The sequence below is a fragment of the Arthrobacter sp. TJ-238 genome (genome assembly GCF_058269215.1).
Genome location: NZ_JBZCNH010000001.1, coordinates 451,320 through 563,635 on the forward strand (window position 1 = coordinate 451,320; position 112,316 = coordinate 563,635).

Sequence of the window (112,316 nt, forward strand, 5' to 3'; positions counted from 1 at the left end):
ATCCGCAGGCCGTGGCTGATCGCGTCGTCCGTGCCGGCGTACCTGCCGCCGTCGCTGAAGGAGTCCGGAGTGACGTTGAGGATCCCCATGACGACGGTGCGGTCAACGGGCAGGTCGCTCACCGTCCTGGCCCTGCGGACCGGCCGGATGACCGGGAGCGGCGACGTGGCCGGTCCCGTCCCGGGCGCTGCTGCGAGAGAATCCATCAGGGTGGTCCTACCTTCCGAGTATGAGGCTCATGGCCTCGGCGCGCGTCGCTGTCTCGCGGATCTGGCCGCGGACGGCGGACGTGACGGTCTTCGCGCCGGGCTTCCGTACCCCGCGCATCGACATGCACATGTGCTCGCACTCGATCACGACGATCGCGCCCTTGGGCTTCAGGTGTTCCATCATCGCATCGACGATCTGCGTCGTCAGCCGTTCCTGGATCTGCGGCCGGCGGGCATAGACCTCCACGAGCCGCGCCAGCTTGCTCAGGCCTGTCACACGGCCGTCCACCGAGGGGATGTAGCCGACGTGCGCGGCCCCGTGAAAGGGCACGAGGTGGTGCTCGCAGGTCGAGTAGAACGGGATGTCCTTCACGAGCACGAGCTCCTGGTGGTCCAGGTCGAAGGAGGTCGAGAGGACTTCCGCGGCATCCTGGTGGAGGCCGGCGAACATCTCCGCGTACGCCTTGGCGACCCGCTTCGGGGTCTCGAGCAGGCCGTCCCGGTCGGGATCCTCACCGATCGCCGCCAGGATCTCCCGGACCGCCCGCTGGATGCGGAGCTGGTCGACGGGCGATCCGGTGGCGACCAGGGCCGCATCAACCACTTCGTCGTCGAAATCTGTCACGGGTCATCTCCCCCTTCATCGGCACCGCCGCGGCCCCATGGCCGCCGGCGTCGTGCTGTCTAGCTGTCCCGGGTCTCCCGGGCGCCCTCGTTCGAGGCGGGTGAGGGGAGTTCGGAGTCCTTGACGTCGAAGTCGCCCGGCATGTTCGCGTCGGCGATCTGGTCCTGCGGTGCCACGGACTCGGGTGCGGGACGACCGCTCTCGAGGGCCTCCGCGCGCTCCTTGGCGGAAGTGACGGGCGGCAGGGAATGCACGGGGCGGGTCTGCTTGGACAGCCACACCTCGCGCAGCTCCCGCTGCCGGACGGCGGAGAAGATCTCGGCGATCTCGGCCTGGTTGAGCGTCTCGCGCTCGAGCAGTTCGAGGGCGATGTGGTCGAGCACATCGCGGTTCTCCGTGAGGATCTGGTACGCCTCGTCGTGCGCGTTGTCGATCAGGCGGCGCACCTCCTCGTCCACCACGAGGGCGATCTGGTCGGAGTAGTCGCGGTCGCTGCCCATGTCGCGACCGAGGAACGGTTCGCCGGCGCCCTGGCCGAGCTTCACGGCGCCGATGCGCTCGCTCATGCCGTACTGGGTGACCATCTTGCGGGCGGTCCCGGTGGCCTTCTCGATGTCGTTCGAGGCACCCGTGGACGGGTCGTGGAAGACGATCTCCTCGGCCACCCTGCCGCCCATGGCGTACGCGAGCTGGTCGAGCAGTTCGTTCCTCGTCACCGAGTACTTGTCGTCGCTCGGCATGACCATGGTGTAGCCGAGGGCGCGTCCGCGCGGCAGGATGGTCACCTTGGTCACCGGGTCCGTGTTGCGCAGCGCCGCGGCCACCAGGGCGTGGCCGCCCTCGTGGTAGGCGGTGATCTTCCGCTCGAGTTCCTTCATCACGCGGCTGCGCTTCTGCGGGCCGGCGATGACGCGGTCGATCGCCTCGTCGAGGGCGCGGTCGTCGATCAGCTGGGCGTTGGAGCGGGCGGTGAGCAGCGCGGCCTCGTTGAGGACGTTCGCGAGGTCCGCGCCGGTGAAGCCCGGGGTCTTCTTCGCGACACCCTTGAGGTCCACACCGGACGCCATCGGCTTGCCCTTGGCATGCACGCTGAGGATGTGTTCGCGGCCCCTCATGTCCGGCGCCTCGACACCGATCTGCCGGTCGAAGCGGCCCGGGCGCAGGAGTGCCGGGTCGAGGACGTCAGGACGGTTCGTGGCCGCGATGAGGATCACGTTGGTGGTGGCGTCGAAGCCGTCCATCTCGACCAGGAGCTGGTTGAGGGTCTGCTCGCGCTCGTCGTTGCCGCCGCCCACGCCGGCGCCGCGGTGGCGTCCGACGGCGTCGATCTCGTCCACGAAGATGATGGCGGGCGAGTTGTTCTTTGCCTGCTCGAAGAGGTCGCGGACGCGGGACGCTCCGACGCCGACGAACATCTCGACGAAGTCGGAGCCCGAGATGGAGTAGAAGGGGACGCCGGCCTCGCCGGCGACGGCACGCGCGAGGAGGGTCTTACCGGTACCGGGAGGCCCGTACAGGAGCACGCCCTTCGGGATCTTGGCACCGAGGGCCTGGAACTTCGCGGGTTCCTGCAGGAACTCCTTGATCTCCAGGAGCTCCTCCACGGCCTCGTCGGCACCGGCGACGTCGTTGAAGGTCACCTGGGGCATGTCCTTGGAGATGAGCTTGGCCTTGGACTTGCCGAACTGCATGACCTTGGAGCCGCCGCCCTGCATGCGGCTGAGGAGGAACCAGAAGATGAGGCCGAGGATCAGGATCGGGAAGATCAGCCCGGCGAGGCTCAGCAGCCAGTTGCTCTCGGCGGGCTGGTCTGTGAAGCCGTCCGTGTCCGAGGCGTTGATGGCGTCGACGACGCCCTCGGCGCGCGCGGAGCTGTAGAAGAACTGGACGCTCTTGCCCTTGTCCTCGTAGTCCTCGCGCAGGGTGAGGTCCACGCGCTGCTCGCCGTCGTAGATCTTGGCCTGCGAGACCTGGTCATCTTCGAGGAGCTGGAGCCCGACGTTGGTGTCGACGCGGGAGCTACCGGTCCCGAAAAGATTCGGGAGGACCAGCAGGAGCGCCACGACCGCCAGGACGATCCAGAAGATGGGCCCCTTGAAGATGTTCTTGAATTTCATTCGTCTCAGGGCAGCAAGCCCTGTCCCTCCTGCTGATGCAAGTAAAAGTGTGCCGGCGCAGTGCCGTGCGGGTGCTGGATGAACACCTCAACATATACACCGTCCCAGATTCCCCACGCGTGGATCTGGCCGATAGTTCCCTCTTGGCGTACTGCCCGCATGCAGCGGAGGTTGTCCTATTCGTAGACGTGCGGTGCCAGGGTGCCGATGAAGTCGAGGTTGCGGTACTTCTCCGCGAAGTCGAGACCGTAGCCGACCACGAACTCGTTGGGGATGTCGTAGCCCACGTACTTGACGTCGATGTCCACCTTCGCGGCGTCCGGCTTGCGCAGGAGCGTGCAGATCTCGACGGAGGCCGGGCCCCTGGACAGGAGGTTCGCCTTGAGCCAGGACAGCGTGAGCCCGGAGTCGATGATGTCCTCGGCGATCAGGACGTGCTTGCCCATGAGATCCGTCTCGAGGTCCTTGAGGATCCTCACCACTCCGGAGGACTGCGTGCCCGACCCGTAGGACGAGACGGCCATCCAGTCCATCGTGATGTGGGAGTGCAGCGCGCGTGCGAGGTCCGCCATGACCATCACCGCGCCCTTGAGGACGCCCACGAGGAGGATGTCCCGGCCCTGGTAGTCGGCATCGATCTGCTGTGCCAGCTCGTTGATCCGCTGCTGGATCTCCTCCTTGGTGTAGAGGACGTGCTTGAGATCTGACTGGACGTCGTTGGAATCCACCGATTACTCCTGGGGTTCACGGCGCGAGTGCATCACACCGGGGCCGTCGTTGCTGCCATTGCTAGTAAGGACAAGATTGCCATAGCTTGCTTGCCCCCGGAGAACCGTGCGCCCCCGCACCTGGCGGTGGACGCTCACCTTCCCGCCCAGCTGCACCGGTCCGGCGGACCCCTTCCGCTCCAGCAGTGCCTCCGCGGCGCGCAGGCGCTCGAAGCTCGGCTGGAACGCGCCGAGCTCGAGGGCGGCGAGCGCGAGGACACGCTGCCTCAGCGCCGCGGGCAGTCCCCGCAGGCCGTCCTCCGGCAGGAGCACGGCGCCGTCGTCGCCCGGGATCCGCAGCGCGGCGTACGCTTCGGCGCTCAGTTGTTCGAGGTGGTCGGCGTCCTGTCCGAGGATGCGGGCGGTCCGCGCGAGTGCCTGGGCGATCCCCGGGCCGAGCCGGTCCTCGAGGAACGGCAGCACCTCGCCGCGTACCCGGGAGCGGGCGAAAGCGGGGTCGAGATTGGCGGGGTCGTGCCAGGGATCGAGGCCGTAGAAGGCGCAGATCGCCTCGGTGTCGGCGCGGCGGAGTTCGAGGAGCGGGCGGAGGTAGAGGCCGCGGCGGGCGGGCATCCCGGCGAGGGACCGGGTGCCGGAGCCGCGGGCCAGGCCCAGCAGCACCTGCTCCGCCTGGTCGTCGAGCGTGTGCCCGAGCAGGACGGCGGCAGCACCGAGGCGCGCCGCGGCGGCGTCGAGTGCAGCGTAGCGGGCACTCCGGGCCGCTGCCTCCGGGCCCATGCGTCGACCGTCCACGGTGACGCGGTGCACCTCCACGGGATCGAGGCCCAGGCCGCGTGCGGCGGCGGCGGCCTGCTCCGCCGTCGCGGCACTGCCCGGCTGGAGTCCGTGGTCGACGACGACGGCGCCGACCCGGCAGCGTCCGACGTGAGCGAGGTGCACGGCCACGGCGGCGAGCGCCAGCGAGTCGGGCCCTCCGCTGCAGGCGACGAGGACGAGGGGCAGGTCCCGCGCGGGCGCGGGGTCCGCCGCATCCTCCCCCGGCGCACCGGAGCCCCGGCGGGGCGTCGGCTCCGCGAGGATCCCTTCGAGGGCGGCCGTGACCAGGTTGCGGGCAGCACCGACGGCCGGGAGCAGGCGGGGGCGCCTACCCACGGCGCAGGCTCATCCTGTCGATCCATTCGTCGGGTGCGTGGATCTCGCGCTCGGTGGGCAGGTGCGACGCCGATTCCCACACGGCGTTGAAGCCCTCCATGCCGGTCTGGCTGACCACCCTCCGCACGAACTTGGAGCCGTCGCTGTACTGGCGCATCTTCGCGTCGAGGCCCATGAGCTGCCGGATGACCTTCTCGAGCGGGCCGCGGGACTTGCCGCGGGCGTTGAAGCGGCGGCGGATGGTCTTGACCGACGGCACGATGCTTCCGTCGACGCCGTCCATCACCACGTTCGCGTGCCCCTCGAGGAGGCTCATGACAGCGGTGAGGTGGGAGAGGCGGGCCTTGTCGTCCGGGTCCTGGAGGATCGACAGCACGCCCATCTCCTGCGCGGGGACGTCCGCCGCCGTACCTTCGCCGCGTGCGCGTGCCCTGCCCGCGGTGATGTTCTTCACGGCAGCGCCGAGGCGGTCCGAGAGCGAATCGGCCTTGTCGATGAGTCCCGAGGTCAGTTCCCCGATGTGGCCGGTCATGTGGTCCTTCAGCCAGGGCGCGGCTGCGAATTGCACGCGGTGCGTCTGCTCGTGGAGGCAGACCCAGAGCCGGAAGTCGGACGGATCGACGTTGAGTTCCCGTTCGACCGAGATGATGTTCGGCGCCACCAGCATCAGCCGGCCGCCCTGCCCGTTGCGGGAGGGCACGAACGGGTCGTACTGGCCCAGCACCTTGCTGGAGAGGAACGCGAGGATGGCGCCGAGCTGGGCGCCGGTGACGGCCCCGCCGAGCACGAGGGACGCGGACTTCAGGGCCTCGGGGCGCGACGACGCGAGCTGGTCCAGCGCGGGTTCCATGAGGGTGCGGAAGCTCTGCGAGTTGGCCTTGGACCACGACGCGCGGTCGACGATCAGCAGTTCGGAGTCGCGGAGGTCGCGTGCGGCGTCGAGCCGGGAGATGGCGTGGACGTGGCCCACCGAGGCATCGGCGAGCTCGCGCATGTTCTGCACGGCGCGGGCGATGTCGGCCGGCTTCATGGTGGGTCCGGCGGGAGTCAGGGATGCGGCGGTCGAGGCCGCGACGTCCCAGTTGACCAGCTGCGGGCGGGGTGTTGCGGACTCGTTCCTGGACATGCGCCTATTCGATCACATCCCGCTGACGGCGGCTCCCAGGTGCCGGAGGGCCCGCGGCCGCCTGGAGTGTGCTCGTCCCCGACAGGACGGCTAGCGGCAGCCGCATCCTGCGAGGACGGCGGCGGCGCCGTCCGCCGCCCCGCGTGCCTCGACGGTATTGCCCTCGAGGCCCAGGGCGAGGAAGGAGAACACGAGCAGGCGGCCGTCGGCAGTGACCACGTGCCCGGACAGACCCGTGACGGCGTTCAGCGTCCCGGTCTTCGCACGCACCACTCCCGCTCCTGGCCGGGCCGGGCCGTCGTCGGCGGTGAAGCGCGTCGCGAGGGTGCCTGTCGCGCCGGCGACGGGCAGGGATTCCGCGACGGCGGCGAGCCCCTGCTCGTCGGACGTGGTGGTGCCGCGGAGCAGCACCGCGAGCTGCTCGGGCGAGACGGCGTTGCGCACGGACAGCCCCGCCGCGTCCCCGACGAGGAGCCCCTCCTGGGGGACGCCCAGCCGGGCGGCCGCGGCGGTGAGGGCCTCGGTGGCTCCCCCGAAGGACGCCGGGCGTCCGCTGTCGAGGGCTGCGATACGCGCCAGTGCCTCGGCCAGGTAGTTGTCGGAGATCTCCAGCATGCGGCGCACCTGGCCCTCGAGCGGTGCCGACTCGACGGCCGCGATCGGTTCGGCATCCTCCGGTGCCGTGGACCGCTGCACGTCGGGGCTGACCTCGATACCACGCTCCGCGGCCGCGCCGACGAGCGCCGCCGTGAAGATGCGGGCCGCATCGAGCGCCGCGTCCTGCGAACGCGGCCCGCCGGAGTGTCCCTCCTCAAGCCAGGCCGAGTTGACGGCGAGCGCGTGCAGCGGGGCGATCTCCCCGGCCTCGATGTCGCCCGCGGCCCACGTGGGGTTCAGGGTGGCTCCCTCGAACAGGGAATCATCGAGCTGCACGGAGTACGGTCCGGAGCCGTGGGGCAGGGCGGCGGCTGCATCAGCGGCAAGGGTGCCGAGGCCGGCACGGCCCACGACGGAGCCCGGATCGGAGGCCCCGGAACCGAGGAGGACGTCCCCGCCGCCGTGGAGGTAGAGGGCACCGGCCCTGGTGTCCGAGGCGAGCACCGACGTCGTCAGCGTCCTCCCGGGCTGCCCGAACGTCAGGGCGGCGACGGCGGTGAACAGTTTGATGTTGGAGGCCGGGGGCTGTACGCGCCCGGCGTCCCGCGCGTAGAGGACGGTGCCGGTGGAGGAGTCGACGACGGTCCCGGCGAAGCTTCCCGGACCCGCCAGCTGCAGGGCGGCGTCGAGCTGCGCACCGAGCACCGCAGGGTCCGGTGCGGGCGCCGTCGGCGGCAGGGGAGGAACGACGTCGGGCACGGCCACCGCGGTGGGCGGGATCTGCAGCGCGGGAATGACGGGAGGCTCGACCGGAGGGGGCGGATCGACGGCGGCGAGGACGGCCGGTACGAGGTGCGTGGCCAGGGGTACCGCGAGCGCCGCCATGACCAGGACGAGGAGGAGACCCGTCAGCAGGCGGAGCGGGCGCACAGGGTGTCCTTTCTCAAGCGTTCGCGGGCAGCACCGAAACCTTGGGGAAATGTTCGGGTACCGGCGGCCGACCGATATGTTAGGGCTGACGATTAACAGTAGACCGGCGCGGAGCCCCTTCTCCGAAAGGGCGCGGCCCCTGTCACCCCCGACCTACCCCAGGAGTTGCCATGAAGCTCGACGTCACCATCGAGATCCCGAAGGGCTCGCGCGTCAAGTACGAGATCGATCACGACACCCACCGACTCCGCCTGGACCGGGTCCTGTTCACGTCCATGCAGTACCCCACGCACTACGGCTACTTCGAGAACACCCTCGGCGAGGACGGCGACCCGCTGGACGCGCTGGTGCTGCTCCAGGATTTCGACCTGATCCCGGGCGTCCTCGTGGAGTCCCGCCCCATCGGCGTGTTCAACATGACCGATGACGGCGGCGGCGACGCGAAGGTCCTCTGCGTACCGGTGGATGCCCGCTTCGACCACATCAGGGAGCTGTCGGACGTCTCCGACTTCCTGCTGGACGAGATCAAGCACTTCTTCACCAAGTACAAGGACCTCGAACCGGGCAAGTGGGTGGAGGCCGCCGACTGGGCCGGCCGGGAGGAGGCCGAGGCCGAGGTCGAGGCGTCCCTCAAGCGCTTCCAGGCCATCGGTGAGGGCAGCGCGCAGGACGAGCCGCAGGGCCGGTCCGTCGAGGTCGAGGCGGACAATGCGACGCAGACACCCGAGGGCCGCTAGTACCGGCATCGGAGAACATCGGGCGCACCGGACAGGAGCCCCCGCAGGTCCTTGGACCTGCGGGGGCTCCTGCACGATCGGCGGCCGCGGGCATCACCCCCGAGGTCTCGCCGGGCGCGCTGAAGCGCCGCGCATCGCCCGATACACCGGATCCGCGACGATACTTGACCCATGCACTATGTCCTGACCATCAACCAGCGTGACTCGCGCGAGGTGGGTGATCTCACGGGTGACCTGCTGCGGGCGCTGCGCTACCTGCCCGCCGCGGTCCCGTTCCAGCGTTCGGTGGGCGACGAGGTGCAGGGCGTGGTGGACTCGGCCACGACGGCGGTCGACGCCGCACTGCGGGCCGTCCGCCAGCGGCGCTGGCACGTGGGGATCGGCGTCGGCGGCCTCACTCCCCCGGTCCCCGAGCGGATCGTCGACGCCGAGGGCTACGGACTGGTCTACGCCCGACGGGCCGTCGACCGGGCACGCAGGACCGGTGAGCGGATCCCCCTCGCGGTCGAGGGGCCGGACGGCGGGATCGCCGCCGAGGCGGAGGCCGTCCTCCGGCTGCTGGGGCAGATCGTCTCCACGCGCACCGACGCCGAATGGGCGGTGCTCGACCTCATGACGCCGGGCGCGCGCGGACAGCAGAAGTACGTCGCACAGGAACTCGGCATCACCACGCAGGCCGTGAGCCGCGCCGTCGTGCGCTCGCACTGGATGGAGGAGTGGGCCACGCGGCCGGCCGCCGCCCGCCTGCTGGATCTCACGCACGGACCGGCGTCGCTCCCCACGGCGAGCCTCGCGTACTGAATGAGGACCCACCAACCGGCACCGACCGGCACCGACCGGCACCGGCCGGCCCGCAGGACATACGGAGGACGGACGCCCATGAGGTGGATCCTGCTGGCCGGGGCGATCGTGAGCGAGGTGACGGCGTCCCTGTCCCTCAAGGCCGCCCTCGAGCGGCCCGCGTTCTTCGTCGTGGTCGTCATCGGGTACGTCACGGCCTTCGTCCTGCTCGCGGCCGTGCTCCGCCGCGGGATGGCGCTGGGCGTGGCCTACGGGGTCTGGGCGGCCATGGGGGTCGCGGCCACGGCACTGCTCTCCGCGGCGCTGTTCGGGGAGACCTTCACGCCGACCATGCTCGCGGGCATCGCCCTGGTGATCGCCGGGGTCCTGTGCGTGGAACTCGGGTCCCACCCGCCGGTTCCGAGGACTCCCGCTGCCCCGGCGGGTGATGGCGCATGATGTGGATCTTCCTGGTCGGAGCCATCCTCACGGAGGTCGCCGCCACCCTCAGCCTGCGGGTCGCCTCCGAGGGCCGGAGCGCCTGGTACGCGCCCGTGGTGGCTGGCTACCTGCTGGCCTTCACGTTCCTGACCCTCGCGCTCAGGGAGGGCATGGGCCTCGGGGTGGCGTACGGCATCTGGGCGGCCGCGGGCGTGGCCCTCACCGCGGTGGCCGGGCGCGTGCTGTTCGGCGAGCCGCTCACGCGCGTGATGGTGCTCGGCCTGGGCCTGATCATGGCGGGTGTCCTGCTCATCGAACTCGGGGCCGGTTACTAGTCCCGCGGGCTGCGTCAGACGAGTGAGCGCAGGACCTTCGCGGCGCCGTCGTCGAGCACGCTGCCCGTGACCTCGGACGCGACGGCACGGACCTCCAGGGGAGCCTGTCCCATGGCCACGCCGCGGCCGGCCCACTGGAGCATCTCGATGTCGTTGCGGCCGTCGCCGACCGCGACCGTGAGCGCCCGGTCCGTCCCGAGGCGCTGCCGGAGGGCCTCCAGCGCGGTCGCCTTCGTGACGCCGGAGGCGGCGATGTCCAGCCAGGCGGTCCAGCCCACGGAGTAGGTCACGCCGTGCAGCCCGATGGCTGCCACCGCGTGGCCGAACTCCTCCGCCGAGCTGTCGGTGCTGAAGACGACGACGCGCACGGCACGGCTCTCGAGCATCTCCTCGAAGTCCACGCTCTGCGCCTCGGAGCCGAAGCTCGCGTCCTGGAAGCTCTCCGTGGACAGGAAGCGGCCGCGGTCGTCCTCGAGCGCGTACTTCGCGGAGGGGAGGCGCTCGCGCAGGGCCGTGAGGGCGGGCTTCGGGTCGAAGGTGACGCGCTCGAGGATCTCGAAACCCCCGGGCAGCGTGGTGTCGATCCGCAGGGTGACTCCGCCGTTGGAGCACACGGCGAGACCTCGGGTGATCCCGAGGAGCCCGATGACCGGGAGGGTGGCGCCGAGGGACCGGCCCGTGGCGATGATGACGTCGTGCCCGGCCTCGACGACGGCCCGTACCGAGTCGCGGACCTCCTCCGTCATGGAGCCCTCGTGGTCCACGAGGGTGCCGTCGACGTCGAGGGCTACGAGGTGGTGCTTGCGGTTCTCCTGCCGGTCGTCCACGCCGCCGAGGTTGCTCAGGGTACTCATACCTCAGTCAACCAGACTCCGCGGACGCACCGGTAGGGCGACGGTCACAATACCGGGAGGGTTTCCATTCCGTTGAGGTACGGGCGCAGCGCGGCCGGGACGGTCACGGAGCCGTCCGGGTTCTGGTGGTGCTCGAGGATCGCGACGATCCAGCGCGTCGTCGCGAGCGTCCCGTTGAGGGTCGCGACGGCGCGGGTGCCCTTCTGCCCCTCGCCCTCCGGACGCTCGCGGATGTTCAGGCGCCTGGCCTGGAAAGTGGTGCAGTTCGACGTCGACGTCAGCTCCCGGTAGTCGCCCTGCGTGGGGACCCAGGCCTCGCAGTCGAACTTCCGCGCGGCGGACATCCCGAGGTCGCCCGCGGCGGTGTCGATGACGCGGTAGGGCAGCTCGACCTTCGCGAGCATCTCCTCCTCCCAGGCGAGCAGTCGCTCGTGCTCCGCGGCGGCGTCCTCGGTGGTCGTGTACGTGAACATCTCCACCTTGTTGAACTGGTGGACCCGGATGATGCCGCGGGTGTCCTTGCCGTGCGAGCCGGCTTCGCGGCGGTAGCAGGAGGACCAGCCCGCGTAGCGGACGGGACCCGCGGAGAGGTCGATGATCTCGTCCGAGTGGTACCCGGCGAGCGCCACCTCCGAGGTGCCCACGAGGTAGAGGTCGTCCGCCTCGAGCCGGTAGATCTCGGCGTCGTGCGCGATGTCGAAGCCGGTTCCCTGCATGGTCTCGGGGCGTACGAGGGTGGGGGTGATCATCGGGGTGAAGCCCGCCGTGATGGCCTGGTCCATGGCCATCTGCAGCAGCGCGAGCTCCAGCCGGGCACCGACGCCCCTGAGGAAGTAGAAGCGTGAGCCGGAGACCTTCGCGCCGCGCTCCATGTCGATCGCGCCGATCAGCTCGCCGATCTCGAGGTGGTCGCGGGGCTCGAATCCCTCCGCGGCGAAATCCCTGGGGGTGCCGACCGTCCTCACGACCTCGTAGTCGTCCTCGCCACCCTCGGGAACACCCTCCTGCACGAGGTTCGGCAGCCGGCGCAGCAGGGCCTCCTGCTCGGCCTTGGCCTCCTCCGAGCCGGCCGCGGCCGTCTTGACCGCCGCGGCGAGCTCCTTCACCTCGGCCAGGAGGGCCTGCTTCTCCTCGCCCTTGGCTTGGGCCACCTTCTTGCCGAAGGCGTTCTGCTCCGCACGGAGGGTCTCGTAGGAGGTGACGGCCTCCCGGCGCCGGGTGTCGGCGGCGAGGACGGCGTCGATGAGCGACTCGTCCGCCCTGCGGGCGCGCTGCGATGCTCGGAACTGCTCGGGATTGAGGCGGAGGTCGTTGACGTCGATCACACGGTCAAGACTACCCAAGCCCGCGGGCCCGCCGGCACGGCGGTGCCGTGCCGCTATTGTGGGTGACCATGCGCCGCAAACTGCTCGCCGGGACCGCGGCGGCCTCCGCCGCCGTCGCATCCGTCCAGAGCTACTGGTCCGTCCGGCGGCTGCAGCAGACCCGCACACCCACCGCCTCCGTGTACCCGCCGGTGCCGGTGCCGCCGGGGCCGCAGCGTGTCGCGCTCGTGCTCAACCCGTCGAAGCTGCAGGCGGGCCCGACGCGCGCCCTCGTGGAGCAGGCCTGCTCCGAGGCGGGGTGGGAGGCCCCCCTCGTGCTCGAGACCACCATCGAGGACCCGGGGACGGGCCAGGCAGAGGAGGCGCTCCGGGCCGGGGCCGACGTCGTCCTCGCGGCCGGCGGCGACGGCACGGTGCGCGCCGTGGCGCAGGCCCTCGCCCACCAGCCGGCGGCCCTCGGCCTGCTGCCGCTCGGCACCGGGAACCTGCTCGTACGGAATCTCGGCCTGCCGTACAACGACATCGCCGGGTGCCTGCGGGTCGCCCTGCACGATCATGAGCGGCGGATCGACATGGCGCGGATCAGCCTGCGCAACGACCGGACGGGGGCCTCCTCGGAGCACCCGTTCCTCGTGATGGGCGGCGTGGGCTTCGACGCGAGCGTGATGACCGACGCGAAGCAGGACCTGAAGGACAGGTTCGGGTGGCTCGCCTACAGCGAGGCCGGCGTCCGGCATCTGCCGGGCCGGCGGCGCCGTATCTCCATCAGCCTCGACGGACAGCCGCCGCAGAGCCGGAAGGTCCGTAGCCTGCTCGTGGCGAACTGCGGGAAACTGCCGGCGGGCGTCGACTTCGTGCCGGACGCGGTGATCGACGACGCCTTCCTGGACGTGGTGGTGCTCAGTCCGCGCAGCCTCCTCGGCTGGACGTGGATGGCGGCGAAGATCCTCCTGCGGCACCGCGGCGGCATCCCCGTCATCAGCTACTACCGGGCACGCGAGATCTCGGTGTGGTCCGGTGACCCGATCGCAACCCAGCTCGACGGCGACCCGTCCGGGTCGATCACGTCGATGACGGCCCGCGTGGATCCGGACGCACTGATGGTCCGGGTGCCTGCCTCGGCGCCCGGACCATCGGTGGTACCGGCCTTCCGGTCGGGCGTCCCGCGCCGTCCCAAGCGCGCGGTCCGTCCTGTCCGTGACCGGAGGATCCCTGAGGGAGGATCCCAGCGGTCCTAGCGGTCCTAGCGGTCCGTGTCGGTGTACCCGCCCTGGCCTTCCGGCTCATCGATGAGGGGCCGGTCCACGTCCGTGTACTCGCCCTCCTGGGCCGGGTCCTCCGCGGAGGTGTACCCGCCGGCATCGCCTGCGGGCTCGGCGCTCGTGTAGCTGCCCTCCTCGGCGGCGTCCACGTCCTCGGTCGTGTCGCGGTCGGCGCGCCCGGCCTGCTCCTCGATCAGGGTCTGCTCCTCCGCGAAACGGACGTCGTTGCCCTGGTCGCCCAGGTCGCCGCGCCAGTTCGGATCCGACGTCGAGCCGTCGCCCTCGTTGCGGTTGGCGTCGCCCTCGTCGGGGTTGACGATGTGTCCTCCATGAGCCTTCTCGGTCATGATTCTGCCTTTCGTCGAAGGATGCGCTCCTCGTGGGGCGCCCGCTGCCAGCGTACTGACGAACGGGATGGTTGGAAATGCGCCGGGTTCAGTCGCGCAGGAGTTCCTGCACGGCCTTCTCGGAGGCCGAATAGGTGGTGATGGGGATGACCTCGCCGCTCATGAAACGGTCGACCAGCCGCGGGTCCACATAGGAACTCCGGGCCACGGCGGGAGTGTTCCCGAGGTGGTCGGCCACGGCCTTCATGGTGGCCGTGACGGCCTTCTGGCGGGCCGTGCGGCTCGTGGCCTTGATGTCCTCCTTGGCGAGGGCCATCGCAGCCACGACGGTCGCCTGCCACGTCCTGAAGTCCTTGGCCGTGAACGGGCCGCCGGTGACCTGGCGGAGGAACTCGTTGAGCTGCGATCCGTCCACGTGGTGCCACTTGCCGTCGTCGCTCTGGTACGCGAGCACCGTGTCGGCGTCCTCGCGTTCCATCATGGGGCGGAGCGCGTCTGCGAGGTCCTCGTCCTCGAGGACGGTGTCCCAGTGCTGCCCGCTCTTACCGGGGAAGTCGAAGGCGATCGTGTGCCCATCGATGCTGCAGTGCTCCACGAGGAGGGTGGTCACACCGAAGGACCCGTTGGCCTCCGCGTACTGCGCGGACCCGATCCTGAGGGCGCCGGAGTCCACGATCCGCAGGGCCGCGGCGAACGCCCGTTCCCGCGAGAGGCCGTCGTTGCGCAGGTGCTGCGTGATGGCGCGGCGTGCACTCGGGAGCTTGGCGCCGAAATCCAGTGCGCGGTCGAACTTCTCGCGGTCCTTCTGCTCACGCCAGGCGGGGTGGTACATGTACTGGCGCCGTCCGGCGTCGTCCGTGCCGATGGCCTGGACGTGCCCGTTGGGGTACGGGGCGATCCACACGTCCTTCCATGCCGGCGGGACCACGAGGTCCCTGATGCGCGTGATCTCGTCGCGGTCCTGCAGCAGTTCACCGTTCGGGGCGCGGTAGCTGAAGCCCTTGCCGTGGCGGCGTCGGGTGATGCCGGGCCGACGCGTGTTACTGCGGCGCAGTCGAGCCATCGTGGAACCAGCCTTCGATCGGAGGAGGACCTTCGATAGTAAGCCTACTGTGCTTCGGCTCCCGGCGGTGCGGCGTCCGGCGCGGGGCGGAGGATGGTGGCGAGCCAGGTGTCCGCGGCACCGAAGGCGCCGTCGGAGGTGTGACGTTCGACGGCGGGCGAGCGGCGGTCCGCACGCGGGTACGACCCGAGGAACCGGAGCCCTGGGCTGATGCGGTGCAGCCCCTTGAGGGCGTCGGCGATGCGGGCGTCCTCCACATGGCCGTCGGCGTCCACGCTGAAGAAGTAGTCGCCGAGGAACTGGCCCGTGGGCCGCGACTCGATACGGCTGAGGTTGACGCCCCGCGCGGCGAACTGGTCCAGGATCTGCATCAGGGCGCCGGGGCGGTCCTCGGGCAGGGGGATCACGAGGGTGGTCTTGTCCGAGCCGGTGCGCGGCGGAAGCGCATCCGGCCGGCCGACGAGGATGAACCGTGTGACGGCGTCTGTGACGTCCCCGATGTCCGCCGCGAGGACCGCGAGGCCGAGGCGTTCGGCCACGAGCGGGGAGCAGATTGCCGCGTCGTACCCGCCGGGGCCCGGCGAATCGCCCTGGGCTGCTCCACCGCCGGGCCCGCCCACGAGGCCGTAGGCGGCTGCCGCGGTCGAGGACGCAGGGAAGTATTCCGCGCCCGGTACATGCGTATCGACCCAGGTGCGGCATTGCGCCCAGGCGTGGCCGTGGGTGGCGATGCGGCGGACCGTGCCCAGGGAGGCCCCGGGCCGGGCCGCGAGCACGAACGTGATGGGCACGAGTTCCTCGCGGAGGATCCGCAGCGGATCGCCCACGGCGATGGCGTCGAGCGTGGCGCTCACGCCACCCTCCACCGAGTTCTCGATCGGTACCATCGCGGCATCGACCGTTCCCGTCCGGACGGCGTCGAGCGCCGCGCCCACGGTCGACGCCGGGACACGGCGGGCCGATCCGGCGCCCGGCACCTGCAGCAGGGCCGCTTCCGTGAAGGTGCCCTCCGGGCCCAGGTAGGCGTAGGAGGAGGCATCGGAGAACACGTCGGAACTGGACGGGCCGGTCACAGGACCGTGGGCTCGCTCCCCGCCTCGGACACCATGGGCTTGCCGGCCTCGAGCCACGCGCCCATCCCGCCGCTGACGTTGATGGCGGTGTAGCCGTTGGCCTCGAGCCAGTCCGCCGCGCGCCGGGAGCGCCCCCCGACGCGGCAGATGACGTGCAGGTCCTCGTCGGGGTCCAGTTCGTCGAGCCGGGCGGGCAACTGATCGAGGGGGATGTGCAGGGCCCCGTCCACGTGACCCGCCTCCCACTCGTAGTCCTCGCGCACATCGAGGATCCGGGCGTCGCCGGGTACGGCGGTCACCGGTACGTTCTGGGGTTCGCTCATGCACCTACCCTTTCACGGCCGGACGCGGCACCGCCATCACCACGCCCGTCCGGCCGGGTGACCGACGCTCCTATAGTTGTCCTTGTTGTCTCGTCAGGGTTGTCTCGTCAGGGCCTTCGGGCGGGATGGCCCGCGACGGCCCGCTGCCGACTGGAGCCCCATGAGCGAACTGCACGACCTCTCCGCACTCACCCTCCGGGACGCCCTGGCGCGCGGGGCCGTCAGCGCCCGCGAGGCCACGGAGCACTTCCTCCGTCGGATCGACGCCCTGAACCCGGAGCTCGGGGCCTTCGTCACCGTCACGCACGACGACGCCATCCGGGCCGCCGACCACGCGGACGGCCTGCGCAGCTCCGGTGCTGCGCTCGGACCGCTGCACGGCCTGCCTCTGGCGCACAAGGACCTCACGGATGTGGCCGGTGTGCGGACGACGCTCGGCACCGTCGCGCTCGAGCACGCCGTCGCCGAGAAGGACGCACCCCTGGCGGCGGTGCTCCGACGCGCCGGAGCCATCAGCCTCGGCAAGACGCAGGTCCCCGAGTTCGGGCTGAGCTGCTACAGCGAGAACCTCCTGGCACCGCCGGCCCGCAACCCCCTGGACCACCGCCTCAGCCCGGCCGGATCCTCCGGCGGCAGTGCGGCGGCGGTCGCTGCGGGGATGATCCCGTTCGCGCCCGGCACCGACGGCGGCGGTTCCATCCGGATCCCCGCGGCCGCGACCGGGCTGGTGGGCCTCAAGCCGAACCGCGGCCGCGTGCCCTCGGGCTCGGGGCAGGCGGATCTCGGGCAGTTCGTCGTCGCCGGTCCCCTGGCCCGGTCCGCCGTGGACGCCGGACTGCTCCTCGACGCCCTGGTGCGGGAGCCGAACTACCGGCCCACGAGTGCCGCGTCCCGCTACCCGGGGTCCTTCACGGAGGCCGCGCTGCGCGCCGAGGGCCGCTTCCGGATCGGCGTGAGCACCGCCTCGCCCTTCTCCGCCGCGATGGACATCACCCTGGACGCCGCCGCGACGGACGCGTTCCACGCCGGGATCCAGCTGCTGCAGCAGGCCGGGCACGACGTCGTCGCGGCGGACCTGACCTACGACCACCGGTACCACGACGCCTTCCAGCTCGTCTGGACCGCCGGACTGGCCGCGGCGCCCATCCCGGACGACCGCGAGGACCGGCTGACGGACATCACGCGCGTGCTGCGCCGTCGTGCCCTGGGCCGGTCCGCCGCGGACCTCGTCGGCGCCGTCGAGGTGCTGCGGCGGTTCGAGCAGGACAGCATCGAGCAGTATTCCCGCTACGACATGGTCCTGACCCCGGCGGTGGCCATGACGCCCCGCCCCATCGGCTGGTACACCGACGCCGACGGCGACACCGACTACCGCCGGCAGTGCCGGTACTCGCCCTACACGTCGATGGTCAACGTGTGCGGCCTGCCGGCCGTGACCGTCCCCACGCTGCGCCTGCCCGACGGCCTTTCGATGAGCGTGCAGCTCATCGGACGCCCCGGGGAGGAGGCGCAGCTACTCGCCGTGACCGCACAGATCGAGGCCCTCCGGCAGGGCGCTGCCGAATTTACACCCCCTGTGCCCGGTGGCACCATGGAGTGAGTGAGTACAACCAAGCAGACCCCCGCCACGGGCGGGAAAACGTTCTTCGGTCACCCGCGGATGCTGGCGAACCTCTTCAGCGTGGAACTGTGGGAGCGGTTCTCGTTCTACGGCATGCAGGCGCTGCTGCTGTACTACATGACCTACTCCCTGGCCGAGGGCGGCCTCGCGTTCGACCAGATCACGGCGGCCGGGCTCGTCGGAGCCTACGGCGGCGGCGTGTACCTCTCGACCATTGTCGGCGCCTGGCTCGCGGACCGCGTCCTCGGGTCCGAGCGTGTGCTGTTCTACTCGGCGATCATCATCATGTGCGGGCACATCGCCCTGGCCCTGCTCCCCGGCGTGGTAGGCCTCGCGATCGGTCTCGTCCTCGTGGGCTTCGGCTCCGGCGGGCTGAAGGCCAACGCCTCCTCGCTCGTCGGCACCCTGTACGCTCCCGGTGACGACCGCCGCGACGCCGGTTTCTCCATCTTCTACATGGGGATCAACATCGGCGCCCTCGTGGGTCCGCTGCTCACCAACCTCGCCTGGGACATCTACGGCTTCCACGTGGGCTTCGGCCTGGCTGCGATCGGCATGGCCGCCGGGCTCATCCAGTACGCGGCCACCCGCAAGAACCTGCCGGCCGCCGCGCACGAGATCGAGAACCCCCTCCCCCGCGCCTCCTACCCGCGCTGGGCCATCATCGCCGTCGTCGCCGTCGTGATCATCGGCGCGGCCCTGGCCACCGGTCTTCTCGACGCCGGGAACCTGGCCGACGTCATGGCCTACACCGCGATCGCGGCGACCATCGCCTACTTCGCGGTGATCCTCACGAGCAGCAAGGTCACGGCCGTCGAGCGGCGCCGCGTCTACTCCTTCATGCCCCTGTTCGTCGCCAGCGCGGCGTTCTGGTCCCTGTTCCAGCAGCAGTTCACCGTCGTCGCGCTGTACTCCGAGAGCCGGCTGGACCGGGACATCCTCGGCTGGGAGATGCCCCCGGGCATGGTGCAGTCCATCAACCCGATCTTCATCATCCTCTTCGCCGGCGTCTTCGCGGCCCTCTGGACGCGCCTCGGCAGCCGTCAGCCGTCGTCACCCGTGAAGTTCTCCTTCGGGCTGATCGTGATGGGCCTCGCGTTCCTCGCGTTCATCCCCTTCGCCGGTGGCGGACCCAACAGCACGCCGCTGATCGGCCTGGCAGCGATCCTGCTGCTCTTCACCTGGGCCGAGCTCTTCATCTCGCCGATCGGCCTGTCAGTGACCACCAAGCTGGCACCGGAGGCCTTCCGCACCCAGATGCTGGCCCTGTTCTTCCTGTCCATCTCACTCGGCACCACGGTGTCCGGGCTCCTCGCGGGCTTCTACTCCGAGCAGAACGAGGTACCGTACTTCGCGTTCAGCGGGGTCACCGCGATCGTCCTCGGCGGCGCGCTGCTCGTGGGTGCCCCGGCCATCCGGAAGGGCATGAGCGGCGTCCGGTAGCGCCGGCCCACCCGTCAGACCGCAGGACCCGTCCGGTACCACCGGGCGGGTCCTGTTGCGTGTACGCCCCTGATCCAACAGACTTCTACCCACCGGTAACATCTGTACCGGACGCTGCTGCAGCCGTACCGGAGATCGAAGGAGATCGCGTGCCGAACCTCGCCAACAACCTCGTGGCCACCGCGACGAGGAGCCCCTCGGCCGTGGCCATCAAGCTCGACGACGTGGAGGTCACCTTCGGGGCGCTGGAGGTGCTCAGCCAGAAGGTCGCGACACTCCTCGCCGAGCAGGGCGTGCAGCGGGGCGACCGGGTGGCCCTGATCCTGCCGAACATCCCCCAGATGGCCTTCGTCTACTACGGCGTGCTCCGGGCCGGTGCGGTCGTGGTGCCCCTGAATCCGCTGCTCAAGGGCCGCGAGGTGGCGTACCACCTGACCGACTCGGGTGCGCGGCTCGTCTTCGCCTGGGAGGGCGTCCTCGCCGAGGCGCAGGCAGGGGCCGAGGAGTCCGGCGCCGCGACCGGCGACACCGTGACCGTCATCGCCGTCGACAGCACCACGTTCATGCAGCGCGTGTCCGGCGCGGAGCCCATGCCCGGCGTCGTCGAGCTGGACGGCGAGGACACCGCCGTCGTGCTGTACACCTCCGGCACTACCGGCCGACCCAAGGGCGCCACGCTCTCGCACGCCAACCTGTCCCGCAACACGGAGATCTCCCGGGACCTGATGGGCACCGCGGAGGGTGAGGTGCTCTTCGGCGGCCTGCCGTTCTTCCACATCTTCGGGCAGACCTGTGCGCTCAACGCGGCCGTCCTCACCGGCGCCACCGTCACACTGCTGCCGCGCTTCGAGCCCGGCAAGGCACTGGAGATCATCGCCCGCGATCGCGTCACGATCTTCGAGGGCGTCCCCACGATGTACATCGCGATGCTCCGCCACGGATCCGTGACGGAGACGGATCTGTCCTCCGTCCGCGTCGCCGTCTCCGGCGGCTCGGCGCTGCCGGTCGAGGTACTGCACGAGTTCGAGCGGGTCTTCGGCGCGGACCTCCTGGAGGGGTACGGGCTGTCGGAGACCTCCCCGATCGTCAGCTTCAACCGGGTGGGTCACCTGCGCAAGCCCGGCTCCATCGGCACGCCGGTTGACGGCGTCGAGGTGCGGATGCTGGACCCGGAGGGCACCGAGGTCCCGCAGGGCGAGGTCGGAGAGCTCGCCGTCCGGGGGCACTGCGTCATGAAGGGGTACTGGCAGAACGAGGACGCGACGACCGCCGCGATCCCCGACGGCTGGTTCCGCACGGGCGATCTGGCCCGGATCGACGAGGACGGCCTCATCTTCATCGTCGACCGCAAGAAGGACGTCATCCTCCGCGGCGGCTACAACGTCTACCCCCGCGAGGTCGAGGAGGTGCTCTACGAGCACCCGGCGGTGGCCGAGGCCGCCGTGATCGGCGTCCCGGACGACCTGCACGGCGAGGAGATCGTGGCGGTCATCGGCATCAAGGCCGAGCACGCACCGGCCGACGACGCCGCCCGTGAGGCGCTCGGCGCCGAGATCGTCGGCTTCGCCAGGGAGCGCGTCGCCGCCTACAAGTACCCGCGCCGCGTGGTGCTCGTCGACGCCCTGCCCAAGGGTCCCACCGGGAAGATTCTCAAGCGCGAGATCTCGGTCTAGCCCAGACGGCCCGCACCGAAGACGCCGTAGACCTGCCCGGCGGCCTCCTCCATCAGCGTTCCCGCCCCCCGCATGAGCTCCTCGAGCGCCGCGGGGCCGGCCGCGAGGGAGAACGCCGCCGCCAGACCTGCGTCCTGCACCTCCGCCGCCGTGAGCTGCACGCGTCCGGCGATCGCGACGACGGCGCACCCCTCGGGCGCGGCACCGACCACGGCCTGCACCACCTTGCCGCCGAGCGACTGCGCGTCGAGGGACCCCTCCCCTGTGAGCACGAGGTCCGCGCCGACGAGGGCGCCGGCAAGCCCGACGGCGTCCGCGACGAGCGCGGACCCCAGCACGATCTCCGCGCCGAGGAACGGGACGAGCACCGCCGGCAGCCCGCCCGCGGCGCCCGCACCGGGCACCCCGAGCATCGACGTGCCCGTGGCGTCCTCCACGATCCGCGCCAGGTGCGCCAGACCGGCATCCAGCACGACGACGTCGTCCGGCGCCGCGCCCTTCTGCGGACCGAAGACTGCGGCGGCGCCGCGCGGCCCGCACAACGGGTTGTCGACGTCGACCGCGATGCGCCAGCGCACGCTGCGGGCGCGGGGGTGCAGGGCGCCCGTGTCGATGGACGCCAGGGCTGTGAGGGCGCCTCCACCCGGCGGCAGGGGTTCGCCGTCGGCGTCGAGGAAGCGGGCGCCCAGCGCGGAGAGCAGGCCGGTCCCGCCGTCGGTGGTGGCGGATCCGCCGATGCACAGGAGGATCTCCTCCGCGCCGTCATCGAGGAGGCGGGCGGCGATCTCGCCGACGCCGTAGCTGGTGGCGGTAAGGGCACCGAGGGGACGGTCGGTCACGAGGGGCAGACCGTTGGCCTCCGCAGCCTCGAGAACGCCCCGGACCGGGAGGCCGGACGCGGTGTCCGGCGCGGAGATGCCGTAGCGCGCGGTCCGCGTCCTGCCTGCGGCGTCATGGCATGCCGTGGTCCGCGGTGCCACCGACCAGGCCGCGAGAAGCGCGTCCAGCGTCCCCTCCCCACCGTCCGCGAGCGGGGCCAGGACGACGTCGGGGGCGGGATGGCCGAGGCGCGCGGCAGCGGCCGTCACGCCCGCGGACATGGCGAGGGCAGCCTCCGCTGCGGGGAGGCTGCCCTTGAAGGAGTCCGGTGAGAGGACGATCCGGAGCGGGCGGAGGGGCGTGGGCGTGGTCACGCCCTCACCCTAGCCGTTGACCGGCAGGAGCCGCTGTCCCCGCGGGAGCCCGCCAGGTCCTGTCAGTCGCCCGATCCGCCGTCGTTCGATCCGCCGTCGTTGTCCACCTCGAAGTCGGGAGCGATCTCGTCCTCCGTGCCGGGTCCGCCGTAGCCGCCGGCGTCCTGCTCCTCGAGCTTGCCGGCGTCCTGCGAGCCCTGCTCCTCGGGGTCGCCGGTGGGGGTGTCGCTGGGATTCTCGCTCATGGTGGTGCCTTCCCGTGATCCGTCTGCCCCTGGCTGGGTGCTGATACTCAGCTTACTGATGACCGGAGGGCGGGCAACCGGCTGGTGTAATCACGGGCGTTCTTTGGCATGCTGGGGCCATGGCTAACCGAGCGGGCACCGTAGCCCTCCCCAGCGACCTCGTCGACGTGACCAAACTCCTCGACGCGTACTTCGACGTCGAACCCGACCTGGGCGACCCCGCACAGCGTGTGGCCTTCGGGACCTCCGGGCACCGCGGGTCGTCGCTCAAGTCCTCCTTCAACGAGGGACACATCGCGGCGATCACGCAGGCGATCGTCGAGTACCGCGCCGGGCAGGGCATCACCGGCCCGCTGTTCATGGGCAAGGACACGCACGCCCTCTCCGAGCCGGCGCAGAACACGGCCCTCGAGGTGCTGGCGGCCAACAGCGTCAGCGTCCTGATCGACGCGCGCGGCGCCTACACCCCCACTCCCGCCGTCTCGCACGCCATCCTCACCTACAACGCGACGCGCACGGACCGGGCCGACGGCATCGTCATCACGCCCTCGCACAATCCGCCGGGCGACGGCGGCTTCAAGTACAACCCCCCGCACGGCGGACCCGCCGATTCGGATGCCACGAACTGGATCGCGGACCGCGCCAACGAACTCCTCGAGGGCGGCCTGCGCGAGGTCAGGCGCCTGCCGATCGCGCAGGCCCGCCCATCGGCCGGCATCAGCAGCTACGACTTCCTGCAGCACTACGTCGACGACCTCCCGTCCGTGCTGAACCTCGACGCCATCCGGGCCGCGGGCGTGCACATCGGCGCCGACCCCATGGGCGGCGCCTCGGTGGACTACTGGGGTGCCATCGGCGAGCGCCACAACCTGAACCTCACGGTGGTGAACCCGACCGTCGACCCGCAGTGGGCCTTCATGACGCTGGACTGGGACGAGAAGATCCGCATGGACTGCTCGTCCCCGTCCGCCATGGCGTCGCTGATCGGACGGGCCAAGGAGTTCGACATCGCGACGGGCAACGACGCCGACGCTGACCGCCACGGCATCGTCACCCCCGACGCCGGCCTGATGAACCCGAACCACTATCTCGCCGTCGCCATCCAGTACCTCTACGCGAACCGCCCGAACTGGCGGGCGGACGCGGTGATCGGCAAGACCCTCGTGTCGTCGTCGATCATCGACCGGGTCGCCTCGGACCTCGGCCGCGTGCTGCAGGAGGTCCCCGTGGGCTTCAAGTGGTTCGTGCCCGGCCTGCTCAGCGGTGAGCTCGCCTTCGGCGGCGAGGAGTCCGCCGGAGCCTCCTTCCTGCGCCTCGACGGCACGCCCTGGAGCACCGACAAGGACGGCCTCCTCCTTGCGCTGCTGGCCTCCGAGATCACCGCCGTGACCGGGCGGACGCCGTCGCAGCACTACGCCGGCCTGACGGAGCGCTTCGGCGCCCCGGTCTACGCCCGGATCGACGCCGCGGCCACACGCGAGCAGAAGGCGGCGCTGGGCAGGCTCTCGCCGTCGGACGTCACCGCGACGACCCTCGCGGGCGAGGAGATCACCGCGCGGCTGACGGAGGCCCCCGGTAACGGCGCGCCCGTGGGAGGGCTCAAGGTCACCACCGAGAACGCCTGGTTCGCAGCGCGTCCCTCGGGCACCGAGGACGTCTACAAGATCTACGCGGAATCGTTCCGCGGCGAGGAGCACCTGAAGCAGGTGCAGGCCGAGGCGAAGGCCCTCGTGGACGGCGTCATCAGCTGACCCTTCAGAGGAGTCTGCGCAGCAGCCTCCTCTTGAAAGGCCCGAAGGGCGGGTACGCGAGACGCAGCGTGTCCAGCCCCGAGGGCTTGGAGAACACGGGCTGCAGGTGGCTGAACGTCGTGAAGGACTGGCGGCCGTGGTAGCTGCCGGTGCCGCTCGCGCCCACGCCACCGAACGGCAGCCCGGGGACCGCGAGCTGGATCGTGCAGACGTTGTGCGCCAGCCCGCCCGCCTGGACACCGTCCGTGAAGGCACGCAGGTCCTCGTCGCGGTCGCTGAACAGGTAGGCGGCCAGGGGGTGCGGCCGCGCGCCGATGAAGCCGATCGCCTCGGCCAGGTCCCGCACCTCGAGGATGGGCAGCAGCGGGCCGAAGATCTCCTCCTGCATGAGCGCGGACGCGGGGTCCACGTCGCGCAGGACGGTCGGTTCGAGGTAGCGCTCGGCGCGCTCGTGCCGCCCTCCGGACACGACGGTGCCGCCGGACAGGAGCCCCACGAGGCGGTCGAAGTGGTGTTCGTTGATGATGCGCCCGTAGTCGGCGGAGGCCCTCGGGTCACTGCCGTAGAACTCGCGGACGGCGTCCGCGAGCGCGTCCGCCAGGACGGGAGCGGCCTCCGGTGTCGTCAGGACGTAGTCGGGGGCCACGCAGGTCTGGGCCGCGTTCATGAACTTGCCGTAGGCGATCCGTCGCGCGGCGACCCGCAGGTCGCCGCCCACGACGACAGCCGGCGACTTCCCGCCGAGCTCCAGCGTCACGGGCGTGAGGTGCTCGGCGGCCGCCTTCATCACGATCTTCCCCACGCGTTCGCCACCGGTGTAGAAGACGTGGTCGAACGGCTGCGCCAGCAGATCCGTGCTCGTCTCGGGGCCGCCTTCGACGACGGCCACCGCCTCGGCGTCGAGGTACTGCGGGACGAGGCGGGCGAGTACCCGGGACGTCGAGGCGGCCAGTTCGCTGGGCTTCAGGACGGCCGTGTTGCCGGCCGCGAGCGCCCCCACGAGCGGGGCCAGTACGAGCTGCATCGGGTAGTTCCAGGGGCCGATGATGAGCACGACCCCGAGCGGTCGCGCCTGGGTCCACGCGCGTGCCGGCCGCAGCCCGTCCGGCACCGGGATCCTCTCCGGGGCCATCCATCGTTCGAGGTGCTTCAGGGCGAAGTCCAGTTCGGCGCGCACGACCGCGATCTCCGAGAGGAATGCCTCCGTGCGGCTCTTGCCGAGGTCCTCCTCCAGCGCGGATGTCAGGTCCTCCTCACGTTCGACGAGGAGGCGGCGTAGAGCTTCGAGCTGACCGCGCCGCCAGCCGGCGGGTCGGGTGGCGCCGGTACGGAAGTACCGACGTCGGCTGTCCAGGAGTGCTGTGGCGTTCATCGCCCGTCCTTCGTCTCGGAGGCGGCGCCGCCCTGGCGCCCGGTGAAATGGTCCATGGAGCTGTAGACCCCGAAGATGCGTCCGGCGACGACGTCCCACACGGGTTGCGGCAGCAGGGCGCGGAGCGTGCCGGCGAGCTGCACGGTCCAGGGAAGCTGGACCCGCGCCCGCCCCCGGAGCATGCCGCGCCACGCCCGGTCCACCACGTACTCCGGCTCCATGAGCGGTGTCAGCAGGGGCCCGCGGGCACCCTCGAACATGCCGGTGCTGATGTAACTGGGAATCAGGGTGGTCACGGCGATCGGCTGCTTCGCGGTCTTCAATTCGAGGCGCAGGGAGTCGCTCCAGCCGATCACGGCCCACTTGGACGCCGCGTACACGCTCATCCTCGGGACGGACAGGGTGCCCGACGCCGAGGCCACGTTGAGGATCCGGGCGTCGGCACCCCGCTCCATCATGGCCGGGAGGAAGGCGCGCGTGACGTGCATCGGGCCGCCCGTGTTGATGCGCAGGGTGAGGTCGATGTCGGCGTCGTGGTCGTGCTCCCAGAAGTACTTGCCGCGCACGATCCCCGCGTTGTTCACCAGCACGTCCGGCACGCCGACCTCGTCCAGGACAGCGCCTGCAGCGGACCGGACGGACTCCACCGAGGCGACGTCCACCACGTAGCTGTGGAGCGCGCTCGCCTCGGAGGCGAGGCCCGTGACCGCCTCCTCGAGGGCCTGCCCGTCCACGTCCCACAGCACGACGGCGGCGGCACCCTCCCGGACGGCGCGCTCGGCGTAGAGCCGGCCCATGCCCCTTCCCGCGCCCGTGACCAGTACGGTGCGCCCTCGGACCGTGAATACCATCTCCTGCCCTTCTCCTCGAGAACCAGCAACGTAACATGCCCGTCATGCGTGGCCGATAGGATTTCGGGAAGCCCCTCGCACCCCCTCCGGAAGGCATGTCCATGAGCGCACGAGGTATGAGCTGGACCCTCCACGGGGACGGCAGGAACGTCCGCCCGGGGCGCTTCGTCGCTCCGGAGGAACGCCTCAGCTGGCCGAGGACCATCGGCATCGGCGCCCAGCACGTCGTCGCGATGTTCGGGGCGACCTTCCTCGTCCCGCTCATCACCGGCTTCCCGCCGTCGACCACCCTGCTGTTCTCGGGGATCGGGACCATCCTGTTCCTCGTGATCACGGCGGGGAAGGTGCCGAGCTACCTCGGTTCGAGCTTCGCCTTCATCGCGCCCATCGCCGCGGCGCAGGGCCAGTACGGACCGGCGGGCGCCCTCGGCGGCATCGTCATGGCCGGGGCGGCCCTCGCGGTCATCGGGCTGATCGTCCACACCGCGGGCGCCCGGTGGATCCAGGTCGCCATGCCGCCGATCGTCACGGGCTCCATCGTGGCCCTGATCGGCCTGAACCTGGCACCGACCGCGAAGGCGAGCTTCGAGCAGGCACCGCTCACCGCTCTCGTCACCGTGATCGCGATCCTGCTCGTCACTGTGCTGTTCAAGGGCATCCTCGGGCGGCTCTCGATCCTCGTCGGCGTCCTCGCCGGCTACGTCGTGGCGATGATCCGCGGCGAGGTGGACTTCGCCGCGATCGGCGATGCCGCGTGGATCGGTCTGCCGGACTTCTCCACCCCAGAGTTCCACCTCTCCGTCGTCGGCCTCTTCGTCCCCGTGGTCCTCGTGCTCGTCGCGGAGAACATCGGCCACGTGAAGTCCGTGGCGGCGATGACCGATCGGGACCTCGACCCCCTGACCGGGCGCGCACTCATGGCGGACGGGCTCGCCACCATGATCGCCGGCGCCGGAGGCGGGTCCGGCACCACCACGTACGCCGAGAACATCGGCGTCATGGCGGCCTCCCGCGTCTACTCGACGGCCGCCTACTGGGTGGCGGGGATCGTCGCCATCCTGCTGAGCCTCTTCCCGAAGTTCGGGGCGCTCATCGCCACCGTGCCGCCCGGGGTGCTCGGCGGCGCGGGCGTGGTGCTGTACGGCATGATCGGCATCCTCGGTGTCCGCATCTGGGTGCAGAACCAGGTGAACTTCTCCAACCCCATCAACCTGTCGACGGCAGGAGTGGCGCTGGTCATCGGGATCGCCGACTTCACCTGGGTCATCGGGGACCTGACCTTCGCGGGGATCGCCCTCGGCACCGCTGCGGCGCTCCTCGTCTTCCACGGCATGACGGGGATCGCCCGGGCACGAGGCAGCGAACACGTGGCCGGTCCGCAGGAACTGGAGTCGAGCGACCACGGGAGCAGGCCCTCCAAGCTCGGCTGACCCGATGTAACAATGATCACATGCGTCACATCCCCACCCCCTGCGCTCGATGAACAACTCCCTCGAGATCTGGGCCTCCCCCGAGTGGCGGTGCGGGGCGGAGCAGTGGATCGACGCCGCGCTCGAGGCCTTCGGGCTGCGGCGGCTCGGTCCGGCCGAGCAGCCGCGCATCCGCTTCTGGTCCACCCAGCTGACCGTCCCCACGGATCACGGGATGCTGTGGTTCAAGGAGAACAACCTGGGCCAGTTGCCGGAGGCCTCCGTCATGTCCCTCCTCGGCGAGCTGGTGCCGGACCACGTGGCGGCGCCCCTGGCGATCGAACCGTCCCGGGGATGGATGCTCACCGCTGACCACGGAGCCACGCTGGACAGCCTGGAATCGGACGATCCTGCCATCTGGGCGCGCATCACGAGCGACTTCGCCGATCTCCAGCAGCTCGTCGCCCCGTACGGCGAGCGGCTCGCCGAGGCCGGGCTGGTCCTCATGAACCCGGAGGTGGCCGCCAACTTCGTCGAGAACCAGCTCCTGCTCCACACAGGCCTGCCGGCCGGGCACCCGCTGTACCTGTCCGCGGAGGAGGCGGACGACGTCGTACGCGGACTCCCCGCCATCCACCGCGCGGTCGAGGTGCTCCGCGGCGTGGGCGTGCCCCTCTCCCTGGACCACAACGACCTGCACGCCCGGAACTGCTTCCTCCCCGGGGCGGGCAACGAGCCGCTGCGGTTCTTCGACTTCGCGGACGCGTACTGGGCGCACCCGTTCAGTGCCCTGCTGGTGCCCATCGAGCAGATGCGGGCGCAGTGGAGCACGACGGCGGACGATCCGCGGATCCAGGCCGTCGTCAGCGCCTACCTCGAGCGATGGACCGACCACGCCTCCCTGCCGGAGCTGCGAGCCGCCGTCGAGCCCGCCCTGAAACTGGCCCGGGCGCATCGGTACGGCTCCTGGCTGCGCCTGCTGGTGTACGCGGACGACGCGTCGATGCGCACCTACGCACCGGCGACGCTCGACCACCTGCGGACGCTTTCGGATCCTGTCCTCCGATAAACGGCGATCCCCCTTGACGGCCCCTCGTGCGCATGCGAGTGTTCTACAACGATGTAGACAACGATGTAAACGGGCGGTGCGAGGTCCTCGCGCTGCTTTCTCCCCATCGAAAGGACACGTGATAATGACGTCACGTCACAAGATTTGGTCTCGCTCCGCAAGTGTCATCGCCGTCCTGGCCCTCGCCTTCACGGGCGCGGCGGTGCCCGCCTCGGCAGGCCCGAAGGCTACGGGTGAACCGGCCACCCTCACCCAGCAGTCGGCCGCACGCAGCCTCGACGACCTCGTCGGCGGCAAGTCCGTGGTCGGCGAGACCAGCCCCATCCACGACCCCGCCCTGATCATCGACGACGACGGCACCTGGTACGTCTACTCCACCGGTCTCCTGGCCCGCGAGAACGGCGGCACCATCCAGGCCTGGTCCTCGAAGGACGAGGGAACCACCTGGGAATACCGCGGCACGGTGTGGGACCGCATCCCCGCCTGGATCGACGAGCGCTATGCCGGCGGTGTCCTCCCGGAGAACCTGTGGGCTCCGGAGATCTACGAGAACGACGGCACCTACTACCTCTACTACTCGGCGTCCCAGTTCGGCGGGAACAACTCGCTCACGGCCCTGGCGACGAACACCACCCTCGATCCCGATGACCCCGACTACGAGTGGGTGGACCAGGGCCTCGTCGTCGATTCCCCCGTCACGGGCCTCGACCCGAACAATCCCGGCAAGACCTTCAACGCCATCGACGCCGGCATCGTCGAGGACGCGGACGGCAAGCCCTACATGTCGATCGGTTCCTTCTGGTACGGGATCTTCCTGGTGCCGCTCGAGTGGCCGAGCGGCAAGCCGGTGGAGAACTGGCAGTCGCAGACCGTCAACCTCGCTGACCGCTTCATCCCGGGCAACCCCATCGAGGCGCCCTACATCATGCAGCGCGACGGCTACTACTACCTGTTCACGTCCTTCGACTTCTGCTGCCGCGGCGCGGACTCCACGTACAAGATCGCCGTGGCCCGCTCGGAATCCATCACGGGCCCGTATCTCGACAAGCAGGGCCGCGACATGATGGGCGGCGGAGGAACCATCCTCATGGAATCGCACGGGGCCATGAACGGCCTCGGCGGACAGTCCGTGTTCGGCGACTACCTCGCGTTCCACTACTACGACCGTGACAACGCAGCAGCCCCGTACATCCCGACCCTCGGCCTGCAGAAGATGGGCTGGGAGGACGGCTGGCCGACGGTCGACCAGACGGTCGACCTGCCCGCCCTCGTGTCCGCCCCCGCGGCGGCGACGGTCCGTGAGGGACACAAGGCACACTTCACGGCGAGCGCCACCGGCACTCCTGAGCCGGTGGCGGTGTGGGAGAGCTCGGACGACGACGGCGCCACCTGGCAGACCGCGGACGTCACGCAGCGTGCGGAGCGGAACGACGACGGGACGTACACGTCGACGGCCGAGGTCAAGAAGGCCCTGGCCGCGCAGGACGGGCGGCTGTTCCGGGCGACCTTCTCCAATCCCCACGGCACTGTGACCACGGACCCCGTGGAGCTGACCGTGAGTCCGAAACCCGGCAAGGGCCGCCCATAGACCCTGCGGCGTCCATGCACCAGGGCGCCGCAGTCATCAGGCTCGATGGGTCAGCGGTGGGCGCGATACCCCGATGATGCATCGATACAGGAAACCCGGTTGCGGGAGTGGCCGCAACCGGGTTTCCGCATGTCGGAAGCCCCCTGCTGGTCCGACCCATCCGCTCCTAACGGTCGCGCGGACCGCCCTGCGGCCAGGCGGAGCGGTCGCGCATGCAGGCGGCGAGCACATCGGCGGCATCGGAGACGAGACCGTCGACGCCGAGGTCGAGCAGCCGGTCCATGTCGTCGCGCGCGTTGACGGTCCAGACGTGCACCTGGAGGCCGGCCGCATGGCAGGCAGCGACGAACCGTCGCGTCACCACGCGCACGCCGCGGTACGTCTCGGGGACCTGGAGGGCCTGGACGCGGGCCATCCGGCCGATCGGTCCCGCCAGCCCCAGCGGCGCGGCCACCTTCAGGAGGGCGTTCACCGCCATGCCCGCGGACGACGCCGTCGGCGCGTCCAGGAGGCGCAGCACCCGTCCACGACGCCTGTCCGAGAAGGACGCCACGAGCACGCGGTCGTGCACGCCGAGCCGGTTGACGAGCTCCGCGAAGGGCCGCACGCAGTCGTCGCTCTTGATGTCGATGTTCAGGCGGAGCTCCGGCCAGCGCAGCAGGACGTCCTCGAGCGGAGGGATGCCACCGGTCCCGCCGACCGGCAGGGCCGCGAGATCCTCGGCGGCCCTTGCCGCGACCGGGCCATGCGCCGGTGTGACGCGATCGAGGGTCTCGTCGTGGAACACCATCACCACGCCGTCACTGGACGCGCGGACGTCGATCTCGAGGTAGCGGAAGCCGAGCCCTACGGCGCGGGCGAAGGCGTCCATGGTGTTCTCACCGCCGTCCGGGGCGAACCCGCGGTGCGCGAACGCGAGAGGAACTGCGCCGTCGTGCGGCGCGGAGCGGTCGACCAGGTAGTGGTAGCGGCCCGGGTCAGGCCGTGCGGAGCGCCGCAAGCCGTTCCTCCAGCACTTGCGCCACGCCGTCCTCCTCGAACGGCGGTGCCATGAGGTTCGCGGCGGCGAGCGCGTCCGGGTGGCCCGAGGCCATGGCGTACCCCTGGCCCGCCCAGTCGAGCATCTGCACGTCGTTGGGCATGTCCCCGAAGGCGACGACGTCCGCGGCGTCGATCCCGCGTTCCGCCGCGTACCGGGCGAGGGTGACGGACTTGTTGATGTCGGGGACGGCCATCTCGAGCAGCGCGATGCTGGGCGCGGAGTGCGTCGTCGAGACGAGGTGGGCCACGGCGGGCCGGACGGCGGCGAGGAACTCGTCGGGCGAGACGGCCCTCTCCCTGGCCAGGAACTTCACGACGTGCTCGCCCGGCAGGGACTCCTCGAAGGGCTGCGCCGAGATCCCGCCGAGGAGCTCCGAGGTGGCCGCCTCTGCGAATCCGGATTCGATCTTGAACCCGGTGACCGTCTCGGCGGCGAACGTCGCCGCGGGGAAGAGCTTGCGGATGATGTCCCGGGCCGCGTAGACGGCCTCCGGGTCCAGCAGCTGGGCATCGAGGACGCGCTCGGCCTCGAGATCGTAGGTCAGGGCTCCGTTGGAGCAGATGACCGTCCCGGTGTGGCCGAGCTGGTCCCGCAGGGGCTGCAGCCAGCGCGGAGGGCGGCCCGTGACGAACACGACGTCGACCCCCGCCTCCGCACACGCGCGGAACGCACGCACGGTGCGCTCGCTCATCCTGCCGTCGTGGCCCACGACGGTCCCATCCATGTCGCTCGCCACGAGGCGCATCGCTGACTCCTTCAGGTTCCGGACTACCACCCTACCGGCGTCCGGCCTACTGCTCGAAGGTGCCGATCAGCCGGGCCCGGCCGATCGTGCTCGAGAAGAGGGTGAAGCCGAGGTAGGCGGGTGAGGCCTCGGGCGAGATGTCCACGGACTCGACGTCCAGGGCATGCACCACCACGTGGTAGTGGTGGGGGCCGTGGCCCACCGGCGGTGCGGCACCCACGAAGCCCGCGAAACCACCGTCGTTGCGCAGCTGCACGGCGCCCTCGGGCAGCAACCCGGAACCGTCGGTCCCCGCACCCGCGGGCAGGGACGTGGTGGTCACGGGAAGATTGGCGACGGACCAGTGCCAGAAGCCGCTCGCAGTGGGGGCGTCCGGATCGTAGACGGTCACGGCGAAGCTCTTGGTGCCGTCGGGGAAGCCGCTCCAGCTGAGCTGTGGCGACTCGTCCCTGCCGCCCGCACCCATCACGCCGGATGCCTGCGCGGGGTCGAGAGGCTGGTTGTGCGTGACGGTCTCGCTGGTCAGCGTGAACGCGGGTACCTGCGGGAGGTCGGCGTAGGGGTCGCGGGTCATGGGTGTGCTCCTCGGGTCGTCGTGGTGCGCGGCGGTCAGGCCGGGGGTGCCATCTCGTCCCGCGACGGCGGGTTGGCACCCGCGCGGGAGACGGTGACGGCCGCAGCCCGGGCCGCGTACTGCAGCATGGCGGTCAGCTGTCCGAGGTTGATTCGGCGCAGCTCCTCCCGCCGATGGGCGCCGTCGAGCTCGAGGTCCACGAGGGCTCCCACCAGGGCGGCCATGAAGGAGTCCCCGGCTCCCACGGTGTCCACCACGCTGGTGACGGGGGCGGGGACGGCGGCCTCGCCGGCCCGGCTCACGCCCCAGGGTCCGGCGGAGCCGCGGGTCACCACGACGACGGCGGCGCCGGCGGCCAGCCAGGCGCGGGCGGAGTCCTCAGGGCTGCGATCGGGGTAGAGCCACTCGAGGTCCTCGTCGGAGGCCTTGACGACGTCGGCCAGGGCGACGAACCTCTCGGCCTGGGCCCGGGCGAACGCGACATCGCGGATGATGGTGGGCCGGCAGTTGGGGTCGTACGTGACGGTGACGAGGGGGTGGGCCGCCGTCACGAGGGCCAGGACGTCGTCGGCTCCGGGTGTGAGCATCGTGGCGATCGACCCGGTGTGCAGGAGGGTGGTGCCGTCGAGGAGCCTGTCCTTCTGCGCCGCGAGTCCCGGCAGGTCCCACACGAGCCGGAAAGCGTAGGACGCCCCTCCCGCCGGGTCCAGGCGCGCGGTGGCCACGCTCGTGGGCGAGGCGTCCGGCTCCACGGGGAAGGGGACCGAGTTGTCGCGGAGGTGCTTCTCGATCATCCGCCCGTACTCGTCGTCCCCGTAACGACCCACGAACTGGGTGGGATGCCCGAGGCGCGCGAGCCCCACCGCCACGTTCATCGGGCTGCCGCCCACATGAGCGCGCATGGGAGCGGTGTCGCTGACGACTTCGTCGATGAGGGTTTCCCCGATCACGGTGAGCACTTCCTCAACGTACCAGCCGCCGCACCCCCGCCATCAGGGCAGTTCCGCCTCGACCCCGCCCCGCGGACGCCGCCGGTCGGCGGGAGGACCCGGCGCTCCGCGGCCACCGACCCCGGTCGAGGGATCGGGCCTACTCCGTCTCCGCGCGCAATCCGCGCGGGCGCGCGGGGATCGGACGGCCGCGGAACCGGCGCACGCTGTACACGATCAGCACGAGGGCGATGATCGAGGAGGCGATGAGGCTGATGCCGGTACCCGCTCCCCCGAACAGCCACCACCGGTCCGCGAGGAACCACCAGGCCGGCACGCCGGGCTGGAGGATCCAGACCACACCGAGGCTCATGATCACGAGCGCGCTGGCGCAGCTCACGGCGATCCGGGGGATGGTCTTCACCCCGAGCGCGGCTGCGTGGTAGGCGTTCTGCTTCAGGGGCGTCAGGTAGCGGCGGGCCCAGTGGTACTGCTGCGACAGGACCGCGAGGCCGGCGGCGAGCATCAGGAGCCCCGGGCCGGGCAGCACCAGGGCCGCGACACCGAGTACCACGAGGGTCCAGCCGACCACTTCGATGCCGGTGCGGCGGACCCACCCGGAGACCCGCTCTCTCGCTGCCATGCGAACAGGATGACACAGGAAGCTGACGGCCCACGACGGTCAGCAGGCTGCCGATCGGCACCCGGAGCTCCGGGCCGGGGAACAAAACCCATCATTCATGCGTTTGCATGGACATGCCGGCGCCCGCCCGGCCGGCCATACCAAGGAGGACAGCGTGACTGTACAAACCGAAGGTCTCCACCACGTCACCGCGATCGCCGGTGACCCCCAGAAGAACATCGACTTCTACATCAAGGGGCTGGGCCTGCGGCTCGTCAAGAAGACCGTGAACTTCGACGACCCCGGCACCTACCACCTGTACTACGGCGACGAATCCGGCCGCCCCGGCTCGCTCCTGACCTTCTTCCCCTGGCAGGGCATCCGCAGCGGGCGCATCGGCAGCGGACAGTCGACCACCACGGCCTTCTCCGTACCGCAGGGCACCCTCGGCTGGTGGCAGGAGCACTTCAAGGCCCTCGGCGTCGAGTCCACCATCGCCCGCGCGTCGTCCGAGGAGGAGCGCCTCTCGCTCCGCGACCCCGACGGCCTGCAGATCGATCTGGTGGCCTCCTCCCTCTCCGACCCGCGCAACCCCTGGGACTCCGCCTCCGTACCCGCCGAGTACGCGGTGCGCGGCCAGCACTCCTCCGTCCTGACCGTCCAGGACCCCACCGCCACCCTCGAGACGTTCACCCGCGACCTCGGCATGACCGTCCTCGCCGAGAAGGACGGCCGCTACCGCCTCAGCACGCACGCCGGCGAGCCCGGCACGGTCGTCGACGTCGTCACGGACCCGCGCGGCGAGCGCGGCCTCGTGGCCGGCGGCACGGTGCACCACATCGCGTTCCGCGTCCCCGACCAGCAGACGCAGGAACTCTGGCGCCAGGAGCTCGCCGAGCGCGGCTACGGGGTGACGGCGATCCTCGACCGGCAGTACTTCACCTCGATCTACTTCCGCGAGCCGGGAGGCACGCTCCTCGAGATCGCCACCGACACCCCGGGGTTCGACATCGACGAGCCCCTGCTGGAGCTCGGCCGTTCCCTGAAACTGCCGCCGTGGCTCGAGCCCAACCGCGAGGCCATCGCGCACTCGGTCGCGAAGATCGACCTGCCGGCCGAGAACAACCCCGCCGTCCAGGCCTTCTTCAGGAGCTGACATGAGCACACCCTCCGACTGGCCGCACCTGTTCGCGGCAGGAGCAGCAGGCACGCCCGTGCTGCTGCTCCTGCACGGCACGGGCGGCACCGAGCACGACCTCCTGCCGCTCGTGGAGCGCCTCGCCCCCGGCGCGGGCTACCTCGCCCCGCGAGGACCCGTGCAGGAACACGGGTTGAACCGCTGGTTCCGCCGCTTCGGCGAAGGCGTGTTCGACGTCGACGACGTGGTGCGCCGCGCGGGTGGACTCGCGGCGTTCATCGGCTGGGCGCGGGACCACTACGGGATCGCCGACCGTCCGCTCGTCGCCGTCGGCTTCTCCAACGGGGCGAACATCGCGCTCGCCACGGCGCTGCTCCACCCTGACGCCGTCCGGAGCGCCGTCGCGTTCTCGGGCATGTTCCCGCTGGAGGGGCGTACCATCGACGCGGACCTCTCCGGCTCGTCGATCGCCCTGTTCAACGGGGAGTCCGACGCCATGGCCCCGATCGACAGCGTGATCCGTGTCGGTTCGATCCTCGAGAGCCGTGGCGCCGAAGTAGACCGGAACGTCCGCGAGGGCGGTCACGGGATCCATCCCACCGAGGTGGACGGCGCAGCCGCCTGGATCGCCTCGCATACCCGGAAGGTACTCAATGACTGAAGCACGCACCGATCTCGCAGCGAAGGCCACCACTCTCGCCCAGCTGCACTCCGCCCCGGAGCTCCTCCAGGTCGTCAACGTCTGGGACGTCATCAGCGCGAAGACGATCGCCGGCATCCCGGGCACGAAGGCACTGGCCACGGCGAGCCACTCCATCGCCGCGTCGCTCGGCTACGCGGACGGCGAGAACATCCCGCTCGAGGAGATGATCACCGCCGTCGGGCGGATCGCCGCAGCGACGGACCTGCCCGTCTCCGCCGACCTCGAAGCCGGCTACGGTGACCCCGAGGACACGGTCCGCCGTGCGATCGGCGTCGGGATCGTCGGCGCGAACATCGAGGACCAGATGCGGCCGCTGGCCGACGCCATCACGCAGATGGAGGCGGTCCTGAAGGCCGGGACATCGGAGGGTGTCGACTTCGTGCTGAATGCGCGGACGGATGCCTTCGTGAAGGCGGGAGAGCGCGATCCGGCGGACGTCCTGGCCGACGCCGTGGAGCGCGGCAAGGCGTACCTGGACCTCGGCGCCACGAACGTCTTCGTCCCCGGCCTGCTCGACGAGCACACCGTGACCGCCCTCGTGGAGGCCTTCGGCCCGCAGCGCCTGAGCGTCATCAACGTTCCGGGCAGCCTCGCGCCGTCGCGCCTGCAGGAGCTCGGCGTGGCCCGCATCTCCTACGGGCCGTGGACGCAGCGCGTCGCGCTCACCGCCCTGGCGAACTCCGCACGGGAACTGCTCGCCGACGGCGCCCTGCCCGAGGGCACGCTCCCGCTCAACTGAGCGCGCTTCGACGGACGCAGCGGACCCCGGTCAGCCCTCGGGCGGGCCGGGGTCCGCTGCGTCCGCGGCGGCGTCCAGCAGGCCCACGATCCGCTCCCAGGCCTCGGTTCCCGGGGTGATGACGGCGAAGTGGTCCCCCGGGACCAGGACCAGTTCGGCTGCCGCGCCCGCCGCGGTCGCCGCCGCGACGTAGTTCTCGGCCTGGTTGAGCGGCACCGTGGTGTCCTCCGTGCCGTGGACCGCGTGGACGGGGACGTCGAGGGGGATCGCCGTCATCGGGTCCGCCAGCCGGTACCGCTCCGCGTCCCCGGAGGCTCCCAGCAGGTTCTCCACCGCGCCGTCGCTCAGTCCGAGCTCCCGCGCCTCGCCGAGGTCCAGCACCCCTGCCTGGCTGACGACGGCGGTCAGCGGCACGGCGGGGATCCCGGCGCCGGGTGCTCCGGAGGGCAGACGGGCCCTGCCCGCGGCCCAGACCGCGAGGTGCCCGCCCGCCGAGTGGCCGAGCGCTGTCGTCGACCCGAGGTCCAGGCCGTGCTCCGCCGCGGCCCTCCCGAGCGCGTCGATGCCGGCGGCGACGTCGTCGAACGTCGCGGGCCAGCCGCCTCCGTTGCCCGCGCGCCGGTACTCGAGGTTCCAGCAGGCGTATCCGCGGCCCGCGAGGTCCCGGGCGAGCGGCTCCCCCAGCTCCGCGCCGTAGGTGGAGCGCCAGTACCCGCCGTGGATGATGACGACGCCGCCGCGGACCCTATGATCGGGTGCGGGCAGGTAGAGGTCGGCGAACTGGCTGGGGTCGCCGCCGTAGCCGTACCGCTGGGGAGCCGTACCACTGGCGGACCCGCTCCCGGACCCCGTGCCCCTGATGCCGCAGGCGGTCAGCACAGCGGCACCGGCGGCGGCGAGAAGGTCGAGGAGGGAGCGTCGGCCCACGGGCCTCACCGGATTCACAGCTGAAGCGTAACCGTCGCCCGCGTTGGCTACGATGAAGTCTCTCCTCAGGAAAGGCACGGTGCATGGGCACTTGGGACGATCTCGACGAACGGCTGAGGCCGGCCGTCGAGGCGCATACGCGTGAGTACGAGCGCGTCCGGCCGGCCCTCGACCGCGTCACCTCGGCCATGCGGGACAGCATCGAGCGCATCTTCGACGGCACGGACCTCAAGCCTCTGTTCGTGACGGCCCGCACCAAGACGGTGGAGTCCTTCCGCGACAAGGCGTCCCGCACCCTGCCGTCCCCCGAGGCCGGAGCGACCCCGATCCTGGTGTTCCCGGATCCCCTGCGCAACCTCACCGACCTGGTGGGCGTTCGCATCATCACCACGCTCCCGCACGAGGTGGACCTCGCGGCGAACCTGCTCAAGCGGCAGCGCCACGAGTTCGACTGCCGCGGCGACCGGGAGAAGGACATCGGGTCCATCGAGTCCGGCACCTACGGCTACTCGAGCCGCCACCTCATCATGCGCACCATCCACAACGATGTGGTCCGCGCGTTCCAGCAGACCGTGGACCCCGAGACGAAGGCCGCCGGCAGTTACCTGTTCGAGGTGCAGGTGCGGACCGTGCTCGCGCACGCCTGGTCTGAGATCGAGCACGACATCCGCTTCAAGGCTTCCAACCCGAAGGCCTGGAGCCCCTACTTCGACCGGCAGTTCACCGGGACGGCTGCCATGCTCGAGACGGTCGAGTCGGCCTTCGCGGAACTCCACGAGCGGTACGAGACGGTCACGGGGTTCTGGGACGAGGACGGCGAGGGCAGTGCGCCCCTGACGCCGAACCGCATCCGGGACATCTGGCAGACCCTCCTGCCGCACGTGGACCGGAAGACGGACGACAACTGGGGCTGGGCGGCGGAACTGCTCGCCGCGCACGACCTCAGGACCACGCTGGAACTGGTGTCCCTGCTGCAGGCGGACACCATCACCACGGTGCGCAAGGCCCTCGACCACCGGTACTCGCCCGGCCCCGACCGGCTCCTCGACGACATGCTGCTCTGGCACTACGGCGAGCGGCACATCGACCTGACAGCCGAGCCGGCCGACGCGGAGAACACACCCCGCCGGGACAGCCTGCAGCGCCGGCACCGGCAGATGGAGCTGTACCGGGCGCAGCACCCGGCCCGCTGACGGGTCCGACCGACCGGCGCCGGGGCGTCAGCCCGCTCCGGCCCGATACTTCCCCGCGCGCCGCTCGAGGCGGTCGGCGGCCGGCAGGGTCCTGACCCGCGCCAGCTCGTACTCGATCGCCGTCGCCATCCGCTCGCAGAACGCCCGGCCCTCCTCGGCGGCATCGGGACGCTCGTCCACCACGTGATCGACGACGCCGCGTGCCATGAGCGCCGCGACCTTCACGCCCTGCGCCTCCGCCATCTCCGGCGCCCGGTCCACGGTGCGGTGCACGATCGCGCTCGCACCCTCGGGCGGCAGGGGCGAGAGCCAGGCGTGCTCGGCGGCGATGGTGCTGTCCGCCGGCAGCAGCGCGAGCGCCCCTCCGCCGGCGCCCTGCCCGAGCAGCACGGACACCGACGGCGAGGCCAGACCGATGAGATCGTGCAGGGACCGGGCGATCTCCCCGGCGAGCCCGCCCTCCTCCGCCGCTTTCGAGAGGTCCGCGCCGGCGGTGTCGATGACGGTCAGCAGCGGCAGTCCGAGCTCTTCGGCGAGCTTCATCCCGCGGCGCGCCTCGCGCAGCGACGCCGGGCCCATCCCGGGATCGCCGGGTTTCCGCGGCCGCTGGTGCCCGAGGACGATGCAGGGCCGGCTCCCGAAGCGGGCGAGCGCGAGCAGCAGTCCGGGGTCCTTCTCCCCCTGGCCCGTGCCGTTGAGCGGCAGGACGTCCCGGGCACCGTAGGCGAGGAGGCGGCGGAGGTCCGGTCGGCGGCGGTTGCGCGAGATCAGGATGGAGGTCCAGGCGTCCGCGGTGCCGGGCTGCACGGACGACGTCGAGGGTTCCGCGGGGAGCTCCGGCGGGTCGGCGAGCAGGACGGCGAGCGCGGTGTCCACGATCCCGGCCAGTTGCCCGGGCGGCACGACGGCGTCGATGAGGCCCTGGTCGAAGAGGTTCTCCGCGGTCTGCACGCCCGTCGGGAAGGGCTCCCCGTAGAGCGCCTCGTACACGCGCGGACCGAGGAAACCGAGGAGCGCCCCCGGCTCGGCGACCGTGACGTGGCCGAGCGACCCCCAGGACGCCATGACACCGCCCGTCGTCGGATGCCGGAGGTACACGAGATACGGGAGCCCGGCCTGCCGGTGCGCACGGACCGCCCCGGTGATCTCCACCATCGACAGGAACGCGGGTGTCCCCTCCTGCATGCGTGTGCCGCCCGACGCCGGGCCCGCGAGCAACGGCAGCCGCTCCGCGGTCGCGCGGCGGACGGCCGTCGTGATGCGGTGCGCCGCGGCGGCACCGATCGAGCCCGCCAGGAAGGTGAACTCCGAGACGATGACGGCCACCCGACGGCCGTGGATGAGGCCTTCCCCGGTCAATACCGACTCGTCCTCGCCGCTCTTCTCCCGGGCCCGTCGCAGCTCCTCCTCGTAGGCGGCGCCGGCGGAGGTCGGGGCGGGGCCGTCCCACGAGGTGAAGGACCCGGCGTCGAGCACGGCGCCGATGAGCTCGCGCGCGGTGAGGTGCCGTGCGGGAGTACTCACGCCCTGGGTCCGCCGGAGGTGGAGGCGAGCCAGGCGCGGATGGCGTCGCCGTCGCCGTCGAGCAGGGGCGGCGCGGTATGGCCGGCCGGAGTGGTCTCGGCGGCGCCGTCGAAGAAACGCAGCGGCGGCCCGGGCAGGGCGATGTCACCGAGGACCGGGTGCTGCACGGTGAGGAGGAGACCCTGCGAGTGCACCTGGTCCCAGGCGTAGACCTCGTCGAGGGTCCGCACCTTGCCCGCGGGGATGCCTGCCTCGTTGAGCTTCGCGAGCAGCGGCTCCGCCTCGTAGGCCGAGAACGCGTCCTCGATGACGCCGATCAGCTGGTCCCGGTTCCGCACGCGGTCGGCGTTGGACGCGAACTCGGGGCGCGTCCCGATGCCGAACGTGCTGGAGAACGTGGCCCACAGCCTCTCGCTGCCCACGCTGATCTGCACCTTGCCGCCGCGGCAGTTGAAGAGCCCGTAGGGTGCGATCGACGGGTGGTGGTTGCCCTGTGCGCGCGGCACCTCGCCCGCGACGGTGGTGCGCGTGCCCTGGAACGCGTGGACACCGATGATCGCGGCCAGCAGGGACGTGCGGACCACCTGTCCCCTGCCGGTGCGTTCCCGCTCCAGCAGCGCGGCGACGGCCCCGTACGCCCCGTACATGCCGGACAGCAGGTCGGCGATGGGCACGCCGACGCGCTGGGGGTTGTCCGGGTCCGGCCCTGTGACGGACATCAGCCCGGCCTCGCCCTGCACGATCTGGTCATACCCGCTGCGCGTCGCCTCGGGGCCGTCGTGGCCGAACCCGGTGATGGAGAGGATGACGAGGCCCGGGTTCAACTCGAGCATGGCATCGGTGGAGAAGCCGAGGCGGTCAAGGACGCCGGGCCGGAAGTTCTCGACGACCACGTCCGCACGGCGCAGCAGCTCCGTGAGGACGCTCCGGCCGTCGTCGCTCTTGAGGTCGAGGGCGATGGACTCCTTGTTCCTGTTGCAGGACAGGAAGTAGGTGGCCTGGCGGTCGTCCTCGGGACCGACGAACGGCGGGCCCCACCCGCGCGTGTCGTCGCCGGTGCCCGGCGTCTCGACCTTGATCACCCGCGCGCCCAGGTCCCCGAGCATCATGCCGGCGTGCGGCCCGGCGAGCGCCCGGCTGAGGTCGACGACGAGGCGCCCGGCCAGGGGCCCCCCGCGATCGGTCGTGCCGGCGGCGGTCGGTTCGGCGCTCATGCTTCCTCCGGTGGGGTGCTGTGGGGTGCTGGTGGGGTCGATGGGGCGGCTCAGAGCCAGCCGGGTACCACGAGGACGAGCCAGGCGATGAGCGGTCCGGCCACGACGACGATGGCCCCGTAGCCGAGGATCTGCCGGTAGAAGCGGTCCTTGTCCGTGCCTTCGGGCGCGTTCGCCAGGACGAGCGCACCGTTGGTGGAGAACGGCGAGACGTCCACGATCGTCGAGGACACAGCGAGGGCGCAGACGACGCCGACGGCGCTCACGGCGCCCGTCTCGAGGAACGGGATGGCCAGCGGGATCAGGGCGGCGAGGATGGCGGTGGAGGAGGCGAAGGCGGAGACCACGGCGCCGATGTAGCAGATGAGCAGGGCTGCGAGCAGGGGCATGCCGAGGCCGGCGACGCCGTCGGACACGTACTCGATGGTTCCCGCCGCCTGCAGCACCCCGACGAAGGTGAGCATGCCGCAGATGAGCAGCACGGTGGACCAGGCGATCTTGTTGACCGCACCGCTCTGGGCCTTCGGGGAGATGAGCGCGAGGATCACGGCGACCGTGATGGCCACGAAGCCGACGTCGACCTTGAAACCGAGGGCGATCACGGCGAGGGCGATCAGGCCGAGGATCGTGGCGGGCTGCGAGATGCGGTCCTCGCGCGTCCTGGTGGCGACGACGCCGTCGCCCGCGGGGTCGCGGGGTCCGTAGGTGCCGCTGCCCGTGCCCTTGTAGGCGACGTCCGCGCGGCGCATGCCGGGGCTCGCTTGGAGGCGGGCCTCCGCGGCCTCCTCGATGAACTCGCCCATCCGGGACGACATCAGCTTGCGTCCGCCGAGGACGACGAACAGGACGACGGCGATGAGCAGGTTGAAGATGAAGCTGGTGAGGAAGACGGCCAGCGGGCTCGACTCGAAGCCCGATTCGCCGACGATGTCATTGACGATCACGCCGTACACGGCGATGGGCGAGAAGCCGCCGGCCTGCGCACCGTGCACGACCATCATGCCCATGAGCAGCGGGGAGATCTTGTGGCGAGCCGCGAACCCGAGCGCCACGGGCGCCATGATCGCCACCGCCGCCGGGCCGAGCGCGCCGACGGCGGTGATGACGGCCGTGATGAGGAACATGACCCACGGGATGAGGGCCACGCGGTTTCGCACGAGTTTCACGGCGCCGTTGACCAGGAGGTCGATCGTGCCGTTGTTCTGCGCGATGGCGAACAGGTAGGTCACCCCCACGAGCGTGAGGAACAGCCCGCCCGGGAACTCCGCGATGATGTCGTCGGTATCCATCCCGAGGACGACGGCGCCGAGCAGGAAGGCGCCCACGAAGGCGAGGGCGCCCATGTTGATGGGCAGCAGGGTGGCGATCAGGAACATCGCCGCGAGGATGATGATCGAGAGCAGTGGAGCGGACATCGTTATCCTCCAGCGGGCGATGAGCAGGTGGTGAGCAGGTGGTGGGCTCTGTTGCACGCTACACGACGGCGGCCGGTCCCCCGCCGGGCCGTCGGGGCATTACGTGGCGTCGTCGGGCGAGGACTCGTCGAGGGTCCACCCCGTGATGGACTCGAGGTCCTTCCCGGCGTCGCGCGTGTACTGCCAGGCGCGCTGCCGCTGGTCCTGGAGGTCCTGCCGGAACCGGGCCTGGGTGGCGCCGAGGGCCGGCACGCGGTCGATCACGTCCATGGCCAGCTGGAACCGGTCGATCTGGTTCAGCATCGCCATGTCGAACGGCGTCGTTGTGGTCCCTTCCTCCTTATACCCGCGCACGTGCAGGTTCGCGTGGTTGGTGCGCCGGTAGGTCAGCCGGTGGATGAGCCACGGATAGCCGTGGAACGCGAAGACCACGGGCTTCGACGTCGTGAACAGCGTGTCGAAGTCCCGCGCCGACAGTCCGTGCGGATGCTCGGAGCTGTCCTGCAGGCGCATGAGGTCGACGACGTTGACCACGCGGATCTTCAGCCCGGGGATGGCTGCCCTCAGCAGTCCCGCGGCGGCCACGGCCTCGAGCGTGGGCACGTCGCCCGCACAGCCCAGGACGACGTCGGGCTCCACGCCGGGCTCCTCGGAGCCGGCGAAGTCGAGGATGCCGATGCCGCGCGTGACGTGCAGGAGCGCCTCCTCGGGGCCGAGCCAGGTCGGGGTGGGCTGCTTGCCCGTGACGATCACGTTGACGGTGTCCCGGGTCGTCATGCAGTGCCGGGTCACCGCGAGCATCGTGTTGGCGTCCGGTGGCAGGTAGACGCGGATGATGTCCGCCTTCTTGTTCATCACGTGGTCGATGAAGCCGGGGTCCTGGTGGGAGAAGCCGTTGTGGTCCTGCTGCCAGACGTGGCTGGAGAGCATGTAGTTGAAGGAGGCGATGGGCTGCCGCCACGGCAGGGTGCGGTGCACCTTCAGCCACTTCGCGAACTGGTTGAACATCGAGTCGACGATGTGGACGAACGCCTCGTAGCAGTTGAACACCCCGTGGCGTCCCGTCAGCAGATAGCCCTCGAGCCACCCCTGGCACAGGTGTTCGCTCAGCACCTCCATGACCCGGCCGGACCGCGCGAGGTGCTCGTCGACGTCCTCGATGCGAGGCTGCCAGACCTTGTCCGTCACCTCGTACACGGCCGAGAGGCGGTTCGACGCCGTCTCGTCCGGACCGAACAGGCGGAAGTTGTGCGGATTGCGGTCGATGACGTCGCGGAGGTAGCCGCCCACGGTGATCATCGGGCTCACCTTCTCCGCGCCCGGGCGCGACACCTCCACGGCGTGGTCGGCGTAGGAGGGCAGCACGAGGTCGCGGAGGAGCCAGCCGCCGTTGGCGTAGGGCGTGGCGCTCATCCGCAGGTCGCCGTCCGGGGCGAGCGCGGCGATCTCGGGGCGCAACTCCCCGGCCTCCGTGAAGAGCGACCCCGGATCGTAGGACCGCATCCAGTCCTCGAGCTGGTGCAGGTGCTCCTCGTTGCTGTGGATCTCCGAGAGCGGCACCTGGTGGGAGCGCCATGTCCCCTCCACGGGATTCCCGTCGACCACCGCCGGGCCGGTCCAGCCCTTCGGCGAGCGCAGCACGATCATCGGCCAGCGGGCGGCGCCCTCATCGGTCCCGGCCGGGGAGGTGCGGGCCGTGTCCTGGATGGCGTGGATGTCGTCGATGCAGGCGTCGAGGACGGCGGCGAAGTCCCGGTGCGCGGCCTCCGTGGCCGACGGGTCGGTCACCGTGACGAAGTGCGGCTCGTACCCGTACCCGTACATCAGCTGTCGGAGCTGGTCCTCGGGCATGCGGGCCAGGACGGTCGGGTTGGCGATCTTGTAGCCGTTGAGGTGCAGGATCGGCAGCACGGCGCCGTCGACCGCCGGGTCCACGAAGCTGTGCGAGTGCCAGCTCGTGGCCAGCGGCCCGGTCTCCGCCTCGCCGTCACCCACCACCGCGACCGCGACGAGACCGGGGTTGTCGAAGACGGCCCCGTAGGCGTGCATCAGCGCGTACCCCAGTTCACCACCCTCGTGGATGGACCCGGGGGATTCGGGTGCGGCGTGGGACGGGATGCCGCCGGGGTAGCTGAACTGCCGGAACAGGGCGTTGAGCCCCGCGCCGTCCGTGCCGATGCTGCTGTAGACCTCGGAATAGGTCCCTTCGAGCCAGGCGTTGGCCACCACCGCGGGCCCACCGTGGCCGGGGCCCGCGATGAACAGCATCTCCTGCCCGCGCTCCGCGATCACGCGGTTGAGGTGGGTGTAGACGAAGTTGAGCCCGGGCGTGGTGCCCCAGTGGCCGAGCAGCCGCGCCTTCACGTCCTCACCGGCGAGCGGGCGCGTCAGCAGCGCGTTGTCCCGCAGGTAGATCTGGCCGACGGAGACGTAGTTGGCTGCCCGCCACCACGCGTCCAACCCCTGGATATCGAGACCGCTCATGTATGCCTCCTAGGTGATACTTCCGGTGCGTGCGGATTCAGAGTTCGACGACGACGTCGGACGGCGTCTTGTCCGGCCGCCAGCCCCGCCAGACGGGATGTCGCAGGCGGCCTGTGCCGGTGTGTTCGCTGTACTGGACCTCACCCACGAGGGCGGGCCGGACCCAGTGGGCGTCCGACGCGTCGATCCCGGGCACGTCGGTGAGTGGGGCGGTCTTCCGGCCCAGCTTCTTCAGGCGGGCTCCGACCTCCGCGAGGTCCCGCTCCGTCAGGCCGGAGCCCACGCGGCCCACGTAGCGCAGGTCCACGCCGTCGGGCACGGCCACGAGCAGTGACCCGACCTTCGAGGCGCGGGTTCCCTTGCCCGGCCGCCAGCCCACCACCACGACCTCCTGCGTGCGCAGGTGCTTGATCTTCACCCACGACGACGACCGCGCACCGGGTTGATAGTCGCTCGTGAGGCGCTTGGCCATGATCCCCTCCAGCCCCAGCTGCCGGCTCGCCTCGACGGCTTCCCGGAGGGTCGCATCGAGGGCCGGGGGGACCTGCACGTGACCGTCCTCCGCGGGGTCCACCGCCCTCTCGAGCAGTTCGCGCCGCTGGCGGTACTCCAGCCCGGTCAGGTCGGTGCCGTCGAACTCGAGCAGGTCGAACAGCATGAGGCGCACGGGCGTCACCCCGCGGGCGACGTCGATCTCGGCCCGGTGCGTGAGCTTCATGCGCGTCTGGAGCAGACCGAAGTCCGGCCGGCCGCGGCGGTCGAGGGCTACGATCTCGCCGTCGAGCACGGCGCTCCCGGCATGGACGAGGTCCCCGAGGTCCCCCAGCTCCGGGTAGACGGGCGTGGTGTCGATGCCGTTGCGGCTGGTCAGGGTCACCGCGCCGTCCCTGACCACGGCGATGCAGCGCACCCCGTCCCACTTCATCTCGTAGGACCAGGCATCGGGGTCGGGGATGGCCTCCTCGGAACCGAGGGTGGCCGTCATGGGCCGGAGGACCGCCGGTCCGGGTCGGGCGGGAACCGGCGTCTGCCGCGTCTGCCGCGTCTCCTGGGCTTCCGTGTCCGGGGACGCCGGCCCGCCGCCGCCCCTGTTCTGCTGCGCCTCCGCGGGCTGGTCCTTCATGAGGTGGATCAGCCAATTGCTCTTGCCGTTCGATCCGCCACCCGTGTTGATGAGCGCGTAGCGGCGGATCGCCGTCCCGCCCTTCGCCAGGCCGCCGTCCGCCCGCCCGTGGAGCGTGCAGATGACCTCCTTGCCCTCACGCCACTTCTCCAACTCGTACGTCCCCGCATCCCAGATGGTCACCTCACCCGCGCCGTATTCCCCGTGGGGAATAGTTCCCTCGAACGAGCCGTAGTCCAGCGGATGGTCCTCCGTCTGGACCGCCAGGTGGTTCCTGCTCGGCGTCAGCGGCGGTCCCTTCGGAAGGGCCCACGAGACGAGGACGCCATCGTGCTCCAGGCGGAAGTCGTAGTGGAGGCGGCGTGCGTGATGCTGCTGGATCACGAAGCTGGTGCCCCCGGCAGGGCCTACCGCGTCGGGGACGGGCTCGGGCGTCTTCGCGGCGTCCCGCATGGCACGGTAGGTGGACAGGCGGTCCGACGGCGCACCAGCGGCACGGCCGGGGACCTGCTCGTCGCTCGCCGTGAGGGGCGGAGTCGCGGGAGCGAGGAGGTCCCCGGACTCCTGGAGGCGCTGCACCACCTCCGCGTGGTCCAGCTGCCGCAGGTCCTCGCCGTCGAGCTCCTCCCACGCCCGCGGAGCGGCGACGGTGGGCTCGAAGCGCCCACGGAGCGAGTAGGGGCTCACGGTGGTCTTGTTCGCGTTGTTCTGGCTCCAGTCGACGAGCACCCGGCCTGGGCGCAGCGCCTTCTTCATGTCGCTGACGGCGAGGTCGGGGTGGTCGGCCTCGAGGGCCCGGGCGAGTTCACGCGCGACGGCGGACACCTGCTCCGAGGTCTGCCGGCCGTCCAGGGCGCAGTAGAGGTGGATCCCCTTGGCGCCGCTGGTCACGGGGAACGGCTCGAGGCCCATGCCCTGCAGGATCGGCCGCGCGAGCAGCGCCACGGCCGCGCATTCGGCCAGCCCTGCATCGGTCCCGGGGTCGAGGTCCAGGACGAGGCGGTCCGGGTTGCCCCGGCCGCCGTCCTCGGTGAAACGCCACTGCGGCACGTGGACCTCGAGCGCGGCGATCTGCCCCAGCCAGGTGAGCGTTGCGAGGTCCTCCACCAGGGGGTAGACGTTCGTGTGGTCCTTGTGCTGGATCGCGCGGCGCGGCACCCAGGCGGGAGCGTTGTCGTCGATGTTCTTCTGGAAGAACACCTCGCCCGGCTCCTCGGGGGTCCCGACGCCGTGGACCCAGCGCTTCCGGGTGACCGGCCGGTGCTGCGCGTGCCGGATGAGGTGCGGCGCCACGGCGGCGTAGTAGGCGAGCACGTCCGCCTTGGTGGTACCCGTGACCGGGTAGAGCACCTTGTCGAGATTGGAGAGGCGCAGCGTGCGTCCGTCCACGGTGACGGTCTGCTGCCGGGCCGTGCGCGGAGGAGCCATGCCCCCAGTCTCGACCGCGGGCCCGGGGGCGGTCCAGTACCAATCGGCCGGGCACCCCTACGGCGCCCGCCGGGCCCTAGCCCTGGTCGCGGTCCTCGAACTGCTCGCGGTACCGGGCCACGTAGACGTCCCACAGCGCCGGGTCCTGCCCGAGGCTGCGCCTGTTCAGGAAGTCGTCCAGTCCGGCGATGGTGAGGTGCCAGCCGGCGGCCATGGTGGCCGAGTGCCGCGGACTGCCCGGGGTCAGGAGCAGCACGAGCTGCGATCCGTTGTCGGCGGTCCGCGCAAGTTCCCAGCGGAGGCTGTCCCGCTCCCACGTGTAGGCGAGCACCGTGGGCCGCTCGGCCTCCAGCACCTCGCCGCGCAGGGGCTTCTGGTCGGCGTACCGGAACAGGATCTCTTCTCCTGCGCGCGGCTCGAACTCCATCTCGCAGGGGAACCAGTACTTCAGCTTCTCGGCCTCCGTCAGGTGCTTCCACAGCACGGTCGGCGGGAACGCGAACTGGAATTCCAGGCGCAGCACGGTGGCGCCGTCGTCGCTGGTGGTCTTGCTGACGATGGGCTCTACGGTCTCGGAGGTCACCTCCCAAGTCTAGGGCGGGCGGCCGGCACCCTCTGGCCCACTAAGCCTGCTTGGTGTTGACTTGACCCATGAGAGCCATCTGGAAGGGAGCGGTCGCGTTCGGGCTGGTCAACGTGCCCGTCAAGGTCTACAGCGCCACCGAGGACCACGACATCCCCCTCCACCAGGTCCACGACGAGGACGGCGGCCGCATCCGCTACCAGCGCCGCTGCGAGATCTGCGGTGAGGTGGTCGACTTCAAGCACATCGACAAGGCGTACGACGACGGCGAGCACACGGTGGTGCTGACCGACGAGGACCTCTCGTCCCTGCCGGTCGAGAGGAGCCGGGAGATCGAGGTGGTGGAGTTCGTGCCGAGCGACCAGATCGATCCGGTCATGTTCGACCGCGCGTACTACCTCGAGCCCGACAGCACCTCGACGAAGGCGTACGTCCTGCTGCGGCGCACGCTCCAGGAGACGGACCGCACCGCGATCGTGCAGTTCTCCCTCCGGCAGAAGAGCCGCCTGGCGGCGCTGCGTGTCCGCGGGGACGTGCTCATGCTCCAGACGCTGCTGTGGGACGACGAGGTGCGGGAGGCCTCCTTCCCGGCCCTCGAGGAGAAGGTGCGCATCTCCGCCAAGGAGAAGCAGATGTCCGCGGCGCTCGTCGACTCCTTCTCCACCGACTTCGACCCCGAGAACTTCACCGACGACTACCAGGTCCAGCTGCGCACCCTGATCGACGCGAAGATCGAGAAGGGCGACACGATCGACACCGAGGAGACCTTCGGTGCGGCCAGGGAGGACGACGACGGCGACAACGTGCTCGACCTCATGGAGGCCCTGCGCCGCAGCGTCGAGAAGAACCGCGAGAAGAAGGCCGGCGGCACGAAGGCCACCGGCGCCTCCAAGAAGAAGGGCGCGTGATGGGATTCTTCACCGACAGCCTCGGCCGCCAGACCGTGGTGCAGACACCGAACGCGCCGATCCTCGGATGGGCCCTGTTCGGTGCAGCGTCCTTCATGGCCCTGGAGGAACGGAACCGTGAGCGCCTCCGCCTCGCCAGCTCGCTCTGCCTGGCCGTCTGGGCCGCGCTCGAGGTGATCTCCGGGAAGAGCGGGTTCCGGCGCAGCTCCGGTGCGCTGACCCTGTCCTGGCTCTCCCGTAAGGCCCGCTGAAACGACGGGCGGCAGCTCCCTTGTCCAGTCCCGACCACGGGTCTAGCATGCTCCTCGACGGCTCCATCGCCACCGTCGAGGATCCCGATGTCCCGGCCGCCGGCAGCATCCGTCCGTCGGAGGAACCATGCAGCATGCACTGGAGCTACGGGACCTGACCAAGCGCTACGGGACGCGCTCCGCGCTGGACGCCGTGTCGCTCACCGTGCAGCCCGGCAGCGTGGTGGGGGTGATCGGACCCAACGGTGCCGGCAAGACCACCACCATGCGCCTCATCCTCGGGCTCGTGTGGGCGCCCTGTCCAAGGGCAACAAGCAGAAGCTGGGCCTGGTCCAGGCGCTCATGCACCGGCCCGAGCTGCTGGTCCTCGACGAGCCGACCTCGGGCCTCGATCCCCTCGTGCAGCGCGAGTTCCTCGCCCTCGTCCGCGAGGCGAAGGCCCTCGATCAGGCCGTCTTCCTGTCCTCCCACGTGATCTCCGAGGTACAGCACGGCGCCGACCACGTGGCCGTCCTCCGCGAGGGACGCCTCGTCCGCTCCGCGCGGGTCGCGGACCTGCGGGACGAGGCCCCCCGTTCGGTGCGGATCGAGCTGGACCGCACCCTGACCGAGGCGCAGGCCCGGGCCCTGGACCTCGCCGGTCTCGAGATCCTCTCGATGGGCGCACCCGCTGCTCCCGGCGGACGCGTGGTCGTGGAGGGTCGGCTCTCGGGATCGCCGGCCGCCCTCATCCCGCTCGTGGCCGAACTCGCGCTGCAGGACATCGTGATCGAGGAACCGGACCTCGAACAGGCCGTGCTCGGCCTGTACGGGCGGCCCGGACCCGTGCCGGCCGGAGCACACCATGGCCACTAGCACCCTGCCCCTCGTGCGCCACACCCTCAGCGCTCCCGCGTCGGACTGGCCGGCTGGTCCGCAGGGCTCGTGGCGGCGAGCCTGCTCTACCTGCCGATCTATCCGTCCATGGGCGCCTCGGGGCAGCTCGAGTCCATGATCTCGTCCCTGCCTCCGGAACTCGTCTCCACCCTCGGCTTCGACCTGATCACCACCGGCGCGGGCTACGCGCAGGCCACCCTCCTGGGGCTGATCGGCTTCGTCCTGCTGACCATCGCCGCGGTGGGCTGGGGGGCGGCGGCGATCGGCGGCGAGGAGGAGAGCGGCGCCCTCGAACTCACCCTCGCGCACGGTGTCACCCGTGAGCAGGTCGCGCTCGAGGCGGCCCTCGCGCTGGGCCTGCGGCTCGCCGTCGTGTGCGCAGTGCTGCTCGTGGCCATCCTCGCGCTCGACGGCCCCGCGGAGCTCGGGATCCCGGCGGGCCATGCCGTCGCAGGGACGTTCGCCCTGTACCTGCTGACCCTGCTGAGCGGGCTGGCGGCGATCACCGCCGGCGCGCTGACCGGTTCCCGGACGGCGTCGGTCGCGGCTGGCGCTGCCGTGGCGGTCCTCGGCTACGCCTTCAACGCGCTCGGCAACCAGGCGGAGGCGGCACGGTGGATGAAGAACCTCTCACCCTATGACTGGGCCTTCTCCCCGGCGCCGCTGGCCAACGGCCTCGGGAACGGCGCCGGCGGGGGGATGGCCCTCATCCTCGGCCTGTGCGGCGCCCTGGTGCTGGCCGCCGTCGTCGGGCTGTCCCGTCGCGACATCGGCCGGTAGCAGGGCCCGCCCGTCACTCCAGGGGGAAGTTCTCCCGGCGCAGCAACTTCGCCAGGTGCTCGGCGTTCCGGACGACACCCGCCGTCGTCGTGGCGACCACCTCGGGCACTTCGGCGAGGTCCTTGAAGTCGACCGACTGCATGGCCTCGCCCACCCAGTAGGTGGAGCCCTGCGACGGCAGGGAGAAGCCGATGTCATTCAGTCCCTGCATCATGTCGGCGACCGTCTTGTGGGCACCGTCCTCGTTACCCACCACGGCGACGACGGCGACCTTGCCGGCCATGACGGGGCGCCCCTCCTCGTCCGTCTCGGCGATATCGGCGTCGAGCCGTTCCATCACCCGTTGCGCGAGGCTGGAGGGGTGGCCCACCCAGATCGGGGTGGACAGTACGAGGATGTCGGCGGCGAGGATCTTCTCGCGGAGGACCGGCCACTCGTCCCCGTTGCCCATGTCCTTCTGCACCCCGGGCACGACGTTGTGATCAACCACACGTGCGCTGGATGTGGCGATGCCCCGTTCGGCGAACCGGTCGAGGATGTGCCGGGCCATCAGGTCGGAACTGGACGGTGCGGGGGATGGCGTGAGGCTGCAGATGAGAGCGAACGCGGTCAGGCCTTGCATGGGTACTCCTCCTGGTGGGAATCGCGGCCGCAGGCGTGCAGGCCGGTCGTGGGGGATTCGGCGACGGCCACCGTGCGATGGGTGGCCGTCGGCCCTCAGGCCCGCAGGACGCCGGGCAGCTCGGTGATCGAGGGTACTTCGTGATCGGGTGCCGCCATGGCGGAGGGATAGGGCGAGCCGTCGCGGTTCAGCCAGGCGGTCCGGAGCCCGGCACGCGCAGCACCGTCGATGTCCCAGGGATGGACGGCGACGAGCACGACGTCGCCCGCCTCCCGCTGCAGGGCACCGAGGGCGAAGGCGTAGGACTCGGGCGCGGGCTTCCAGCGCGGCGCGTCCTCGACCGACAGGACGGCGAGGACCTGATCCCGGACACCGGCCCGGTCCAGGAGTGCCTCCGCCGTCGCCGTCGCGCCGTTGGTCAGCGCTGCGACGCCGAAGCCTGCGGAAGCCAGGGTACGGATGCCCTCCACCACGTCCGGGTGCACCGCGAGCCCCTGCAGCGACGACAGGATGTGGGCGACCGCGTCGTCGAGGTCCCGGTTGAGGATCTCGTCCGTGAGGACCGCCCGCAGTGCACCCTCGGCGACCTCCTTGAACGCAGGGTTCCGCCCGGCTGCGGTGAGCGCGAAACCATCCCGGAGCACCGAGGCGAACCAGAGCGCGGCCAGCTGCGGAGGCGCGCCGATCTCCTTGAAATGCTGGGACAGGGGATCCATGTCCGAGAGGGTGCCGTTGACGTCGAACAGCACCACCGGCAGCGCCATTACTGGCGGTACCCCTCCACCTGGCTGATGGGACGGGCGTCGGCCTCGGCGGGGTCCTCTCCCGCATCGGCCTTCGCGCGGCGCTGGCGGAGCAGGTCCCAGCACTGGTCGAGGTCCTCCTCCACCTTCTTCAGGCGCGCGGCGTGGTCCTGGTGGGCCTCGGCGGCGCCGGCGTCCTGTGGCTGCTCGCGGAGCTCGTGCTCCTCCTGCACGAGTGCCTGGATGCGCTGGAGGATGTCCTGGTTGTCCATGGTGCGTCCCTTCGTCGTCGCCGTCCCGGCGTGCCGGATGATCAGCAGGCTTTCCTTCAGGCTACTGAGGCCGCGGACGGTTGACCAGCACGATCACCGACGTGCCCGGGAGCCGGAAAGGCGTCGCAGGGGAATTTGGCGCGGCGCCCGGATGCCCTAAGCTGTTGGAGAACCAATTGCCTGTGTAGCTCAGTCTGGTAGAGCATCCGCTTCACACGCGGAAGGCCCGGGGATCGAGGCCCCGCGCAGGCACGGGGATCAGCTGGAGACAGCACCACAGAAGGCCCGTACCGACTCGTCGGTGCGGGCCTTCTGCATTGGCGGACCGCGTGTTCGTTCTGGGCGAACGGACCGGGGCTTAGCACTCATAGGGGTCGAGTGCTAATATTTTCGTAGTTGAGCGAAGGACGCTCAACTCCAGGAATCCACCCACCGGTGGCATACGCGAAGGAGTTGTTTCCAGTGGCCATGAAGTTCGATCCATTCCGCGAGCTGGACCGCGTTGCCGGCGCCCTCCTCGAGAGCCGTCCCGGACTCCGCCTCATGCCGATGGACCTCTACCGCGAGAAGGACCACTATGTCCTTGCCGCGGATCTTCCGGGCATCGATCCCGGTTCGGTCGACATCGACGTGGACGGCCAGCTCCTGACCATCCGCGCGGAGCGCACCCTGCGCAGCGCCGAGGGTGTCAAATGGCTGACCCGCGAGCGCGAGAGCGGCTCGTTCCTCCGCCAGCTCAGCCTGGGCCAGGGCGTCGACACCGAGGGCATCTCCGCCCGGTACGAGAACGGTGTCCTGAGCGTGATGATCCCCGTCAGCGAGCGCGCCAAGCCGCGCAAGATCGAGATCGTCAGCGGAGAGGCGTCGACCCCGCTCCACGCCGGCGCCGTCCAGGACTCGGACTCCGGCACCCAGGGCGCCGTCGAGTCCTGACCCCCGCCGCGAGTACCCCCGACCGGCACCCATACCAGTACCCCCGGGCTTCCCGCCCGGGGGTACTTCGTCGTGAGCCCTCTTGCGGGGGTACGCGCCGGGCACGAAGGATGGGGTCATGGACTTCACACCCAGCAAAGCAATCGTCACAGGCTCCGATTCCGGCATCGGCCGGGCCACGGCCGTCGCCCTCGCAGCGGCCGGCTGCGACGTCGGCATCACCTGGCACTCCGACCAGGAAGGTGCCGAGGAGACCGCGCGTCTCGTCCGGGAGAAGGGCGTCCGGTCCGCCGTCGCGCAGCTCGATACCACGGACGCCCCGGCGTGCGGCGATGTCGTCGATCAGCTCGCCCAGGAGCTCGGCGGCCTCGACGTCTTCATCAACAACGCGGGCGTCAACGGCGGCACCATGTTCATGGAGACCGACTGGGACACCTGGCGCGGCACCATGGGCGCCAACCTCGACGGCGCGTTCGTCTGCATCCAGCGCGCAGCCCGGCACATGATCGATGGCGGCAAGGGTGGGCGCATCATCGCCGTCACCAGCGTCCACCAGGAGCAGCCGCGCGTCGGCTCGGCGGCCTACGACGCCTCGAAGCACGGCCTCGGCGGGCTGATCCGCACCATCGCGCTCGAACTGGCCGACCGCGGCATCACGGCGAACGCCGTCCTGCCCGGAGAGATCAACACCCCCATGAATGCGTCGGCGGACCAGGATCCCCGCACCATGGACCGCCCGGGCATCCCCGTGGGCCGGCCGGGAGCGCCCGAGGAGATCGCCGACGTCGTCGCCTTCCTCGCATCCGGCGCCTCCAGCTACGTCAACGGCGCGTCGTTCGTCGTCGACGGCGGCATGCTCCTGATGGGCCCGCAGGCCGGATCGCACCTCACCAGCGGGGACTGGCGCACTCTCTGATCAGGAAAGTGTGAGGAACACCACAGTCTTCAGCGCACGTTCATGCCGCGTTCAGGAGGCGTGGCTAGCGTGGGAGTCCCGTACCCCTGCGAAAGGCCCGCCATGGACACCCCCCTCCCCCCTGCCAGTGATGCCGACCTGCAGGACTGGTCGGGCTTCAAGCGCGGCGAGCACGTCACGCTCCAGCACGCGGCGGGGACGCAGCTCCGCGGAGTCCTGGACATGAGGACCGACGACGCGTCCGTGGTGTGGATCCAGCTGAATGACGGTGGTGGCCGCCGGCTCGTGCACCGGGGCGACGGCTACCGCCTGCGCCGCGGCTGATCCGGGGACCGAACACCCCGTCCACCTGATGTCCATCTTGGGTTCACCTTTTCGCCACCTGTAACGTGGCGGAGGTGAGAACCCGTGCACCCCTGTCGCTGTCCCTCGCCGTCGTCCTCGGTCTCACGGCCTGCGGCTCCGACTACCCGCTGGGCCCGGAGCAGGAAGCGGCGGCCCAGCGCGGGGACACGAGCCTGCAGGGCGCCGTGACCGCCGCGGGATCCTCGGCCCAGGGACCGGCCATGGACGCCTGGCGCTCGGGATTCACCACCCTCCACCCGCGCGCGCAGGTGCAGTACTCGCCCGACGGCTCCGGCGCGGGACGCGGTGCGCTGCTCGCCGGGGCCGTGGGGTTCGCCGGCTCGGACGCGTACCTCAGTGACGAGGAGCTCGCCGAGTCGACACAGGCCTGCGGGCCGGGCGGTGCCTTCAACATCCCCGCGTACATCTCCCCGATCAGCATCGCGTTCAATCTGCCCGGCATCACGGAACTGGAGCTCGACGCCGCCACCGTGGCGCGGATCTTCCGGGGAGACATCACGACGTGGGACGATCCCGCCATCGCGGCCCAGAACCCGGACGTGGACCTCCCCGCGCTGCCCGTCTCGGCGGTCAGCCGGTCCGACGACTCCGGCACCACCGAGAACTTCACGGACTACCTGCATGCCGTGGTGCCGGAGATCTGGACCGAGGAGCCCGACGGCTCCTGGCCGTCCGCACTAGGGAACGAGAACGCCAAGGGCAACGCCGGCGTGGTCAGTACCGTGGCAGCCACCGCGGGAGCCGTGACCTACGCGGACGATTCCGCCGTCGGGGATCCCCTCGGCCGCGTGTCCCTGAAGGTCGGCGACGCCCACGTCCCGGCAGGCCCCGAAGCGGCCGCGGCCGCCGTCGACCTCGCGAGCCGCGTCCCCGGCCGCGCGGACTACGACATCGCACTCGACCTCGACCGGGCCACCACTGCCCCCGGCGTCTACCCGCTGGTCCTCGTCTCCTACCACGTGTACTGCTCGCGCTACGAGAACGAGGCGACGGCCGAGGTCGTCCGCGCCTTCGGCACCTACGCGGTCAGTACGGAGGGGCAGGCCGCGGCCGCGGACGCGGCGAAGAGCTCCCCCCTCTCGCCCGAACTGTCACAGCTGGCCACCGAGGCGATCGCGTCGGTGGAGGTCGGCGAGATCCCCTAGGACGCGGACGAGGCGGACCCCCGCAGGGATCCGCCTCGTCCTCGGGCACGTGCGTCAGCCGACGCGCGGCCCTCCCGAATCGGGGTCGTTCGTGGACGTGTCGGGCAGCGCATCGTTCGCCGGCGCGGCGTCCCCGCCACCTGTCGGCGGGGCGTCGACATTCCCGCGCCAGGCGCCGGTCTCCCCACCGCTCTTCTCGATGAACTGCTTGAACCTCTTGAGGTCGCCCTTCACCTGGGCGGAGTCGGCGTTCACCACGGCGCCGATCTTCTCCGTGAAGGTCTCGGGGTGCCAGTCGATCTGCACCATGAGCCGCGTCGTGTTCGCGTCCAGGCGGTGGAAGGTCACCACGCCGGCGTGGGACTCGCCGTCGGTGCTCTTCCAGGCCACGCGCTCGTCCGGGTGCTGCTCGGTGATCTCGGCGTCGAACTCGCGCCGGACCCCGCCGATGCTCGTCACCCAATGTGTCCGTGTGTCCGAGGTCTGCGTGATGGACTCGACCCCTCCCATGAACTGGGGGAAGCTCTCGAACTGGGTCCACTGGTTGTACGCCGTGCTGACCGGTACTGCTACGTCGATAGATTCCTGCACTGAAGCCAAAAGGTTCCTCCTCGTAGAGACTCCGGCGCCGTCGCTGCCCCTGTACAGGGGCCGAGCACGGCTGACCATAAGTCCCCTTAGCGTAGGCAGATCGGTTGGAATTGACCAACGCGCAGGTCTAGGGTGAAAGGAGTCCACACGGCGGGAATCGGCGTGTCCGGAACCCGCCCGGAGCAGGAAATCTAGCACTGGAGGATTCATGAAGGCTTCACCCACCCTCACGGACAACATGCAAGCCGTCCTGGTCGACCTCATCGAACTGCACCTGCAGGGCAAGCAGGCCCACTGGAACGTGGTCGGCAAGAACTTCCGCGACCTCCACCTGCAGCTGGACGAGATCATCGACGACGCCCGTGCCTTCGCCGACGAGATGGCGGAGCGCATGCGCGCCCTGCACGCCGTGCCCGACGGCCGCAGCGTCGCCGTCGCCGAGGGCACCAAGATCCAGCCGTTCCCGGCCGGGCTCGTCTCCACCAAGGACACCGTGGGCCTCGTGGTCAACATGCTGAACGCCACCGTGAACACCATGCGCGACGTCCACGACCAGATCGACGAGGAGGACCCCACGACGGCGGACCTGCTGCACGGATTCATCGCGAAGCTCGAGCAGTACGCCTGGATGGTCGACGCCGAGAACATGGAGCCGACCGCCGAGGTCGTCACGCCCGTCGGCACGGAGAACGCGACCGTCTGACGCACGGCATCCTTCGTCTGATAGGAAGGGAGGCACCGACTGGTGCCTCCCTTCCCGCGTCCGGGGTGGGGTTCCCGCGCCCGTCCCGCCACCAGAGAAGGACACCGCACATGGAAGCACGTCCCTGCCACGTGGTCGTCATGGGGATCTCCGGATCGGGCAAGACGACCATCGCCACGCGCCTCGCCGAGCAGCTCGACTGGACCTTCGCCGAGGCCGACGAATTCCACCCGACAGCCAACATCGCGAAGATGAGCTCCGGGACGCCGCTCACCGACGAGGACCGCTGGCCATGGCTGGGCTCCCTGCGGGACTGGATGACCGCCCAGGCCCGTGCGGGCCGCAGCACCGTGGTGACCTGCTCGGCCCTGCGGCGCTCCTACCGGGACATCCTCCTGCAGGCCGAGGGCAGCGTCAGGTTCGTGCACCTGCTCGGCGACACCGGCCTGATCCTCGAGCGCATGAAGACCCGCAGCGGCCATTTCATGCCGGAATCACTCCTGCCCTCCCAGGTCAGCACCCTCGAGCCCCTGCAGCCGGACGAGCAGGGCGCCCGGATCGAGAACACCGGCACGCCCGACGCCGTCACGGCCACCGTCATCGACAGGCTCGATCTCGTGTCCGGGTGCCGGTAGCCCCCCGCACCCGCCGGCAGGACCGCTAGCAGGTCCGGCGCTCCTGCGGGGAGCACCTGCGGTTGTTGCGGGAGCATGGGCCCGATGCCACGGTGGAGGGAACGAGAGGAGCATGGCAATGGACCCCGGACCAGGCGGCGCGGTCATGCAGCAGAGGTTCGACGGGAAGGTCGTCATCGTGACCGGCGCCGGCTCGGGCATCGGCGAGGCGACGGCCCGGCGCTTCGTCGCCGAGGGGGCCCGGGTGGTCCTGACGGATTCCGTCGCGGACAAGATCGACGCCGTCGTCGCGTCCCTGCCCGACGCGCAGGCGACGGCGGTGGCCGCCGATTCGGCCGACTACGGGCAGGTGGCCGTCATGGTGCAGGAGACCGTGCAGCGGTACGGCCGCCTCGATGTCCTCGTCAACAATGCGGGCACCATCACCCAGGGCACCGTCCAGGACACGACCGTCGAGGACTGGCACCGCGTCATCGACACCGACCTCTCCGGCGTGTTCTACGGGACGAAGGCGGCCCTGGAGTACCTGGTGGAGAGCAAGGGGTGCATCGTCAACGTCTCCTCCGTCTCCGGCCTGGCCGCGGACTGGCGCATGAGCGCCTACAACGCGGCCAAGGGCGGGGTCAGCAACTTCACCCGCGCGGTCGCCCTGGACCACGGCAAGGACGGCGTGCGGGTCAACGCCGTCGCCCCCGGTTTCATCTGGACGGACCTCACGAGCGATGACGGCGAGCCGCACGAGCTCTCCGACGAGTTCGCCGCGCGCATCGCGCTCGGGCGCGGCGGCCTGCCGGAGGAGGTCGCCGCCGCCATCACCTTCCTCGCGAGCGACGACGCGCGCTTCATCACCGGCGTGGTGCTCCCCGTGGACGGCGGCACGATGGCCAGCAACGGGCAGCCGGCCCAGGCCTGAGAGGTCCACGACGTCCGGTACGACCCGTCGGCCCGGCGCTGCAGCAGCGCCGCGAGCGAACGGCCCACGGTGCGGCCGGAGAAGATGCACCCACCGAGGAAGGTCCCTTCTGCACCGCCGCTTCGGCATGGGACGTCAGCGCCGCTTGCCCCGCGTGCCGGACGGGCGGGCCGGTTTCCCCTGCTGCTTCCCCTGCTGCTTCGCCGGCTGCTGTTTCCCGGCCGCGGCCTTCTTCGCTGCCGCCTTCTGCGACGCGCTCTTCTTCGGTGCCTCGCGCTGCGAGGGCTGCCGCGAGCTCTGGGCCGTCCGTCCGCGGACGATGCCGATGAACTCCTCGACGTCGTCGGACTCGTCCTCCATCCGCCAGGCGATGCCGATCGTGGTGACGGGCAGGCCGGGGACGGGCCGGTGCACGGCGTCCTTCCGCGCGTACAGGCGGGCCAGGGACATCGGCAGGACCACGACGCCGGCACCCGAGGCCGCCACCTCCACTGCCGTCCTCGGGCCACCGCACCCGACGACGTCGAGCAGGGTCTCCCCCTCGAGCTCCTCGAGCGGCACGTCCTCGTAGAGCGAGAGCTCGTTCTCCCGCGACATGACGGCCACGGGCTGTTCCTCGTAGAGGGGGATCAGGTGGAGCCCGGTGCGGTCCACGGGCAACCGCACGAAGACGACGTCGTCGGAGGCGTCCCGGAGCGCCGCCAGGGCGTCGTCGTGCTGGTGGAGCTCCAGGGGGATCTCCGGATGCCGCTCGCGCCACCGGGCCACCCACTTGCCCGGCGTGACACCCGGGACGAAGCCGACGGACAGGATTCGGGGCTGGTCGGCGGGCACCTCCTCACAGTAGCGCCTGCCCCTCCGCCGCGGACGTGGCCGTTAAGCTGGGACCATGAATCCCCCGAAGACCCCCCAGACCCTGAAGCCCGCCACCGCGGCAAAGAAACTGGGCATCTACCTGCCCGCCGCCCCCCAGGGCTTCCAGGAGACCGAGCTGACGCGTGCGGAGTTCAACGAGCTGCAGCAGACCCCGCCCGAGTGGCTCGCCGAGTTGCGCCGCACCGGCCCGCACCCACGCCCCGTCGTCGCCCAGAAGCTCGGCATCTCCATCAGCGGGCTGGCCCGCGGCGGGATCACCGACCCCCTGACGAGCGAGCAGATCACCGCCCTGCTGCAGGATCCGCCCGCCTGGCTGGTCGCCGAGAGGTCCACGCAGGCCGCGGTCCGCGCTGAGGCCGCACGGGTCAAGGAGCGCGACACCGCGCGCAAGGAGACCGACGCCTGAGGTGGATTCCTCCGGGCTGCCCAGCCGCCCGATCTCCGCGGACTGCCCGATCTCCTGGAGCTGCCGGAGGACTTCGCACGGGCGAAGGGCACACCGGCATCGGGTCCTGATTGGGCGTTCTCAATACCACAGGAGAGGCGGTTTCCTGCGCCGACACGCCGATTGACTTAATCGAACACGTATTCGAATATTAGGGAGTGACACCTCCAGCCGCCGGCCATTCCCTCGCATGGGATGAGCCTTCCCCCGACTCCGAGGACACACACCACCCGAACCCCGCCGACCGCCGGGGAGCGTCCACGGCGGATGTCACCCTCGGCCTCCAGGCCCGCATCAACAGCATGCAGGCCCGCAAGCTCGATTCCCGCCTACTGCCCACGGTCCCTGCCCTCGCGCGGATCCTGCCCGGCGGGGGCCTCCAGTCCGGCGGCTCCTACACCGTCCGGAACTCGACCTTCCTCGCCATGGCCCTGCTCGCCGGTCCTTCCGCGACCGGCGCGTGGTGCAGCGTGGTCGGTATGCCGGACTTCAGCGTGGAGGCGGCGCAGGGTTTCGGGATCAACCTCGAACGCCTCATCCTGGTCCCCGATCCCGGGCCTCAGTGGCTCACGGTCACGGCGGCACTCGTGGACGTCGTCTCGATCGTCCTGACCCGCTCACCGGAACACCTCGCCCCCACCGAATGGGCCCGCCTCAGGGCGAGGCTGCGCCAGCGCGGCTCGGCCCTGATCACCCTCGGCAACTGGAAGCAGAGCGACTCCACGATCGGCGTGGCCGAGAGCGCGTGGGAGGGGCTCGGCGCGGGAACGGGCCACCTCCGGGCGCGCTCCATGAAGATCACCGCCACCCAGCCCTCGGGGCGGCTCCGCCACGCCTATGTGGGACTCGCCGACCTGCAGGGGACCCCTGCGGGCACCACGTTCCCGGGCACCACGCACCAGCATCTGCAGCACGACGCCCCGAACGCGGCCGGGGCGGCCGGGACCCTGTTCGAGCCCCGGCTCATGAAATCCTCATGACGTCCCCGCCGGCCACGCCCACGGAGCCCGCGGAACCCACGGAGCCCGTTCCTGCCACCCGGACCATGGTGCTCTGGTGCCCCGACTGGCCCATCACGGCGGCGCTGCGCGAGCACGCGCTGCCCGCCGAGACTCCGCTCGTCCTCGTGGACCGCGGGGAGGTCTTCGCGTCCTCCCCGGCGGCCCGGGAGGACGGCGTGAAGCGCGGGCTGCGTATCCGCGAGGCCCAGGCCCGCTGCACAGGGCTCATGGCCCTCCCGTACGACCCGTCGCTCGACGAGCGCACCTTCGAGCCCGTGACCGCGGCCGTGGAGGCCATCCTGCCCGGCGTGCAGGTACTCCGCCCGGGACTGTGCGCCATCAGGGTCAAGGGCCCTGCACGCTACTACGGGAGCGAGCGCAACGCCGCAGCCGTGGTCCAGCAGACGCTGGCCGCCATCGGCCTCACCGACGTGCGGATCGGCATCGCGGACGGGCCGTTCGCCGCCGAGCAGGCGGCCCGGGCCACCGACCAGCTGGACGACGACGTCGAGCAGCTGGTCGTCATCCCGCCGGGCGGCTCGCCCTGGTTCCTCGGCAGCTACCCCCTGGAGGTCCTCGAGCAGCCCGGACTCGCCGTACTGCTCAAACGCCTCGGCATCCGCTCCCTCGGCGACTTCGCGGCGCTCAAGGCCTCCGATGTCCGCAACCGCTTCGGCATCGAGGGGGCCATCGCCCACCGCCAGGCCAGCGGACTCGACCACCGGAGCGTGGTGGCCCGGACACCCCCGCCCCACCTCGACACCATCGCCGATTTCGAGCCGCCCCTCGCCCGTATCGACCAGCTCGCCTTCGCCCTCAGGGCCCGGGCAGGCGAGTTCGTCGACACGCTGCGCGAGGCCGGGCTCGTCTGCACGGCGCTGCAGGTCTCGCTGCACACGGAAGCGGGCGAGACGTCCGCGCGCCGGTGGCAGCACCCGCGCTGGTTCGACGCCGACGACGTCGTGGACCGCGTGCGCTGGCAGCTCCAGGGCACCAACGCCTCCGACCACGGACTCACCTCGGGCATCACCCGGGTCCACCTCGTCCCGGACATCGTCGAGGACCTCGGCGACCACGCGGACGGGCTCTGGGGGACGGGACCGGACGAGGGGATCCACCACGGGCTGGCCCGTGTGCAGAGCATGCTGGGTCACGGCGCCGTACTCACCGCCATCATCGCGGGAGGACGTCTCCTGGCGGACCGCCGCGTGTACATCCCGTGGGGGGACGCCCCGGCGGGCCGGTCCGCGAAAGTTCCGGCGAAGGACCGCGACCAGCCCTGGCCCGGCCGGCTGCCCGGCCCCGCCCCCGCCACCGTGTTCGCCGAGCCCGTACCCGCCGCCGTCGTCGACACGCACGGCAACCCGGTGGACGTGGACCCGCGCGGCCTCCTGAGCGCCGATCCGGCCTTCTTCAGCGCGGGGCCCGACGACGGCCGCCGGGCCGTGCACTCCTGGGCCGGCCCCTGGCCGATCAACGAACGCTGGTGGGACCCGAAGGGGCGCGTGCTCAACCGCTTCCAGCTGGTGGACCACTCGGGATCCGCCTGGTTGCTGCTGCTCGAGGACCACGCGTGGTGGCTGGAGGCCGGCTACGACTGACGGCGGGACCCCGCCACCCGCGACAACTACAGGACATCCAGACAGGGAGGGACGCCATGGGCTGGAACAATCCACCGATCCCCTGGTCGGATTTCGAACGGAACCTCTCGGCCACCCGGCCCGGAGCGCCGCCCCTCGGGGCCGACGGCGGCGACAGCCCCGCCTGGTCCCGGAAGCGCCGGCCCTACACGGCTCCCGCGGAGGCCTCCGCCCCGGAGGGTCCGGTGGTGCCGTACGCCGAACTGCACGTCCACTCCAACTTCAGCTTCCTCGACGGCGCGTCGAGCCCCGAGCACCTCGCCGAGGAGGCCCGGCGGCTCGGCCTCACCGGTATGGCCCTGACCGACCACGACGGCCTGTACGGTGCGGTGCACTTCGCGGAGGCCGCCGAGAAGTACCCGGGCTTCTCGACCCTGTACGGCACGGAGCTGTCCCTCGGCCTGTCCAAGCCGCAGAACGGCGAAGCCGACCCGGAAGGGCGGCACCTGCTGGTCCTCGCCCGCGGATCGGCCGGCTACCACCGCCTGTCCACTGCCATCACCGAGGCCCAGCTCGCCGCCGACGCCGAGAAGGGCAAGCCCCGCTACGGCCTGGAGCGCCTGGCCGGGCATGCCGCCGGGCAGTGGCTGATCCTCACGGGCTGCCGGAAGGGGGAGGTCCGCTCGGCGCTGGTCTCGGACGGGGAGGCGGCGGCCGAGGCCGAGCTGCGGGTGCTCGTGGACCTGTTCGGCCGGGACTCGGTCGCCGTCGAGCTCATCAACCAGGGCAACCCGCTCGACACCGCCCACAACGACGCCCTGGCGGCCCTCGCGGCCCGCCTGGACCTGCCCACTGTGGCGACCAACAACGTGCACTACGCGACACCGAAGCAGCACCGCCTCGCCTCGGCCCTGGCTGCCGTCCGGGCCCGCCGGAGCCTGGACCAGATGGACGGCTGGTTGCCCGCGGCCGGTGCCGCGCACCTACGCAGCGGCGCGGAGATGGCGCGGCGGTTCAGGGGCTACCCCGGCGCGGTGGAGCGCACCGTGGACATCGCCGCCGATCTCGCCTTCACCCTCCGGAGCGTCAAGCCGGGACTACCGAACATCGACCTCCCGGAGGGTCACACCCAGATGAGCTATCTCCGTGAACTCGTCCGGCAGGGCGCCGACAGGCTCTACGGGGGCAGGGAGGATGTCCGCGAGCGGATCGAACGCGAACTGGAGGTGATCGAGGACAAGAATTTCCCCGGGTACTTCCTGATCGTCCACGACCTCGTGCACTACGCGCGCCGCAACGGGATCCTGTGCCAGGGGCGGGGGTCGGCGGCCAACTCGGCGGTCTGCTACCTGCTCGGGATCACGGCCGTCGATTCCATCAAGTACCAGCTGCCCTTCGAACGGTTCCTCTCGAGCATGCGTGACGAGGAACCGGACATCGACGTGGACTTCGACTCGGACCGCCGCGAGGAGGTCATCCAGTACGTCTACCGCAAGTACGGGCGCTTCAATGCCGCGCAGGTGGCCAACGTCATCACCTACCGTCCCAAGTTCGCGGTCCGGGACATGGCCAAGGCCCTGGGCCACAGTCCCGGGCAGCAGGATGCCTGGTCGCGGCAGATCGAGCGGTGGGGCGGCCTCGTCTCGAGCAGCGACCACGACATCCCCGACGCCGTGGTGGACCTGGCGCAGGAGGTCCTGAGGTTCCCGCGCCACCTGGGCATCCACTCCGGCGGGATGGTGCTCACGGACCGGCCGGTGGGAGAGGTCTGCCCCATCGAGCACGGTCGCATGGACGGCAGGACGGTGCTCCAGTGGGACAAGGACGACTGCGCCTGGATGGGACTCGTGAAGTTCGACCTGCTGGGCCTCGGCATCCTCGCGGCCATCCAGTACAACTTCGACCTCGCGGACCGGCACTTCGGCGAGGCGTGGGAGCTGCACACCATCCCCAAGGAGGAGCAGGGCGTGTACGACATGCTGTGCTTCGCGGACTCGGTGGGTGTCTTCCAGGTGGAGAGCCGCGCCCAGATGGGCATGCTCCCGCGCCTGCAGCCCCGCCAGTTCTACGATCTCGTGATCGAGGTGGCCCTCGTACGGCCCGGCCCCATCCAGGGCGGCGCCGTGCACCCGTACATCAAGCGGAAGATGGGCGAGGAGGAGGTCCGGTACATCCACCCCGACCTCAAGCCCGTCCTCGAACGGACCCTCGGGGTGCCGCTCTTCCAGGAGCAGCTCATGCAGATGGCCATGGTGGTGGGTGGCTGCTCGGGAGCGGACGCGGACCTCCTGCGCCGCGCCATGGGATCCAAGCGGGGCGAGGAGCGGATCGACTCCCTCAAGGCGAAGCTGTACGAGGGCATGGCGTCCAACGGCATCACCGGCGACGTCGCCGACACCATCTACAACAAGATCCATGCCTTCGCGAACTTCGGGTTCGCGGAGAGCCACTCGATCAGCTTCGCGCTGCTGGTCTACGTCAGCGCCTGGCTGCGCCTGCACTACCCGGGCGCGTTCCTCGCCTCGCTCCTGCGCGCCCAGCCCATGGGGTTCTACTCGCCGCAGACGCTCGTGGCCGACGCCCGGCGCCACGGCGCCGTCGTCCTGCGCCCCGACATCCTGCATTCGGGGGTGCACGCCGATCTCGAACCGATCGAGGGCTACGACCCGCCGGAGGATCCCCGCGCGCGAACCACCGGAATGGATTGCTGCGTCGAGGACGAGCAGGCGCCCGTCGGGTACTTCGACCCCGACACGCCGTTCGATTCCACGCCCCACCGCCGCGACGGCAACTACGCCGTGCGGCTGGGACTCGCCAGCGTGGATTCCCTCGGGGTGAAGCTCGCGGAGAGGATCGTCGCGGAGCGGGAACGGAACGGGCCCTATGAGGACATGCCGGACCTGGCGCGCCGCACCGGCGTCAACGCGGGCCAGCTCGAGGCCCTGGCGGCATCGGGTGCCTTCGACTCGATGGGCCTCAGCCGCCGGGAGGCACTGTGGAACGCCGGCCCCGCAGCCACGGAGCGTGAGGGCCAGATCAAGGGGACCGCCGTCTATATCCAGCCCCCGCTGATGCCGGAGCTCTCCGACATCGACAAGGTGGGCTCCGACCTCTGGTCCACGGGCATCACCCCGGACGATCACCCGGTACGCCACGCCAGGGGACGGCTGCAGCGCCGCGGTGCCCTGACCGCCGTACAGCTGAGGACGGCGGAGTCCGGCCGGCGGATCGAGGTGGCGGGAGTGGTGACGCACCGGCAGCGGCCGGCGACGGCGAGCGGCATCACGTTCATGAACCTCGAGGACGAGACAGGGCTGGTGAACGTCATCTGCTCGGTGGGGGTGTGGCAGCGCTACCGCCGGGTGGCGCGGGAGGCCAGTAGCGTGATCGTGCGCGGCGTCCTCGAGCGGTCCTCGGAGGGGGTCGTCAACGTCGTCGCCGACCGCATCGAGGTCCTGCAGCTCAAGGCGACCACCAGGTCCCGCGACTTCCGCTGACGTGTGCCGGTCCGGCGCCCCGGCAGGGATACGACGAAGGGCCCCCGCTGGGCGGGGGCCCTTCGTCGTCTACCACGTGTGCGCGAGGGGGGATTTGAACCCCCACACCCTTTCGGATACTGGCACCTGAAGCCAGCGCGTCTGCCGTTCCGCCACTCGCGCAATATCGAGATCCAACTCCGGACGCATAGCGCCGGTGTTGTGAACAGCAGAGTCAAGCATAGCGGAGCCCTGCTGGAATCACCTAAACGGCGCCGTCCTCCCGGGCGGGTCCGCCTTCGTCCCGGCGGCCGCGGGCAGGGATCGTTAGGACAAAGTAATGCTCCGGGCCCGCCGGTGAAGCCCATTCCCAGAGGCTCCCAGTAGTATCGGATGGAACATGCCCGGCCGGACATCGCCGTTTCCAGGACCGGGGCAAGCCCCGCAGCACACCGCTGGCGGGGTCTCACACCACAGTGCGACAAGAGGGAGGAGGCGACGTATGGGCATTCTCGACAACGTGGAGCGTGGGCTCGAGAAGCTGGTCCGGGGAGCCTTCACCACGGGTTCCCGGTCCCAGGTGCAACCCCTCGAGATCGCCAGCGCCCTGCGGAAGGAACTGGACAACAGGTCCCTCGTCCTGTCCCAGGGCCGCACCCTCGCTCCCAACGTCTTCACGGCGCGCCTGTCCGATTCCGACTTCGAACTCGCCCAGCAGTGGGGGTCCGCCCTCGCCGAGGAACTGTGCGACGTCGTCATCGCGCACGTCAACAGCCAGCAGTACAGCCTCCAGGGACCGGTCCGCGTCTCCTTCGAGCACGATCCCGACCTGAAGGCGGGCGTCTTCGAGATCGATTCGTCCATCGAGAAGCAGGACGCCGCCCGCCGGCCCGCCGGGCCGGCTGCCCCCGCCGCACCGCGGCGCCAGCCCACGCGCTACCAGCCCGTCCTCGAGATCGACGGGCAGCGCTACTCGATCAACACCGGGTCGATCGTGCTCGGACGGTCCTCCGAGGCTGACATCCTGGTCGACGACACCGGCGTCTCCCGGCGCCACCTCGAGATCCGCACGCACGAGGGACGCTACTTCGCCGTCGACCTCGGGTCCACCAACGGCAGCTACGTGAACGGCCGGCGCGTCGACGGGCGCGCGGAACTCACGGACGGCTCCACCATCACGATGGGGCGCTCCCGCCTGACCTTCCGCCTGGTGGCCACGCAGAACGGGGGGCTCCAGCGATGAGCGAGGCCGGGGAACTGACCGTCACGCTCCTGCGCTTCGGCTTCCTGCTCCTGCTGTGGGTCCTCGTCCTCAGCACGGTCGGAGCGCTGCGCCGCGACCTCGTGGTGGGCCGGCGCAACAAGGTCGGCACACCGACGGCGCGTGAGATCCGCAGGAACCCCGAACTCGTGGAGGAACCGGCGCCGGCACGCCCCTCCGCGCGGCGCCTCGTCGTCACGGAGGGCCCTCTCACCGGGACCACACTGGACCTCGCCGCGAGCCCCATCCTCCTCGGCCGCGCCCAGGAGGCCACCCTCGTCCTCGAGGACGACTACGCATCGGGACGCCACGCGCGCCTGTTCCCACAGGGCAGTCGGTGGTTCGTCGAGGACCTCGGCTCCACCAACGGCACCTACCTCGCGGGCACCCAGCTCACCCGCGCCCTGCCCGTCGAGCCGGGCGTCCCCATCCGGATCGGTAAGACGGTCATCGAATTGAGGCCGTAGGCGTGCCGCTCGCCCTGAGGTTCGCCGCCCGCTCCGACGTGGGCATGGTGCGTGCCAAGAACGACGACTCCGCCTACGTGGGCCGGTACCTCGCCGTCGTCGCCGACGGTATGGGCGGACACGCCGGGGGCAACGTGGCCTCCGCCTCCACCGTCCTCGACCTGGTCCACCTCGACCACGGCGCTCACCGCGGCGAGGCCGCCACCCATTTGGCGGACGAGATCCAGACCGCCAACTCGCTGCTGTCCGAACTCGTCGCCACCAACCCGCAGCTCGCGGGCATGGGCACCACCGTGACGGCGATCCTTCTCGAGGACACGAAGCTGCAGCTCGCACATATCGGCGATTCGCGGGCCTACCGACTCAAGGACGGGGTCTTCGCCCAGATCACCACCGACCACACCTTCGTCCAGCGCCTCATCGAGGAGGGACGCCTCCGGCCGGAGGAGGCGGAGATCCACCCGCACAAGAACGTGCTCATGCGCGTTCTCGGTGATGTCGACGCGAGCCCCGAACTGGACCTCGAGGAGTTCGACGCCGAGCCCGGCGAACGCTGGCTGCTCTGCTCGGACGGACTGAACGCGGTGCTCAACGACCGCGTCGTCGAGCAGGTCATGCGTGAGACGAAGGACATCCGGGAGTGCGTGAACACGCTCGTCGAGCTGACCCTCGCGGGGGGCTCGCCGGACAACATCACCATCGCCGTCGTCGAGGTCGTCGAGGCGGACGACGACGACGCCGTGCCCCCGGCGACGATCCCCCCTGCGCGGCAGGCCGCAGGGGAACGCGACAAGCCCGGCGACGCGGCCGCGGCGCACGGGATCGACCGGAACGGAGACCTCCCCGGCGCCGCGATCCGCGCCGACGTCATCCGCCAGGACCTCCTCACCCGACCCCACGTCCTCGTGGGATCCGCGGCACTCGCCACGGAGACCGGCCAGATCCCCATCGTGACGCAGCGCTCCACGGAGCGCCGCGCCGCGATGATGCTCACGCACAGGGCCGAGCCGGAGAACGGCGACGCCGGGGAGGATCCCGGCCAGGAGACGGAACGTCCGAGACGGCGCTGGCTCGTCCCGGCGTTCCTGTCCCTCATGACCCTCATCCTCGTCGCGGTCCTCGGCCTCGGCTACACGTGGACGCAGACCCGCTACTACGTGGCCGAGGCGGAGAACCGTGTCGCCATCTTCACCGGCGTGCCCCAGATGGTGGGGCCGATCCACCTCAGTGAGCTCTACGAGATGACGGACATCCCCGTCTCCAACCTTCCCCAGTACCAGCGGTCCCAGGTGGCAAAGACGCTTCCCGCGGCCAGCCTCGAGGAGGCGGAGAGGATCGTCAGCGATCTGCGCAGCGAACTGCGGGCCGTGACCTGCGACCCCCCGGTCGCGGGAACCACCGCGTCTCCGGGCCCGTCCGGGACGGCGGGATCATCCGGCGGACCGGTGCCCTCCCCGACCGCGGGACCGTCCGGTGCGGCGGCACCCTCCCCGGGTGCCTCGTCGGCTCCGTCGCCCAGCGCCTCGCCGAGCGCCCCCGCTCCGTCGGCAGGCGCGTCGCCTGCTCCGTCGCCGCAACCGAGTCCGTCCCCTGCCATCGACTGTGGAGGTGCAGCCAATGAGTGACGTCCTGACCGTGCCGCGGTCGCGGCGCAACATCGAACTCGTGCTGCTGGTCCTGGCCCTCGCCGTTGCCGTCGGCGCCAACTATCTGGCGGGGATCGGGCGGGAAGAACCCTTCAACGACTACTTCTGGTCGGTCGCCCTGACGCTCGGCCTGATGAGCCTGTTCATCCACGTCATCCTCCGCTTCCGGGCGAAATATGCTGACCCGGTGATTCTTCCCTTGGTCGTCGCGCTGAACGGGATCGGGCTGGCGATGATCCACCGCCTCGACCTCTCAGCCGCCGCGGCCTCCAACTTCACCCCCGTCGCCCCACAGCAGGTGCTCTGGACGGCCGTGGCCATCGGGGCGGCCGCGGTCCTGCTGATCCTCTTCCGGGATCACCGGATCCTCCGCCGGTTCACCTACATCTCCCTGATCGTCAGCGCCATCCTGCTGCTGCTGCCCCTGACGCCCCTCGGCCTCGAGATCAATGGTGCGCGCATCTGGATCTCGGTAGGGGTAGGCACCTTCCAGCCCGGCGAGATCGCCAAGATCACGCTGGCCATATTCTTCGCCGGGTATCTATCGACGAACCGCGACCTGATCCTGCTGGCCGGCAAGAAGATCGGACCGCTGCAGTTCCCGCGCTTCCGGGACCTGGCCCCCATGGCGGCGGCCTGGCTGGTCAGCATCGGCGTGCTGATCTTCCAGCGTGACCTCGGATCCTCGATCCTGTTCTTCGGCCTCTTCATGGTCATGATCTACGTGGCGACGAGCAGGGTCAGCTGGGTGCTGATCGGCCTCGCGATGATCGGTGTCGGCGTCGTCGCTGCACTGGAACTGTTCAGCCACGTGGCGCTCCGCTTCGATTCCTGGATCAACGCCTTCTCCCCCGAGGTCTACGACCGCGCGCCGGGCGGGAGCCGGCAGGTGGTGCAGGGCCTCTTCGGCCTCGCCAACGGCGGCCTGATCGGCACGGGATTCGGTGAGGGGCGTCCGGACCTGGTCACCTATGCCAACAGCGACATGATCATCGCGGCGCTGGGCGAGGAGCTCGGGCTCATCGGTGTCGTCGCCATCGTGATGATGTACGTGATCCTCGTGTCCCGCGGAATGCGTGCCGCGCTCGGCACGAAGGACGGCTTCGGGAAGCTGCTCGCGTGCGGTCTGGCCTTCACCATCGCCCTCCAGTGCTTCGTGGTCATCGGCGGCATCACCCGCCTGATCCCCCTGACCGGACTCACCACGCCGTTCATGTCCGCGGGCGGGTCCTCCCTGCTGGCAAACTGGCTGATTGTGGCCCTGCTCCTGCTGATCTCCGAGACGGCGCGGCGCCCGACACCGACGGGGCCGATGAAGGACTCGTTCCCCGAGGCGCTCGGGGTGAACGGGAAGCCCGTGAAGAAGAGATCCGAGAAGGAGGCAACCCGATGAACCAGGCCATCCGCAGTGCGTGGGTCGTGGCGGTCGGCATGTTCGCCCTCATCCTCGGCGCGCTCACCTACGTGCAGTTCTTCCAGGCGCAGGAACTGAACGACAACGACTGGAACAGCCGGCAGCTGTACCAGGACTTCGGCCGGCAGCGCGGCGCCATCCTGGTCGACGGGCGCGCCATCGCCGAGTCCGTGCCCTCCGACGACGAGTTCAACTACCAGCGCGTCTACACCGAACCCGAGCTGTACGCCGCCCTGACGGGCTACTACTCCCTGTCGCTGGGATCCACGCAGCTCGAGCGCGCCGAATCGGAGATCCTCTCCGGCACCAGCAGCTCCCTGTTCTACGACCGGCTGGTGCGGCTGTTCTCGGGTGTCGACCCCCAGGGCGCCTCCGTCGAGCTGACGATCGACCCGGAGATCCAGCAGCTCGCGTCGGACCTGATCCCCGACGGGCAGCGCGGTTCGATCGTGGTCATGGAACCCTCCACAGGCAACATCCTCGCGATGGTCTCCAAGCCGACCTTCGATCCCAACCTCCTCTCGGGCCACGACACCGCCGTGATCGAGGAGAACGCCGCGAGGCTCTCCGAGCAGCCGGGCCTGTCCATCTACACGAACCCCGCCACGGAGTCCCTCGTCGCACCCGGATCGGTCTTCAAGCTGATCGACGCCGCCGCGGCCCTCGAGTCCGGGAAGTACGACGCCCAGTCGGAGATCCCGAACCCGCCCGCGCTGGAGTTCCCCGGCATCGACTACGCGCTGCCCAACTTCGTGACCGGAGGGTGCGCCAGCAGGACGACGGCGGACCTCGAATTCGCGCTGGAGCAGTCCTGCAACACCCCCTTCGCGCAGATCGCCCTGGATCTCGGCGAGGACGCCATCCAGGAGCAGGCCGCCAAGTTCGGTTTCGGCGAGGAACTCACCATCCCCACGCAGGTGATCGCGAGCATCTTCCCCTCGGATCTGTCGGAGCCTGAACTCGCGCAGGCCGCCGTCGGGCAGTTCGACACGCGCGTCACACCCCTCCAGATGGCCATGGTGTCCTCCGCGATCGCCAACGACGGGCAGCTGATGAAGCCGCAGCTCGTCAAGTCGATCCGCGCGGCCGACCTCGAACTGATCGAGTCACCCCAGCCCGAGGTGCTCCGGCAGTCGGTCAGCGAGGCGACGGCGAGCCAGCTCACCGACTGGATGGTGAACGTCGTGGACAACGGCACGGCGACCGGGGCGCAGGTCCCGGGCATCGAGGTGGCCGGCAAGACGGGCACCGCGGAGGTCTTCGAGACCGGTGACAACGCCTGGTTCACCGGGTTCGCGCCGGCGGACGACCCGCAGGTGGCCATATCGATCGTGATGGAGAACGTGGACATCCCTACTGGTCAGCAATTGACCTCACCCAGTGCCAAGAGACTCATAGAGGCGGTGTTGAACAGATGAGGCCCACGTCAGGAATCACCCTGGGCGGCAGATTCGAACTGACCGAGCGCATCGCCATCGGCGGTATGGGCGAAGTCTGGAAAGCACGGGACCAGATCCTCGGGCGCGTCGTCGCGATCAAGATCCTCAAGGAGGAGTACTCGGGCGACCCGGCCTTCCTCAACCGCTTCCGGGCCGAGGCGCGCCACACGGCCCTGCTGAACCACGAGGGCATCGCCAACGTGTTCGACTACGGCGAGGAGGCGGGCTCGGCCTATCTCGTGATGGAGCTGGTGCCGGGGCAGCCGCTGTCCGCGGTGATCGAGAAGGAGCAGGTCCTCTCACCCGACCGCACCCTCTCGATCATCGGGCAGACCGCCACGGCCCTCGCCGTCGCGCACCGGCAGGGCCTCGTGCACCGCGACGTGAAGCCCGGCAACATCCTCGTGATGCCCGACGGACGGGTGAAGATCACGGACTTCGGGATCGCCCGGCTCGCCGACCAGGTTCCCCTGACGGCCACCGGGCAGGTCATGGGGACGGCACAGTACCTCGCACCCGAGCAGGCCACGGGCCAACCCGCCACCGGCTCCTCGGACATCTACGCACTCGGGGTCATCGGGTACGAACTACTGGCCGGACGCCGGCCGTTCTCCGGCGAATCACAGATCGCCATCGCCCTGGCGCAGGTCAACGACGCACCGCCCCCTCTGCCGGAGTCCATCCCGCAACCGGTCCGCGCCCTCATCGGCTCCATGCTCGGCAAGGACCCTGCCGAGCGTCCGCGCGACGCCGAGGCGCTCGCACGCGCCGTCGACGCCATCCGCGCCGGTGACATCCGCGCCGCCGAGGCGGCGGTACCCGGGATGCTCGCCTTCGGCACCGGGTCAGGTACCGCGACGGCCGCCATCCCCCGCCAGGACACCCAGGCCACCACGGCGGTCCCGGCACCGAGCACGTCCGCCCTGCCCACCGTGGCCGCTCCCGCGGCCGCCGGAGCAGTGGCAGGGATCGCCGCGTCCCGGGACTGGTCGCAGGAGGACCTGGACGCGACGGAACCGGACCAGCCGTACGGACCGGACGAGGAGAACCGCCGGAGCCCCTGGCTGATCCCGCTCATCGTCCTGCTCCTGCTGGCGCTGGCGGCGATCGCCTTCCTGATCCTCCAGCCCCTGCTGGCGGGCGACCCGGACGGCGTGCCCGTCGCGACGAGCACGCCCGCGAGCGCCACCCCCTCGCGGTCCAGCACCCCGTCGCCTTCGCCGTCGTCCACCTCACCGACGCCGTCCCCGAGCACCACGGAGGCGGCCGAGGTGGTCATCACGCCGAGCCAGTATCTGGGCCGGGCGGAGGCCGAGGTCGCCGCGGAACTCGGCTCGCTGGGCTTCCGCGTCATCACCCAGCGCGAGCCGTCGGCGGAGATCGCCGAGGGCTACGTCATCGGCATCGACCCCGTGGGCACCCTGAGCCCCGGCGAGACCATCACCGTGACGTCGTCGGCCGGGCCCGAGCAGGCCACCGTGCCGGCCGGCCTGCAGGGACGCACCGTCGCCGAGGTCGAGGCCGCTCTGGTGGACCTGGGCCTCGTACCCGTCAACACGGGCTCCCAGGAATCGGAACTGCCGGCCGGAACGGTCGTGTCCGTGAGCCCCGGCGCCGGGACCGTCCTGACCGCAGGGTCGGACGTCGGCTACATCGTCTCCACCGGTCCGCCCCCCACCCAGGCGCCCACCACACCGCCGCCGAGCCCGACGCCGAGCCCGTCGGCGTCGCCCACGGCGACCCCCACGGCGACCCCCACGTCATGATCCGCACGAACCCGGATCGGGAAGGCGCGCAGTGATGACCACCGACCGCATCCTGAACGGGCGGTACGAGGTACGCGAGCTGATCGGGCGCGGCGGCATGGCCGACGTGCATCTCGGCCGTGACCTCCGTCTGGGGCGGTCGGTCGCCATCAAGGTGCTGCGTTCGGACCTCGCACGCGATCCGCTGTTCCAGTCGCGGTTCCGCCGGGAGGCCCAGGCCGTGGCCGGGCTGAACAACCCCAACATCGTGGCCGTGTACGACACGGGCGAGGAGGAGATCCCCGACCGGCCGGAACACGAGGTCAGGGTCCCGTTCATCGTGATGGAGTACGTCGCCGGGCGGACGCTGCGCGATCACGTGAAGGCCGGCGATCTCACGGCCGAGGACAGCATCACCTACCTGGCCGGTGTCCTGGGCGCCCTCGACTACAGCCACAAGGCGGGGATCGTCCACCGCGACATCAAGCCGGCCAACGTCATGATCACGCCCGACGGCGGAGTGAAGGTCATGGACTTCGGCATCGCCCGCGCGATGGCGGATTCCCAGGCCACGATGACCCAGACGCAGGCCGTCCTCGGCACGGCGCAGTACCTCTCGCCGGAGCAGGCCCGCGGCGAGACCGTGGACGCCCGCAGCGACCTGTACTCGGCGGGCTGTCTGCTGTTCGAACTGCTCACCGGCCGGCCGCCCTTCATCGGGGACAGTCCCGTGTCCGTCGCCTACCAGCACGTGCGGGAGGAACCCCCCGCCGCCAGCAGCCTCAAGCCCGAGGTGACGCCCGCCCTCGACTCCGTCCTTGCCCGAGCACTCCAGAAGAACCGCGACCACCGCTTCCAGGACGCCCTCGCCTTCCGCAGGGCACTGCTCGACGCCGCCCGCGGCATCTCCGTGCCCGGTGCCGCAGGCGTGCCGACGGCGGAACTGGACGCCGTGGCGCCCCGCACACGTGCCGGCGTCGCGAGTGCCGCGGCGTTCGCCGCCGATCCGCACACGCGCGCGATGGACAGGGTCGCGGCGGGGCAGTCCCTGCCGAACCGCCCGGAGGACGACGACGGGCGGCTCGACGTCCTGAGGACTGACGATGCCGTGGACCCGCGGCACGACCGGCGACGCAGGTCCTCGAGGACCGCCTGGATCACCGTCTTCTTCGTGGCGGTCCTGCTCGTGCTCGCGGGCGGCTACGTGGTCCTGAACGACGTCGCGAACGACCGCAGCTCCCAGGAGGTCGTCACCGTCAGCGTGCCCGGACTCGTGGGTCTGACCGAGGCGGATGCCACCGACGCCATCGTGGACGCCGGCCTGAGACCGTCGACCGACGAGGAGTTCAACGCGACCGTGGAGGAGGGCGACGTCATCGCCTCCGATCCCGCCGCGGGGACGTCCGTGGACCGGGAATCACGCGTCAATATCACCGTCTCACGGGGACCGGCCAACGTGGTGCTGCCCGGCACACTCGCCGGGCTCACCGAGTCGTCGGCCCGCGACGCGCTCGAGGAGCTCGGTCTGCGGGGCGGGCAGGTCACGGAGGAGACCAGTGCCGACGTCGCGGAGGGCAGGGTCATCACCACGAGCCCTCAGGCAGGCCAGTCGGTGCCGGTGGGCAGCGCGGTGGACCTGGTGCTGTCCAACGGAAAGGTGACCGTGCCCCTGCTCACGGACCTCACGCTCGAGCAGGCACAGGCCCTGCTGGCCGACCCGGCGGTGAAGCTGCCGTCCTCGGTGCGCGAGGTGGAGAACAGCGTGGTTGCTCCGGGCATCGTCACCGGGCAATCCGCGCAGGCGCGGTCCGAGGTGGACCAGGGCACCGAGATCGTCCTCACGGTCGCGAAGGCACCGCCGGCCCCGCCGGCCCCCGAGCCCTCCGCCCTACCGACCGGCCAGCCGACGGAGGCCACCGGCGAACAGTCCGACCCGCGTCCCACCGAGGGCGCCGACTAGGACCTGCCCGGTCACCGTTCCCGGCTCCCGCAGCGCTTCAGCCGGCGACCCGGCGGGTCGCGTCCGGACACGCATCGTCCGGGCGGGACCCGGGAACGACGGCGGCTACCGCGCGATGAGCGGGCTGAGCCCTGCGGCCGTGGCCGCGGCGCCCTCGAGCCCGAGGGACTCCAGCCAGTTGCCCAGCATCCGGTAACCGCCCTCGGTCAGCACCGACTCCGGGTGGAACTGGACGCCGCACAGAGGTGCCGTCCTGTGCTCGAGACCCATGATGATTCCGCTGGCCGTCCGTGCAGTGACGGTGAGCTCGGCCGGGACGTCGTCGCTCACCGCGGCCAGCGAGTGGTAGCGCGTCGCCGTGACGGGGGAGGGCAGTCCGGCGAAGACGCTCGTCGCGTCGTGCTCCACGAGGGACGTCTTGCCGTGCATGAGCTCCGGTGCGTGTGTCACGGTGCCGCCGTAGGCCTCGGCAAGCGCCTGGTGACCGAGGCAGACCCCGAGCATCGGCTTGCCGTGGTCGCCGCACCACCGGATGAGGTCGACGCACACGCCGGCCTCCCCGGGCGTGCCCGGACCGGGGGAGATCAGGACGCCGTCGCGGGATGCGGCCATGTCCTGCGCCTCGGCGAGAGTGACGTCGTCGTTGCGGACCACTGTCGTCTCGGCGCCGAGCTCCTGCAGGTAGCCGACCAGCGTGTAGACGAAGCTGTCGTAGTTGTCGACGACGAGGATGCGGGTGGTGTCAGCCATGAGCTAGGGGGAACCAATCGTTGAATCTGTGAGCGGGTTGAACTGGGAGACCCAGGGGAACACGAAGACCATGAGCGCCATGACGGCCGCGAGGGCCAGTATCACGGAGAGGATGATGCGCATCCAGTGCGGACCGGGCAGGGCCCGGAAGATCCATCCGTACATCTCAGCTACCCCTGTCCTGCTGCGCGGGCCACGTTCTCCGCGATCTCGGGGGGTGGTCCCGCGTCGGCGGGGCGCCAGGACTCCAGCACCGAGTACGCAATGATACGCTCCTGGGCGCCGAAACGCGGATTGCAGCTGGTCAGCGTCAGGATCCTGTCCACAGGCCGTGCGTCCGGCTGGGTGGGCACCGGCGCGATGACGTCCACGCGGTCGGGCAGGACGATCTCGGTGTTCCGGAAGACGTAGGTGTAGTACCCGTCGCGTGTCTGGACGTAGACCCGGTCTCCCGGGACCAGGGTGTGGATCTGGTCGAGCACCTGGCCGTGGGTCTGGCGGTGGCCTGCCAGCGCGAAGTTGCCTACCTCGCCCGGCGCGCCCGTTCCCGGGTAATGGCCGAGTCCGAGGTTGTCGAGCACGTCGGTGCCGACGCCGGCCGTGACGGGCCGCGAGTAGTCCTCACCGAACCGAGGGATGTAGACCACGCCGAAGGTACCTACGAGGTCCTGCTGCGGGAGGACGGCAGGCTCACCGAAGTCCTCGGGCCGAGGTACCTCCGATCCCTGATCGAAGGCACCGGGAGCCGTGACGGGCGGTGCGTCGGAGAAGAACCCCTCGAGGGCCTGCTCCTGCTTGATGCCGGAGTCGATGTTGGTCCACCAGAGCTCCCAGCCGACGAAGAGCAGCAGTACGATGCCGGCGGTGACCAGGAGTTCCCCGAACACCTGTCCGACCAGCTGGATCGGCGTCCGGCGGGGGCGCGCCCGCGTCGGTCGTCCCACCCCTTGGTCGGGTGCGGCGTCCATGGTCGACCTGGCCACTACCGCTCCTGCCACTGGGGATGCACCGGTACCCGAGCGATCTTGGCTAGAATCGTTCGGAGAACCGGCCGGATGAAATTCTCCCCACAGGATAACCTGCGGGGAGGAGCGCGTCGGGGCCGCCACCGAACCACCGGTGCCACTGACCCCAGTCGCACCCCGTCGAGGAGAATCAGTGCCTGAGTCGAAGCCCCGCAAGAGAGCCGGCGCCGCCCCCGCCGCGAAGTCGCAGCCGAAACCGAACCCGGTCTGGTACAAGCCGGTGATGTTCGGGCTCATGATCATCGGCCTGCTGTGGATCATCACGTTCTACATCTCCGAGGCCACCCTGCCGGTCGCCGCGTGGGGATCCTGGAACATCCTCGCCGGCTTCGGCATCGCGATCGTCGGCTTCCTGATGACGACGCGCTGGCGCTGACCCTGGTTGCGGCCGGGCACTCCCGGCCGCAGGGCTGCAGCCCTGCGCGCGTCGATGCATCGGTGCGCGGCGGAGCTCCCGCGTCGTGTGCCGCCCGGGTTCGTGGGCGGCGCGGTGACCCCGTCCGCCTCCACGCCGCCCCGGGTCACCGATTCCTTCGCCCAGACTCTCGCGACACCGATCCGGCGCTCGATCCTCGGCTGTTGAACCGGCCAGGACGGTCCGGGGAGCTCTATACACACGCTGTGCATGAAGTTATCCACAGATGTGCACGGGATTGTTGATCATTCGGGAATCGCCGCGGGATTCCGGGCCCTGCTTATCCACAGATGTGGAATTACATGTGTGTAAGTTATCCCCCATGTGGATAAGGGCTGTGGAAAACGACGAAGGAGCCGGTCCGCGGGCACCGGCCCCTTCGTCCTCGGGCAGTGCTAGATCGGGAGGCGGGCGACACCCGCGAAGGTCAGCAGGGCCAGCAGGACGACGACGACGCCCAGCCCGAGCACCTGCGTCCTCGTCTGCCGACTCCCGCGCGGCGCGTAGGCGATGGCAGCCGCACAAGCGGCGCCCGCCACGAGGCCGCCGAGGTGGGCCTGCCAGGCGATGCCCGGCACCACGAACCCGAGTACCGCGTTGATCGCGATCAGGACGACGATCTGGCGGACGTCCCCGCCTCGCTTGCGCTGGACGATGAGGAGCGCCCCGAAGAGCCCGAAGACGGCACCGGATGCTCCGACGACTCCCTGGAACGGGTTCCCGCTGAGCAGCAGGACGCCGATGGACCCGCCGAGGGCGGAGATGAGGTACAGCGCGAGGAATCGCGCCCGGCCCATCGCGGGCTCCAGCACCTTGCCGAGGATGTACAGCGCGTACATGTTGAAGGCGATGTGCAGGAACGAGCGCTCCGAGTGGAGGAAGGCGGCTGTGAGCATCCGCCACGGCTCCGCGGGGATCACACCCCCGGCACCGGCGGTGAACACCGGCGCGTAGACGAACGAGCGGGTGATCCCGGGGATCACGAGCTGCAGGAGGAACATCGCCACGCAGATCCCGATGAGCGTGTAGGTCACTACGGGGGTGTCCCCGCGCGAGACGCCGCCGAAGGCGTTCTTGCGGGCCGGCATGGCGGCGGCCTGCTCACGGACGCAGTCCACGCACTGGAACCCGACCGGGGCAGGACGCTGGCACTCGGCACAGGCCGGACGGCCGCACCGCTGGCACCTCACATAGCTGACGCGATCCGGGTGCCGGGGGCAGACCGGCGCCTCCTGGCTGCCGGCGTCGGGCGCGGGGACACCGTAGGACATTCGGTTAGAGCTGTTCCACGGTGATGCTCTCGATGACGACGTCGTCGAGGGGCTTGTCCCTCATGTCCGTGGCGATGGCGTTCAGCTTGTCGACCACCTTGCGGGAGTCCTCGTCGGTGACGTCGCCGAAGATGGTGTGCTTGCCCTGCAGCCAGGTGGTGGGCACGGAGGTGATGAAGAACTGCGAACCGTTGGTGCCGCGTCCGCCCTGGAGACCCGCGTTGGCCATGGCGAGCTTGTAGGGCTCGTTGAAGGTGAGGTCGGGGTTGATCTCGTCGTCGAACTTGTAGCCCGGCCCTCCGATGCCCTGACCGAGGGGATCGCCGCCCTGGATCATGAAGTCCTTGATGATCCGGTGGAACACGGTGCCGCTGTAGAGGGGCGCGTTGCTCTCCTCGCCGGTCTGCGGGTGGGTCCAGGTGATCTCGCCCGTTGCGAGGCCCACGAAGTTCTTCACCGTCTTCGGGGCATGATTGCCGAAGAGGTTGACCTCGATATCGCCCTGGTTGGTGTGGATGGTCGCTTTTGCTGTCGGAATAGCAGTCATTGGGCCATTCTTCCACGCGCCCCCTGACAATAAGCTGGAGTGGTCCCATTCCGCGCACAGTGAAACACGGCCCAGGACCCGCACCTGCGCCCGCGTCGGATAGCACCCCCCACGCATGCAACGTAGGCTGATCAAAACGAACAACCACCCCCTGGAGGTTTTTGTGAAGAAGAACGTACGCAACACCCATGAACTCGAGGAGGGCGTCGCTCTCGGGCTGGCAGCCGCCGCCGGAGTAGCAGCAGCACGGGACTGGGCGGCACCGCGCGTCGATGCCGCTTACGGTTGGGCGAAGCCCCGCTGGGAGAAGGGCCTCGAGACCGCGAGGCCCGCTCTGCAGGACACCGTCCGCAAGGCCTCGGAGGGGATCGCCGGAGGCGTCGCCGTCGTGACCCCCCTCCTTCAGGAGAGCATCGACAAGGTGGGCTCCTCGATCACGCACGTGGTCGACGAGACCACCCCGAAGATCCAGGGAACCCTCGACAAGGCCACCCCGGCATTGACCACCGCGAAAGGCAAGGTTGTGGACGAGTACCTGCCCGCGCTGTCCACCAGGCTCGGCGAGGCAGCCGACACGGCGTCCCGTTCCCTGGCGGCCGCGACCGTCCCGCCCGCCGTGGAGAACGCCGTGATCCGCATGACCGGTGACAAGAAGGCCGTCAAGAACGCCCAGAAGCGCCTGGTCGCCGCGACCATGCAGGCGTCGAAGGATCTGAAGAAGAGCCAGGCCCGCAAGTCCGGTAAGGGCTGGCTGGTCCTCGGCATCATCGCGGCCGCGATCGTCGCGGGAGTCGCTGCATGGCGCGCGTCCAGGCCCGTCGAGGATCCCTGGAAGACCCCGGCCCCGATCAAGGCCACCGCGGGCCCGGCGTCGACCCAGAAGCCGCAGGACGCGAAGAATACCGTTATCAGCATCAAGGAAGCGGCGGACCGTGCTGCGGCGTCGTCCGGAGAGGTCCCGACAGCCACCGTCGATGCGGTCCCTGCCGCCTCGCCGTCCGCTTCGGACACCGCCAAGGACACCGCCAAGGACACCGACGGCGCCAAGCACGCCGCCGAACCTACGGAGGACCCGAAGGTCTGACCGCCGACCACAAGAAGAAGGAACCCCCGGCTCGACGCCGGGGGTTCCTTTTTTTCGTGCTGTCGTATTCTATTCAGAACATATGCTCCGGGCGGTACTACTCTCCGCCGAGGCCCGGCGGCGGACCCGCTGCAGCCTCTTCGGCCAGGGAGCGGCGTGACCGGCGCCGCTGCTGCCCGCGGATCACCACGGCGAGGCCCACGAGGATCAGTGCCAGTCCGCCATAGGTCCCTGCAGGAAGCGTCTCGTCGAGGAAGACGGCCGCGAGGATCGCCGCTCCCGGGATCTCGAGCAGGATGATCATGGAGACGACGAGCGGACTCATCACGGCGAGCAGATGGTTGAACACCGAGTGGCCCATGATCTGCGCCATCAGGGTCACGGCGAGGATCCCCACCCAGGCGGCGGTCGAGAAGCCGACGACGGGCTGGCGTGTGACGAGGCAGAGCACCAGCAGGATCACGGCGCAGGCCCCGTAGCAGAGCGTCGTGTAGGTGCCCGTGGACATCGTCCGCCGGGCAGCGGCGCCGGCCATCTGGTAGACCCCGGCCAGCGCGCCGCCCGCGAGGGCGAGGACGTCGCCGAGGAGCGCGTCCCGGGAGAGGGAGAGATCGAACCCGGTGATGATCACGACGCCGACGAACGCCACCCCCAGCCCCACTACCACCGCTCGCTGGGGCCGGGAGCCCCGCAGCGCATCGAAGAGGGCGATCCATGCGACCTGCAGGCATACGAGGGCCGTGGCCGCCGCGACGGAGGTGAGCTTGAGCGCGGTGATGAAGCATGCGAAGTGCAGGGCCAGGGCAACAGCGGCGACGGCCAGGCGTCGGCAGTCCGCAGCGGTGAGCGCTGCGAACTCAGCCCTCTTGGACACGGCAGCCGGCCCTCCCATGAGGAGAGCCCCGAGCAGGTTCCGCCAGAAGGCGATCGCGAGCACCGGGGCGGCGGTCGCCGCCATGATCGGCCCGGAGGCCGAGACCCCGATGACACCGAGGATCGAGAGGAAGATGGTCACGCGGCAACCCTATGGCACGCCGCAGGCAGCCCTGCAATTCGGTCGCCAACGCAGGAAGTCCCGGTCGATGACCGGGACTTCCGTTCGGTGGAGGCACGGGGACTCGAACCCCGAACCCCCTGCTTGCAAAGCAGGTGCGCTACCAATTGCGCCATGCCCCCGAGTGGGACCCTGTCCGGCTCGTCCGCCGGGCGGGGTTCCTTGCTACGCTATGTCGTCCGTCGCGTTGCTCCAGACGCTCTTGCTCTTCTCTGAATCCTGCCACCGCTTGAACACGAGGAGACTTGCTGCAGCCGCTGCCGCGATGAGCAACTTCTTCACATTCGCCTCCTTGCAGTTCCCTGCGGTGGTGGATCCGTGGGCGTACCAGGACTTGAACCTGGGACCTCTTCGTTATCAGCGAAGCGCTCTAACCGCCTGAGCTATACGCCCCGATACCTCTTCGGGCCGAGACACGACTTTACAGTAGTGTCTCGGCATTCTTCAAATCGCCCCGAGGGCGCCGTAGGGGCCGGTCTCCTAGTCGTCGGTCAGCGTGACGCCGATACCGCCGACGAGGGTGGACGAGATGTTGTAGAGCACGGCCGAGAGCATGGCCAACGCCGTCAGGAGTACCACGTTCACCACCGCGATGATGGTCGCGAAGGACAGGACCTGCGGCAGCGAGGCGAACTGGCGGAGGTCGAACCCGCCGCTCTCCGATCCCGCGATCTCCCGCAGCAGCGCGTTGACGCCGTCGAAGATGCCCGTGAGGTCCAGGACCGTCCAGATCACGAAGGACGCGACGACGGTCACGATACCGAGCGCGACCGAGAGCAGGAAGGACATCTTGAGGACGGACCAGGGATCCACCTTGCTCACGAGCAGGCGGGCCTTGCGGGCCTTGGCCTTGGGCGCCGGCTTCACGAGCCCCGGACGCTGCCCGGGACGCCCTGCCTGGCCACCGGCCGAAGCCGGGCGCTGCGTGGGGCGTGCGGGTGCATTCACGCGCGGAGGAGCACCGGGCGTCCGCACTTGTCCGCTGGGGGACCGCGGGTTGGTGTTGGCCGAGCTCACTCAGTACCTCCGTGTTCCGGCGACTCAGCGTCAGGCTCAGCCGTTTCCTCTGTCGACAACCGTACTTCATCGGCTGTGAACTCCGCAGGATCCTGCTGCGGCGTCACGGTGTCGATGACGTCGACGTCGGGGCTCGCCTCCGAGGGGTCCTCGATGAGTCCCTCCTCGACGGCGACGCTCCGCTCGCTGTTCCGGGCGACCGCGATGATGCGGTCGGTCTTGTCGGGCTTCGCGAAGATCACACCCATGGTGTCGCGGCCCTTGGCCGGCACACCGGCGACGGCGGAGCGCACGACCTTGCCGCCGCCCATGACCACCAGCACCTCGTCCTCCTCCTGCACCACGAGGGCGCCCACGAGGTCGCCGCGCTCCTCTGCCAGCTTGGCGACCTTGATGCCGAGCCCGCCGCGGCCCTGGACGCGGTAGTCGTCGACCCTCGTCCGCTTCGCGAAACCGCCCTCGGTCACGATGAACACGAACGAGTCGTCGGTGACCACGTTGGCCGCGAGCAGTTCGTCGTCGTCGCGGAACTTCATGCCGGTCACGCCCGAGGTGGCGCGGCCCATGGGCCGCAGGGCGTCGTCGTCGGCCGTGAAGCGCAGCGACTGCCCCTTGCGGGAGACCAGCATGATGTCGTCCTCGCTGGAGACGAGCTGGGCGGAGACGAGCTCGTCGTTGTCGCGGAGGTTGATGGCGATCACGCCGGCGGTGCGGTTGGTGTCGTAGTCCTCGAGCCGCGTCTTCTTCACCAGTCCGCGCTTCGTGGCGAGCACGAGGAAGGGTGACTGCTGGTAGTCGCGCAGATCCAGGACCTGCGCGATGGTCTCGTCGGGCTGGAAGGCGAGCAGGTTCGCGACGTGCTGGCCCTTCGCGTCGCGCGCCGCCTCCACGAGCTCGTATGCCTTCGCGCGGTACACGCGGCCGAGGTTGGTGAAGAACAGCAGCCAGTGGTGGGTGGTGGTCACGAAGAAGTGTTCGACGACGTCGTCGCCGCGCAGCTGGGCGCCCCTGATCCCCTTGCCACCGCGGGCCTGCTGGCGGTAGTTGTCGCTGCGGGTGCGCTTGACGTACCCGCCGCGGGTGATGGTGACGACCATCTCCTCCTCGGGGATCAGGTCCTCCATGCTCATGTCGCCGTCGTAGCCCATGAGGATCTCGGTGCGGCGGTCGTCGCCGAACTTCGTGACGATGTCCGCGAGCTCAGTGCTCACGATCCCGCGCTGCACGTCCTCGGAGGCGAGGATGCGGTTGAACTCGGTGATCATCGATTCGAGTTCCGCGTGGCGGTCCTGGATCTTCTGCCGCTCGAGGGCCGCGAGGCGCCGCAGCTGCATGTCGAGGATGGCCCTCGCCTGCAGCTCGTCGATGGAGAGCAGACCCATCAGGCCGATACGGGCTTCCTCGGTGGTCGCCGATGCACGGATCAGGGCGATGACCTCGTCCAGTGCGTCGAGGGCCTTGAGCAGGCCGCGCAGGATGTGCGCTTCCTCCTCGGCCTTGCGCAGCCGGTAGCGGGTGCGGCGCACGATGACCTCGAGCTGGTGGGTCACCCAGTGGCGGATGAACGCGTCGAGGCTCAGGGTGCGGGGGACGTCGTCGACGATCGCCAGCATGTTCGCGCTGAAGTTGTCCTGCAGCTGCGTGTGCTTGTAGAGGTTGTTGAGCACCACCTTCGCGACGGCGTCACGCTTCAGCACGATCACGAGGCGCTGGCCCGTGCGTCCTGACGTCTCGTCGCGCAGGTCTGCGATGCCGCTGATCTTGCCGTCCTTGACGAGCTCGGCGATCTTGATCGCCAGGTTGTCGGGGTTGGCCTGGTAGGGCAGTTCCGTGACGACGAGGCAGGTGCGGTTCTGGATCTCCTCGACGTTGACGACGGCGCGCATCGTGATGGAGCCGCGGCCGGTCCGGTAGGCATCCTCGATGCCCTTGTGCCCCAGGATCTGCGCCCCGGTGGGGAAGTCGGGTCCCTTGATGCGGGCGATCAGGGCCTCGAGCAGCTCCTCCTTCGTGGCGGTGGGATTCTCGAGGTACCACTGGACGCCGTCGGCGACTTCCCGCAGGTTGTGCGGCGGGATGTTGGTGGCCATGCCCACGGCGATGCCGGAGGATCCGTTGACGAGCAGGTTCGGGAAGCGCGACGGCAGGATGGTCGGTTCCTGGTTCTTGCCGTCGTAGTTGTCCTGGAAGTCGACGGTCTCCTCGTCGATGTCCCGCACCATCTCCATGGCGAGCGGGGCCATCTTCGTCTCGGTGTACCGGGGGGCCGCCGCGCCGTCGTTGCCGGGCGAACCGAAGTTCCCCTGGCCGAGCGCGAGCGGGTACCGCATGGTCCAGTCCTGGATCAGGCGGACGAGGGCGTCGTAGATCGCGGAGTCACCGTGCGGGTGGTACTGGCCCATGACCTCGCCGACCACGCGGGCGCACTTGTTGAAAGAGCGTTCCGGACGGTAGCCGCCGTCGAACATCGCGTAGAGGACGCGCCGGTGGACGGGCTTCAGTCCGTCGCGGACGTCGGGGAGCGCCCGGCCCACGATGACCGCCATCGCATAGTCCAGGTAGGACCGCTGCATCTCGGTCTGCAGGTCCACCTGCTCGACGCGGTCCGTCAGGACCTCGCCCTCGATGGGTTCGTCCGGTCCGTTGCCGGTGATGTCGTCACTCATGAATCAGTTCCGTTCGTCATGTTGTGCCCGCAGTACTGGCGAATCTGAGCAAGGGTCGTCCCCGCGTCCTGCGTAGGCGCTCGATCGGACTGTCCCCTTCCCCTGCAAGCTCGGGGAGGGACCCTGGGTCCGCTCTTACTTTCGTTGCGCCGGCAGGATGCCGGGTCACCCGTCAGATGTCGAGGAAACGCACGTCCTTGGCGTTCTGCTGGATGAAGTTGCGGCGGGACTCGACGTCCTCGCCCATGAGCACCGAGAACACCTGGTCGGCGGCGGCGGCGTCGTCCATGGTGACCTGGAGCAGTGTGCGGTGGTCCGGGTCCATGGTGGTGTCCCACAGTTCCGTGTAGTCCATCTCACCGAGACCCTTGTAGCGCTGGATCCCGTTGTCCTTGGGCAGGCGCTGGTTGTTGGCCATGCCCATCTTGATGACCTCGTCGCGTTCGCGGTCGCTGAACACGTAGTCGTGTTTCGCGTTCGACCACTTGATCCGGTACAGCGGCGGCTGCGCGAGGTACACGAAGCCGTTCTCGATCAGCGGCCGCATGTAGCGGAACAGCAGGGTGAGCAGCAGGGTCGTGATGTGCTGGCCGTCCACGTCGGCGTCGGCCATGAGCACGATCTTGTGGTACCGGGCCTTGTCCACGTCGAAGTCCTCGCCGATCCCCGCGCCGAACGCGGTGATCATGGCCTGGACCTCGCTGTTGCCGAGGGCGCGGTCGAGGCGGGCCCGCTCGACGTTCAGGATCTTCCCGCGCAGGGGGAGGATGGCCTGGGTCTCGGGGTTGCGCCCGCGGACGGCCGAACCGCCGGCCGAGTCGCCCTCCACGATGTAGATCTCGGACCGCGCAGGATCCTTGGACTGGCAGTCCTTCAGCTTGCCCGGCATCCCGCCGGACTCCAGCAGTCCCTTGCGCCGCGTGGATTCACGCGCCTTGCGGGCGGCCAGTCGGGCCTGGGACGCCTGGATCGACTTGCGGATGACGTCGCGGGCCGGGCCGGGGTTGCGCTCCAGCCAGTCACCGAGCTGGTCGGTGACGACGCGCTGCACGAAGCCCTTGACCTCGGAGTTCCCGAGTTTGGTCTTGGTCTGACCCTCGAACTGCGGCTCGGAGAGTTTCACCGAGATGACGGCCGTCAGGCCCTCGCGGATGTCGTCACCCGTGAGGTTGTCGTCCTTCTCCTTGATGATGTTCTTCTCACGCGCATATCGATTGATCAGGGTCGTCATGGCGGCACGGAATCCCTCTTCGTGCGTGCCTCCCTCGTGCGTGTTGATCGTGTTGGCGTAGGTGTGGACGCTCTCCGAGTAGGCCGAGGTCCACTGGAGCGCGATCTCCACGGACATCGTCTGGTCCGGCGTCTCCGTCTCGAAGGCGATGACGTCGGGGTGGACCACCTCGACGCGCTTCGAGGAGTTCAGGTGCTGGACGTAGTCGAGCAGTCCGTTCTCGTAGAGGTAGGCGACCTCGCGGTGCTTCGGCGTGGAATCCTCGCCCGTCTCCGCCGTGACCTCGTCCTCCACCTCGTCGACGTGCTCGTCGGTCAGGGTGATGCGGAGACCCTTGTTGAGGAAGGCCATCTGCTGGAAGCGTGCGCGCAGCGTCTCGAAATCGAACTCGGTGGACTCGAAGATCGAGTCGTCCGGGTAGAACGTCTGGGTGGTCCCCGTCTCGGACGTCTCCTCGCCCTTCCGCAGCTCGCCCACGGGCTTGCCGCCGTCCGCGAACGTCTGATGCCACACATGGCCCTGGCGACGTACCTCGGTCTCGACGCGCTTCGACAGGGCGTTGACCACGGAGATGCCGACGCCGTGCAGGCCACCCGACACCGCGTAGCCGCCACCACCGAACTTGCCGCCGGCGTGGAGGATGGTCATGACGACCTCGACGGTGGGACGCCCCTCGGTGGGGTGCATGTCCACGGGGATGCCGCGCCCGTTGTCGACGACCTTGACGCCGCCGTCGGCCTGGAGCGTGACCTCGATGTGGTCGCAGTACCCGGCAAGAGCCTCGTCCACCGAGTTGTCCACGACTTCGTAGACGAGGTGGTGGAGGCCGCGCGGGCCGGTGGAGCCGATGTACATGCCCGGCCGTTTGCGGACCGCTTCCAGTCCTTCGAGGACGGTGATCTCACTGGCGCCGTAGGCGTGCTCGGTCGCGGCCTCCAGAATCGGGGACTCACCCTCGCCGATCAACACATCACTTGCATTCAACTCGTTCTCGTGTGCCACAGGCGTAGACGGCTCCTCAGCTGGATAGACCACATCAATCTCCTACTATTCTACCCTGCGGATGGTTGCGAGAGCGTACCAACCGCCCCTCACCGGCCAATAAACCGGGTTCAGAGCCCACAGCGGGTCCTTCCATGAGGACGGATACGCCGGGGGGACCCCCGATTGCGCTACAGGCCGTCCAGAGGACCCGGGAATACGCTGTCAGCTCACCCGTAGGTGTCACGCGGGCCTCGTCCCTTGACCGTGCGTCCGCCCTTGCGCCAGCTCGGGGCAGCGGGCCCGACGACGGAGAGGCGCTTCACGACGCCGGCGCCCAGTTCGGCCTCGAACCGCTGGAGCACCTGCGGGGTGATGAGCCGCAGCTGGGTCGCCCAGGCGGTCGAATCGCACCGGACGAGCACCGTGTCGGCGTCGAAGCTCTCGGGCACGCAGTGTGCGGCGATATCCGCTCCGACGATCTCGTCCCAGCGCGTCAGCACGGATCCGATGGCCACGGGGGACTTCCATCCGCGCTCCGCGAGCATCCGCGAGAACACGTTCCCCACGCCTTCCGGGTCGCGTCCCCCGTAGACCGGCTCGGGCGAGTACCGGCGCCGGGACGTCTTCCCCGGCTGCTTCGGCGCCGGACCGCGCGGCGTGCCACGGGCCTCGGATGCACTGCGCAGCCGGTTGAGGAGGGCCTGCGGAGCATCCTGTTCGGGGAAGTCCTCGGCCCCTGGCCGGGCCGGGCCGCCGTCGGAGTCACCGGTGTCACGAGCCTCCTCCGTCTCGCGACGCCGTGGTACCCCCCGCTCCCCGTCCGGCCCCATGGTGTCCTCCCGGCGGTCCTCAGGCATGAGCGTCTCCCACGGTCGGGTCCGCAGCTGCCTGCTCGTCCCCGGCGGGAGGAACGTCCCCGGCGGTTCCACCCTCGTCCGCAGGTTCGGCGTCCCCTCCGGCCAGGGCGCCCGGGATCACGCGGACCTGGCGGCCGAGGAGCGCCGCGGGGATGTCGTCGCCCACGGCCGCCGTGACCAGCACCTGTTCGGCCGGTGCCACGATGGCGGCGAGGCGTGTGCGGCGTTGCGTGTCGAGTTCGGCGAAGACGTCGTCGAGGATCAGCACCGGGTCAGCGCCGGGCGTGTGGTCCTCCTCGAGCAGCAGGTAGTAGGAGGCGAGGCGCAGGGCGAGGGCCATGGACCAGGTCTCCCCGTGCGACGCGTAGCCCTTGACCGGGGCCTGGCCCAGCAGGAGACCGAGTTCGTCACGGTGCGGACCCACGAGCGAGATGCCGCGGTCCAGCTCCTTCTTCCGGTGGCGGAGGAGGCTCTCCACGAACAATGCGGTGAGTGCCGGCAGGTCGAGGTCGCGCAGGCCGGCAGCGGACCCGGGACGGGCGGTCTCCGCGCCGTCGTCGTCCGCCATGAGCTCGGACGACGAGACACTGGAGACGTAGTCGATGTCGGCGGTCTTCGATCCGTCCGTCAGCTCCTTGTAGGCACGCTGGACGTGGGGGCGCAGCTGGTCGACGAGGAGGAGCCGTGCGGACAGCAACCGTGCCCCGGCCTCGGCGAGGTGCTGGTCCCAGACGTCGAGGGTGGACTCGTGCCCGGTGGAGAACCGTCCGGCGGCCCGTGCCGACTTGAGCAGGGCGTTGCGCTGCTTCAGGACGCGCTCGTAGTCGGCCCGCAGTGCCGACTGGTGCGGCAGCAGGGACACCATGACCTCGTCCAGATAACGGCGCCGCACGGAGGGATCGCCCTTGACCAGCGCCAGGTCCTCGGGGGCGAACAGCACGGTCTTCAGGATCCCGGCTGCATCCCGGGCACGCACGGGGTTGGCCCGGTTGATCCGGGCGCGGTTCCCCGACTCCGCGTTGATCTCCACCTCGACGCCGGTGCGCTGGGTGCCGCGGACGAATCGGCCCCGGATGATCGCCCGGTCCTGGCCGAAACGGATCAGCGGCTTGTCGGCGCTGACGCGGTGCGAGGACAGGGTGGCCAGGTAGCCGATGGCCTCGACGATGTTCGTCTTCCCCACGCCGTTGGGCCCGACGAACACCGTGATGCCGGGTTCGATCGCCGTGTCGAGCTGTTCGTAGCTCCGGAACCCGGTGAGTGAGAGGTGCTCCACGTACACCGGGAACTGCCTACTTCGGCTGGGCGGGCTTCACCGCGTGGCCGCCGAACTGGTTGCGGAGCGCCGCCACCATCTTCATCGACGGCGAGTCCTCCTGACGCGAGGTGAAGCGTGCGAAGAGGGCGGCGGTGATGGCCGGGGCCGGCACGGAGTTGGCAATGGCTTCCTCGACGGTCCACCGGCCCTCGCCCGAATCCTCGACGAAACCGGCGATCTTCGACAGTCCCGGGTCCTCCTGCAGGGCCTTGACGAGGAGGTCCAGCAGCCACGACCGCACCACGGTGCCCTTCTGCCACGCGGCGAACGTGCCGTGGACGTCCTTGACGATGTCCTTGGCCTCGAGCAGCTCGTAGCCCTCGGCGTAGGACTGCATGAGGCCGTACTCGATCCCGTTGTGGACCATCTTCGCGTAGTGTCCGGCCCCGACGTCGCCCACGTGGACGAAGCTCTCGGCGCGTTCGCCCTCGGGGCGCAGTGCGTCGAAGACGGGCATGGCGCGTTCGACGTCGTCCTGCACGCCGCCGGCCATGAGGCCGTAGCCGTTCTCGAGTCCCCAGACCCCGCCGGAGACACCGCAGTCGAGGAACCGGATGCCCTTCTGCGCCAGCAGCGCGGCGTGGATCTGGTCGTCCGTGAACTTGGAGTTGCCACCGTCGATCACGAGGTCGCCCTCGGACAGGGCCTCCGAGAGGTCCTTGATCACGGCATCGGTGACCTGGCCGGCGGGGACCATGACCCACACGATGCGCGGCGCGGGGAGCGCCGCCACGAGTTCCTCGATGCTCTGCACGTCGGTGCGGTCGGGGTTGCGGTCGAAGCCGGTGACCTCGATGCCATTGCCGCGGAGACGCTCCCTCATGTTGAATCCCATTTTGCCGAGTCCAATGAGGCCGATGTGCATGAGGTTCTCTTTCTGACGATGGGACCGCCGGCGGTCCGGCCGGTCGGGATACCTGCCGGGGCTGCTACTGGTTGGGCAGCCGGACGGGCATCAGCAGGTACCTATAGTCTTCCCTGTCCTCGCCCGAGGCGTCATCCTGGGCCGAGATCACCGCGGGCTTGGGTGGTGAGGTAAAGGAGAACCGCACGTAGGGGCTGCTGAACGCGCCGAGGCCCTCGCTGAGGTAGTGCGGGTTGAACGCGACCGTGATGTCGTCGCCGTCGAGGGTGGCCTCGATGGCTTCCGACGCCTGGGCATCTTCGCCCGTGCCGGCATCGAGGGTGACCTGTCCCTGCTGGAAGGCCAGGCGGACAGGGGTGTTCCGTTCCGCGACGAGCGAGACGCGGCGCACGGCTTCGACGAGCGTGCTCGTCTGCACCGTGGCGTGGATGGGGGTCTTGTCGGGGAAGAGCGAGCGGATCTTCGGGTAGTCGCCGTCGACCAGCAGGGAGGTGGTCCGGCGCCCACCGGATTCGAATCCGATGAGCTCGGAATCGTCGGACAGCGCGATGTTCAGGTCGCCGGCGCCGCCGAGCGTCTTCGCCACCTCGTTGAGCGTTTTCGCCTTGACGAGCGCGCTGGTCGAGATCCCGGGTGTGGACGGTTTCCAGGACACCTCGCGGAGGGCCAGCCGATACCGGTCGGTGGCCAGGAGGGTGATCAGGTCGTCCTCGATCTCCATCCGGACGCCGGTGAGGATCGGGAGGGTGTCATCGCGGCTTGCCGCGATGATCACCTGCGAGACGGCCTGTGCGAACGCCTCGCCGTCGACCACGCCGCTGACGGCGGGGAGTTTCGGCAGTTCCGGGTACTCGCCCTCGGGCATGGTGGCCAGGTTGAAGCGGCTGTTCCGGCAGGTCAGCGTCACCTTCGACCCGTCGGTGGCGACCTCGACGGGCGCGGACGGAAGGCTTCTGCAGATATCGGCGAGAAGACGTCCTGAGACGAGGATGGTGCCTTCCTCGAGGACGTCGGCTGCGATCTCGAGTCGTGCCGAGATCTCGTAGTCGAAGCTGGCGAGGCTCAGTGAGCCACCCTCGGCCTTGATGAGCAGTCCCGCGAGGACGGGGACGGGAGGTCGGGGGGACAGCGACCGGGCAGTCCAGGACACAGCCTCCGCAAGTACATCCCGCTCAACTCTGAATTTCACGGAGCAGTGCCGCCTTTCGCCAGATCAAAAAAAACAGCCCCCGGCGAATCACCGGCGGATGGTCGGGTCGCGGTCGTCCACGGAGGTGTCCGGGCACGGAAACTACAACCATACTGCGTGACAGCTTAGCCGGGTTGCCGTCCGGCGAAGCAGGACGGGGAGCACGGCGGGCGTGGGGCAGGGGACGAACGGAACGTGGAGTGTTATCTGAAGAACTTTTGAAGTTTAAGGTTCGTAGTGTTAATAACTGCTGTGGATACTGTGGATAAGTGCCCTGATCGACGCACCGACGCGGATCAGGGCTGTGGATAAGGTGTGAGGCCGGGCGACGGCCCGCTGGTGGCGTCTGTGGGCGAAATCCTTGTCATTCCGCGGATCCACAGGCAGGACGGGGGTTTTCCTCAGGTTGAGGGCCGATTCGCCCCTGGTTATCCACAGCTGTGTCCACACCTGTTAATTACAGCCGTGGAATTCGGGTACCGGCGCCGTCAGGCCTCGCGCTGCTTGTGCTTGATGCGGTTGGTGAGCTCCGTGACCTGGTTGAAGATCGCCCGGCGCTCCGCCATCAGCTCGCGGATCTTCCGATCCGCGTGGATGACCGTCGTGTGGTCCCTGCCCCCGAGTTCCTGCCCGATCTTCGGCAGGGACATGTCCGTCAGCTCCCGGCACAGGTACATCGCGATCTGCCGTGCCGTCACGAGCGTCCTCGTCCGCGACTTGCTGCAGAGCTCCTCCATGCTGATCTGAAAGTAGTCGGCCGTCTGCGCCATGATCACCGTCGACGTGATCTCCTGTGCCCCGTCGTCGGAGATGAGGTCCTTCAGGACGATCTCGGCCAGGTTCACATCGACGGTCTGGCGGTTGAGGCTCGCGAAGGCGGTCACGCGGATCAGGGCACCCTCGAGCTCGCGGATGTTGGTGGCGATCTTCGAGGCGATGTACTCCAGGACGTCGTCGGGCGCGCTCAGGCTGTCGCTGATCGCCTTCTTCCGGAGGATCGCGATGCGCGTCTCGAGCTCCGGAGGCTGGATGTCCGTCAGCAGGCCCCACTCGAAGCGCGACCGCATGCGCTCCTCGAACCCGATGAGCTGCTTGGGTGGCATGTCGGAGGTGATGACCACCTGCTTGTTGTGGTTGTGCAGCGCATTGAAGGTGTGGAAGAACTCCTCCATCGTCCGGTCCTTGCCGGAGAGGAACTGGATGTCGTCGATGAGCAGGATGTCCACGTTGCGGTAGGTCTGCTTGAAGCTCGACCCCTCGTCGTCGCGGATCGAGTTGATGAAGTCGTTGGTGAACTCCTCGGAGTTCACGTAGCGCACACGGATACCGGTGTAGAGGTGCCGGGCGTAGTGCCCGATGGCGTGCAGGAGGTGCGTCTTGCCCAGCCCGGAGTCACCGTAGATGAACAGCGGGTTGTATGCCTTCGCCGGGGCCTCCGCCACCGCGACCGCAGCAGCGTGCGCGAACCGGTTCGACGACCCGATCACGAAGGTGTCGAAGATGTACTTGGGGTTGAGCCGCCCGAACTCCGACGAGTTGCTGGGCGGCGTCGGGGACGGCTTGGTCTCGCCCTTCGGTTCCGGCGAGACCTGCACGGGCTCCTGCTCCGGGGTCTCCTCCCGGACGGGCGTGAGTTCGGGGTCGATGACAAACGCACACTGGATGTCCTCGCGGAACACCTCGCGCAGCGCCTCGTCCAGGGCTCCCTTGAGCTGGGTCTGCAGGACCTCGCGCGTCAGCTCGTTCGGGACGGCGATGAGCATGGTGGTGCCGATGAGCCCCTGGGCCTGTGCCAGCACCATGAATCCGCGCTGGCGCGGTGTTACCCGATCGTCGTGTTCCAGGGTCCGGATGACTTTACGCCAGGAGCTCCCGACGTCATTGACCTCATCTGTACCCACAAAAACCTCTCTCGGCTGCACTGCTCGCGCTCGGAAAGGTCCGTCATCCACAGAGTTGTACACATGTCGTGGATAAACGGACCGCAGCCAAGACTAGAGGATGAAAAGTGCAGAAGATAGCGGACTGGAGCGCCCCGGAGGGCTTCGTGAACGGTCTCACACGGCGCCTCCGGAACGGCGTGTAGTGTGTCTCCGGCACCAGTTGTCCACAGGGTGGTGGAAAACCGACCCACAGGCTGGTGACAGCGAGTTTGACGCCCCCGAGTCGCGTCCCCTAACGTTATGTAGTCCAACATGTCTGCATTTCGCATGCCATCACAGGTGTTCCCGGGTACTAAGAGGCCTCGGGATGTGACAGCTCCAGCGCGAATGTCGGATGTACACCTTCATCGCGTCAGTCTGTTCTTCCCCCTTGTTGCAATGGGCCGGACGCATCTCAAGATCGTTCTGGAGTAACTACAGTGAGCAAGCGGACTTTTCAGCCGAATAACCGCCGTCGTGCCAAGAAGCACGGTTTCCGTCTTCGCATGCGCACCCGCGCTGGTCGTGCCATCCTGTCGGCACGCCGCGGCAAGGGCCGTACCGAACTCTCGGCATAAGCGGTTCCTCCCACGCCATGCGTCCTTCGGGTGATCGCGTCGGCACCGGGTTCCTAGCCTCGGCAGACAGGACCCCGCAGTGCTTCCGATGATCCACAGGGTGCGGACGGCAGCGGATTTTGCACGTATCGTACGTTCCGGCGCCCGCTCAGGGCGCCGGAACGTTGTGCTATACGGCTCCAGGACGTCGGACTCCGTGCCCTCGCGCGTCGGTTTCATCGTCGGCAAGAACGTCGGGAACGCCGTCACGCGCAACCTCGTTAAGAGAAGGCTCCGCCATGCCTCGGCGGAGTGGGTAGCCGCGCACCCCTCCGGGTACGACGTCGTGATCCGCGCGCTGCCGGCGGCCGCGGACAGCGACTGGCCCGCCCTGCGGAAGGACTTCACCGGGTCCCTGGCCGCGGTGGTCCGCAGGCTCGAAGGCCCCGACACGGCGGAAAGGCAAGGCAGAGTATCGTGAGGAGCGTCGCTGTCAGTGCGTTGTCCTTCCTTGTCGGGCTGCCCCGCCTGGCCGCGATCGGACTGCTGATCGCGTACCGGAAGGTCGTCTCTCCGCTGTACGGGCCGGTGTGCCGGTTCTATCCGAGTTGCTCCGCCTACGCACTCGAGGCCGTGACTGTTCACGGTTCCGTGCGTGGATCCTGGCTCGCCTCCAGGCGGCTCGTCCGCTGCAACCCCTGGAACGACGGGGGCGTCGACCACGTACCCGCCGGGTCCAGGACCTTCCCGGCGGGGAAGGTCCCCTCGATTGTTGTGTTGAACCATCCGGTGATCCCGGCCGATGACGAAAGCCGCCCGGCGGCTTGAGGAGCTAACTGATTATGGGTTTTTTTGAGACGATCCTGGCACCGTTCCGGTGGCTCGTGTCGTGGATCATGTTCATGTTCCACGAGGGGTTCACCTTCCTCGGGATGGACCCGGCATCCGGGTGGACCTGGGTGCTGTCGATCGTCGGGCTCGTCGTCGTCATCCGTGCGGCCCTGATCCCCGTGTTCGTGAAGCAGATCAAGGCGCAGCGCGGAATGCAGGCATTGCAGCCCGATCTGCGGAAGCTCCAGCAGAAGTACAAGGGCAAGACGGACCAGCTCTCGCGCCAGGCGATGACGCAGGAGCAGATGGCGCTGTACAAGAAGCACGGCACCAACCCGTTCGCTGCCTGCCTGCCCATCATCATCCAGATGCCGTTCTTCTTCGCGCTGTTCACCGTGCTCAACGGGATCTCGCGGGCGAGCGAGGAGGGCGAGACGATCGGTGCGTTGTCCACGGAATCGGTCAGGCAGTTCGACAACGCCACCATCTTCGGCGCACCCCTCTCCTCGACGTTCCTGGGCAGTTTCGGCGCCGACGGCAACCTCAGCGTCATCCTCCTGTCGATCGTGATGATCATCGCCATGACGGCATCGCAGTTCATCACGCAGAAGCAGATCATGGCGAAGAACATGTCCGAGGAGGCCATGCAGAGCCCCTTCATGCGTCAGCAGAAGATCATGCTCTACATCCTTCCGCTGGTGTTCGGGATCGGCGGTATCAACTTCCCGATCGGTGTGCTCGTGTACTGGACCACCACCAACGTGTGGACGATGGTGCAGCAGTTCTACGTCATCCGGAGGATGCCGACGCCTGGTTCGCCGGCGGCGAAGGCTCTGGCGGAGCGACGCGCGAAGAAGGGTCTTCCCGCGGTGCCGCTCCTGGGTGAGCGGAAGACCGAGCCGGCTATCGAGACGGTTCCAGAACCGCGGGTCCAGCGGGTCCAGCCCCAGCGCAAGAAGAGGAAGAAGCGATGACGGTAGAGAACGAAGAGCACACTCCTGATCTCCGCGGTTCCGAGTCCGACGACGACGTCGCGGCCGGTAGTGAGGCGAAGCCTTCGCGGCTCGACGAGGAGGGCGACGTGGCCGCCGATTACCTCGAGGAGCTGCTCGACATCGCCGATATCGACGGCGACATCGACATCGAGGTGCGCAGCGGTAGGACCTACATCTCGATCGTCTCCGAGGACACTTCGGACGCCGGGCTGAGTTCGCTCGTGGGCCAGGACGGTGAGGTGTTGGAGGCTCTGCAGGAGCTCACACGCCTCAGCGTCCTGACCGCCACCGACTCCCGCTCGCGTCTCGTGCTCGACGTCGACGGCTACCGCGACCGACGCGGCCGTGAACTGACGAAGATCGCCGAGGACGCCGTCGCCGAGGTCAAGGAGACGGGCGAGGACATCGCGCTCGCGCCGATGTCGGCGTACGAACGCAAGATCGTGCACGACGTCGTCGCGGATCTCGGCTTCGTGAGCGAGTCCGAAGGCGAGGGCACCGCGCGGCACATCGTCGTGTCTCCCAGCGATGACTGAGGAACCGCTGCCGACCATCGGGTCCCCCGAGCCCTCCACCGGAGAGTCGGTCGCCGCGGAGGCCGTCTTCGGAGCGCAGCTCCCTGTGGCGCGCGGATTCGTCGCCCACCTGGCATCGTCCGGGATCGAACGCGGGTTGCTCGGACCGCGGGAGGTCCCGCGCCTGTGGGGCCGGCACGTCCTGAACTGTGCGGTCGTGGCGGACCTGATGGCGCAGGACGCCTCCGTGGTGGACGTCGGCAGTGGTGCCGGGCTTCCAGGGCTGGCGATCGCCATTGCCCGACCCGATCTGCAGCTCCATCTGGTCGAGCCCCTGGAACGGCGCGTGACCTGGCTGAACGAGGTGATCGACGACCTCGCTCTCTCCAACGTGTCCGTCCACCGGGCACGGGCCGAGGAGATGATCGGCAAGATCGCCGGCGACTACGTGACGGCCCGTGCCGTCTCCGCTCTCTCCACGCTCGCCGGATGGACCATACCGCTGACGAAAGCCGGTGGAGAGGTCCTCGCCATCAAGGGACGCAGCGCCGCGGAGGAGATCGAGAAGGCACGTAAGGTCATCCGCAAGCTCGGTGGCGGAAGCTCGGAGATCCTCACTGTCGGTGCAGGAGTGCTGCCGGAGCCGACGACCGTCGTCCGCATTCCCGTACATATCCGCTGATCCCCGCTTCCCATGTGGACGGTGCTGCACCCGATCCGTGACGGCACTTGCGGCTACCCTTGTATCTAACGACGTCTGGCATGTGAGAGTGAGTTACCGAGTGACCATCAAGGACGCCCCCGCGACCAAGCCCGAGCCCCTGTTGGTGTCCGGATCCCCGCTCGCTGTGGGTCTCCGTGAAATCCAACCGGGAGTGTTTGCCGATCCAGCCAACACCGGAGTCGTTTCACGTGAAACAGACCAGGTCGCCGCTGGCGCCGTCGACGCCCCTCCCTCCAGGAAACAGCCCAGGGGGAGGAACGTCATGGAGACGATGGATGATTCCTCTCCGCTGGGTCGCGAGCTGGCCAGTGAGGCGAAGCGGAGGGAGAAGCTGCTGGGCAAACCCCTGCCGAAGCCGGGTAGTACCCGCATCATGACGATCAGCAACCAGAAGGGTGGGGTGGGCAAGACGACGACGACGGTCAACATCGCCGCGGCCCTGGCCACCGCCGGGCTGCAGGTACTCGTGATAGACATCGACCCGCAGGGGAACGCGTCCACGGCGCTGAATATCGACCATCACGCCGATGTCGACTCGATCTACGACGTGCTGATCGACGACGTGCCCCTGGCCGATGTCGTTGCCCCCTGCCCCGACGTCCCGAACCTCATCTGTGCTCCGGCAACGATTCACCTGGCCGGCGCTGAGATCGAGCTCGTGTCACTGGTGGCCCGTGAGCAGCGGTTGCGCCGGGCGATCGACGTCTACGCGAAGCAGCGGGAGGAGAAGGGTGAGCCCAGGCTGGACTTCGTGTTCATCGACTGCCCGCCGAGCCTCGGTCTGCTGACGGTCAATGCGTTCGTCGCGGCGAAGGAGGTGCTCATCCCGATCCAGTGCGAGTACTACGCCCTGGAGGGTCTGAGCCAGCTCCTCAAGAACATCGAGATGATCCAGAAGCACCTCAATGCGGATCTCGCCGTGTCGACGATTCTGCTGACGATGTACGACGGGCGGACGAACCTCGCGGCGCAGGTGGCGGCGGAAGTTCGCGAGCACTTCCCGCAGCAGGTACTCAAGGCTGTGGTGCCCCGATCCGTCCGGATCTCGGAGGCGCCCAGCTACCAGCAGACGGTCATGACGTACGACCCGTCCTCGAGCGGTGCGCTCTCCTACCAGGAAGCGGCGGCGGAGATCGCCTCCCGCTCGTAAACTGCACCTGGTCCAGCTGTCTGGCTCGACCACCAAGAAGTCGAGGTGGGGCGGTGCCCCACCGATCGGAAGGAATGACATGGCGGAAAAGCGCCGAGGGCTGGGCCGAGGATTGGGAGCACTCATTCCGAGTGCTCCGGTTGAAGAGGCCCCCGAGCCGGTCGAAGCCGAACCCGTTGTCCAGCGGGACGATGTCGCCCCACGGACGACAGAGGCGCCGCGGAAGCAGGGCGGCCGACCTGTCGACCTGTTCTTCGAGCGCGTGACGGAAGACGACGTGGCCGAGCAGCCACGTTCGTATTCGTCAGCCCTCCGCAGCGGGATCAACAGGAACGTACTCGAGGCTCAAACGAAAAGGGTTGGCAAGACGCCCCAGCGCAAGTCGAGTGGTTCGCGTAGCAGCGCGGACGCTTCCGGCGGTTCGAACGCCGGAGTTCCTCCGACCGCGTCGCCGGAGGAAGCCGTCGATGGGACTGTCGGACGACCGACGGATGCACGGTCGACGGAGCAGGGTGGGGCCGATTCTCCGCCATCCGCCGTCAGGATCTCCCGGCCTTCCGACCCCGTGGTGACGGCGTCGGACGAAGCAGCTGAACCGCCGCAGCAGGAGGTGCAAGGACGCGGGAGCAAGGGCGTCGAACAAGCAGACGCGGGCGAGCTGGCTGTTTCACGTGAAACACACCCGGCCAACAGCGCCGTGGACGGCGAGAATGCTCGCCAAGGTTCCGGTGACAATGGTGCTGAGGCGTCCGACGACGGTGGTGTCGGATTGGTGCAGGTACCGGGTGCTACCTTCGCCGACCTCCCGCTGGACAGCATCCATCCCAATCGGAAGCAGCCAAGAGTCGAGTTCAACGAGGACGAACTCGCGGAGCTGGTGCACTCGATCCGTGAGATCGGCGTACTGCAGCCCGTCGTGGTCCGTCCCTCCCAGGAGGACGGCGAGCCCACCTACGAACTGGTGATGGGAGAGCGCCGCTGGCGTGCTTCCCGCGAGGCGGGGATGACGAGCATCCCGGCGATCATCAGGTCGACGCTGGACGACGACCTCCTTCGCGACGCCCTCCTGGAGAATCTTCACCGTAGCGCGCTCAATCCCCTCGAAGAGGCAGCTGCATATCAGCAGCTCCTGGATGATTTCGGCTGCTCGCACGACGAACTCGCCGGCCGTCTTGGACGATCGAGGCCTCAGATCTCGAACACCCTGCGGCTGATGAAGCTCCCCCCACTGGTACAGCGACGAGTCGCGGCAGGTGTTCTCAGTGCCGGCCACGCTCGCGCGCTCCTCGGGCTGGGCGATGCCGCGGACATGGAGAAGCTTGCCCAGAGGATCGTGGCCGAGGGACTGTCCGTCCGGTCCACGGAGGAGATCGTAGCGTTGAGCGGCGGCCTCCGGCGCGTTAGCAAGCCGACCGCGCCGAGTACTGGCGCACGCCACGAACGCCTGGACTACCTCGCCACGTCTCTTTCGGATCGGCTGGACACCAATGTCAAGATCACCCTGGGAGCCAAGAAGGGACGGGTGAGCATCGAATTCGCCAGCGTCGACGACCTGAACCGGATCGTCGGCGTGCTGTCACCCACGTCCGAATAGTCCAGCTTGAATCCGAGGGGCCGTGTTTCACGTGAAACACGGCCCCTCCTGCGTGTGCCCGCGTGGACCGCGTGCAAGCGCGGTGGTTCGTCCCGAGTAGGGTTGATGGCAGGAATCAGCTGCCGCAAATCCCCAGTCTCTGCGGCTGCTCGCGGTGCGGGCTTGGAACCGTCGCTCCGCTGAGCATCCGTCCTTTGCCCCCATCGCGGCGCAGCATCCCACCCGCGCAGCCCCTCGGCCTTCTCCAGCCCAGGACTTCGCCCGGGAGTGACCGGTGTGGACGGCTCCGACGGTTCGCGGTGTGCCGTCCGCGCGGGCCGGTGTGTTTCACGTGAAACGCGAAAAGAGCTGATAGCTCGTCGCTGTCGCTGGCCCTGTGGGTGGAGGACTCGTCGCGTCGCGTTCATGGACCGAGAGAGCGCGCTGCGCCATGGTGTCCGGGTCGCCCCATTAAGCTCCTCGAGACCATGGACAGAGTGACATCGTCCTGCTCGCTCTAAAGGGCTCAGCAGATGCCGCGCCCGCAGCAGATTCGCCTTACAGGTCGGCGAGGTTTGCTGCGAGCAGCAGTGTCGGTGTTTCACGTGAAACCTCACCGCTATTATTGCCGCCTCACCGCGGGAAGAGCGTCGATCTCTTCGGTGGAGTGTCCGGAGGGGCCAGCCTACGGGACAGCCTCGTAGTATTGCACTGCATTCGCACCTGCCGCCGGCGACCCTGTGCCGGCCGCGAACTCGCGCCCCCCAAGCGGGGGGGGTACTGCTCGAACCGTGTGAGAGCGTCAACCCGGTCCTGGCGGCGCGGACGTGTTCCACGTGAAACAACTATCGGCTCGCCCGCCCTCGAGGTGCCGCTCGAGCCGTGGTGGAGCTCAACGCCGATTGAGGCTTGAGCAGACGTGCTTCACGTGAAACAGCTGTCGGCCGTCCACCTCCAGTTTGAGGCTCCGACGAGCGGGCGCGGGAGACGTCCATTCTGACTCCCCTGCGAATCTGCGTGCTGCACGTCGTGCGTGCCACCGAGGTGTGCACGAATAGCCTTTCGCGGCGCCCCCGACAGCGATACCGCAGAACGGAGCGACCTGCCCACGCGGCGCGCATCACGGACGCTCGCCGATATGCGCGGGCGGCCCAGGCGTGCAGGACCTTCGGGCAGGGCGCTTGTACCTGGACTGCGCTTGCACGCTCGTCCATCTGCTGGTGGGTCCGGCGCTGCCTGGGGAGGTCGCGTCGGCGGCCTTGAAGTCGTCCCTGGCCGACACCGGGCTGCGCAGCGCTCCTGCCGTGTCGGGCACTGGCGCACGATAGCCAAGCGGACATCTGCAAGGAGGGCCTCAAAAATGGACGAAGTCGTTGCCGGCTATGATCGGCGTCGTGTTTCACGTGAAACGAGCACGAGCCGAGCCGGCGTGCGTGATTACCCTCGGACCCCACGGGCGATCGGATGGATTGCCTTCTTGGTTGATCCCCTCGCCGCCCGCTCGAGTGAGGCGGCGGCATCGTTGCCAACGGCAGGTCACAGCGCTCAACCGGGCGAGGGCCGGTTCTGATCTACACGCTACCGAATACGGTTGATGCAGCGTGCGAACACGCCTAGCGGGCGGCTACGGCTGCCCCAGCCCAGGGGGCGGACCGGCCTGACGCCGAGATGATGAGGCGCAACGGCGTGTGAGCAATGGCACCCGCTGTCCGGCGCCGCTGTACGGCGTCGGACAGCGCAACGAATGGGATGATGGAAACCACCTGCCCGAGCTGCCCGATGATCCTGGTCGCCGCGCGGCCCCTGACCGAGACGTGTGCTGCCGTGCACTGCGACATCCCGGGCGACCACCGGAACGCATTCAGGGGAAGCAGCAGCACCTGCACCTGTCCTAGACCTGCAGAGCGGTGCGGGCAGCTCGCGCGATGGGCCGGATCCGCTGCTGTTTGCGGCGGGATCGGGGCCCTTACGCCACGATGAACCTGGGCGGGCCCGGCACGTTCCGGCCGTGCCCCGCTGATCTCTGCAGAACCGACCCGCGGGTCGACGCCTCTCCGGCGGCGGTCTCGCCGATGCCAGGACGCCAATGTTTCGGTCCCTGCCTGCCGGCGCCTGCCAGTGGTGATCGCGCCATGATGCGCCCAGCGCAGCACTTGGCGGCCGCATGACCAAGGAGTTCGAATGTGTAGAAGTCCCATCTGGATGCTGGTGCCCGCTCCACAGGAGGCGTTCGCGACAGACGCCGACGACGGTTTCACGTGAAACCTATGGGCCTTTTCCCGGATCGTCATGCGTCGGGCCGGACGGAAAGGCGGCGGTACGTCCACCTCCGCACACGTCCAAGTCCGGTCGTCGGGCCCGCCGCTCTTGCCCTCACATGGAAAGAGCCCGTCGGAAACCGACGGGCTCTTTCGATGAACACCGGATCAGTTGATGAATGCGGCGAATTCCTGCTCGAGTACCTGCTTCGGCTTGGCACCGATGGAGGTGGCAGCGACCTCTCCGCCCTGGAAGACGTAGACGGCCGGGATCGACGTGATGCCGTACTTCGCGGCGATCGCGGGATTGTCGTCGACATTGACCTTGACGACGTCGACCTTCTCCGCGTGCTCGGCAGCGATGTCGTCGAGGATGGGAGAGAGCATGCGGCAGGGGCCGCACCATTCCGCCCAGAAGTCGACGATCACTGGCTTGCTGGACTTAAGGACGTCGGCGTCGAACGACGCGTCGGTCACATCCTTTGCGTTGCTCATTGTGTTGCTCCTTGAGGTTGGTCGATCAGAGGGACGCTGATTCGGAGACTGCTTCAGCCGGAGGCGTGGGCACGCGCGCCGCCGTCTCCGAGAGATTGACGGTGTCGGCGAGGTAGTGCTCGACGTCGAGTGCCGCAACACACCCGCTACCGGATGCCGTGATGGCCTGGCGGTAGGTCGGGTCGATGACGTCGCCCGCCGCGAACACGCCGGGGAGCGAGGTCTTGGAGGTACGCCCCTGGACGGCGATGGTCCCCTCGCTGGTCAGCTCGAGCTGGTCCTTCACGAGGTCCACGCGGGGATCGTTGCCGATGGCGACGAAGATGCCCGTGACCTCGACATCGCTCGTGCTCCCGTCGACCGTGCTCGCCACCTTGACGCCGGTGACCTTGTCGGCACCGTGGATCCCGACCACTTCGGAGTTCCACAGGAAGCGGATCTTCTCGTGCGCGAACCCGCGGTCCTGCATGATCTTCGAGGCGCGGAGGGTGTCCCGGCGGTGGATCACCGTGACGGAGCGGGCGAACTTCGTCAGGAAGAGGGCTTCCTCCATGGCGGAGTCGCCGCCGCCGACGACGGCGATGTCCTGGTCACGGAAGAAGAAACCGTCGCAGGTCGCACACCAGCTGACCCCGTGGCCGGAGAGCCGCTTCTCGTCATCGAGCCCGATCTCGCGGTACTCGGAGCCGGTGGAGATGATGACCGCCCGCGCGAGGAACTCCTCGCCCGTGGCGATGGTCAGCTTCTTGATGTCGCCGGACAGCTCCGCCGAGACGACGTCCTCGTACAGGATCTCCGTCCCGAACCGACGAGCCTGCTTCTCGAACTGCTCCATGAGGTCCGGCCCCATGACGCCGTCGGCGAACCCGGGGAAGTTCTCCACGTCGGTGGTGTTCATGAGTTCACCGCCGGCCTTGACGGAACTCGCGAGCAGGATGGGCTTCAGGTTGGCCCGGGCGGTGTAGACCGCTGCGGTGTATCCGGAAGGCCCGGACCCGACGATGACGACATCATGGATCTTCGGCTCCCCGGAGGGGCTCCCTGCAGGGGGCGTGTCCAGCTGGACATCGGTTTGCATTGTCACGTGTTCAAAGACCTTTCTGTCTTCTCATGCGCTGATACGGCCGTGCGGGTCATACCTGCGGACACTTCCGTCAACGGCCTCATGGGCAGAGATATTCCGTCGGAGGGTGCGGGGGCAGCCCTGATCCCGGTGTTGGCGTCCGTGGGGCAGGCGGTGGGTCAGCCGACCCGGATCTCGGCGATCCGGAGACCGAAGGGGTACTGGGCCTGGATGTTGAAGAGCCGGGGCAGCTGGGTGAAGTTGACGATGACGTAGCGCCCCGTCCGGGCACCGTCGGGGCCCTCGGGGATGGGGAGTGTCACGGTCGGCGCGGTGAACCCGCTCTGGGCGATCTGCTGCGCGCCCTCGAGGGTCGGCCGGTCGTTGACGAGCACGGAGAAGCTGCCACCGGCTCCGTTGAGCTGATCGATGGACACCTGCGAGATCGCTGATTCCTCCTCGAGTTCCACCACCAGGGCCAGGCTCGAGGCCAGGCCACCGAAGGTGTCGCTCGCGTAGACCTGATTGCCCCAGAAGGTCGTGGGATTGCCGTCGATGATCAGGGGCAGATTCGCGTCATTGGCGGCGTCGAGCGCCTGGTTGTCGGGCACCACGCGCGTGATGCCCGAGACGACGGGGGGCGCGGCCTCCGCCGCAGGCTCGGCCGACGGCGTGGCCGACGGTGCGGTGGTCGGGTCCGCGGTGGCGGCTGCGCTCGCCTCCGGTTTCGGACCTCCGCCGGCGACGGGATCCCCTCCGAAGAGGGAGCCGAGCTGCGTCGCGGCGAGGACGACGGCGACCACCAGGACGACACTGAGCACCACGCCAACGAGGACGCGGGTGAACTTGCGGCCACCGGAGTCGCCGTCGTCGTCGTCGTAGTCGTCGACGCGATCGGCGTCGTCGTAGCCGTCGTGCGCCGGATCGAAGGAGGGGTCGTCCTTGTGTTCGGACTTCGGGAAGATCGAGGCAGCCCGGGCGGGGCGCTGAGCGGTGACGGCGGACGCTGCTCCTACGGCGCCCGCACCGGCGACGGCGGCCCCGACCTGATGCGCGTCCTGACGCTTGTCCTGGGGCGCACTCTCGTCGCGGGAGTCCGCAGTGGAAGCTCCACCCGGTCGGCGACTCGGGGGCGGGGGCACGAGATGCGGGCTCGGGCGGCGCTCGGCCACGGGTTCCGCGGCGACCGGAGGCAGATCGGAGGTCTCGTCGGGCCTCGCCTCGCCCGAACCCCGGCCGAACCGCCGCGTGAGACCGGCGCGGCGGGGCTTCCGCTCCTGGCGGACGTCCTCGTGGTCCTCGTCGTCGCCGTACGTCTCGGGTTCGGTGGACCGAGGGCGGCCGAAGATCTCCGAGCCGAGGGTGTCGGTGAAGAACGGCTCGATGTACGGTGCGTGTTCGACGGGAGCTTCCTGCTGGACGATCAGGTCGAGCATGTCCGCTGCGGGAGTGCGATTGGTGACGAGGTAGGTGCCCGACTCGGTGATGCCGAGGTCCAGGACCTGGATGTTCCCGTTCCGGTCGCCGGTGGCCAGCTCACGGGCGCTCGCCGCCACCTGGGAGGCGTTGCGCGCCGATGCCACGAGGATGCTGACGGGCCGGTTGAGCACCTGGTCCACGCCGTCGAGCACGAGGTCCCTCTCAGCAGAGGCCAGCACGTAGGCGGTCACCTTGTAGCGACCACCCAGCACCGATCCGACGTCTACTGCTTCTGGCACGTGTTCCTCCCGGCGGACCATGGCTGATTTCTAACCATGCTACCGGTCGGTCACACGTTTCCCGGGCTGGACGGCCGGGCGCCGCTCCGGCGGAATCTCGCGAGAAGAGGTGCGAGGAAATCGTCCAGTTCGGTGATCCGGAGCAGTTTCAGCATCCCCAGGTAGACCACCGACATGACCAGACCGCCGGCCAGGAGCACCACGACGGCATTGAGCTTCGACTGCCAGACGAACCCCGCGGCGTCATAGCCGCCGAACATCCAGCTCAGCGCTGTGCCGGCCACGGCGGCGACGATGCCGGCGAGCGTGAGCCGTACGTGGACGTCGAAGACGTGCCCGGCGCCGTACCGCCCGATGCTGCGGGTGAGGAAGCGGTGGCTGACGACGACGGCGATCACGTTGCCGATGGAGTAGGCGGCCGCGAGCATCGGCACGATGAACCGCGGGTCGAACATGGCCGCTACCAGGGCGAGCACCACGCCGACGCCGGACAGGATGAGCTGGATCTTGAGCGGGGTCTTGACGTCCTCGCTCGCGTAGAACACTCGGGTGAGGAAGAAGTTGGCGCTGAGGAATGGTGCTCCCACGGCGAGGATCGCGATGATCACCCCGTTGATGGCTGCGATCTCGGGAGACTCGCTGAACAGCATGCCGAGAGGGCCCGCGAAGGTGAGCAGGGCCGCCGCGCCGAACACCGTCGCGACACCGATGATGCGCAGGCCCTGGGAGAGGGTGGCCCTGACCGACGGCAGGTCGCCGTCGGCGTGCGCGGACGAGAGCTGGTTGAACATGACCGTGGCGAGGGACAACGCGATCACCGCGTGGGGCAGCTGGTACACCATCGCGCCGACCTCGAGGTTGGTCGATCCTGCGATCTGGACGGGCGGATCCTGTGCGAGGAACCTCTGCCGCGCGTCGGCGGCGATGGTGGCGACGCGCAGGTTCACGAGGTAGAGGCCGTTGCCGATGAGCATGGTGACGATCGTGACCGACGCGAGCTTGCCGGTCCGGCCGAGCCCTGTCCCACGCACACCGAACCTCGGGCGCAGGCCCAGGTTCAGGCGCTTGAGCGGGATGAACAGCACGAGCGCCTGGATGATGATGCCGAGCGTGGTGCCACCCGCCAGGAGCAGGGTCTGCGTCGGGGTCCAGGTGTCCGGGCTGTGCCGTGCCGCCTGCTCGCCCCCCATGAGCACGATGAAGACCACCAGGAAGGCGATCGACACGATGTTGTTGACGACGGGCGCCCACATGTAGGGGCCGAAGGACCCGTTGGCGTTGAGGATCTGCCCGGTCACGGCGTAGATGCCGTAGAAGAAGATCTGCGGCAGGCACCAGTACGCGAAGACCGTGGTCAGCGCGAGGTTGGCGCCCGTGAAGCTCGTCGTCAGGGACACGATCACCGGGGCCGCGAGCGTCGCGAGCACGGTCAGCACGAGGAGGGCCGCTGCGGCGAGCGTGAGGAGCCGGCTGACGTAGTCCGCTCCGCGGTCGGGCAGGCGGCTCGCACGGATGATCTGCGGCACCAACACGGCGTTGAACACACCGCCTGCGAGCATCAGGTAGATGAAGTTCGGCAGGTTGTTCGCCGAGGTGAAGAGGTCCGACACCTGACCGGAGGCACCGATGGCGGTCGCGAGCAGCGCCACCCGGACCAGGCCGAGGAGCCGGGAGACGAGGGTACCGGCCGCCATGATGGCGCTCGAACGGGCCGTCGACCCGTTGCGGGGGGCAGAGGGATCGTCGCGGGCCGGCGGAGCGGCGTCCTGCAGGGGGGTCGAGGCTGTGTTGGTGTCAGACATCGTTCTCCATCGTCTCATCCATGCGGGGACGATGACGGCGTGCTGCACGAGCTCAGAGGTGCTCGGGCAGTACCTCACGGGCCAGGTCGGCGATCCGGCGTTCGTTGGGGAAGGACAGTTTGCGGCCGAGTTCCTGCAGGGGGACCCAGGCGACGTCGACGGCCTCGTGGTCCGGGTCGTTCTCGATGGTGAGATAGCCGCCGGTGGCGATCAGCAGGAAATGATGGACGGTCTTGTGCACCCGGTGGCCGCTGACGGTGAACCAGTAGTCGATGCTGCCGAGGGCGGAGACGATCCTTCCCTCGATACCGGTCTCCTCGGCGATCTCCCGGACGGCCGCTTCCTCGCTGTTCTCCACGCCTTCCGGGTGGCCCTTCGGCAGGCACCACTCGAGGCGGCCGCCGCGGTTCAGGCGCGCGATGATGGCGACGTCGAGCGTCTCCTTCGTGGTGTCCACGACGATCCCGCCGGCGGACACCTCCTCCACCGTGGGCAGCTGGTGCTGCACGGCAGGCATACCCGTGGTCCCCATTGACACAGTCAAGGGAGTGCGCTTGGGAGCACTTGGAACGGGTCGGTCCATGCGTCCACTCTAACGATCTTTCAGGAGCGTCGATGACGGCGCGACGCGGTGGACGCCGGTTCGTACAGCTTCCGCGCAGAGCCGTGCGCGGTGTGGGAAACGGTGCCGATCTGGCACCCTTAAGGGACTATGGCGCACCTGCTGGACACTTCGACACTCACCGCACCCCTTCCTCCCGTGGTCCTCGAGGTCGGTGAACTCTTCGACGCCGCGGGGCATGAGCTCTCGCTCGTCGGGGGGCCGGTGCGCGACCTCTTCCTCGGCAGGGTGTCGCCGGATCTCGACTTCACCACCGATGCCGACCCGGACCGGACCGTGGCGCTCATCAAGCGCTGGGCGGATGCCTACTGGGAGATCGGCCGGGCCTTCGGCACGATCGGCCTCCGCAAGGACGGCTACCAGATCGAGATCACCACGTACCGCGCGGAGGCCTACGATCCTGCGTCCCGGAACCCGACGGTCGCCTTCGGCACGAGCCTCGAGGAGGATCTGGTCCGGCGCGACTTCACCATCAACGCGATGGCGCTCAGGCTGCCCTCCCTCGAACTCGTGGATCTCTTCGGCGGTGTCAGGGACCTCCACGCGGGGGTCCTGCGCACGCCGGGCACGCCGACGTCGTCGTTCTCGGACGACCCGCTGCGCATGATGCGCGCTGCGCGTTTCGTGTCCCAACTGGGGGTGACCGTCGCCCCGGAGGTCGCCGAGGCCATGGGGTCGATGGCCGAGCGGATCTCGATCATCTCCGCCGAGCGCGTGCGCGACGAACTGGTCAAACTACTCCGGGGCGCGGAGCCCGACGCCGGGATCGACGTGATGGTGGACAGCGGACTCGCCGACCATGTGCTGCCCGAGGTGGCCGCGCTGCGCCTCGAGACGGACGAGCACCACCGCCACAAGGACGTCTACCAGCACTCGCTGACGGTCCTGCGCCAGGCCTGCGCCCTCGAGACGGGCGACGACGGCCCCGTGCCCGCGCCCGACGTCGTCCTGCGCCTCGCCGCGCTCCTGCACGACATCGGCAAACCCGCCACCCGGAGGTTCGAGCCGGGAGGCGCCGTGAGCTTCCGCCATCACGACGCCGTCGGTGCGAAGCTCACGGCGAAGAGACTCCGGGCGCTGCGGTTCGACAACGACACGGTCAAGGCCGTCGCGCGGCTCGTGGAACTGCACATGCGGTTCTACGGCTACGGGGAGGCCGGGTGGACCGACTCGGCGGTGCGGCGGTACGTGAGTGACGCCGGTCCTCTCCTCGAGCGGCTCCACCGCCTGACCCGCTCCGACGTCACGACCCGCAACCGCCGGAAGGCCGAGCGACTCTCCTTCGCGTACGACGACCTCGAGGCCAGGATCGCCGCGCTCGCGGAGCAGGAGGAACTGGCCTCCATCCGGCCGGACCTCGACGGCGAGCAGATCATGGCGCTCCTCGGCATCCGTCCCGGCCCCGTGGTGGGGCGCGCCTACCGGTTCCTCCTCGAGGAACGGATGGAGCACGGGCCCCACGACCCCGCGCAGGCCGAGACCAAGCTCCGCCAGTGGTGGAGCGAGCAGCCCGAATCCCAGGAGAGCACGCCTTGAAGCCGATGACTGGCGCAGCAGCACCCGATCTCACCCCCAGCGGCACACCCCTGCCGAAGCTCTGGCTCCTGCGCCACGGCGAGACGGAGTGGTCCAGGGACGGCCGCTACACCGGACTCACGGACCTCCCGCTGACGCAGCACGGGGAGGAGCAGGCGCTCGCCGCACGCCAGCACCTCGAGGGGATCGACTTCGGCCTCGTGGTGACCTCGCCCCTGCAGCGCGCGGTCCGCACGGCGGAGCTCGCAGGGTTCCCCGACGCCGAGGTCCTGCCGTTCGCGCACGAGTGGGACTACGGCGACAACGAGGGCAGGAACAGCGCGACGGTGCGCGAGGAGAACCCCGGCTACCTCATCTGGAACGACGGCGTCGCCAACGGGGAGACGCTGGACCAGGTCTCGGAGCGGGCCGATCGCGTGATCGCCCGGGTGCAGGCCGGCTGCGGCACCCCCGCCGACCGCGATCCAGGGGCGAAGCCCGTGGAGAACGCACTCCTCGTGGCGCACGGCCACTTCCTGCGGATCGTCGCCGCCCGGTGGCTGCAGTTCGGCGCGGTCGAGGGTCGCCGCTTCGTGCTCGGCACCGCCGCCGTCTGCGCCCTCGGCTGGGACAAGCGCACCCCGGCGATCGTGCACTGGAACCTCTAGCCGGCGGTCCTCCGCACCGAATTCGCCCTTTCGGGAAATAAACGCGATCAATTCTCCCGAAGGGCTATCCCCGTACCCATTTCATGGGGTAGCTTGAGTCTTGTGCCATTGGGCCTTCCCAACTCGACCATCGAGGGAAGACCCGGCCGCCCGACCGTGATATCGACGAAATGGAGGTGGAGATTGTGAATACCCTGCTCACCGGAGCCCTTGCCCGCAGCGCCGATCCCGCCTTCGTCATCCGTACGCACTAGGAAGTCGGCGCACCGGCACCAGCCGGCTGATCCCGTATCACCCCGCACCCGTGCGCGGCTTCCTTCCGCCATCCCTTTTCCGGCGGCATTTCTTTCTCTCCGCCATTCGTGGCTCATTCCTGCCTTCTTTCCATCTGGAGACTTTCATCATGTCCGATTCCCGGCTCATTCCTGCCCAATTCCTCGACAAACCCGTGCCACCCGTCGCACCGATTCCCGCGCGGGGTGAATTCATCCTGAGTGGGGCCCTGACTCCGCTCCCGTCCGGTAGCGATCCCGAGCAGGACCTGCAGGACCTGCAGGGCGTCCCGGCGGACCCCATGCCCGGCTTCCACCGCAGGAAGGAGGTGCAGCTGATGCTGAGGAGGTGGAGGAACGGTCTCTCGCTGTGGGGGCGGATCCTCTCGGCGCCGGCACCCGGCTCCCGGGAGGCCCGTGAGCGCCTGCTGCTGCCGAACCACTCGATGTACATCAAGTGACCGTCCCCGACCCGCGTCCGTGTCGATCGGCGGAGCCCGCGCCTCCAGCGCGGGCTCCGCTGCCCCGACCGCTACCGCCCTGTGTCGGCCGTCTCCCGTTGACGCAGGCATCGACCGGAATGTAGCGCGCCGACGGTGCGTTATACGGTGCGTTATATGGTCGTGGGGTTGACTCGGCCGGCGCCCATCCTGCCGGTCGGAGAGGAGAGGATGTGCCCGGCGTCAGGCGCGTGGCCATGCTGTCCCTGCACACCTCCCCGCTCGAGCAACCCGGAGCAGGCGATGCCGGCGGCATGAACGTCTACGTCAGGAGCAC

107 protein-coding genes, 4 tRNA genes and 1 pseudogene (2 of these 112 cut by a window edge) are annotated in these 112,316 nt (G+C 69.4%); 54 read left to right on the forward strand and 58 right to left on the reverse strand.

All coding sequences use genetic code 11. The features are described 5' to 3' along the window. From folP to dacB, 7 genes are all read right to left on the reverse strand, one after another. Window positions 1-206: the start of a dihydropteroate synthase gene (gene folP / locus AC4D2O_RS02160; RefSeq protein WP_490904947.1), read on the reverse strand. Its footprint begins 706 nt before the window's first position; only the first 206 of its 912 coding nucleotides appear in the window; the start codon lies at window positions 204-206; its stop codon lies beyond the left edge, outside the window. 10 nt (window positions 207-216) lie between these two features. Further along, window positions 217-834, reverse strand: a complete 618-nt coding sequence (folE, locus tag AC4D2O_RS02165; protein WP_490904948.1) for a GTP cyclohydrolase I FolE — start codon at window positions 832-834, stop codon at window positions 217-219. Window positions 835-893: 59 nt separating this feature from the next. Continuing rightward, entirely contained in the window at window positions 894-2,951 is a 2,058-nt protein-coding gene (gene ftsH / locus AC4D2O_RS02170) for an ATP-dependent zinc metalloprotease FtsH (RefSeq protein ID WP_490904949.1), read from the reverse strand. A 176-nt stretch (window positions 2,952-3,127) separates the two neighbouring features. Continuing rightward, the gene (hpt, locus tag AC4D2O_RS02175; protein ID WP_490904950.1) at window positions 3,128-3,679 is read right to left on the reverse strand and encodes a hypoxanthine phosphoribosyltransferase; all 552 of its coding nucleotides are present in this window, start codon (window positions 3,677-3,679) and stop codon (window positions 3,128-3,130) included. A gap of 3 nt (window positions 3,680-3,682) precedes the next feature. Further along, on the reverse strand, window positions 3,683-4,831 hold the full coding sequence (tilS, locus tag AC4D2O_RS02180; protein WP_490904951.1) for a tRNA lysidine(34) synthetase TilS: 1,149 nt from the start codon (window positions 4,829-4,831) through the stop codon (window positions 3,683-3,685). After that, window positions 4,824-5,957: a zinc-dependent metalloprotease gene (locus AC4D2O_RS02185; protein WP_490904952.1), complete on the reverse strand. Its 1,134-nt coding sequence runs from the start codon at window positions 5,955-5,957 to the stop codon at window positions 4,824-4,826. Before AC4D2O_RS02185 ends, tilS begins: the two co-directional genes overlap by 8 nt. Window positions 5,958-6,047: 90 nt before the next feature. After that, window positions 6,048-7,484, reverse strand: coding sequence for a D-alanyl-D-alanine carboxypeptidase/D-alanyl-D-alanine endopeptidase (dacB, locus tag AC4D2O_RS02190; RefSeq protein ID WP_490904953.1), 1,437 nt, complete (start codon window positions 7,482-7,484; stop codon window positions 6,048-6,050). Between the two features lie 170 nt (window positions 7,485-7,654). Here dacB and AC4D2O_RS02195 point away from each other — a divergent pair, with 170 nt between their 5' ends. The 4 genes from AC4D2O_RS02195 (at window position 7,655) to AC4D2O_RS02210 (ending at window position 9,777) form a co-directional block, all read left to right on the forward strand. Further along, window positions 7,655-8,221 (forward strand): inorganic diphosphatase, encoded by a 567-nt coding sequence (locus tag AC4D2O_RS02195; RefSeq protein ID WP_490904954.1) that lies wholly within the window; start codon window positions 7,655-7,657, stop codon window positions 8,219-8,221. Between the two features lie 171 nt (window positions 8,222-8,392). Beyond that, window positions 8,393-9,022, forward strand: coding sequence for a hypothetical protein (locus AC4D2O_RS02200; RefSeq protein WP_490904955.1), 630 nt, complete (start codon window positions 8,393-8,395; stop codon window positions 9,020-9,022). 78 nt (window positions 9,023-9,100) lie between these two features. Next, complete coding sequence (locus tag AC4D2O_RS02205) at window positions 9,101-9,460, forward strand: DMT family transporter (RefSeq protein WP_490904956.1); 360 nt, start codon at window positions 9,101-9,103, stop codon at window positions 9,458-9,460. Further along, window positions 9,457-9,777, forward strand: coding sequence for a DMT family transporter (locus tag AC4D2O_RS02210; protein ID WP_490904957.1), 321 nt, complete (start codon window positions 9,457-9,459; stop codon window positions 9,775-9,777). Before AC4D2O_RS02205 ends, AC4D2O_RS02210 begins: the two co-directional genes overlap by 4 nt. 14 nt (window positions 9,778-9,791) lie before the next feature. On the opposite strand, the gene AC4D2O_RS02215 is transcribed toward AC4D2O_RS02210, so the two are convergent. Further along, window positions 9,792-10,631 (reverse strand): HAD family hydrolase, encoded by an 840-nt coding sequence (locus tag AC4D2O_RS02215; protein ID WP_490904958.1) that lies wholly within the window; start codon window positions 10,629-10,631, stop codon window positions 9,792-9,794. A 44-nt stretch (window positions 10,632-10,675) separates the two neighbouring features. Continuing rightward, on the reverse strand, window positions 10,676-11,956 hold the full coding sequence (gene serS, locus AC4D2O_RS02220) for a serine--tRNA ligase (protein WP_490904959.1): 1,281 nt from the start codon (window positions 11,954-11,956) through the stop codon (window positions 10,676-10,678). A 68-nt stretch (window positions 11,957-12,024) separates the two neighbouring features. Between serS and AC4D2O_RS02225 the strand changes: the two genes are divergently transcribed. Further along, window positions 12,025-13,194 carry a diacylglycerol/lipid kinase family protein gene (locus AC4D2O_RS02225; protein ID WP_490904960.1) on the forward strand — a complete coding sequence of 390 codons (1,170 nt, stop codon included), beginning with the start codon at window positions 12,025-12,027 and terminating at the stop codon, window positions 13,192-13,194. Between the two features lie 5 nt (window positions 13,195-13,199). Here AC4D2O_RS02225 and AC4D2O_RS02230 read toward each other — a convergent pair whose 3' ends face one another. From AC4D2O_RS02230 to AC4D2O_RS02245, 4 genes are all read right to left on the reverse strand, one after another. Beyond that, the gene (locus AC4D2O_RS02230; protein WP_490904961.1) at window positions 13,200-13,565 is read right to left on the reverse strand and encodes a hypothetical protein; all 366 of its coding nucleotides are present in this window, start codon (window positions 13,563-13,565) and stop codon (window positions 13,200-13,202) included. A gap of 88 nt (window positions 13,566-13,653) precedes the next feature. Then, window positions 13,654-14,628: a DNA topoisomerase IB gene (locus tag AC4D2O_RS02235; protein ID WP_490904962.1), complete on the reverse strand. Its 975-nt coding sequence runs from the start codon at window positions 14,626-14,628 to the stop codon at window positions 13,654-13,656. A 44-nt stretch (window positions 14,629-14,672) separates the two neighbouring features. Further along, complete coding sequence (gene pheA, locus AC4D2O_RS02240; RefSeq protein WP_490904963.1) at window positions 14,673-15,677, reverse strand: prephenate dehydratase; 1,005 nt, start codon at window positions 15,675-15,677, stop codon at window positions 14,673-14,675. A gap of 20 nt (window positions 15,678-15,697) precedes the next feature. After that, window positions 15,698-16,024 (reverse strand): rhodanese-like domain-containing protein, encoded by a 327-nt coding sequence (locus AC4D2O_RS02245; protein WP_490904964.1) that lies wholly within the window; start codon window positions 16,022-16,024, stop codon window positions 15,698-15,700. A 160-nt stretch (window positions 16,025-16,184) separates the two neighbouring features. On the opposite strand from AC4D2O_RS02245, the gene AC4D2O_RS02250 reads away from it, so the two are divergent. The 3 genes from AC4D2O_RS02250 to AC4D2O_RS02260 all read left to right on the forward strand — a co-directional run bounded on the left by AC4D2O_RS02250 (window position 16,185) and on the right by AC4D2O_RS02260 (window position 20,761). Continuing rightward, entirely contained in the window at window positions 16,185-17,624 is a 1,440-nt protein-coding gene (locus tag AC4D2O_RS02250) for an amidase (protein WP_490904965.1), read from the forward strand. Then, entirely contained in the window at window positions 17,625-19,088 is a 1,464-nt protein-coding gene (locus AC4D2O_RS02255) for a peptide MFS transporter (RefSeq protein ID WP_490904966.1), read from the forward strand. A 149-nt stretch (window positions 19,089-19,237) separates the two neighbouring features. Further along, window positions 19,238-20,761 carry a long-chain-fatty-acid--CoA ligase gene (locus AC4D2O_RS02260; RefSeq protein ID WP_490904967.1) on the forward strand — a complete coding sequence of 508 codons (1,524 nt, stop codon included), beginning with the start codon at window positions 19,238-19,240 and terminating at the stop codon, window positions 20,759-20,761. On the opposite strand, the gene AC4D2O_RS02265 is transcribed toward AC4D2O_RS02260, so the two are convergent. Both AC4D2O_RS02265 and AC4D2O_RS02270 read right to left on the reverse strand, forming a co-directional pair. Further along, complete coding sequence (locus tag AC4D2O_RS02265) at window positions 20,758-21,954, reverse strand: glycerate kinase (protein WP_490904968.1); 1,197 nt, start codon at window positions 21,952-21,954, stop codon at window positions 20,758-20,760. The genes AC4D2O_RS02260 and AC4D2O_RS02265 overlap by 4 nt on opposite strands. Window positions 21,955-22,016: 62 nt before the next feature. Then, complete coding sequence (locus tag AC4D2O_RS02270) at window positions 22,017-22,199, reverse strand: hypothetical protein (protein ID WP_490904969.1); 183 nt, start codon at window positions 22,197-22,199, stop codon at window positions 22,017-22,019. 119 nt (window positions 22,200-22,318) lie between these two features. On the opposite strand from AC4D2O_RS02270, the gene pgm reads away from it, so the two are divergent. Continuing rightward, window positions 22,319-23,950: a phosphoglucomutase (alpha-D-glucose-1,6-bisphosphate-dependent) gene (pgm, locus tag AC4D2O_RS02275; protein WP_490904970.1), complete on the forward strand. Its 1,632-nt coding sequence runs from the start codon at window positions 22,319-22,321 to the stop codon at window positions 23,948-23,950. 4 nt (window positions 23,951-23,954) lie between these two features. Here pgm and AC4D2O_RS02280 read toward each other — a convergent pair whose 3' ends face one another. Next, window positions 23,955-25,322, reverse strand: coding sequence for an aldehyde dehydrogenase family protein (locus AC4D2O_RS02280; RefSeq protein WP_490904971.1), 1,368 nt, complete (start codon window positions 25,320-25,322; stop codon window positions 23,955-23,957). Continuing rightward, entirely contained in the window at window positions 25,319-26,173 is an 855-nt protein-coding gene (locus AC4D2O_RS02285; RefSeq protein ID WP_490904972.1) for an SDR family NAD(P)-dependent oxidoreductase, read from the reverse strand. The genes AC4D2O_RS02280 and AC4D2O_RS02285 overlap by 4 nt, the downstream gene beginning before the upstream one ends. A 101-nt stretch (window positions 26,174-26,274) precedes the next feature. Here AC4D2O_RS02285 and AC4D2O_RS02290 point away from each other — a divergent pair, with 101 nt between their 5' ends. The 3 genes from AC4D2O_RS02290 (at window position 26,275) to AC4D2O_RS02300 (ending at window position 30,239) form a co-directional block, all read left to right on the forward strand. After that, on the forward strand, window positions 26,275-27,603 hold the full coding sequence (locus AC4D2O_RS02290) for a uracil-xanthine permease family protein (RefSeq protein ID WP_490904973.1): 1,329 nt from the start codon (window positions 26,275-26,277) through the stop codon (window positions 27,601-27,603). 49 nt (window positions 27,604-27,652) lie between these two features. Then, window positions 27,653-28,651 carry a hypothetical protein gene (locus AC4D2O_RS02295; RefSeq protein WP_490904974.1) on the forward strand — a complete coding sequence of 333 codons (999 nt, stop codon included), beginning with the start codon at window positions 27,653-27,655 and terminating at the stop codon, window positions 28,649-28,651. Between the two features lie 124 nt (window positions 28,652-28,775). After that, window positions 28,776-30,239 (forward strand): glycoside hydrolase family 43 protein, encoded by a 1,464-nt coding sequence (locus AC4D2O_RS02300; protein ID WP_490904975.1) that lies wholly within the window; start codon window positions 28,776-28,778, stop codon window positions 30,237-30,239. Window positions 30,240-30,405: 166 nt separating this feature from the next. On the opposite strand, the gene AC4D2O_RS02305 is transcribed toward AC4D2O_RS02300, so the two are convergent. The 5 genes from AC4D2O_RS02305 to AC4D2O_RS02325 all read right to left on the reverse strand — a co-directional run bounded on the left by AC4D2O_RS02305 (window position 30,406) and on the right by AC4D2O_RS02325 (window position 34,172). Next, window positions 30,406-31,239 carry a glycerophosphodiester phosphodiesterase family protein gene (locus AC4D2O_RS02305; protein WP_490904976.1) on the reverse strand — a complete coding sequence of 278 codons (834 nt, stop codon included), beginning with the start codon at window positions 31,237-31,239 and terminating at the stop codon, window positions 30,406-30,408. Beyond that, on the reverse strand, window positions 31,217-32,026 hold the full coding sequence (locus AC4D2O_RS02310; protein WP_490904977.1) for an HAD family hydrolase: 810 nt from the start codon (window positions 32,024-32,026) through the stop codon (window positions 31,217-31,219). The genes AC4D2O_RS02305 and AC4D2O_RS02310 overlap by 23 nt, the downstream gene beginning before the upstream one ends. Before the next feature lie 46 nt (window positions 32,027-32,072). Beyond that, a complete protein-coding gene (locus tag AC4D2O_RS02315; protein WP_490904978.1) occupies window positions 32,073-32,600 on the reverse strand; it encodes a YbhB/YbcL family Raf kinase inhibitor-like protein in 528 nt (175 codons plus the stop codon). Window positions 32,601-32,635: 35 nt separating this feature from the next. Then, on the reverse strand, window positions 32,636-33,559 hold the full coding sequence (locus tag AC4D2O_RS02320) for a carbohydrate kinase family protein (RefSeq protein WP_490904979.1): 924 nt from the start codon (window positions 33,557-33,559) through the stop codon (window positions 32,636-32,638). 130 nt (window positions 33,560-33,689) lie between these two features. Beyond that, window positions 33,690-34,172: a PGPGW domain-containing protein gene (locus AC4D2O_RS02325; protein ID WP_490904980.1), complete on the reverse strand. Its 483-nt coding sequence runs from the start codon at window positions 34,170-34,172 to the stop codon at window positions 33,690-33,692. 154 nt (window positions 34,173-34,326) lie between these two features. Between AC4D2O_RS02325 and AC4D2O_RS02330 the strand changes: the two genes are divergently transcribed. Genes AC4D2O_RS02330 through AC4D2O_RS02340 form a run of 3 tightly spaced genes read left to right on the forward strand, consistent with a single transcriptional unit; the run spans window position 34,327 to window position 36,731 of the window. Next, window positions 34,327-35,307, forward strand: coding sequence for a ring-cleaving dioxygenase (locus AC4D2O_RS02330; RefSeq protein WP_490904981.1), 981 nt, complete (start codon window positions 34,327-34,329; stop codon window positions 35,305-35,307). 1 nt (window position 35,308) lies between these two features. Beyond that, window positions 35,309-35,950 (forward strand): alpha/beta hydrolase, encoded by a 642-nt coding sequence (locus tag AC4D2O_RS02335; protein WP_490904982.1) that lies wholly within the window; start codon window positions 35,309-35,311, stop codon window positions 35,948-35,950. Beyond that, window positions 35,943-36,731, forward strand: a complete 789-nt coding sequence (locus tag AC4D2O_RS02340) for an isocitrate lyase/PEP mutase family protein (RefSeq protein ID WP_490904983.1) — start codon at window positions 35,943-35,945, stop codon at window positions 36,729-36,731. Before AC4D2O_RS02335 ends, AC4D2O_RS02340 begins: the two co-directional genes overlap by 8 nt. 30 nt (window positions 36,732-36,761) lie before the next feature. Here AC4D2O_RS02340 and AC4D2O_RS02345 read toward each other — a convergent pair whose 3' ends face one another. Next, on the reverse strand, window positions 36,762-37,592 hold the full coding sequence (locus tag AC4D2O_RS02345) for an alpha/beta hydrolase (protein WP_490905176.1): 831 nt from the start codon (window positions 37,590-37,592) through the stop codon (window positions 36,762-36,764). A 149-nt stretch (window positions 37,593-37,741) separates the two neighbouring features. Between AC4D2O_RS02345 and AC4D2O_RS02350 the strand changes: the two genes are divergently transcribed. Continuing rightward, complete coding sequence (locus tag AC4D2O_RS02350) at window positions 37,742-38,851, forward strand: GTP pyrophosphokinase (RefSeq protein ID WP_490904984.1); 1,110 nt, start codon at window positions 37,742-37,744, stop codon at window positions 38,849-38,851. A 27-nt stretch (window positions 38,852-38,878) separates the two neighbouring features. Here the strand turns inward: AC4D2O_RS02350 and AC4D2O_RS02355 are convergent, their stop codons facing one another. The 6 genes from AC4D2O_RS02355 to AC4D2O_RS02380 form a co-directional block, all read right to left on the reverse strand. Further along, the gene (locus AC4D2O_RS02355) at window positions 38,879-40,375 is read right to left on the reverse strand and encodes a carboxyl transferase domain-containing protein (RefSeq protein ID WP_490904985.1); all 1,497 of its coding nucleotides are present in this window, start codon (window positions 40,373-40,375) and stop codon (window positions 38,879-38,881) included. Beyond that, the gene (locus tag AC4D2O_RS02360) at window positions 40,372-41,589 is read right to left on the reverse strand and encodes a CaiB/BaiF CoA transferase family protein (RefSeq protein WP_490904986.1); all 1,218 of its coding nucleotides are present in this window, start codon (window positions 41,587-41,589) and stop codon (window positions 40,372-40,374) included. The genes AC4D2O_RS02355 and AC4D2O_RS02360 overlap by 4 nt, the downstream gene beginning before the upstream one ends. Window positions 41,590-41,639: 50 nt before the next feature. Beyond that, window positions 41,640-43,004: an SLC13 family permease gene (locus AC4D2O_RS02365; RefSeq protein WP_490904987.1), complete on the reverse strand. Its 1,365-nt coding sequence runs from the start codon at window positions 43,002-43,004 to the stop codon at window positions 41,640-41,642. Window positions 43,005-43,103: 99 nt separating this feature from the next. Next, window positions 43,104-45,488, reverse strand: a complete 2,385-nt coding sequence (locus AC4D2O_RS02370) for a phosphoketolase family protein (RefSeq protein ID WP_490904988.1) — start codon at window positions 45,486-45,488, stop codon at window positions 43,104-43,106. A 37-nt stretch (window positions 45,489-45,525) separates the two neighbouring features. Continuing rightward, window positions 45,526-48,039, reverse strand: a complete 2,514-nt coding sequence (locus AC4D2O_RS02375; RefSeq protein ID WP_490904989.1) for an ATP-dependent DNA ligase — start codon at window positions 48,037-48,039, stop codon at window positions 45,526-45,528. 76 nt (window positions 48,040-48,115) lie between these two features. After that, window positions 48,116-48,622: an SRPBCC domain-containing protein gene (locus tag AC4D2O_RS02380; RefSeq protein WP_490904990.1), complete on the reverse strand. Its 507-nt coding sequence runs from the start codon at window positions 48,620-48,622 to the stop codon at window positions 48,116-48,118. 68 nt (window positions 48,623-48,690) lie between these two features. On the opposite strand from AC4D2O_RS02380, the gene ku reads away from it, so the two are divergent. The 5 genes and pseudogenes from ku to AC4D2O_RS02405 all read left to right on the forward strand — a co-directional run bounded on the left by ku (window position 48,691) and on the right by AC4D2O_RS02405 (window position 51,437). Further along, window positions 48,691-49,530: a non-homologous end joining protein Ku gene (gene ku, locus AC4D2O_RS02385; RefSeq protein ID WP_490904991.1), complete on the forward strand. Its 840-nt coding sequence runs from the start codon at window positions 48,691-48,693 to the stop codon at window positions 49,528-49,530. After that, window positions 49,527-49,781 (forward strand): hypothetical protein, encoded by a 255-nt coding sequence (locus AC4D2O_RS02390; RefSeq protein WP_490904992.1) that lies wholly within the window; start codon window positions 49,527-49,529, stop codon window positions 49,779-49,781. Before ku ends, AC4D2O_RS02390 begins: the two co-directional genes overlap by 4 nt. 127 nt (window positions 49,782-49,908) lie before the next feature. Next, a pseudogene (locus AC4D2O_RS02395) lies at window positions 49,909-50,027 on the forward strand (ABC transporter ATP-binding protein); the annotation flags it as partial. A gap of 42 nt (window positions 50,028-50,069) precedes the next feature. Next, window positions 50,070-50,636: an AAA family ATPase gene (locus AC4D2O_RS02400; RefSeq protein ID WP_490904993.1), complete on the forward strand. Its 567-nt coding sequence runs from the start codon at window positions 50,070-50,072 to the stop codon at window positions 50,634-50,636. Between the two features lie 69 nt (window positions 50,637-50,705). Then, window positions 50,706-51,437 (forward strand): ABC transporter permease subunit, encoded by a 732-nt coding sequence (locus tag AC4D2O_RS02405; protein WP_490904994.1) that lies wholly within the window; start codon window positions 50,706-50,708, stop codon window positions 51,435-51,437. 13 nt (window positions 51,438-51,450) lie between these two features. On the opposite strand, the gene AC4D2O_RS02410 is transcribed toward AC4D2O_RS02405, so the two are convergent. From AC4D2O_RS02410 to AC4D2O_RS02420, 3 genes are all read right to left on the reverse strand, one after another. Further along, entirely contained in the window at window positions 51,451-52,059 is a 609-nt protein-coding gene (locus AC4D2O_RS02410; protein WP_490904995.1) for a flavodoxin family protein, read from the reverse strand. Window positions 52,060-52,154: 95 nt separating this feature from the next. Next, window positions 52,155-52,823 carry a haloacid dehalogenase type II gene (locus tag AC4D2O_RS02415; RefSeq protein WP_490904996.1) on the reverse strand — a complete coding sequence of 223 codons (669 nt, stop codon included), beginning with the start codon at window positions 52,821-52,823 and terminating at the stop codon, window positions 52,155-52,157. Continuing rightward, window positions 52,823-53,074: a DUF2630 family protein gene (locus tag AC4D2O_RS02420; RefSeq protein ID WP_490904997.1), complete on the reverse strand. Its 252-nt coding sequence runs from the start codon at window positions 53,072-53,074 to the stop codon at window positions 52,823-52,825. Before AC4D2O_RS02420 ends, AC4D2O_RS02415 begins: the two co-directional genes overlap by 1 nt. A 178-nt stretch (window positions 53,075-53,252) precedes the next feature. On the opposite strand from AC4D2O_RS02420, the gene AC4D2O_RS02425 reads away from it, so the two are divergent. The 5 genes from AC4D2O_RS02425 to pstS all read left to right on the forward strand — a co-directional run bounded on the left by AC4D2O_RS02425 (window position 53,253) and on the right by pstS (window position 56,434). Beyond that, window positions 53,253-53,326, forward strand: a tRNA-Val gene (locus tag AC4D2O_RS02425). A 216-nt stretch (window positions 53,327-53,542) separates the two neighbouring features. Then, window positions 53,543-54,007, forward strand: a complete 465-nt coding sequence (locus AC4D2O_RS02430; protein WP_490904998.1) for an Hsp20/alpha crystallin family protein — start codon at window positions 53,543-53,545, stop codon at window positions 54,005-54,007. 118 nt (window positions 54,008-54,125) lie between these two features. Further along, window positions 54,126-54,923, forward strand: a complete 798-nt coding sequence (locus AC4D2O_RS02435; protein WP_490904999.1) for an SDR family oxidoreductase — start codon at window positions 54,126-54,128, stop codon at window positions 54,921-54,923. A gap of 102 nt (window positions 54,924-55,025) precedes the next feature. Continuing rightward, the gene (locus AC4D2O_RS02440) at window positions 55,026-55,247 is read left to right on the forward strand and encodes a hypothetical protein (RefSeq protein ID WP_490905000.1); all 222 of its coding nucleotides are present in this window, start codon (window positions 55,026-55,028) and stop codon (window positions 55,245-55,247) included. Window positions 55,248-55,321: 74 nt separating this feature from the next. Next, complete coding sequence (gene pstS / locus AC4D2O_RS02445; RefSeq protein ID WP_490905001.1) at window positions 55,322-56,434, forward strand: phosphate ABC transporter substrate-binding protein PstS; 1,113 nt, start codon at window positions 55,322-55,324, stop codon at window positions 56,432-56,434. A 54-nt stretch (window positions 56,435-56,488) separates the two neighbouring features. Here the strand turns inward: pstS and AC4D2O_RS02450 are convergent, their stop codons facing one another. After that, the gene (locus AC4D2O_RS02450) at window positions 56,489-57,025 is read right to left on the reverse strand and encodes an SRPBCC family protein (protein ID WP_490905002.1); all 537 of its coding nucleotides are present in this window, start codon (window positions 57,023-57,025) and stop codon (window positions 56,489-56,491) included. Window positions 57,026-57,233: 208 nt separating this feature from the next. On the opposite strand from AC4D2O_RS02450, the gene AC4D2O_RS02455 reads away from it, so the two are divergent. The 3 genes from AC4D2O_RS02455 (at window position 57,234) to budC (ending at window position 59,276) form a co-directional block, all read left to right on the forward strand. Continuing rightward, on the forward strand, window positions 57,234-57,728 hold the full coding sequence (locus AC4D2O_RS02455; protein WP_490905003.1) for a Dps family protein: 495 nt from the start codon (window positions 57,234-57,236) through the stop codon (window positions 57,726-57,728). A 110-nt stretch (window positions 57,729-57,838) separates the two neighbouring features. Then, window positions 57,839-58,363, forward strand: coding sequence for a gluconokinase (locus AC4D2O_RS02460; RefSeq protein ID WP_490905004.1), 525 nt, complete (start codon window positions 57,839-57,841; stop codon window positions 58,361-58,363). Window positions 58,364-58,481: 118 nt separating this feature from the next. After that, window positions 58,482-59,276, forward strand: coding sequence for a meso-2,3-butanediol dehydrogenase (gene budC / locus AC4D2O_RS02465; protein WP_490905005.1), 795 nt, complete (start codon window positions 58,482-58,484; stop codon window positions 59,274-59,276). Between the two features lie 135 nt (window positions 59,277-59,411). On the opposite strand, the gene AC4D2O_RS02470 is transcribed toward budC, so the two are convergent. Beyond that, window positions 59,412-60,110, reverse strand: coding sequence for a LysR substrate-binding domain-containing protein (locus AC4D2O_RS02470; protein WP_490905006.1), 699 nt, complete (start codon window positions 60,108-60,110; stop codon window positions 59,412-59,414). Between the two features lie 55 nt (window positions 60,111-60,165). Here AC4D2O_RS02470 and AC4D2O_RS02475 point away from each other — a divergent pair, with 55 nt between their 5' ends. From AC4D2O_RS02475 to AC4D2O_RS02490, 4 genes are all read left to right on the forward strand, one after another. Further along, window positions 60,166-60,558 (forward strand): DUF5997 family protein, encoded by a 393-nt coding sequence (locus AC4D2O_RS02475; RefSeq protein ID WP_490905007.1) that lies wholly within the window; start codon window positions 60,166-60,168, stop codon window positions 60,556-60,558. A 197-nt stretch (window positions 60,559-60,755) separates the two neighbouring features. Next, complete coding sequence (gene imuA' / locus AC4D2O_RS02480) at window positions 60,756-61,577, forward strand: DnaE2-dependent mutagenesis accessory factor ImuA' (protein ID WP_490905008.1); 822 nt, start codon at window positions 60,756-60,758, stop codon at window positions 61,575-61,577. Continuing rightward, entirely contained in the window at window positions 61,574-63,199 is a 1,626-nt protein-coding gene (locus AC4D2O_RS02485) for a DNA polymerase Y family protein (protein ID WP_490905009.1), read from the forward strand. Before imuA' ends, AC4D2O_RS02485 begins: the two co-directional genes overlap by 4 nt. 56 nt (window positions 63,200-63,255) lie before the next feature. Continuing rightward, complete coding sequence (locus AC4D2O_RS02490) at window positions 63,256-66,675, forward strand: error-prone DNA polymerase (protein ID WP_490905010.1); 3,420 nt, start codon at window positions 63,256-63,258, stop codon at window positions 66,673-66,675. A gap of 79 nt (window positions 66,676-66,754) precedes the next feature. Here the strand turns inward: AC4D2O_RS02490 and AC4D2O_RS02495 are convergent. Continuing rightward, window positions 66,755-66,837, reverse strand: a tRNA-Leu gene (locus AC4D2O_RS02495). 319 nt (window positions 66,838-67,156) lie between these two features. Between AC4D2O_RS02495 and AC4D2O_RS02500 the strand changes: the two genes are divergently transcribed. From AC4D2O_RS02500 to pknB, 7 genes are read left to right on the forward strand one after another with little or no spacing between them, the layout of a single operon-like run. After that, window positions 67,157-67,897 carry an FHA domain-containing protein gene (locus tag AC4D2O_RS02500; protein ID WP_490905011.1) on the forward strand — a complete coding sequence of 247 codons (741 nt, stop codon included), beginning with the start codon at window positions 67,157-67,159 and terminating at the stop codon, window positions 67,895-67,897. After that, the gene (locus tag AC4D2O_RS02505; RefSeq protein WP_490905012.1) at window positions 67,894-68,382 is read left to right on the forward strand and encodes an FHA domain-containing protein FhaB/FipA; all 489 of its coding nucleotides are present in this window, start codon (window positions 67,894-67,896) and stop codon (window positions 68,380-68,382) included. The genes AC4D2O_RS02500 and AC4D2O_RS02505 overlap by 4 nt, the downstream gene beginning before the upstream one ends. Window positions 68,383-68,426: 44 nt before the next feature. Next, on the forward strand, window positions 68,427-70,007 hold the full coding sequence (locus AC4D2O_RS02510) for a PP2C family protein-serine/threonine phosphatase (RefSeq protein WP_490905177.1): 1,581 nt from the start codon (window positions 68,427-68,429) through the stop codon (window positions 70,005-70,007). Further along, the gene (locus tag AC4D2O_RS02515; protein WP_490905013.1) at window positions 70,000-71,421 is read left to right on the forward strand and encodes an FtsW/RodA/SpoVE family cell cycle protein; all 1,422 of its coding nucleotides are present in this window, start codon (window positions 70,000-70,002) and stop codon (window positions 71,419-71,421) included. The genes AC4D2O_RS02510 and AC4D2O_RS02515 overlap by 8 nt, the downstream gene beginning before the upstream one ends. Further along, a complete protein-coding gene (locus tag AC4D2O_RS02520; RefSeq protein ID WP_490905014.1) occupies window positions 71,418-72,860 on the forward strand; it encodes a peptidoglycan D,D-transpeptidase FtsI family protein in 1,443 nt (480 codons plus the stop codon). Before AC4D2O_RS02515 ends, AC4D2O_RS02520 begins: the two co-directional genes overlap by 4 nt. Next, window positions 72,857-74,647, forward strand: a complete 1,791-nt coding sequence (locus AC4D2O_RS02525) for a protein kinase domain-containing protein (RefSeq protein WP_490905015.1) — start codon at window positions 72,857-72,859, stop codon at window positions 74,645-74,647. Before AC4D2O_RS02520 ends, AC4D2O_RS02525 begins: the two co-directional genes overlap by 4 nt. 34 nt (window positions 74,648-74,681) lie before the next feature. Then, window positions 74,682-76,586 (forward strand): Stk1 family PASTA domain-containing Ser/Thr kinase, encoded by a 1,905-nt coding sequence (pknB, locus tag AC4D2O_RS02530; RefSeq protein ID WP_490905016.1) that lies wholly within the window; start codon window positions 74,682-74,684, stop codon window positions 76,584-76,586. A gap of 105 nt (window positions 76,587-76,691) precedes the next feature. On the opposite strand, the gene AC4D2O_RS02535 is transcribed toward pknB, so the two are convergent. From AC4D2O_RS02535 to AC4D2O_RS02545, 3 genes are read right to left on the reverse strand one after another with little or no spacing between them, the layout of a single operon-like run. Beyond that, window positions 76,692-77,336 (reverse strand): aminodeoxychorismate/anthranilate synthase component II, encoded by a 645-nt coding sequence (locus tag AC4D2O_RS02535; protein WP_490905017.1) that lies wholly within the window; start codon window positions 77,334-77,336, stop codon window positions 76,692-76,694. Window positions 77,337-77,339: 3 nt separating this feature from the next. Further along, window positions 77,340-77,501 (reverse strand): hypothetical protein, encoded by a 162-nt coding sequence (locus tag AC4D2O_RS02540; RefSeq protein ID WP_490905018.1) that lies wholly within the window; start codon window positions 77,499-77,501, stop codon window positions 77,340-77,342. Between the two features lie 5 nt (window positions 77,502-77,506). Then, the gene (locus tag AC4D2O_RS02545; RefSeq protein ID WP_490905178.1) at window positions 77,507-78,304 is read right to left on the reverse strand and encodes a class E sortase; all 798 of its coding nucleotides are present in this window, start codon (window positions 78,302-78,304) and stop codon (window positions 77,507-77,509) included. Between the two features lie 190 nt (window positions 78,305-78,494). On the opposite strand from AC4D2O_RS02545, the gene AC4D2O_RS02550 reads away from it, so the two are divergent. After that, window positions 78,495-78,737 carry a cell division protein CrgA gene (locus AC4D2O_RS02550; RefSeq protein ID WP_490905019.1) on the forward strand — a complete coding sequence of 81 codons (243 nt, stop codon included), beginning with the start codon at window positions 78,495-78,497 and terminating at the stop codon, window positions 78,735-78,737. A 434-nt stretch (window positions 78,738-79,171) separates the two neighbouring features. On the opposite strand, the gene AC4D2O_RS02555 is transcribed toward AC4D2O_RS02550, so the two are convergent. Together AC4D2O_RS02555 and AC4D2O_RS02560 are read right to left on the reverse strand one after the other, a co-directional pair. Then, a complete protein-coding gene (locus AC4D2O_RS02555) occupies window positions 79,172-80,047 on the reverse strand; it encodes a rhomboid family intramembrane serine protease (protein ID WP_490905020.1) in 876 nt (291 codons plus the stop codon). 4 nt (window positions 80,048-80,051) lie between these two features. Next, window positions 80,052-80,594 (reverse strand): peptidylprolyl isomerase, encoded by a 543-nt coding sequence (locus tag AC4D2O_RS02560; RefSeq protein ID WP_490905021.1) that lies wholly within the window; start codon window positions 80,592-80,594, stop codon window positions 80,052-80,054. A gap of 163 nt (window positions 80,595-80,757) precedes the next feature. Between AC4D2O_RS02560 and AC4D2O_RS02565 the strand changes: the two genes are divergently transcribed. Further along, on the forward strand, window positions 80,758-81,678 hold the full coding sequence (locus AC4D2O_RS02565; protein WP_490905022.1) for a hypothetical protein: 921 nt from the start codon (window positions 80,758-80,760) through the stop codon (window positions 81,676-81,678). 97 nt (window positions 81,679-81,775) lie between these two features. Here AC4D2O_RS02565 and AC4D2O_RS02570 read toward each other — a convergent pair whose 3' ends face one another. The 12 genes from AC4D2O_RS02570 to dnaA form a co-directional block, all read right to left on the reverse strand. Continuing rightward, window positions 81,776-82,693, reverse strand: a complete 918-nt coding sequence (locus AC4D2O_RS02570) for a DMT family transporter (RefSeq protein ID WP_490905023.1) — start codon at window positions 82,691-82,693, stop codon at window positions 81,776-81,778. 88 nt (window positions 82,694-82,781) lie between these two features. Next, window positions 82,782-82,854, reverse strand: a tRNA-Ala gene (locus tag AC4D2O_RS02575). A gap of 43 nt (window positions 82,855-82,897) precedes the next feature. Then, window positions 82,898-83,014, reverse strand: a complete 117-nt coding sequence (locus AC4D2O_RS02580; RefSeq protein ID WP_334208301.1) for a DLW-39 family protein — start codon at window positions 83,012-83,014, stop codon at window positions 82,898-82,900. A 37-nt stretch (window positions 83,015-83,051) separates the two neighbouring features. After that, window positions 83,052-83,125 (reverse strand) — tRNA-Ile (locus AC4D2O_RS02585). An 87-nt stretch (window positions 83,126-83,212) separates the two neighbouring features. Beyond that, entirely contained in the window at window positions 83,213-83,749 is a 537-nt protein-coding gene (locus AC4D2O_RS02590; protein WP_490905024.1) for a DUF3566 domain-containing protein, read from the reverse strand. Then, window positions 83,746-86,415 carry a DNA gyrase subunit A gene (gene gyrA, locus AC4D2O_RS02595; protein WP_490905025.1) on the reverse strand — a complete coding sequence of 890 codons (2,670 nt, stop codon included), beginning with the start codon at window positions 86,413-86,415 and terminating at the stop codon, window positions 83,746-83,748. Before gyrA ends, AC4D2O_RS02590 begins: the two co-directional genes overlap by 4 nt. A 172-nt stretch (window positions 86,416-86,587) precedes the next feature. Beyond that, a complete protein-coding gene (gene gyrB / locus AC4D2O_RS02600; RefSeq protein ID WP_490905179.1) occupies window positions 86,588-88,615 on the reverse strand; it encodes a DNA topoisomerase (ATP-hydrolyzing) subunit B in 2,028 nt (675 codons plus the stop codon). 242 nt (window positions 88,616-88,857) lie between these two features. Further along, on the reverse strand, window positions 88,858-89,487 hold the full coding sequence (locus tag AC4D2O_RS02605; protein WP_490905026.1) for a DciA family protein: 630 nt from the start codon (window positions 89,485-89,487) through the stop codon (window positions 88,858-88,860). Then, on the reverse strand, window positions 89,480-90,769 hold the full coding sequence (recF, locus tag AC4D2O_RS02610; protein ID WP_490905027.1) for a DNA replication/repair protein RecF: 1,290 nt from the start codon (window positions 90,767-90,769) through the stop codon (window positions 89,480-89,482). The genes AC4D2O_RS02605 and recF overlap by 8 nt, the downstream gene beginning before the upstream one ends. Before the next feature lie 10 nt (window positions 90,770-90,779). Beyond that, complete coding sequence (gnd, locus tag AC4D2O_RS02615) at window positions 90,780-91,670, reverse strand: phosphogluconate dehydrogenase (NAD(+)-dependent, decarboxylating) (RefSeq protein ID WP_490905028.1); 891 nt, start codon at window positions 91,668-91,670, stop codon at window positions 90,780-90,782. Window positions 91,671-91,734: 64 nt separating this feature from the next. After that, window positions 91,735-92,859 carry a DNA polymerase III subunit beta gene (dnaN, locus tag AC4D2O_RS02620; protein WP_490905029.1) on the reverse strand — a complete coding sequence of 375 codons (1,125 nt, stop codon included), beginning with the start codon at window positions 92,857-92,859 and terminating at the stop codon, window positions 91,735-91,737. Window positions 92,860-93,347: 488 nt separating this feature from the next. After that, window positions 93,348-94,760 (reverse strand): chromosomal replication initiator protein DnaA, encoded by a 1,413-nt coding sequence (gene dnaA, locus AC4D2O_RS02625; protein ID WP_334208293.1) that lies wholly within the window; start codon window positions 94,758-94,760, stop codon window positions 93,348-93,350. 461 nt (window positions 94,761-95,221) lie between these two features. Between dnaA and rpmH the strand changes: the two genes are divergently transcribed. The 8 genes from rpmH (at window position 95,222) to AC4D2O_RS02665 (ending at window position 101,147) form a co-directional block, all read left to right on the forward strand. Then, on the forward strand, window positions 95,222-95,359 hold the full coding sequence (rpmH, locus tag AC4D2O_RS02630; protein ID WP_022892375.1) for a 50S ribosomal protein L34: 138 nt from the start codon (window positions 95,222-95,224) through the stop codon (window positions 95,357-95,359). Between the two features lie 88 nt (window positions 95,360-95,447). Continuing rightward, window positions 95,448-95,819: a ribonuclease P protein component gene (rnpA, locus tag AC4D2O_RS02635; protein WP_490905180.1), complete on the forward strand. Its 372-nt coding sequence runs from the start codon at window positions 95,448-95,450 to the stop codon at window positions 95,817-95,819. After that, window positions 95,816-96,166, forward strand: a complete 351-nt coding sequence (gene yidD, locus AC4D2O_RS02640; RefSeq protein ID WP_490905030.1) for a membrane protein insertion efficiency factor YidD — start codon at window positions 95,816-95,818, stop codon at window positions 96,164-96,166. Before rnpA ends, yidD begins: the two co-directional genes overlap by 4 nt. A gap of 14 nt (window positions 96,167-96,180) precedes the next feature. Beyond that, on the forward strand, window positions 96,181-97,143 hold the full coding sequence (yidC, locus tag AC4D2O_RS02645; RefSeq protein WP_490905031.1) for a membrane protein insertase YidC: 963 nt from the start codon (window positions 96,181-96,183) through the stop codon (window positions 97,141-97,143). Continuing rightward, window positions 97,140-97,700 (forward strand): Jag family protein, encoded by a 561-nt coding sequence (locus AC4D2O_RS02650; protein WP_490905032.1) that lies wholly within the window; start codon window positions 97,140-97,142, stop codon window positions 97,698-97,700. Before yidC ends, AC4D2O_RS02650 begins: the two co-directional genes overlap by 4 nt. After that, a complete protein-coding gene (rsmG, locus tag AC4D2O_RS02655; protein WP_490905033.1) occupies window positions 97,693-98,361 on the forward strand; it encodes a 16S rRNA (guanine(527)-N(7))-methyltransferase RsmG in 669 nt (222 codons plus the stop codon). The genes AC4D2O_RS02650 and rsmG overlap by 8 nt, the downstream gene beginning before the upstream one ends. Before the next feature lie 304 nt (window positions 98,362-98,665). Then, the gene (locus AC4D2O_RS02660; protein WP_490905034.1) at window positions 98,666-99,553 is read left to right on the forward strand and encodes a ParA family protein; all 888 of its coding nucleotides are present in this window, start codon (window positions 98,666-98,668) and stop codon (window positions 99,551-99,553) included. Between the two features lie 544 nt (window positions 99,554-100,097). After that, a complete protein-coding gene (locus tag AC4D2O_RS02665; protein WP_490905181.1) occupies window positions 100,098-101,147 on the forward strand; it encodes a ParB/RepB/Spo0J family partition protein in 1,050 nt (349 codons plus the stop codon). A gap of 2,405 nt (window positions 101,148-103,552) precedes the next feature. On the opposite strand, the gene trxA is transcribed toward AC4D2O_RS02665, so the two are convergent. The 5 genes from trxA to AC4D2O_RS02690 form a co-directional block, all read right to left on the reverse strand. Then, entirely contained in the window at window positions 103,553-103,879 is a 327-nt protein-coding gene (gene trxA / locus AC4D2O_RS02670; RefSeq protein ID WP_490905035.1) for a thioredoxin, read from the reverse strand. Window positions 103,880-103,904: 25 nt separating this feature from the next. Then, window positions 103,905-104,957, reverse strand: coding sequence for a thioredoxin-disulfide reductase (trxB, locus tag AC4D2O_RS02675; protein ID WP_490905182.1), 1,053 nt, complete (start codon window positions 104,955-104,957; stop codon window positions 103,905-103,907). A gap of 164 nt (window positions 104,958-105,121) precedes the next feature. Further along, window positions 105,122-106,660, reverse strand: coding sequence for an ABC transporter substrate-binding protein (locus tag AC4D2O_RS02680; RefSeq protein ID WP_490905036.1), 1,539 nt, complete (start codon window positions 106,658-106,660; stop codon window positions 105,122-105,124). A gap of 50 nt (window positions 106,661-106,710) precedes the next feature. Next, window positions 106,711-108,462 carry a murein biosynthesis integral membrane protein MurJ gene (murJ, locus tag AC4D2O_RS02685; RefSeq protein WP_490905037.1) on the reverse strand — a complete coding sequence of 584 codons (1,752 nt, stop codon included), beginning with the start codon at window positions 108,460-108,462 and terminating at the stop codon, window positions 106,711-106,713. Between the two features lie 52 nt (window positions 108,463-108,514). Further along, window positions 108,515-108,994, reverse strand: coding sequence for an NUDIX hydrolase (locus AC4D2O_RS02690; protein WP_490905038.1), 480 nt, complete (start codon window positions 108,992-108,994; stop codon window positions 108,515-108,517). Window positions 108,995-109,174: 180 nt separating this feature from the next. On the opposite strand from AC4D2O_RS02690, the gene AC4D2O_RS02695 reads away from it, so the two are divergent. After that, window positions 109,175-110,620 carry a CCA tRNA nucleotidyltransferase gene (locus AC4D2O_RS02695; RefSeq protein ID WP_490905039.1) on the forward strand — a complete coding sequence of 482 codons (1,446 nt, stop codon included), beginning with the start codon at window positions 109,175-109,177 and terminating at the stop codon, window positions 110,618-110,620. A 5-nt stretch (window positions 110,621-110,625) separates the two neighbouring features. After that, a complete protein-coding gene (locus tag AC4D2O_RS02700) occupies window positions 110,626-111,267 on the forward strand; it encodes a histidine phosphatase family protein (RefSeq protein WP_490905183.1) in 642 nt (213 codons plus the stop codon). Between the two features lie 47 nt (window positions 111,268-111,314). Here the strand turns inward: AC4D2O_RS02700 and AC4D2O_RS02705 are convergent, their stop codons facing one another. Further along, on the reverse strand, window positions 111,315-111,638 hold the full coding sequence (locus AC4D2O_RS02705; RefSeq protein WP_490905040.1) for a hypothetical protein: 324 nt from the start codon (window positions 111,636-111,638) through the stop codon (window positions 111,315-111,317). 32 nt (window positions 111,639-111,670) lie between these two features. On the opposite strand from AC4D2O_RS02705, the gene AC4D2O_RS02710 reads away from it, so the two are divergent. Both AC4D2O_RS02710 and mshA read left to right on the forward strand, forming a co-directional pair. After that, window positions 111,671-112,000, forward strand: coding sequence for a hypothetical protein (locus tag AC4D2O_RS02710; RefSeq protein ID WP_490905041.1), 330 nt, complete (start codon window positions 111,671-111,673; stop codon window positions 111,998-112,000). Between the two features lie 212 nt (window positions 112,001-112,212). Beyond that, a protein-coding gene (gene mshA / locus AC4D2O_RS02715) for a D-inositol-3-phosphate glycosyltransferase (protein WP_490905042.1) crosses the window boundary here: on the forward strand, window positions 112,213-112,316 show its start. Its footprint extends 1,144 nt past the window's final position; only the first 104 of its 1,248 coding nucleotides appear in the window; its start codon is at window positions 112,213-112,215; the stop codon falls past the right edge of the window.

Bases quoted from the DNA above. Each gene is read 5' to 3' on its own strand.
- ftsH (WP_490904949.1), bottom strand. From the start codon at position 2,951: ATGAAATTCAAGAACATCTTCAAGGGGCCCATCTTCTGGATCGTCCTG.
- AC4D2O_RS02185 (WP_490904952.1), bottom strand. From the start codon at position 5,957: ATGTCCAGGAACGAGTCCGCAACACCCCGCCCGCAGCTGGTCAACTGG.
- AC4D2O_RS02195 (WP_490904954.1), top strand. From the start codon at position 7,655: ATGAAGCTCGACGTCACCATCGAGATCCCGAAGGGCTCGCGCGTCAAG.
- AC4D2O_RS02200 (WP_490904955.1), top strand. From the start codon at position 8,393: ATGCACTATGTCCTGACCATCAACCAGCGTGACTCGCGCGAGGTGGGT.
- AC4D2O_RS02205 (WP_490904956.1), top strand. From the start codon at position 9,101: ATGAGGTGGATCCTGCTGGCCGGGGCGATCGTGAGCGAGGTGACGGCG.
- AC4D2O_RS02210 (WP_490904957.1), top strand. From the start codon at position 9,457: ATGATGTGGATCTTCCTGGTCGGAGCCATCCTCACGGAGGTCGCCGCC.
- AC4D2O_RS02215 (WP_490904958.1), bottom strand. From the start codon at position 10,631: ATGAGTACCCTGAGCAACCTCGGCGGCGTGGACGACCGGCAGGAGAAC.
- AC4D2O_RS02225 (WP_490904960.1), top strand. From the start codon at position 12,025: ATGCGCCGCAAACTGCTCGCCGGGACCGCGGCGGCCTCCGCCGCCGTC.
- AC4D2O_RS02230 (WP_490904961.1), bottom strand. From the start codon at position 13,565: ATGACCGAGAAGGCTCATGGAGGACACATCGTCAACCCCGACGAGGGC.
- AC4D2O_RS02235 (WP_490904962.1), bottom strand. From the start codon at position 14,628: ATGGCTCGACTGCGCCGCAGTAACACGCGTCGGCCCGGCATCACCCGA.
- AC4D2O_RS02245 (WP_490904964.1), bottom strand. From the start codon at position 16,024: ATGAGCGAACCCCAGAACGTACCGGTGACCGCCGTACCCGGCGACGCC.
- AC4D2O_RS02250 (WP_490904965.1), top strand. From the start codon at position 16,185: ATGAGCGAACTGCACGACCTCTCCGCACTCACCCTCCGGGACGCCCTG.
- AC4D2O_RS02270 (WP_490904969.1), bottom strand. From the start codon at position 22,199: ATGAGCGAGAATCCCAGCGACACCCCCACCGGCGACCCCGAGGAGCAG.
- pgm (WP_490904970.1), top strand. From the start codon at position 22,319: ATGGCTAACCGAGCGGGCACCGTAGCCCTCCCCAGCGACCTCGTCGAC.
- AC4D2O_RS02280 (WP_490904971.1), bottom strand. From the start codon at position 25,322: ATGAACGCCACAGCACTCCTGGACAGCCGACGTCGGTACTTCCGTACC.
- AC4D2O_RS02285 (WP_490904972.1), bottom strand. From the start codon at position 26,173: ATGGTATTCACGGTCCGAGGGCGCACCGTACTGGTCACGGGCGCGGGA.
- AC4D2O_RS02290 (WP_490904973.1), top strand. From the start codon at position 26,275: ATGAGCGCACGAGGTATGAGCTGGACCCTCCACGGGGACGGCAGGAAC.
- AC4D2O_RS02295 (WP_490904974.1), top strand. From the start codon at position 27,653: ATGAACAACTCCCTCGAGATCTGGGCCTCCCCCGAGTGGCGGTGCGGG.
- AC4D2O_RS02300 (WP_490904975.1), top strand. From the start codon at position 28,776: ATGACGTCACGTCACAAGATTTGGTCTCGCTCCGCAAGTGTCATCGCC.
- AC4D2O_RS02310 (WP_490904977.1), bottom strand. From the start codon at position 32,026: ATGCGCCTCGTGGCGAGCGACATGGATGGGACCGTCGTGGGCCACGAC.
- AC4D2O_RS02315 (WP_490904978.1), bottom strand. From the start codon at position 32,600: ATGACCCGCGACCCCTACGCCGACCTCCCGCAGGTACCCGCGTTCACG.
- AC4D2O_RS02325 (WP_490904980.1), bottom strand. From the start codon at position 34,172: ATGGCAGCGAGAGAGCGGGTCTCCGGGTGGGTCCGCCGCACCGGCATC.
- AC4D2O_RS02335 (WP_490904982.1), top strand. From the start codon at position 35,309: ATGAGCACACCCTCCGACTGGCCGCACCTGTTCGCGGCAGGAGCAGCA.
- AC4D2O_RS02340 (WP_490904983.1), top strand. From the start codon at position 35,943: ATGACTGAAGCACGCACCGATCTCGCAGCGAAGGCCACCACTCTCGCC.
- AC4D2O_RS02350 (WP_490904984.1), top strand. From the start codon at position 37,742: ATGGGCACTTGGGACGATCTCGACGAACGGCTGAGGCCGGCCGTCGAG.
- AC4D2O_RS02360 (WP_490904986.1), bottom strand. From the start codon at position 41,589: ATGAGCGCCGAACCGACCGCCGCCGGCACGACCGATCGCGGGGGGCCC.
- AC4D2O_RS02365 (WP_490904987.1), bottom strand. From the start codon at position 43,004: ATGTCCGCTCCACTGCTCTCGATCATCATCCTCGCGGCGATGTTCCTG.
- AC4D2O_RS02370 (WP_490904988.1), bottom strand. From the start codon at position 45,488: ATGAGCGGTCTCGATATCCAGGGGTTGGACGCGTGGTGGCGGGCAGCC.
- AC4D2O_RS02375 (WP_490904989.1), bottom strand. From the start codon at position 48,039: ATGGCTCCTCCGCGCACGGCCCGGCAGCAGACCGTCACCGTGGACGGA.
- ku (WP_490904991.1), top strand. From the start codon at position 48,691: ATGAGAGCCATCTGGAAGGGAGCGGTCGCGTTCGGGCTGGTCAACGTG.
- AC4D2O_RS02410 (WP_490904995.1), bottom strand. From the start codon at position 52,059: ATGCAAGGCCTGACCGCGTTCGCTCTCATCTGCAGCCTCACGCCATCC.
- AC4D2O_RS02415 (WP_490904996.1), bottom strand. From the start codon at position 52,823: ATGGCGCTGCCGGTGGTGCTGTTCGACGTCAACGGCACCCTCTCGGAC.
- AC4D2O_RS02420 (WP_490904997.1), bottom strand. From the start codon at position 53,074: ATGGACAACCAGGACATCCTCCAGCGCATCCAGGCACTCGTGCAGGAG.
- AC4D2O_RS02430 (WP_490904998.1), top strand. From the start codon at position 53,543: ATGAAGTTCGATCCATTCCGCGAGCTGGACCGCGTTGCCGGCGCCCTC.
- AC4D2O_RS02435 (WP_490904999.1), top strand. From the start codon at position 54,126: ATGGACTTCACACCCAGCAAAGCAATCGTCACAGGCTCCGATTCCGGC.
- AC4D2O_RS02440 (WP_490905000.1), top strand. From the start codon at position 55,026: ATGGACACCCCCCTCCCCCCTGCCAGTGATGCCGACCTGCAGGACTGG.
- AC4D2O_RS02455 (WP_490905003.1), top strand. From the start codon at position 57,234: ATGAAGGCTTCACCCACCCTCACGGACAACATGCAAGCCGTCCTGGTC.
- AC4D2O_RS02460 (WP_490905004.1), top strand. From the start codon at position 57,839: ATGGAAGCACGTCCCTGCCACGTGGTCGTCATGGGGATCTCCGGATCG.
- budC (WP_490905005.1), top strand. From the start codon at position 58,482: ATGGACCCCGGACCAGGCGGCGCGGTCATGCAGCAGAGGTTCGACGGG.
- AC4D2O_RS02475 (WP_490905007.1), top strand. From the start codon at position 60,166: ATGAATCCCCCGAAGACCCCCCAGACCCTGAAGCCCGCCACCGCGGCA.
- AC4D2O_RS02485 (WP_490905009.1), top strand. From the start codon at position 61,574: ATGACGTCCCCGCCGGCCACGCCCACGGAGCCCGCGGAACCCACGGAG.
- AC4D2O_RS02490 (WP_490905010.1), top strand. From the start codon at position 63,256: ATGGGCTGGAACAATCCACCGATCCCCTGGTCGGATTTCGAACGGAAC.
- AC4D2O_RS02500 (WP_490905011.1), top strand. From the start codon at position 67,157: ATGGGCATTCTCGACAACGTGGAGCGTGGGCTCGAGAAGCTGGTCCGG.
- AC4D2O_RS02505 (WP_490905012.1), top strand. From the start codon at position 67,894: ATGAGCGAGGCCGGGGAACTGACCGTCACGCTCCTGCGCTTCGGCTTC.
- AC4D2O_RS02510 (WP_490905177.1), top strand. From the start codon at position 68,427: ATGGTGCGTGCCAAGAACGACGACTCCGCCTACGTGGGCCGGTACCTC.
- AC4D2O_RS02515 (WP_490905013.1), top strand. From the start codon at position 70,000: ATGAGTGACGTCCTGACCGTGCCGCGGTCGCGGCGCAACATCGAACTC.
- AC4D2O_RS02520 (WP_490905014.1), top strand. From the start codon at position 71,418: ATGAACCAGGCCATCCGCAGTGCGTGGGTCGTGGCGGTCGGCATGTTC.
- AC4D2O_RS02525 (WP_490905015.1), top strand. From the start codon at position 72,857: ATGAGGCCCACGTCAGGAATCACCCTGGGCGGCAGATTCGAACTGACC.
- pknB (WP_490905016.1), top strand. From the start codon at position 74,682: ATGACCACCGACCGCATCCTGAACGGGCGGTACGAGGTACGCGAGCTG.
- AC4D2O_RS02535 (WP_490905017.1), bottom strand. From the start codon at position 77,336: ATGGCTGACACCACCCGCATCCTCGTCGTCGACAACTACGACAGCTTC.
- AC4D2O_RS02540 (WP_490905018.1), bottom strand. From the start codon at position 77,501: ATGTACGGATGGATCTTCCGGGCCCTGCCCGGTCCGCACTGGATGCGC.
- AC4D2O_RS02545 (WP_490905178.1), bottom strand. From the start codon at position 78,304: ATGGACGCCGCACCCGACCAAGGGGTGGGACGACCGACGCGGGCGCGC.
- AC4D2O_RS02555 (WP_490905020.1), bottom strand. From the start codon at position 80,047: ATGTCCTACGGTGTCCCCGCGCCCGACGCCGGCAGCCAGGAGGCGCCG.
- AC4D2O_RS02560 (WP_490905021.1), bottom strand. From the start codon at position 80,594: ATGACTGCTATTCCGACAGCAAAAGCGACCATCCACACCAACCAGGGC.
- gyrA (WP_490905025.1), bottom strand. From the start codon at position 86,415: ATGAGTGACGACATCACCGGCAACGGACCGGACGAACCCATCGAGGGC.
- AC4D2O_RS02605 (WP_490905026.1), bottom strand. From the start codon at position 89,487: ATGCCTGAGGACCGCCGGGAGGACACCATGGGGCCGGACGGGGAGCGG.
- gnd (WP_490905028.1), bottom strand. From the start codon at position 91,670: ATGCACATCGGCCTCATTGGACTCGGCAAAATGGGATTCAACATGAGG.
- rnpA (WP_490905180.1), top strand. From the start codon at position 95,448: ATGATCCACAGGGTGCGGACGGCAGCGGATTTTGCACGTATCGTACGT.
- yidC (WP_490905031.1), top strand. From the start codon at position 96,181: ATGGGTTTTTTTGAGACGATCCTGGCACCGTTCCGGTGGCTCGTGTCG.
- AC4D2O_RS02650 (WP_490905032.1), top strand. From the start codon at position 97,140: ATGACGGTAGAGAACGAAGAGCACACTCCTGATCTCCGCGGTTCCGAG.
- rsmG (WP_490905033.1), top strand. From the start codon at position 97,693: ATGACTGAGGAACCGCTGCCGACCATCGGGTCCCCCGAGCCCTCCACC.
- AC4D2O_RS02660 (WP_490905034.1), top strand. From the start codon at position 98,666: ATGGAGACGATGGATGATTCCTCTCCGCTGGGTCGCGAGCTGGCCAGT.
- trxA (WP_490905035.1), bottom strand. From the start codon at position 103,879: ATGAGCAACGCAAAGGATGTGACCGACGCGTCGTTCGACGCCGACGTC.
- trxB (WP_490905182.1), bottom strand. From the start codon at position 104,957: ATGCAAACCGATGTCCAGCTGGACACGCCCCCTGCAGGGAGCCCCTCC.
- murJ (WP_490905037.1), bottom strand. From the start codon at position 108,462: ATGTCTGACACCAACACAGCCTCGACCCCCCTGCAGGACGCCGCTCCG.
- AC4D2O_RS02690 (WP_490905038.1), bottom strand. From the start codon at position 108,994: ATGGGGACCACGGGTATGCCTGCCGTGCAGCACCAGCTGCCCACGGTG.
- AC4D2O_RS02695 (WP_490905039.1), top strand. From the start codon at position 109,175: ATGGCGCACCTGCTGGACACTTCGACACTCACCGCACCCCTTCCTCCC.
- AC4D2O_RS02700 (WP_490905183.1), top strand. From the start codon at position 110,626: ATGACTGGCGCAGCAGCACCCGATCTCACCCCCAGCGGCACACCCCTG.
- AC4D2O_RS02705 (WP_490905040.1), bottom strand. From the start codon at position 111,638: ATGAGCCACGAATGGCGGAGAGAAAGAAATGCCGCCGGAAAAGGGATG.
- AC4D2O_RS02710 (WP_490905041.1), top strand. From the start codon at position 111,671: ATGTCCGATTCCCGGCTCATTCCTGCCCAATTCCTCGACAAACCCGTG.